The sequence below is a fragment of the Neobacillus sp. S1115 genome, assembly GCF_055385565.1.
This window is the reverse complement of sequence record NZ_AP038275.1, coordinates 5,773,031-5,888,373: the sequence shown is the minus strand read 5'-3', so window position 1 is coordinate 5,888,373 and position 115,343 is coordinate 5,773,031. Positions and strand designations below refer to the sequence as shown.

At 40.9% G+C, this 115,343-nt stretch carries 107 protein-coding genes and 1 pseudogene (2 of these 108 running past the window's edge); 81 read left to right on the top strand and 27 right to left on the bottom strand.

Going from position 1 to position 115,343, the window contains the following annotated elements; all coding sequences use genetic code 11:
- On the top strand, nucleotides 1-89 hold the final stretch of the coding sequence (locus tag ACZ5B7_RS28690; protein WP_464491965.1) for a quinone oxidoreductase family protein. The gene continues 892 nt to the left of window position 1, outside the view; only the last 89 of its 981 coding nucleotides appear in the window; its start codon lies beyond the left edge, outside the window; it ends in the stop codon at nucleotides 87-89.
- A 61-nt stretch (nucleotides 90-150) separates the two neighbouring features.
- Here the strand turns inward: ACZ5B7_RS28690 and ACZ5B7_RS28685 are convergent, their stop codons facing one another.
- Nucleotides 151-1,035, bottom strand: a complete 885-nt coding sequence (locus tag ACZ5B7_RS28685; protein ID WP_464491964.1) for a VanW family protein — start codon at nucleotides 1,033-1,035, stop codon at nucleotides 151-153.
- A 265-nt stretch (nucleotides 1,036-1,300) separates the two neighbouring features.
- Between ACZ5B7_RS28685 and ACZ5B7_RS28680 the strand changes: the two genes are divergently transcribed.
- From ACZ5B7_RS28680 to ACZ5B7_RS28650, 7 genes are all read left to right on the top strand, one after another.
- Nucleotides 1,301-2,596 carry a phytoene desaturase family protein gene (locus tag ACZ5B7_RS28680; protein ID WP_464491963.1) on the top strand — a complete coding sequence of 432 codons (1,296 nt, stop codon included), beginning with the start codon at nucleotides 1,301-1,303 and terminating at the stop codon, nucleotides 2,594-2,596.
- Nucleotides 2,587-3,453, top strand: a complete 867-nt coding sequence (locus ACZ5B7_RS28675) for an RNA polymerase sigma-70 factor (protein WP_464491962.1) — start codon at nucleotides 2,587-2,589, stop codon at nucleotides 3,451-3,453. Before ACZ5B7_RS28680 ends, ACZ5B7_RS28675 begins: the two co-directional genes overlap by 10 nt.
- A gap of 274 nt (nucleotides 3,454-3,727) precedes the next feature.
- A complete protein-coding gene (locus ACZ5B7_RS28670) occupies nucleotides 3,728-5,224 on the top strand; it encodes an RNA-guided endonuclease InsQ/TnpB family protein (protein WP_464491961.1) in 1,497 nt (498 codons plus the stop codon).
- Nucleotides 5,225-5,317: 93 nt separating this feature from the next.
- Nucleotides 5,318-5,557, top strand: coding sequence for a hypothetical protein (locus tag ACZ5B7_RS28665; RefSeq protein WP_464491960.1), 240 nt, complete (start codon nucleotides 5,318-5,320; stop codon nucleotides 5,555-5,557).
- 411 nt (nucleotides 5,558-5,968) lie between these two features.
- The gene (locus ACZ5B7_RS28660; RefSeq protein ID WP_213143759.1) at nucleotides 5,969-6,292 is read left to right on the top strand and encodes an ArsR/SmtB family transcription factor; all 324 of its coding nucleotides are present in this window, start codon (nucleotides 5,969-5,971) and stop codon (nucleotides 6,290-6,292) included.
- A gap of 53 nt (nucleotides 6,293-6,345) precedes the next feature.
- Nucleotides 6,346-6,861 (top strand): SRPBCC domain-containing protein, encoded by a 516-nt coding sequence (locus ACZ5B7_RS28655; protein ID WP_464491959.1) that lies wholly within the window; start codon nucleotides 6,346-6,348, stop codon nucleotides 6,859-6,861.
- 84 nt (nucleotides 6,862-6,945) lie between these two features.
- Nucleotides 6,946-7,326: a VOC family protein gene (locus ACZ5B7_RS28650; RefSeq protein WP_464491958.1), complete on the top strand. Its 381-nt coding sequence runs from the start codon at nucleotides 6,946-6,948 to the stop codon at nucleotides 7,324-7,326.
- 174 nt (nucleotides 7,327-7,500) lie between these two features.
- Here ACZ5B7_RS28650 and ACZ5B7_RS28645 read toward each other — a convergent pair whose 3' ends face one another.
- Entirely contained in the window at nucleotides 7,501-7,971 is a 471-nt protein-coding gene (locus ACZ5B7_RS28645; RefSeq protein WP_464491957.1) for a hypothetical protein, read from the bottom strand.
- Nucleotides 7,972-8,136: 165 nt separating this feature from the next.
- On the opposite strand from ACZ5B7_RS28645, the gene ACZ5B7_RS28640 reads away from it, so the two are divergent.
- Nucleotides 8,137-8,625: a DinB family protein gene (locus tag ACZ5B7_RS28640; protein WP_464491956.1), complete on the top strand. Its 489-nt coding sequence runs from the start codon at nucleotides 8,137-8,139 to the stop codon at nucleotides 8,623-8,625.
- 86 nt (nucleotides 8,626-8,711) lie between these two features.
- Here ACZ5B7_RS28640 and ACZ5B7_RS28635 read toward each other — a convergent pair whose 3' ends face one another.
- Entirely contained in the window at nucleotides 8,712-9,410 is a 699-nt protein-coding gene (locus ACZ5B7_RS28635) for a VIT1/CCC1 transporter family protein (RefSeq protein WP_464491955.1), read from the bottom strand.
- A 313-nt stretch (nucleotides 9,411-9,723) separates the two neighbouring features.
- Between ACZ5B7_RS28635 and ACZ5B7_RS28630 the strand changes: the two genes are divergently transcribed.
- From ACZ5B7_RS28630 to ACZ5B7_RS28605, 6 genes are all read left to right on the top strand, one after another.
- Nucleotides 9,724-10,272 carry a hypothetical protein gene (locus ACZ5B7_RS28630; RefSeq protein ID WP_464491954.1) on the top strand — a complete coding sequence of 183 codons (549 nt, stop codon included), beginning with the start codon at nucleotides 9,724-9,726 and terminating at the stop codon, nucleotides 10,270-10,272.
- Between the two features lie 202 nt (nucleotides 10,273-10,474).
- Nucleotides 10,475-10,861 (top strand): BlaI/MecI/CopY family transcriptional regulator, encoded by a 387-nt coding sequence (locus tag ACZ5B7_RS28625; protein WP_464491953.1) that lies wholly within the window; start codon nucleotides 10,475-10,477, stop codon nucleotides 10,859-10,861.
- A complete protein-coding gene (locus tag ACZ5B7_RS28620; RefSeq protein ID WP_464491952.1) occupies nucleotides 10,861-12,645 on the top strand; it encodes a BlaR1 family beta-lactam sensor/signal transducer in 1,785 nt (594 codons plus the stop codon). Before ACZ5B7_RS28625 ends, ACZ5B7_RS28620 begins: the two co-directional genes overlap by 1 nt.
- Nucleotides 12,646-12,747: 102 nt before the next feature.
- Complete coding sequence (locus ACZ5B7_RS28615; protein WP_464491951.1) at nucleotides 12,748-14,793, top strand: peptidoglycan D,D-transpeptidase FtsI family protein; 2,046 nt, start codon at nucleotides 12,748-12,750, stop codon at nucleotides 14,791-14,793.
- 512 nt (nucleotides 14,794-15,305) lie between these two features.
- Nucleotides 15,306-16,238, top strand: a complete 933-nt coding sequence (gene bla / locus ACZ5B7_RS28610; RefSeq protein WP_464491950.1) for a class A beta-lactamase — start codon at nucleotides 15,306-15,308, stop codon at nucleotides 16,236-16,238.
- A 74-nt stretch (nucleotides 16,239-16,312) separates the two neighbouring features.
- A complete protein-coding gene (locus ACZ5B7_RS28605) occupies nucleotides 16,313-16,453 on the top strand; it encodes a hypothetical protein (RefSeq protein WP_464491949.1) in 141 nt (46 codons plus the stop codon).
- A 149-nt stretch (nucleotides 16,454-16,602) separates the two neighbouring features.
- Here ACZ5B7_RS28605 and ACZ5B7_RS28600 read toward each other — a convergent pair whose 3' ends face one another.
- From ACZ5B7_RS28600 to ACZ5B7_RS28585, 4 genes are all read right to left on the bottom strand, one after another.
- Nucleotides 16,603-16,740, bottom strand: coding sequence for a YvrJ family protein (locus ACZ5B7_RS28600; protein WP_464491948.1), 138 nt, complete (start codon nucleotides 16,738-16,740; stop codon nucleotides 16,603-16,605).
- A gap of 104 nt (nucleotides 16,741-16,844) precedes the next feature.
- Nucleotides 16,845-17,063, bottom strand: coding sequence for a DUF2922 domain-containing protein (locus ACZ5B7_RS28595; protein WP_378585596.1), 219 nt, complete (start codon nucleotides 17,061-17,063; stop codon nucleotides 16,845-16,847).
- A gap of 132 nt (nucleotides 17,064-17,195) precedes the next feature.
- Nucleotides 17,196-17,414: a DUF1659 domain-containing protein gene (locus ACZ5B7_RS28590; protein ID WP_464491947.1), complete on the bottom strand. Its 219-nt coding sequence runs from the start codon at nucleotides 17,412-17,414 to the stop codon at nucleotides 17,196-17,198.
- A 728-nt stretch (nucleotides 17,415-18,142) separates the two neighbouring features.
- Complete coding sequence (locus ACZ5B7_RS28585) at nucleotides 18,143-18,583, bottom strand: LCP family glycopolymer transferase (protein WP_464491946.1); 441 nt, start codon at nucleotides 18,581-18,583, stop codon at nucleotides 18,143-18,145.
- Nucleotides 18,584-18,851: 268 nt separating this feature from the next.
- Here ACZ5B7_RS28585 and ACZ5B7_RS28580 point away from each other — a divergent pair, with 268 nt between their 5' ends.
- Complete coding sequence (locus ACZ5B7_RS28580; protein WP_464491945.1) at nucleotides 18,852-19,382, top strand: hypothetical protein; 531 nt, start codon at nucleotides 18,852-18,854, stop codon at nucleotides 19,380-19,382.
- A gap of 266 nt (nucleotides 19,383-19,648) precedes the next feature.
- Here ACZ5B7_RS28580 and ACZ5B7_RS28575 read toward each other — a convergent pair whose 3' ends face one another.
- Complete coding sequence (locus tag ACZ5B7_RS28575; protein ID WP_464491944.1) at nucleotides 19,649-20,215, bottom strand: HNH endonuclease; 567 nt, start codon at nucleotides 20,213-20,215, stop codon at nucleotides 19,649-19,651.
- A 975-nt stretch (nucleotides 20,216-21,190) separates the two neighbouring features.
- On the opposite strand from ACZ5B7_RS28575, the gene ACZ5B7_RS28570 reads away from it, so the two are divergent.
- From ACZ5B7_RS28570 to ACZ5B7_RS28545, 6 genes are all read left to right on the top strand, one after another.
- Nucleotides 21,191-22,948: a sigma 54-interacting transcriptional regulator gene (locus ACZ5B7_RS28570; protein WP_464491943.1), complete on the top strand. Its 1,758-nt coding sequence runs from the start codon at nucleotides 21,191-21,193 to the stop codon at nucleotides 22,946-22,948.
- 184 nt (nucleotides 22,949-23,132) lie between these two features.
- Entirely contained in the window at nucleotides 23,133-23,510 is a 378-nt protein-coding gene (locus ACZ5B7_RS28565) for a RidA family protein (protein WP_464494588.1), read from the top strand.
- Nucleotides 23,511-23,527: 17 nt separating this feature from the next.
- Nucleotides 23,528-24,754: a diaminopropionate ammonia-lyase gene (dpaL, locus tag ACZ5B7_RS28560; RefSeq protein ID WP_464491942.1), complete on the top strand. Its 1,227-nt coding sequence runs from the start codon at nucleotides 23,528-23,530 to the stop codon at nucleotides 24,752-24,754.
- 124 nt (nucleotides 24,755-24,878) lie between these two features.
- A complete protein-coding gene (locus ACZ5B7_RS28555; RefSeq protein WP_464491941.1) occupies nucleotides 24,879-26,096 on the top strand; it encodes a YgeY family selenium metabolism-linked hydrolase in 1,218 nt (405 codons plus the stop codon).
- Entirely contained in the window at nucleotides 26,089-27,723 is a 1,635-nt protein-coding gene (locus ACZ5B7_RS28550) for an N-acyl-D-amino-acid deacylase family protein (RefSeq protein ID WP_464491940.1), read from the top strand. The genes ACZ5B7_RS28555 and ACZ5B7_RS28550 overlap by 8 nt, the downstream gene beginning before the upstream one ends.
- Before the next feature lie 55 nt (nucleotides 27,724-27,778).
- Nucleotides 27,779-29,191, top strand: coding sequence for a sodium:solute symporter family transporter (locus tag ACZ5B7_RS28545; RefSeq protein ID WP_464491939.1), 1,413 nt, complete (start codon nucleotides 27,779-27,781; stop codon nucleotides 29,189-29,191).
- A 164-nt stretch (nucleotides 29,192-29,355) separates the two neighbouring features.
- Here ACZ5B7_RS28545 and tagU read toward each other — a convergent pair whose 3' ends face one another.
- Entirely contained in the window at nucleotides 29,356-30,285 is a 930-nt protein-coding gene (gene tagU / locus ACZ5B7_RS28540) for a polyisoprenyl-teichoic acid--peptidoglycan teichoic acid transferase TagU (protein ID WP_464491938.1), read from the bottom strand.
- Nucleotides 30,286-30,593: 308 nt separating this feature from the next.
- Between tagU and ACZ5B7_RS28535 the strand changes: the two genes are divergently transcribed.
- The 7 genes from ACZ5B7_RS28535 to ACZ5B7_RS28505 all read left to right on the top strand — a co-directional run bounded on the left by ACZ5B7_RS28535 (nucleotide 30,594) and on the right by ACZ5B7_RS28505 (nucleotide 36,354).
- Nucleotides 30,594-30,977 (top strand): VOC family protein, encoded by a 384-nt coding sequence (locus tag ACZ5B7_RS28535; RefSeq protein ID WP_464491937.1) that lies wholly within the window; start codon nucleotides 30,594-30,596, stop codon nucleotides 30,975-30,977.
- Nucleotides 30,970-31,245, top strand: a complete 276-nt coding sequence (locus ACZ5B7_RS28530; protein WP_464491936.1) for a DUF5946 family protein — start codon at nucleotides 30,970-30,972, stop codon at nucleotides 31,243-31,245. The genes ACZ5B7_RS28535 and ACZ5B7_RS28530 overlap by 8 nt, the downstream gene beginning before the upstream one ends.
- 441 nt (nucleotides 31,246-31,686) lie before the next feature.
- Complete coding sequence (locus ACZ5B7_RS28525; protein ID WP_464491935.1) at nucleotides 31,687-31,986, top strand: hypothetical protein; 300 nt, start codon at nucleotides 31,687-31,689, stop codon at nucleotides 31,984-31,986.
- Nucleotides 31,987-32,582: 596 nt separating this feature from the next.
- Nucleotides 32,583-34,151 carry a vanadium-dependent haloperoxidase gene (locus ACZ5B7_RS28520; protein ID WP_464491934.1) on the top strand — a complete coding sequence of 523 codons (1,569 nt, stop codon included), beginning with the start codon at nucleotides 32,583-32,585 and terminating at the stop codon, nucleotides 34,149-34,151.
- A gap of 200 nt (nucleotides 34,152-34,351) precedes the next feature.
- Nucleotides 34,352-35,422: a hypothetical protein gene (locus ACZ5B7_RS28515; RefSeq protein WP_464491933.1), complete on the top strand. Its 1,071-nt coding sequence runs from the start codon at nucleotides 34,352-34,354 to the stop codon at nucleotides 35,420-35,422.
- A gap of 23 nt (nucleotides 35,423-35,445) precedes the next feature.
- A complete protein-coding gene (locus tag ACZ5B7_RS28510; protein ID WP_464491932.1) occupies nucleotides 35,446-35,808 on the top strand; it encodes a hypothetical protein in 363 nt (120 codons plus the stop codon).
- Nucleotides 35,809-36,126: 318 nt separating this feature from the next.
- A complete protein-coding gene (locus tag ACZ5B7_RS28505; protein ID WP_464491931.1) occupies nucleotides 36,127-36,354 on the top strand; it encodes a hypothetical protein in 228 nt (75 codons plus the stop codon).
- A gap of 283 nt (nucleotides 36,355-36,637) precedes the next feature.
- Here ACZ5B7_RS28505 and ACZ5B7_RS28500 read toward each other — a convergent pair whose 3' ends face one another.
- The 4 genes from ACZ5B7_RS28500 to deoD form a co-directional block, all read right to left on the bottom strand.
- The gene (locus tag ACZ5B7_RS28500) at nucleotides 36,638-37,372 is read right to left on the bottom strand and encodes a GntR family transcriptional regulator (RefSeq protein WP_464491930.1); all 735 of its coding nucleotides are present in this window, start codon (nucleotides 37,370-37,372) and stop codon (nucleotides 36,638-36,640) included.
- Between the two features lie 13 nt (nucleotides 37,373-37,385).
- Nucleotides 37,386-38,564: a phosphopentomutase gene (gene deoB / locus ACZ5B7_RS28495; RefSeq protein ID WP_464491929.1), complete on the bottom strand. Its 1,179-nt coding sequence runs from the start codon at nucleotides 38,562-38,564 to the stop codon at nucleotides 37,386-37,388.
- Complete coding sequence (locus ACZ5B7_RS28490) at nucleotides 38,561-39,967, bottom strand: MFS transporter (protein WP_464491928.1); 1,407 nt, start codon at nucleotides 39,965-39,967, stop codon at nucleotides 38,561-38,563. The genes deoB and ACZ5B7_RS28490 overlap by 4 nt, the downstream gene beginning before the upstream one ends.
- A gap of 156 nt (nucleotides 39,968-40,123) precedes the next feature.
- Nucleotides 40,124-40,837 (bottom strand): purine-nucleoside phosphorylase, encoded by a 714-nt coding sequence (gene deoD / locus ACZ5B7_RS28485; protein ID WP_464491927.1) that lies wholly within the window; start codon nucleotides 40,835-40,837, stop codon nucleotides 40,124-40,126.
- A 784-nt stretch (nucleotides 40,838-41,621) separates the two neighbouring features.
- Between deoD and ACZ5B7_RS28480 the strand changes: the two genes are divergently transcribed.
- Complete coding sequence (locus ACZ5B7_RS28480; RefSeq protein WP_464491926.1) at nucleotides 41,622-42,302, top strand: serine/threonine protein kinase; 681 nt, start codon at nucleotides 41,622-41,624, stop codon at nucleotides 42,300-42,302.
- A 74-nt stretch (nucleotides 42,303-42,376) separates the two neighbouring features.
- On the opposite strand, the gene ACZ5B7_RS28475 is transcribed toward ACZ5B7_RS28480, so the two are convergent.
- From ACZ5B7_RS28475 to ACZ5B7_RS28465, 3 genes are all read right to left on the bottom strand, one after another.
- Nucleotides 42,377-43,195: a mechanosensitive ion channel family protein gene (locus ACZ5B7_RS28475; RefSeq protein ID WP_464491925.1), complete on the bottom strand. Its 819-nt coding sequence runs from the start codon at nucleotides 43,193-43,195 to the stop codon at nucleotides 42,377-42,379.
- Between the two features lie 259 nt (nucleotides 43,196-43,454).
- Nucleotides 43,455-45,296 (bottom strand): diguanylate cyclase, encoded by a 1,842-nt coding sequence (locus ACZ5B7_RS28470; RefSeq protein ID WP_464491924.1) that lies wholly within the window; start codon nucleotides 45,294-45,296, stop codon nucleotides 43,455-43,457.
- Between the two features lie 169 nt (nucleotides 45,297-45,465).
- The gene (locus tag ACZ5B7_RS28465) at nucleotides 45,466-46,059 is read right to left on the bottom strand and encodes a DUF5317 domain-containing protein (protein WP_464491923.1); all 594 of its coding nucleotides are present in this window, start codon (nucleotides 46,057-46,059) and stop codon (nucleotides 45,466-45,468) included.
- A gap of 433 nt (nucleotides 46,060-46,492) precedes the next feature.
- On the opposite strand from ACZ5B7_RS28465, the gene ACZ5B7_RS28460 reads away from it, so the two are divergent.
- Entirely contained in the window at nucleotides 46,493-47,002 is a 510-nt protein-coding gene (locus ACZ5B7_RS28460) for a hypothetical protein (protein WP_464491922.1), read from the top strand.
- Nucleotides 47,003-47,149: 147 nt separating this feature from the next.
- Here the strand turns inward: ACZ5B7_RS28460 and ACZ5B7_RS28455 are convergent, their stop codons facing one another.
- From ACZ5B7_RS28455 to ACZ5B7_RS28435, 5 genes are all read right to left on the bottom strand, one after another.
- On the bottom strand, nucleotides 47,150-47,614 hold the full coding sequence (locus tag ACZ5B7_RS28455; RefSeq protein WP_464491921.1) for a CD3072 family TudS-related putative desulfidase: 465 nt from the start codon (nucleotides 47,612-47,614) through the stop codon (nucleotides 47,150-47,152).
- Entirely contained in the window at nucleotides 47,604-48,179 is a 576-nt protein-coding gene (locus ACZ5B7_RS28450) for a CD3073 family putative ECF transporter S component (RefSeq protein WP_423799973.1), read from the bottom strand. Before ACZ5B7_RS28450 ends, ACZ5B7_RS28455 begins: the two co-directional genes overlap by 11 nt.
- Before the next feature lie 21 nt (nucleotides 48,180-48,200).
- Nucleotides 48,201-49,082 carry a selenium metabolism-associated LysR family transcriptional regulator gene (locus tag ACZ5B7_RS28445; RefSeq protein ID WP_464491920.1) on the bottom strand — a complete coding sequence of 294 codons (882 nt, stop codon included), beginning with the start codon at nucleotides 49,080-49,082 and terminating at the stop codon, nucleotides 48,201-48,203.
- Between the two features lie 756 nt (nucleotides 49,083-49,838).
- Nucleotides 49,839-50,558, bottom strand: coding sequence for a metallophosphoesterase family protein (locus ACZ5B7_RS28440; RefSeq protein WP_464491919.1), 720 nt, complete (start codon nucleotides 50,556-50,558; stop codon nucleotides 49,839-49,841).
- A gap of 1,000 nt (nucleotides 50,559-51,558) precedes the next feature.
- Nucleotides 51,559-52,932, bottom strand: coding sequence for a sigma-54 interaction domain-containing protein (locus tag ACZ5B7_RS28435; protein WP_464491918.1), 1,374 nt, complete (start codon nucleotides 52,930-52,932; stop codon nucleotides 51,559-51,561).
- A 194-nt stretch (nucleotides 52,933-53,126) separates the two neighbouring features.
- On the opposite strand from ACZ5B7_RS28435, the gene ACZ5B7_RS28430 reads away from it, so the two are divergent.
- From ACZ5B7_RS28430 to ACZ5B7_RS28385, 10 genes and pseudogenes are all read left to right on the top strand, one after another.
- A complete protein-coding gene (locus tag ACZ5B7_RS28430) occupies nucleotides 53,127-54,110 on the top strand; it encodes a proline racemase family protein (protein WP_464491917.1) in 984 nt (327 codons plus the stop codon).
- Nucleotides 54,110-54,262, top strand: a pseudogene (locus ACZ5B7_RS28425) (proline dehydrogenase family protein); the annotation flags it as partial. The gene ACZ5B7_RS28430 and the pseudogene ACZ5B7_RS28425, both read left to right, overlap by 1 nt.
- Before the next feature lie 130 nt (nucleotides 54,263-54,392).
- Nucleotides 54,393-55,742 (top strand): branched-chain amino acid transport system II carrier protein, encoded by a 1,350-nt coding sequence (gene brnQ / locus ACZ5B7_RS28420; protein WP_464491916.1) that lies wholly within the window; start codon nucleotides 54,393-54,395, stop codon nucleotides 55,740-55,742.
- Nucleotides 55,743-56,317: 575 nt separating this feature from the next.
- A complete protein-coding gene (locus ACZ5B7_RS28415; RefSeq protein ID WP_464491915.1) occupies nucleotides 56,318-57,325 on the top strand; it encodes an SIS domain-containing protein in 1,008 nt (335 codons plus the stop codon).
- 90 nt (nucleotides 57,326-57,415) lie between these two features.
- A complete protein-coding gene (locus tag ACZ5B7_RS28410; RefSeq protein ID WP_464491914.1) occupies nucleotides 57,416-58,714 on the top strand; it encodes an ABC transporter substrate-binding protein in 1,299 nt (432 codons plus the stop codon).
- A 67-nt stretch (nucleotides 58,715-58,781) separates the two neighbouring features.
- Nucleotides 58,782-59,660 (top strand): carbohydrate ABC transporter permease, encoded by an 879-nt coding sequence (locus tag ACZ5B7_RS28405; protein WP_464491913.1) that lies wholly within the window; start codon nucleotides 58,782-58,784, stop codon nucleotides 59,658-59,660.
- 1 nt (nucleotide 59,661) lies between these two features.
- On the top strand, nucleotides 59,662-60,546 hold the full coding sequence (locus tag ACZ5B7_RS28400; protein ID WP_464491912.1) for a carbohydrate ABC transporter permease: 885 nt from the start codon (nucleotides 59,662-59,664) through the stop codon (nucleotides 60,544-60,546).
- A gap of 12 nt (nucleotides 60,547-60,558) precedes the next feature.
- Complete coding sequence (locus ACZ5B7_RS28395) at nucleotides 60,559-61,398, top strand: PfkB family carbohydrate kinase (RefSeq protein WP_464491911.1); 840 nt, start codon at nucleotides 60,559-60,561, stop codon at nucleotides 61,396-61,398.
- Nucleotides 61,399-61,411: 13 nt separating this feature from the next.
- The gene (locus ACZ5B7_RS28390) at nucleotides 61,412-62,245 is read left to right on the top strand and encodes a TIM barrel protein (protein ID WP_464491910.1); all 834 of its coding nucleotides are present in this window, start codon (nucleotides 61,412-61,414) and stop codon (nucleotides 62,243-62,245) included.
- A 208-nt stretch (nucleotides 62,246-62,453) separates the two neighbouring features.
- The gene (locus ACZ5B7_RS28385) at nucleotides 62,454-63,170 is read left to right on the top strand and encodes a UTRA domain-containing protein (RefSeq protein ID WP_464491909.1); all 717 of its coding nucleotides are present in this window, start codon (nucleotides 62,454-62,456) and stop codon (nucleotides 63,168-63,170) included.
- A 99-nt stretch (nucleotides 63,171-63,269) separates the two neighbouring features.
- On the opposite strand, the gene ACZ5B7_RS28380 is transcribed toward ACZ5B7_RS28385, so the two are convergent.
- Nucleotides 63,270-64,835, bottom strand: a complete 1,566-nt coding sequence (locus ACZ5B7_RS28380; RefSeq protein WP_464491908.1) for a sigma-54 interaction domain-containing protein — start codon at nucleotides 64,833-64,835, stop codon at nucleotides 63,270-63,272.
- A gap of 226 nt (nucleotides 64,836-65,061) precedes the next feature.
- Between ACZ5B7_RS28380 and ACZ5B7_RS28375 the strand changes: the two genes are divergently transcribed.
- From ACZ5B7_RS28375 to ACZ5B7_RS28315, 13 genes are all read left to right on the top strand, one after another.
- Nucleotides 65,062-66,036, top strand: coding sequence for a proline dehydrogenase family protein (locus tag ACZ5B7_RS28375; protein ID WP_464491907.1), 975 nt, complete (start codon nucleotides 65,062-65,064; stop codon nucleotides 66,034-66,036).
- Nucleotides 66,037-66,105: 69 nt separating this feature from the next.
- Nucleotides 66,106-67,737, top strand: coding sequence for an L-glutamate gamma-semialdehyde dehydrogenase (pruA, locus tag ACZ5B7_RS28370; RefSeq protein ID WP_464491906.1), 1,632 nt, complete (start codon nucleotides 66,106-66,108; stop codon nucleotides 67,735-67,737).
- A gap of 414 nt (nucleotides 67,738-68,151) precedes the next feature.
- Entirely contained in the window at nucleotides 68,152-70,680 is a 2,529-nt protein-coding gene (locus ACZ5B7_RS28365; protein WP_464491905.1) for an EAL domain-containing protein, read from the top strand.
- Nucleotides 70,681-70,724: 44 nt separating this feature from the next.
- Nucleotides 70,725-73,958 carry a response regulator gene (locus ACZ5B7_RS28360; RefSeq protein ID WP_464491904.1) on the top strand — a complete coding sequence of 1,078 codons (3,234 nt, stop codon included), beginning with the start codon at nucleotides 70,725-70,727 and terminating at the stop codon, nucleotides 73,956-73,958.
- A gap of 38 nt (nucleotides 73,959-73,996) precedes the next feature.
- A complete protein-coding gene (locus ACZ5B7_RS28355) occupies nucleotides 73,997-74,839 on the top strand; it encodes a CheR family methyltransferase (protein WP_464491903.1) in 843 nt (280 codons plus the stop codon).
- Nucleotides 74,840-75,030: 191 nt separating this feature from the next.
- A complete protein-coding gene (locus ACZ5B7_RS28350) occupies nucleotides 75,031-75,285 on the top strand; it encodes an aspartyl-phosphate phosphatase Spo0E family protein (RefSeq protein ID WP_464491902.1) in 255 nt (84 codons plus the stop codon).
- Nucleotides 75,236-77,344, top strand: a complete 2,109-nt coding sequence (locus tag ACZ5B7_RS28345; protein ID WP_464491901.1) for a sensor domain-containing protein — start codon at nucleotides 75,236-75,238, stop codon at nucleotides 77,342-77,344. Before ACZ5B7_RS28350 ends, ACZ5B7_RS28345 begins: the two co-directional genes overlap by 50 nt.
- A 113-nt stretch (nucleotides 77,345-77,457) precedes the next feature.
- Nucleotides 77,458-78,201 (top strand): GGDEF domain-containing protein, encoded by a 744-nt coding sequence (locus tag ACZ5B7_RS28340; RefSeq protein WP_464491900.1) that lies wholly within the window; start codon nucleotides 77,458-77,460, stop codon nucleotides 78,199-78,201.
- Nucleotides 78,202-78,510: 309 nt separating this feature from the next.
- A complete protein-coding gene (locus ACZ5B7_RS28335) occupies nucleotides 78,511-79,725 on the top strand; it encodes a benzoate/H(+) symporter BenE family transporter (RefSeq protein WP_464491899.1) in 1,215 nt (404 codons plus the stop codon).
- 519 nt (nucleotides 79,726-80,244) lie between these two features.
- Entirely contained in the window at nucleotides 80,245-80,952 is a 708-nt protein-coding gene (locus tag ACZ5B7_RS28330) for a DNA alkylation repair protein (RefSeq protein WP_464491898.1), read from the top strand.
- A gap of 197 nt (nucleotides 80,953-81,149) precedes the next feature.
- Nucleotides 81,150-81,341, top strand: a complete 192-nt coding sequence (locus tag ACZ5B7_RS28325; RefSeq protein ID WP_464491897.1) for a hypothetical protein — start codon at nucleotides 81,150-81,152, stop codon at nucleotides 81,339-81,341.
- A 23-nt stretch (nucleotides 81,342-81,364) separates the two neighbouring features.
- Nucleotides 81,365-82,999, top strand: a complete 1,635-nt coding sequence (locus tag ACZ5B7_RS28320; protein ID WP_464491896.1) for an acetolactate synthase large subunit — start codon at nucleotides 81,365-81,367, stop codon at nucleotides 82,997-82,999.
- Between the two features lie 16 nt (nucleotides 83,000-83,015).
- Nucleotides 83,016-84,443, top strand: coding sequence for an aldehyde dehydrogenase family protein (locus ACZ5B7_RS28315; RefSeq protein ID WP_464491895.1), 1,428 nt, complete (start codon nucleotides 83,016-83,018; stop codon nucleotides 84,441-84,443).
- A gap of 129 nt (nucleotides 84,444-84,572) precedes the next feature.
- Here the strand turns inward: ACZ5B7_RS28315 and ACZ5B7_RS28310 are convergent, their stop codons facing one another.
- Nucleotides 84,573-84,908, bottom strand: coding sequence for a YciI family protein (locus ACZ5B7_RS28310; RefSeq protein WP_464491894.1), 336 nt, complete (start codon nucleotides 84,906-84,908; stop codon nucleotides 84,573-84,575).
- 795 nt (nucleotides 84,909-85,703) lie between these two features.
- On the opposite strand from ACZ5B7_RS28310, the gene ACZ5B7_RS28305 reads away from it, so the two are divergent.
- Nucleotides 85,704-86,144, top strand: coding sequence for a cell wall hydrolase (locus ACZ5B7_RS28305; RefSeq protein ID WP_464491893.1), 441 nt, complete (start codon nucleotides 85,704-85,706; stop codon nucleotides 86,142-86,144).
- A 284-nt stretch (nucleotides 86,145-86,428) separates the two neighbouring features.
- On the top strand, nucleotides 86,429-86,707 hold the full coding sequence (locus tag ACZ5B7_RS28300; RefSeq protein ID WP_464491892.1) for a hypothetical protein: 279 nt from the start codon (nucleotides 86,429-86,431) through the stop codon (nucleotides 86,705-86,707).
- 563 nt (nucleotides 86,708-87,270) lie between these two features.
- Here the strand turns inward: ACZ5B7_RS28300 and ACZ5B7_RS28295 are convergent.
- On the bottom strand, nucleotides 87,271-88,068 hold the full coding sequence (locus ACZ5B7_RS28295; RefSeq protein WP_464491891.1) for a prohibitin family protein: 798 nt from the start codon (nucleotides 88,066-88,068) through the stop codon (nucleotides 87,271-87,273).
- 126 nt (nucleotides 88,069-88,194) lie between these two features.
- Here ACZ5B7_RS28295 and ACZ5B7_RS28290 point away from each other — a divergent pair, with 126 nt between their 5' ends.
- From ACZ5B7_RS28290 to ACZ5B7_RS28250, 9 genes are all read left to right on the top strand, one after another.
- Entirely contained in the window at nucleotides 88,195-88,662 is a 468-nt protein-coding gene (locus ACZ5B7_RS28290) for a DUF3291 domain-containing protein (RefSeq protein ID WP_464491889.1), read from the top strand.
- Between the two features lie 465 nt (nucleotides 88,663-89,127).
- Complete coding sequence (locus tag ACZ5B7_RS28285; protein ID WP_464491888.1) at nucleotides 89,128-89,574, top strand: Lrp/AsnC family transcriptional regulator; 447 nt, start codon at nucleotides 89,128-89,130, stop codon at nucleotides 89,572-89,574.
- Nucleotides 89,575-89,712: 138 nt separating this feature from the next.
- Nucleotides 89,713-90,723 carry an ABC transporter ATP-binding protein gene (locus ACZ5B7_RS28280; RefSeq protein ID WP_464491887.1) on the top strand — a complete coding sequence of 337 codons (1,011 nt, stop codon included), beginning with the start codon at nucleotides 89,713-89,715 and terminating at the stop codon, nucleotides 90,721-90,723.
- Nucleotides 90,720-91,664, top strand: a complete 945-nt coding sequence (locus tag ACZ5B7_RS28275) for an ABC transporter ATP-binding protein (protein WP_464491886.1) — start codon at nucleotides 90,720-90,722, stop codon at nucleotides 91,662-91,664. Before ACZ5B7_RS28280 ends, ACZ5B7_RS28275 begins: the two co-directional genes overlap by 4 nt.
- A gap of 43 nt (nucleotides 91,665-91,707) precedes the next feature.
- Nucleotides 91,708-92,712 carry an ABC transporter permease gene (locus ACZ5B7_RS28270; RefSeq protein ID WP_464491885.1) on the top strand — a complete coding sequence of 335 codons (1,005 nt, stop codon included), beginning with the start codon at nucleotides 91,708-91,710 and terminating at the stop codon, nucleotides 92,710-92,712.
- A gap of 21 nt (nucleotides 92,713-92,733) precedes the next feature.
- The gene (locus ACZ5B7_RS28265; protein WP_464491884.1) at nucleotides 92,734-93,630 is read left to right on the top strand and encodes an ABC transporter permease; all 897 of its coding nucleotides are present in this window, start codon (nucleotides 92,734-92,736) and stop codon (nucleotides 93,628-93,630) included.
- A gap of 92 nt (nucleotides 93,631-93,722) precedes the next feature.
- On the top strand, nucleotides 93,723-95,354 hold the full coding sequence (locus tag ACZ5B7_RS28260) for an ABC transporter substrate-binding protein (RefSeq protein WP_464491883.1): 1,632 nt from the start codon (nucleotides 93,723-93,725) through the stop codon (nucleotides 95,352-95,354).
- An 85-nt stretch (nucleotides 95,355-95,439) separates the two neighbouring features.
- Complete coding sequence (locus ACZ5B7_RS28255) at nucleotides 95,440-96,507, top strand: M42 family metallopeptidase (protein WP_464491882.1); 1,068 nt, start codon at nucleotides 95,440-95,442, stop codon at nucleotides 96,505-96,507.
- 229 nt (nucleotides 96,508-96,736) lie between these two features.
- Nucleotides 96,737-98,722, top strand: a complete 1,986-nt coding sequence (locus ACZ5B7_RS28250; protein ID WP_464491881.1) for a S9 family peptidase — start codon at nucleotides 96,737-96,739, stop codon at nucleotides 98,720-98,722.
- 72 nt (nucleotides 98,723-98,794) lie between these two features.
- On the opposite strand, the gene ACZ5B7_RS28245 is transcribed toward ACZ5B7_RS28250, so the two are convergent.
- On the bottom strand, nucleotides 98,795-99,247 hold the full coding sequence (locus ACZ5B7_RS28245) for an N-acetyltransferase (protein WP_464491880.1): 453 nt from the start codon (nucleotides 99,245-99,247) through the stop codon (nucleotides 98,795-98,797).
- Nucleotides 99,248-99,478: 231 nt separating this feature from the next.
- The gene (locus ACZ5B7_RS28240; protein ID WP_464491879.1) at nucleotides 99,479-100,540 is read right to left on the bottom strand and encodes a YeiH family protein; all 1,062 of its coding nucleotides are present in this window, start codon (nucleotides 100,538-100,540) and stop codon (nucleotides 99,479-99,481) included.
- A gap of 135 nt (nucleotides 100,541-100,675) precedes the next feature.
- On the opposite strand from ACZ5B7_RS28240, the gene ACZ5B7_RS28235 reads away from it, so the two are divergent.
- From ACZ5B7_RS28235 to ACZ5B7_RS28180, 12 genes are all read left to right on the top strand, one after another.
- Complete coding sequence (locus tag ACZ5B7_RS28235; RefSeq protein WP_464491878.1) at nucleotides 100,676-101,578, top strand: LysR family transcriptional regulator; 903 nt, start codon at nucleotides 100,676-100,678, stop codon at nucleotides 101,576-101,578.
- A 130-nt stretch (nucleotides 101,579-101,708) separates the two neighbouring features.
- Nucleotides 101,709-101,942 (top strand): DUF3953 domain-containing protein, encoded by a 234-nt coding sequence (locus tag ACZ5B7_RS28230; RefSeq protein ID WP_464491877.1) that lies wholly within the window; start codon nucleotides 101,709-101,711, stop codon nucleotides 101,940-101,942.
- Between the two features lie 520 nt (nucleotides 101,943-102,462).
- On the top strand, nucleotides 102,463-103,995 hold the full coding sequence (locus ACZ5B7_RS28225; protein WP_464491876.1) for an NADH dehydrogenase subunit 5: 1,533 nt from the start codon (nucleotides 102,463-102,465) through the stop codon (nucleotides 103,993-103,995).
- Complete coding sequence (locus ACZ5B7_RS28220) at nucleotides 103,992-106,613, top strand: DUF2309 domain-containing protein (RefSeq protein WP_464491875.1); 2,622 nt, start codon at nucleotides 103,992-103,994, stop codon at nucleotides 106,611-106,613. The genes ACZ5B7_RS28225 and ACZ5B7_RS28220 overlap by 4 nt, the downstream gene beginning before the upstream one ends.
- An 85-nt stretch (nucleotides 106,614-106,698) precedes the next feature.
- The gene (locus tag ACZ5B7_RS28215) at nucleotides 106,699-107,064 is read left to right on the top strand and encodes a Na-translocating system protein MpsC family protein (protein ID WP_213143841.1); all 366 of its coding nucleotides are present in this window, start codon (nucleotides 106,699-106,701) and stop codon (nucleotides 107,062-107,064) included.
- Nucleotides 107,065-107,108: 44 nt separating this feature from the next.
- Nucleotides 107,109-107,603 (top strand): carbonic anhydrase, encoded by a 495-nt coding sequence (locus ACZ5B7_RS28210; protein ID WP_464491874.1) that lies wholly within the window; start codon nucleotides 107,109-107,111, stop codon nucleotides 107,601-107,603.
- Nucleotides 107,604-108,224: 621 nt separating this feature from the next.
- Nucleotides 108,225-108,374 (top strand): hypothetical protein, encoded by a 150-nt coding sequence (locus ACZ5B7_RS28205; protein WP_464491873.1) that lies wholly within the window; start codon nucleotides 108,225-108,227, stop codon nucleotides 108,372-108,374.
- Complete coding sequence (locus ACZ5B7_RS28200) at nucleotides 108,371-108,958, top strand: hypothetical protein (protein ID WP_464491872.1); 588 nt, start codon at nucleotides 108,371-108,373, stop codon at nucleotides 108,956-108,958. The genes ACZ5B7_RS28205 and ACZ5B7_RS28200 overlap by 4 nt, the downstream gene beginning before the upstream one ends.
- A 149-nt stretch (nucleotides 108,959-109,107) precedes the next feature.
- Nucleotides 109,108-109,551 carry a hypothetical protein gene (locus ACZ5B7_RS28195; protein WP_464491871.1) on the top strand — a complete coding sequence of 148 codons (444 nt, stop codon included), beginning with the start codon at nucleotides 109,108-109,110 and terminating at the stop codon, nucleotides 109,549-109,551.
- A gap of 29 nt (nucleotides 109,552-109,580) precedes the next feature.
- Entirely contained in the window at nucleotides 109,581-110,018 is a 438-nt protein-coding gene (locus tag ACZ5B7_RS28190) for a hypothetical protein (RefSeq protein WP_464491870.1), read from the top strand.
- Nucleotides 110,019-110,322: 304 nt separating this feature from the next.
- Nucleotides 110,323-110,484, top strand: a complete 162-nt coding sequence (locus ACZ5B7_RS28185; RefSeq protein ID WP_213143861.1) for a hypothetical protein — start codon at nucleotides 110,323-110,325, stop codon at nucleotides 110,482-110,484.
- 377 nt (nucleotides 110,485-110,861) lie between these two features.
- The gene (locus tag ACZ5B7_RS28180) at nucleotides 110,862-110,999 is read left to right on the top strand and encodes a hypothetical protein (RefSeq protein WP_464491869.1); all 138 of its coding nucleotides are present in this window, start codon (nucleotides 110,862-110,864) and stop codon (nucleotides 110,997-110,999) included.
- Between the two features lie 160 nt (nucleotides 111,000-111,159).
- On the opposite strand, the gene ACZ5B7_RS28175 is transcribed toward ACZ5B7_RS28180, so the two are convergent.
- Nucleotides 111,160-112,059, bottom strand: coding sequence for an EamA family transporter (locus ACZ5B7_RS28175; RefSeq protein WP_464491868.1), 900 nt, complete (start codon nucleotides 112,057-112,059; stop codon nucleotides 111,160-111,162).
- Nucleotides 112,060-112,429: 370 nt separating this feature from the next.
- On the opposite strand from ACZ5B7_RS28175, the gene ACZ5B7_RS28170 reads away from it, so the two are divergent.
- From ACZ5B7_RS28170 to ACZ5B7_RS28155, 4 genes are all read left to right on the top strand, one after another.
- A complete protein-coding gene (locus ACZ5B7_RS28170) occupies nucleotides 112,430-113,416 on the top strand; it encodes an HD-GYP domain-containing protein (RefSeq protein ID WP_464491867.1) in 987 nt (328 codons plus the stop codon).
- Between the two features lie 56 nt (nucleotides 113,417-113,472).
- Nucleotides 113,473-114,120, top strand: a complete 648-nt coding sequence (locus ACZ5B7_RS28165) for a GGDEF domain-containing protein (RefSeq protein ID WP_464491866.1) — start codon at nucleotides 113,473-113,475, stop codon at nucleotides 114,118-114,120.
- Between the two features lie 482 nt (nucleotides 114,121-114,602).
- Nucleotides 114,603-115,202: a hypothetical protein gene (locus ACZ5B7_RS28160; protein ID WP_464491865.1), complete on the top strand. Its 600-nt coding sequence runs from the start codon at nucleotides 114,603-114,605 to the stop codon at nucleotides 115,200-115,202.
- Between the two features lie 27 nt (nucleotides 115,203-115,229).
- Nucleotides 115,230-115,343, top strand: partial view of a sensor histidine kinase gene (locus ACZ5B7_RS28155; protein ID WP_464491864.1) — the start only. Its footprint extends 1,965 nt past the window's final position; the window shows 114 of its 2,079 coding nt (coding positions 1-114); it begins with the start codon at nucleotides 115,230-115,232; its stop codon lies beyond the right edge, outside the window.

The following is a 115,343-nucleotide window of genomic DNA, read 5'->3' as shown; positions in this document are numbered from 1 at the left end:
CAACAACTTTTGCGTTAAGAGATGGACAAGAAGCTCACCGATATCTAGAAAGCCGAAAAAGTACGGGTAAAATTTTATTACTGCCATGAAAACCCAATCCCTTTGATGAAAACGCAAATTCCCCAAAGTTTTTCTTTACTTTGGGGGATGCTACCGACCAGGAAGGTATGGAACCTCCTTAGGTGTATATGTGATGACATCAGAAGAATAGATATCAATTTGTAATTTGTGTTTTAACGCTTCTGCATGAATGAGTATAGGTTGGTTGTATTCATTTTTAAAGATGAAATCAGGCCCGTTCCAACTGACGGTGGCATCCCGCTCTGGTGGAACGTAGGTAACCTCTTTACTGTGTGAATAACGCTTAACGACTTTTAAACCTGCATTATCCACTGCATTAAAAAGGGTAGAGGATACTTGACAAATTCCACCGCCCAGGTCTTCTGTATATTCCCCTTTCACGATGACAGTGGCAGGAAGATATCCTTTTCCTGCGGACCTTTCACCAACCACTTTATTAAAGGAAAATGTTTCACCTGGAAAAAGTACATAATTATTAATGGCATTTGCAGCAAGATAAATGTTATTGTTTCTTTCTTTGTTATTGGAACTGAAGAATGTAACATATTCCCCAATTTTTTTTGCTCTTATATTTTCAAGTAATTCACTGTCGACCATTGGAAAAGTGGTTTGTAAAGGGACATCGAATTCAGATGAAGTATTGTTAAAATAATAAGAAAAAATTTTTTCTGTAAAAACTTCGCGGTTTAAATGGTAACCGACTTGTTCCGGAATAATATTCCCATTAATATCTATCATTGCGTTTTTAGGGTTTTTCGAAACCTGCCGATCGATTTCGTCCATGAATTTTTGAAATTTTTCTGAATCGATAATGGCTAAGAATGGCAAGTGTATCGCAAAATTAGTACCGTTAACAACTGAGATTGGATGACCGTTGTGAGTGATCACTAAATTTCCTGGCATCGTCACTTGTTGAGATAACATTATTAGCCCAAGCATCCAACTGAAATTCATATGTTTAAACCTCCCTACTATCATTATGAGTTGAAATCTCTAATTCATGTACTGGGAGCTCTACTTTCATTACCTTCCTTTCTGGAAAGGAATCCTTTTGCAGCCAAGATTGTTAGGAATTGTGTTAACTTTTGTAGTTCAAATACAAACGCGAATCAAGGTCAGAATAGGTATTGTAGTGACCTTCAAAAAGGTTTTGCTTGTTTTTGTCACAAAATCACTCGCTCACTCGTTATGTTTGTAAACATCGAAAAGGGTGATTACATTGACAAAATATGATGTTGCGATTGTAGGCGGTGGAATTGCGGGTTTAACTGCCGCGATTTATGCAGCAAAGGCAGGAAAGAAAACGATCGTTTTGGAACAAAGCAAACGGTTGGGAGGCAGGGCCATTACCAATAAAAAACAGGGTGTCTATTTTAATTTAGGCGGTCATGCCTTGTATAATGGGGAGGCATATAAGACATTTCGTCAACTCGGATTGCAATTGGAGGGGAGCTCACCTTCTGTTGATGCATATGGATTATGGAAAAATCAATTATTAACCATGCCAACGAATATTTCATCCCTCGTTCAAAGTCCGCTTCTAAGTTGGGGAGGAAAACTCGAATTTGCAAAATGGTTTATAAAATTTGGGAAAATGGATACGAGAATCTGGAATCAAATTAGCATCCGGGATTGGATTGAAACTGAAATACAGGACCCGATGCTGCGCAACCTGTTCTATTCACTGCTTCGAACAACGACTTATACTGCTGCACTTGATTTACATCCGGCCGGACCGGCTTTAAAGCATATGCAACATGCATTGCTTGGTGTATTCTATCTGGATAAAGGTTGGGGGTCTCTCGTAGATGAGCTTCATGAGCACGCTGTCCAGTTGGGAGTAAAAGTAGTAACCAATTGTAAAGTGGCTTTAATCGAACATCATGAGCAAAAAGTCCGCTCCATTTTATGTGCCGATGGCAGTAAAATAGAAGCAACCAATGTTATTTTGACTACACCCCCAGCTATTTCTTACAACCTGGTCCCTCATGCAGAACAAACGGCACTCGATACGTGGAAAAAGCAAGCAATCGCTGTTACCGGCGCCTGTCTAGATGTTGGCTTACGCCAGCTGCCCAATCCTAAACACCAATTTATCTATGGCGTAGATCAACCCATTTTATATTCCAATCATTCACGTGACGGAAAACCACGTCCAGCCATCCTAAGCGACGATGAAATACAAGTAGTTTCGCTTTTCAAATATCAGGGCCCGCAAACGGACCCGGAACAGGATGAAAGAGAGTTAGAGCAGGTGTTAGATCTTGCTCAGCCCGGTTGGCGAAATCACGTGGTTGCCCGGCAGTATCTGCCCAAAATGACGGTGGTTCATGATTTTCCTCATCTGAATCGAATCGAAAATCCAGGTCCCACAGTACCTGAAATTGAAGGGTTCTATGTCGCCGGTGATTGGGCATCGCATGGGGAGCTGCTCGTAGACGCATCTGTGGCCAGTGCGAAACGTGCTGTTTCACAGCTATTGGACGTCAGAAAGGATACCGAAATATGTGTGTAGAAAGCCTGTATCAAGCCTATCAACCTCTGCTTTTTTCTTTGGCCTATCGCATGTCGGGAAGCGTTATGGATTCGGAGGATATTGTGCAAGAAGCATTTATTGCCTTTAATCAGCTCCCTAACCGCGAAACGATTGAAAACAAAAAAGCCTATCTTTGCAAGATTGTCACCAATCGATGTCTTGATTTAATCCGGTCATCCGCAAAGACACGCGAGGTGTATGTCGGACCTTGGCTGCCGGAACCGTTGCTTGAAAAAGAGAACTCGGCAACCGACCCTTCACAAGCCTTTTTACAACAAGAGTCTATCTCCACAGCCTATTTGCTATTGCTGCAGCAGCTCAACGCCAACGAACGGGCCGTCTTTTTGCTTCGCGAGGCTTTTCATTACTCCTATGAGGAAATCGCAGAAATTCTCGATAAAAGCAGTGCGAACTGTCGGCAAATTTTCCACCGCGCCAAGAAAAGTATGAACTTTACCCCTGACCAACAGCCATCCGTTACGATTTTGGAATCAAAAATAAAAGAGTTTGTCCACAGCTTCATAAATGGAGACATTACGCAAATATTGGAGCTTGTCAGCGATGATATCGCGATGTACTCGGATGGAGGCGGAAAGGTACCAACAGCAAGGGTGCCTATTTTCGGCGCTGCAGGCGTCATCCGATTGCTACAAAACCTGTTGAAAATGTATGTAGGAAAGTTTGCCTTCTCCTTTGCCACCATTAATGGGATTCCGGGACTGATCCTAACAACAGATGATGACCTGAAGTATGTCTATTCCTTCGCCTTTAATGGTAATCGGATTCAGACCATTTATATAGTTGGCAATCCCGACAAACTGAGGCATTTGCAATAGAGGGGGAACATGCTTTAGCCGTAGGGGAAAGTTGGTTGCTTGTTAAGAACCGCATGTAAAAAAAAAGAATCCCTTTTAATCAAGATTGATTAAAAGGGATTCTTTTTTAACGATAAGCAGCGTAAAACCCCTAGCTTTAGATATGGGGATATAAGCTGCTTTTTTGTTTATTTTTTCAATGAAATCTAGTAATCTCACTATACTTTTTAGTATAATGTGATATAATTTAAATAAATACAGAACATTTGTTCCTGTTTAAAGGGAGGTGAATACGATGTATAGGTCCTATAAAATACAAATTCATCCTGAACATGAGTTGTTTGAATACTGTGATTCACTATGTTTTAAGGCGAAAAATTTGTACAACATTACCAATTATTATATTCGTCAGGTTTACACATCATTAAGAAAAGAAATTAGAAATGAAAATCAACTTCAAGTGTTACAAGATATTGAAACCTATTTACCTCAAATGAATGTAATTCGCCTGAAAAGCTATGAAAAAGCAAAAGCCAACCCTATGAAAGTAGACAAAAAAGGCAAAATAATAGAACCAAAGTTGAAACTTTTCGAAATGCCAACCCAAGAGAAAGCATTCATTGGATACGCCTTTTTAGAAGCGTTATTTAAGGTTATGAAACAGATTGATTACACCTCGATGCCCTCTCAGTCCAATCAACAAACGATGAAGAAAGTATATGATGATTGGAAAAGCTTTTTTGAAGCCTCTAAGAAATATAAACTCAATCCTGCCAGCTTTTCTGGAAAACCAAAAATTCCAAAATATAAACCGAAGAATGGCCGCACAACGTGTTATTTAACCAACCAAATTACGGAAATAAAAGATGGCAGTATTCTAAAATTACCAGTAACTCATCTTCCATTAAACTTGGGAAAGGTCGCTTATTCTGAAGGGAAATTTCAACAGGTTCGGATTGTACCGTCCTATGGCCGCTATGTAATAGAGATTGTTTTTAAAGGAGAACAAGAAAAGGAAATCAAGAGAACGGATAAACAAAAAAATGAATTTGTATTTCCGCCAAGACGGGTAATGGGTATTGATTTGGGCGTGGATAACCTGGCAACTATTATCGATAACACGGGGCTTAAACCTCTGCTTATCAAGGGTACATGGTTAAAATCGGTCAATCAATACTATAACAAATTAAGGGCAAATTATATGTGTATTATAAGAAATGGAAAAGGTCCAAAAGAAGGGATATTTACCACTAATCGCTTGATTTCATTGGATCGAAAAAGGAATAATCGGGTCATGGATTTTTTACACAAGGCCAGTGCAAAAGTAGTGGAGATTGCTTCAGAAAGAACGCTTGATACTATTATCATAGGAAGAAATGTTGGTTGGAAATCGGAGGTCGCATTGAAAAAGTCAAATAAGCAAACCTTCATCCAAATTCCGTATGCCACGTTCATTGAAATGATACGATACAAGGCTGAACGGAAAGGAATTCAAGTCATCGAACGAGAAGAAAGTTTTACCAGCAAGTCTAGCTTCTTGGACAATGATCCGATTCCAACCTTCGGAGATGATAACCATCCACTTTTTAGTGGGTATCGGTGTAGTAGGGCTTTCTACAAGATAAAAGGATCGAAAATTTCCATTCATGCCGATGTAAATGGCGCCTTTAATATTGTTCGCAAACATGTAAAGGATGCATTTGATGGACTTGAAAGAAAGCAGTTCCTTCAAGCCCCAAAGAAAATCATCATAATGAAGAATAAACATGCAAAGCTGAAGGCTTTGGCCTGATGTATTAGCGGGACTTGTGGTAGCCCACGAAAAGACAATGGGCTTTTAAAGCTTATTCTTTCGAAACCCCTATCTATAGTTATGGGGATACTCATGTGTGTAGAAACACTGTATCAAGCCTATCAACCTCTGCTTTTTTCTTTAGCCTATCGCATGTTGAAAATGTTTGCAGATAAGTTTACCTTCTCCTTTGCCACCATCAATGGGAGTCCAGGACTGATCCTAACAATGGATGATGACCTGAAGTATGTCTATTCCTTCGCTTTTAATGGTAATCGGATTCAGACCATCTATATAGTGGGCAATCCCGACAAACTGCGGCATTTGCAATAAAGGAGAACATGCTTTAGACGTGGGGGAAAGTTGGTTTGCTTGTTAAGATCCGCATGAAAAGAAAAAGAATCCATATTAATCAAGAGTGATTAATATGGATTCTTTTTTATTCCAAACGATTTGATGTCACAGTACATTTCTCCAGTAAGATAAATTGTCAACCTGATAGGCTATCCTTATAAAAAGGAAACAAAAGATTTAATTTTTTAAAAATAAAATCACAATATTCCTTTACAGGAATATTCTAATTGTGTTATATTCCATTTAAGGAATATTATTAGAACTTCATTTTTGGAGAATTGTGTACAGTTGGGTGGGGATATTGAGACAGAGTACTTTTTACAATTAAATTAAATAGGGTTAAATGAATATTAAATTTAGCTGTTTTATGGATAGGGGTGGGTTCTATAAATGGATACTACAACACTGAACGCTCTTTCCGAACCCAATCGTTTACAGATTGTAGAACTTTTGCGAGAAGGTCCCCTTACAGTGGGGGAAATTTCCGAACGCTTACAAATCCGTCAGCCACAAGTTTCTAAACACCTTCGTGTTCTTAGTGATGCCGGAATTGTTAAAGTACACGCTGATGCAAATCGGCGCATCTACCAATTACGACCTGAGCCATTTATCCAATTAAATGCGTGGCTTGAGTCTTATCGCCGAATTTGGGAAGAAAGATTTGATAGCTTGGACGATTATTTAAAGGTAATGCAAGAAAAAGAAGAAAAATAAAACTTAATATCAACTTTAAAAAATATAAAACATTTGAACAAGGAGGAAATACAATGGCAAACAACACAATGGTATCGAGAGTAGAGAATGATCGGGTATTGGTACTGGAGCGCGTTTTCGATGCGCCACGAGATCTCGTATTCAGGATGTTTAAAGAGCCGGAGCATCTGAAACGCTGGTGGGGGCCGAGGGGCTGGGAGATTCCTGTTTGCACCGTCGATTTCCGTCCGGGAGGCGTTTGGCATTACTGTATGAAGTGTGTCGATCAGAATCAGGGTCAATTTTTTGGTATGGAATCCTGGGGTAAAGGGGTTTATAAGGAGATTATCGAGCCGGAGAAGATCGTCTATACCGATTACTTTTCAGATGCCGAAGGCAATGTGAATGAATCCATGCCGTCGACCGAGATCACATTGGAATTCATCGATTTGGGTGGAAAGACAAAGCTGATAAACCGTGCTGAATATGTTTCCGAAGAGGCCCTCAAGACCGTCATGGACATGGGTATGATACAGGGCATCACCGAAACTTGGGACCGTTTGAACGAGCTGGTGGAGTCGCTGAAGTAGATTTATCGTCACGCTGTTTTCAGCGTTAGTAAGGTTTAGGAGCATTGAGACTAATAATTAATATATAAAGGAGTGTAAGAATCAATGATTAGTCAAGTTGGTCAAATCATGTTGTATGTAAATAACCAAGATGAAGCAAGGGAGTTTTGGACAGAAATAGTAGGGTTTAGGGTAATTTCAGAGGAAGATAACGGTCAAGGTATGAGATGGATCGAAATTGCTCCAACTAAAGAAGCTGAAACAAGCATTATTCTCCATAATAAGGATTTTGTTGCGAAAATGTCGCCTGGATTAAATCTTGGAACACCATCGTTAATGTTCTTCTCAACAAATTTCGATAATTTATATAGTGACTTATCAAACAAAAACGTTACAGTCGGAGAAATTGTAAATATGCCTTCAGGTAGAGTATTCAATTTTGCAGATAGTGAAAATAATTACTTTGCAGTAATGGAAAAAAAATAAATTCCATTCAATATACGAGTGCGATGCTTGAATCAAGGCATCGCCTTTTTACATGTTTGATTTACGAAACAGATTGTGAAACGAATGCATTACTTGAAAATCGGGTTGCAAATGGCAGCCTTTTTGGTTTATTTAATTAAGTGGCTGAATCATTCAAGAACGCATTTTCTTACTTTAATCAGGCTTTTTGTACTTTTCAAACAGGTATTGCAATCCATAAAACAGAAATACCTTAGAAAAGAAATAGATGAAGAATTGTAAATGATTAAGACGAACTAATGTGAAATACTTAATTTTCCTCGCGAATTTGGCGAATGGATATGCAAAAAGAGCATTACCGATTGCATTAAGTAAGGTAAACTTTAGGAATTTTCCATATGACCACTTCATAATCCAAAGTGAAGTTACCAAAAACATACCTATATTAAATGGAAATTCATTAAATAAGTATGAATTTGGTTTATTATAAAAGACCCACCATTTACGTTTTTTCCCAATGATTGCATTAATGACTTCTATACCACCGATAAGGATTGAAATCGGTAAAAATCGCTTTATATTTTTTAACCCCATAAAAGGTAATGTTGCCAATGCAATTAAGACCATAGCAATATTTAAAATCCTTTGAACCTTTACTGACATCATGATCATCCTTTTTCCGTATAGGCTAACTGCTCCTAGTTTGTTAGGATAACCAAAAATTGAACATGTATGTAGTTTTAGGAAATGCTGTTCGGGTGAAAGAATGGAAAGGGTTTTCTATACATATAAAGAATAAGTAGTATATATCTGTTAAAGGTGGGTGTTTGGATGCTTCAACAGGAATATGGATGGGTTCGGCAGACTAGAGGAACTCTGTTAGATTTTTGTGGGAAATTAGATCCTAATCATTTTACTCAAACGAATGATATCGGTTGGCAAAGTGTAAGAAACACATTAGTTCATATAGCAGATTGCTATGTTGCATGGCTTGGCTCATTTGTTTTATTGAAGACTAAAAAACCACTTACTCCAAGAGAAGAATTACATAATCTCCGTTTAGAGGAAATAAAAGCACGATTTGAACAAGTAGATTCAATCGTAAATGAATTATTAGAACTACATGGCCATGAATTAAACGTGTTAATTGAGAGAGAGATCCCTTGGAGAGAAACGCCTGAACTATTATCTATTACTCCTCGAAAATTGCTCATGCACACCATTACTCACGAGTTTCATCACAAGGGACAAATAGCAGCCATGCTCCGTCAGATGGGTTATGAGCCCCCCAATACAGATGTTTTAGGAACAGAAGATTAATTTTATCTAGAAGTATTTTTGGGTGATGTTTAATTGACATTGCCTTTTTTGTTGAGTAAGTTTGTGAGGTTTCTTACATTCTACCTTCAAGTGAGAATTCTCGCCAGACCAAACGCAACTGCTGCTGCAAGTCCTCCAATAATCATCGTTTGAACAGCGCTCTTGATAGGCGAAGTTCCCGTGAACCTTCCTTTTACGTATCCAAAAATCATCAAGGCGATAAGTGTGACAATTACAGAAACCATTAATGCTGTTGCAGGATGTTTTAGGATAAAATAAGGGAACAAAGGGATTAATCCTCCGACAATATAAGAAACTGCAATGGTAATCGCACTGTTCCTTGCTCTTGTAGGCTCTGGTTTCTCCAACCCTAATTCGAATCTCATCATAAAATCCACCCATTTTTCAGGGTTCTTTTTCATGGTTTCTGTAATAGATTTGATTTGTTCTTCTTCAAGTCCATATTCCCTAAAAATTTCGGATACTTCCTCTTCTTCGCGTTCTGGAAAATCTATTATTTCGCGCTGTTCACGAGCAAGTTCAGATTCGTAATGTTCCGCATCTGTTTTTCCTGCCAAGTATCCGCCGAGTCCCATTGCAATTGACCCCGCTGCAATTTCAGCACTTCCTGCCGTGAGAATCAATGTTGTTGTATCAACAGCCCCGGACAAACCAGCAGCTAATGCAAATGGTACGGTTAATCCGTCTGACATACCAATGACAACATCCCGAATGAAGTCAGACCCAGAAAAATGTTCTTCTACGTGATGCAGGTGTTGATCCATTTTTTCACCTCCAATTAACTAATCTAATACCAATTGTTTTCATAACTCCTCTTAAAAGGAAAAAGTTTTTATTAGTATCTACTGTCGCTTCTTATTTTTAACTTAATTTATAATTAAAAATTCATTAATTTGGAAAATGTATTCATTTATCGTGCTACATTGTATTTAAATAAAATTGAAGGTTATTTTAACTTTAGATGGTTTGTTTTCCGAGCAAATAGGATTCGGTGACAATGACCAGAATTAAGAATCTAAAAGTTGCCTTTGGATTTAAAAATGCAAACATTACTCTAATTAATAGGAGGACAAACCAATGAATACACGGGCAATCAAGGTTCAAAAACAAGGCTGGATTCCTAAAAAGGAACGCATATGGGTAATCGTGGCGATTGTTATCGCTGCTTCGATCATGCTTTGGGAACTTAAGGGACTATTACAGCTTCCATTAACCACTCTGCACAGTAGGCATTTCGAACATACATTTAAAGACTTTGGCTCCAATGCAAGAATTGCCTTATTTTTTGTACTTGCTTATTATGTGCTTCTTCGTGTTATTAAGCTTGATTTTTTAAAAGGTCAAGCCAATGTGAAAAAAAGGTTGTCCACTTTACTGCGCTTTGCCCGAAGATGGCATACTCCAGTAGCGATTCTCGCCATCGCTTTTATTATCTTGCATACGGTAGCTATCTTTATGCACGGCTTCAAATTTGATTTTAATAATATAAGTGGATTGCTTTCCTTGATCGTCCTGCTTCCCGTTCCTATATCAGGACTATTTCGATATCAAAGGATGGACCGGAAGTGGCATTTACGGTCTGGTGTTGCTTTTGCAATTCTATTCTTAATTCATTCTTTTTTATAAACAACATGTGCATAAGCCGTTTTAGCGTGACCTTGATTAAGGTCAATTATTAACGTCCAAATCATATAGTAAAAATGGGATCAGAATAAATCCTTAGCACACAGGGGGATTATTTACCATAGGTTAAAGTCCCCCAATACTTTATATACCTGGCCCTTCCTGCTATAATAAATACTACAGTTGTAAAAGTAGGAGAGGTATCATGAAGGAGATTCCACAAATATCAGAAGCAGAATATGAAGTGATGAAGGTTATATGGAGCTATGAGCCGATTTCGACTCCTGAGGTAGTGGAGAAATTATCGAATAGTGATTGGAAGCCCAATACCATTCACACGATGCTGGCACGCCTCGTGAAGAAAAAGGCTTTGCATGCAAGAAAAGATGGCCGAGTGTTCATATATACTTCATTGGTTGAAAAAGACCAATATGTTGAGCAAAAAAGTAAATCCTTTCTGCAACAGTTTTTCGGCGGTACGTTACATTCAATGGTCTTAAATTTTATTGAAAATGATCAGTTATCGAACGAAGAAATATCGGAACTAAAGAAAATATTGTCCATGAGGGAAAAGAAAGAAGGGGAGAAATAATGGATACACTGCTGCTGCGAATTTTCGTCAGTACCATCGTGGTATCCCTCCTTATTTTTATCATTCTGTTAGTCAAAAAGCTATTAAACCAGCATATGACAGTAAAAGCACATTACCATATTTGGTATTTTCTTTGCATTCCAATGCTTGCTGCCTTTTTACCTTGGCATTATTTTAGCCTTGGAGATTTTAAAAGCTTACTATTTTTCCATAGAGAAGCTCCAATGGACAATGAAAGGATCAATGGAGTGGCTGCCTCTCAGGCGTCAAACAGCGATTTATTACATGATTTCACGGTTTCGGTAAACAAATCAGCGCCAGATTTCGTCTATCATACATTTTTTACAGTTTGGGTCGTTGGAGTGGTTCTTTTTGTAGGGGCTGCTGTTTATTCAACTTATCAAATCTATCAAATCAAAAAGTCGGCTGCGGCTTTTGATGACCATAAGATAAACAAACTATTAGAAGTGTGCAAAGATATGGTTGGCGTGAAAAGAAACATAAGGCTGCTGGAGAGTTCTCTTATCTCCTCGCCGATTACGTTCGGGATTTTTCAACCCTATATCTTTTTACCAAGCAAAACGCGGGAAGAATTCTCGTTAAATGAATTAAAATACGTGCTATTGCACGAGCTGCACCACCATAAAAGCAAAGATCTGTTCGTGAATTACGGCCTGTGGCTGGTTCAGATTATGTATTGGTTTAACCCGGTCGTCTGGTATGCTTCAAAAAGGATTCGAATGGACCGAGAATTGGCCTGTGATGCATCCGTTTTAAATCTTTTGGATGAGAGCGGATATATCGAATATGGGTATACGATCATTCGTTTTGCCGATAAAAAGCAGGGTCGTTCCTTTGAACAGATTGCTCCAGGTATAGGCGGGACAAAAAAACAAATCAAACAAAGAATCCAGTGTATTGCAAGCTACTCTAGAGATTCTCTGTTATTGAAATGGAAAAGCAAGGTCATCTTTGCTGTTTTAGGAATTGTGGTGTTATTCCTTGCTCCATTCACCAACGTTATTGCCAGCCCAAATGATGTGTATCAGTTTAGCGGGAAGAATGCGGACTATGAAGATCTAAGCTCCTATTTTAAGGGCTACAAGGGAAGCTTTGTTTTATATGATCCCTCTAAAAACCAATATCAAATATATAATCGAGAGATGAGTGAACAGAGGGTTTCTCCTGATAGTACCTATAAAGTATATTCGGCCTTATTTGCATTGGAATCCAATGTGATTTCCCCGAATAACAATAACCAGGTTTGGGATGGGGAAATTTATCCCTTCCTGGAATGGAATCAAGATCAAAATTTAGCGACTGCCTTAAGCCGTTCCGTGAATTGGTATTTCCAGAATACCGATCGAGAGGTAGGCAGAAAGCCGCTGCAAGATTATTTTCATAAGATTAAATACGGAAATGAAGATCTTTCAGGGAATTTGGACAGTTACTGGATGGAATCTTCTCTAAAAATATCACCCATTGAACAAGTCCAATTATTATCTCAATTAGATGAAAATCAATGGGGCTTTAAAGCGGAAAATATCCAAGCGGTACAAAAGGCACTTTTTATAGATGAGCAAAGAAATGGGCGGTTATACGGTAAAACGGGAACCGGTATGGTTAATGGCAAGAATGTAAATGGTTGGTTTATCGGCTTTGTCGATAAAGGTGAGAATCGTTTTTATTTTGCCATTAATATTCAAGATAAGGATGGTCAAGCCCAGGGAAGCAAGGCGGCTAAGATTGCTAAGCAGATTCTGCATGATAAAAAGATCTATTAATAATGAACCCCAGAAAGGATTACTCTTCCTTTTTGGGACTTTCTTGGGTTAAATACTACAACTGTAGTATTTGGGATAGACATAGGAAAGGGCTGATAAGTTTTGAAGCAAAAAGAAAATATAGTGAAAAGCAAAACTCGATGGAGATTGGCTAGTCTCTTTTTCGTGGTCTTTGTACTTTTTTCCATCTTAATTCTCCGCTTGGGGTTTATTCAAATTTTAAAAGGAGAAGCCTTTGCGGCTCAAGTTGAGAAGACAGATGTGACGCCCGTCAGTTATTCTGTTCCGCGTGGAAAAATATATGATACGAATAATAGGTTAGTAGTTTACAATATTCCGGAAAAGGCGATTATCTTTACACCGCCGAAAAATCCGCAGCCAAGCGAACTGCTTGAACTGGCCATGAAGTTAAATACCTTCCTGGTCATGACTGATAAAGAGATTAATAAAGTGACCGATCGGGATTTGAAAGATATATGGCTGCTAGAACATAACAATGGAACGGATTTAATCACAAAGAAGGAGGAGAAATTATACAAACAGGAAAAGCTGAATGATAAGGATTTATATCATTTAAAATTGAACCGGATTACAGAAAGCGATCTCGATAAAATGGACAAAAACCTGGCGGCCATCTACCGGAAACTATCGTCCGCCACCGCGTTAACACCGACGATGGTCAAAAATGAGAATGTAACAGAGGAAGAATTTGCAAAGGTCAATGAAAATCTGAACAACCTGCCGGGTGTGGATGTCACGACCGATTGGAAGAGGGGCCGCACCTACGGGGAAACGTTTTGGAATATGCTAGGGGAAGTAACGAGTGCAGATGAAGGCCTTCCAGCAGAAAAGGTAGATTACTATACGGCTAAAGGGTACAAACTGAATGACCGCGTTGGAAAAAGCTATATTGAAGAGCTTTACGATAGTGTGCTGCAAGGCCAAAAGGAAATAGTAAAAACGGTGACCGATCAAAATGGAAATGTGGTAAGTACAGAGACTGTATCTGAAGGGAAGAGCGGCAAGGATCTTGTTCTGACCATAGATATGGAGTTCCAGGCCCAGGTGGAAAAAATCATGCAGGAAGAGTTGGTCAATGCCATCCAAAAGCCTCATACGGATACGCTTGACACTGCCTTTGTCGTGGCCATGGAACCGAAAACAGGCCGTATTGTTGCGATGTCAGGAAAAGTGTATGACAGGAAGTCCGGGGAGTTCACCGATTTTACACCGGGAACCTTCACTTATGCGTTTGAACAGGGGTCCGTTGTAAAAGGAGCGACCGTATTAACCGGATACCAAACGGGTGTCAGGGATTTCGGGGAAACGGAGCTGGATGAAGTCATGCGATTTAAGGGGTCGGGAACCTTCTCCTCTTACCAAGTCATGAACAGAATTAACGATTTAAAGGCATTAGAGCGTTCATCAAACGTGTATATGTGGAAAACTGCGATTGAAATGATGGGCGGCAAGTATGTCCCCAATGGCACATTAAATATCGATCCGAAAAAAATTGAAACGATCCGCTATTATTTTAATCAATTTGGTTTGGGCATCCCGACCGGCATTGGTTTTGATAATGAAACGGCGGGAATTAAAGGTACCAATCCAAGCACCTACTTTCAAATAGCCATCGGACAATTAGATACCTATACACCGCTGCAAATTGCCCAGTATATTACCACAATTGCCAATGGAGGATACCGGATGAAGCCCCAATTGGTAAAGGAGATTCGCGAACCCAATGTGGATGGCGATGAACCGGGCAGCTTGATTGATGAAATTAATCCAGTAGTGCTGAATCGGGTGGATATGAATGCGGAGATGCTTAAGCGGGTTCAACAGGGTTTTTGGCTGGTCACCCATGGTTCCCAAGGAACAGCGAGAGGATATTTTAAAGACGAACCGTACAATGCTGCGGGTAAAACCGGGACCTCGGAATCCTATAAAAATGGGGTGAAGACTTGGAATCTTTCTTTTGCTGGTTATGCCCCATTCGATGATCCTGAGATTGCCATTGCCGTTATTGTGCCAAATGCCTATCGCGATGGTTATGCTCAGCCTCATAGTGCAGCTAATATCATCAGCCAACGGGTTTTTCGGGCGTATTTTGCCCTTCATGAAAAAGGACAGCCAACTGCAAAATGATTGACATCTTTTTATTACAAACGTAGTATTTAGTGTGTAGTAAATACTACATATGTAGTATTATGTGTGTTGCCTACTATTATGCATGGAATCAAATTGTAGAAAGGAGGAAATTCTCCCCCAGCGTTTCGGGGCAATTTTTTAAGAGATAGGCTCTGTTATAGCATAATGTTGATTTCACTGTGTTTTAAAAATAAACGGAAAAATTCCGTTTAAATTGGGAAATACCTATATTTCCTTAAAAATAAGGGGAGTTTTTCCTCTTATATGATCGAAATCTTTGGATTTTGTCTTATTTAGAGCAGTTAATCGGAAATTCTCCGTCTATATCTGCTTCTTAATCTTCATCTATATACATTAGCCGGAAATTCTCCGCCTATGAATTCTCATACCTACAGGAAAATCAACAATGAATAATAACAGAGCCAAGAGATAAAAAAGTGAGATTGAATAGAATAAGCCGCTTATTCTAATTTCAGAACTTCTAATATTAATAGAAAGAGGTAAAGATTATGAGGAAAACAAATGATATTTTCAACATAAAAAGCTTTATAATTACCCTGCTTGTGCTAGTGGTTGCCATTGTTCCGCTAGCCGGCTGGTCGATGACTACCGATAACCCTTCTGACAAGACCGAAAAGGTAGTCAGGAAAACGCCAGCACCCCAGTTACACCGTGAGTTTGCAAAGCTTGAGGACAAATATGATGCCCGTCTTGGAGTCTACGCAATCGATACAGGTACAAATCGGAAGATCTCCTATCGGCCTCAAGAGCGGTTCGCTTTTGCATCTACTTACAAAGCTCTAGCCGCAGGTGCATTGCTACAGCAATACTCTATTGATCAGCTTGACGAGTTAGTTACATACAATAGCGAGGACATCGTTACGTATTCACCCGTCACAAGCCTTCACGTAGATACCGGGATGACTCTTCGTGAAGTTGCCGAGGCTGCTGTTCGCTATAGTGACAACACTGCAGGGAACCTTTTATTTAAGAAATTGGGAGGCCCTGAAGGGTTTGAAGCAGCATTGAGGCAGATTGGCGATCACGTAACCCAAGCTGATCGCTACGAGACGGATTTGAACTCAGCTGTTCCTGGAGACAGACGTGACACCAGCACGCCAAAAGCACTTGCTACCAGCCTCCGGGCTTTCGCAATCGGCGACGTGCTCCCCGCTGAAAAACGTACGCTCCTGACAGATTGGATGCGAGGAAATGCCACTGGAGATGCCTTGATCCGGGCTGGTGCACCAACCGGCTGGGAAGTCGCAGATAAGAGCGGGGCAGGAAGCTATGGAACGCGGAATGACATTGCGATTGTGTGGCCGCCGAATAGAGCTCCTATTGTGATCGCAGTTCTATCCAGCCGCGATACACAGAATGCCGCCTTTGACAATGCGCTGATCGCAGAAGCGGCAGAGGTTGCACTTAATGCCTTTAAGTGAGCTAATAAGTAAATTTACTCATCACAATTCTCAGGGTGCATCAGAGAAAGTTAAAATTATAAAGGATAACCCTATTGAGGGTATTACCAAGGGGAATTTGGACAATTTTAGCAGTCTATGATGACAGCCATCTCGAAGTAGAAATTTGTAATCGTGATGGAACAACGTTATTCTTAGGTGCATTATCGCGAGATTTTCTTGAAGTTGTTGTTTAATGGAATGCTTTAATAGAATAATAAAGGATAAGTTTAAAGAGCCGGGGATTTTCAAGTTTTTTGGAAATACTTCCGTATAAAAAGCCAACTGCCCAATAGAAAAGGTAGTTGGCTCTAGTCATTCTGGGATTACAGAGCGTTAAAGACTTTCACCCCTTCATTCGCTCAGGCAGGCTCTGAATCGACTGGACGACTAAATCAAGCTTTGATTCTATTCGATAGAGCAGATAGAGGGTCACAACGATAGGGAAGCCCACCTCTTTGATAAATGAGATGATTTGTTCCACAGCAAATTCTCTCCTTTCCGATTATATTTTAAAAGTGGCCGGTTTCGCTAAAGAATCCGGCCACTCCCTTAAACTTATTGATTTTGAATAGATTCCTCATACAATTAAACAATTTCATATTCCACTACATTACGGTCGATCACTCGTGCGCCTTTTGAGGCAACATATCTGCCGCTGGCCGATGTAAACACATCCGCAGCAATGATCTGTTCCATCGCTTGTTTGACAGCGGCCTCATCAACCGGCTCCTTCGGATTGTCCACCGCAATGCGGGCAGTCTTGCCAAACTCCGTACCAAACATTAACTCCAACGTCTTTGCCATTTATATTCACCTCCTTTCTTTGAGGCATGGGGACGGTTCTTTTGCTTCACTTTTTACTGATTACCTCCTTGTTAGATTTGCGCTTCTTTACCTAAGGTTTGAGGCACTAGAACCGTCCCTCTGCTTCATTCTTTACGCGGTCAGTTCAGTGCTGTCGCTGCGCTCGGTTTTGTTTAGCGGGTAGTTGCATAGTGCAGAAATGGCTTGTGCAACCTGGAATAACTGGTCAGCAGTTGATTCCTTTTTGATATTGCTAAACGTTTTGGTCTTTTCAATTGGGTTCCCTTGTTCGTCAAGATCTACCTGGAATGCCAAGCGAAGCTTTGAACCTTCTAACAATGCTTGTGCCATTGTCGTTCACCTCCTTTCACCCTTTATTTAGTGTTTTGGAGGCGAAAAGGACAGGGGAGGGAAAACTTTTTATAGAATATTGCCTTTCATGCCCCCTAAACAGCCAAAACCAGGCGGTAAGCCTGGTCTAGGTAACATTTTTATGAGCTTTTTTGGGGTGTGATTTCCAGTTATTTGGATATACTTTCCGGGTTTGTGTGGTTACTTTCCAATTTGATGCTTTTACTTTCACTTTTTGAGCAAATACTTTCGGCTATTTCAATTTTACTTTCCAAAATTCCACATTTACTTTCCAAACAGGAGCAGGGTGAAGCATGGGGAGGTTCTTGTGCCTCACTCACTCTTCGCTAATGCAAGAGAACCGTCCCCATGCATCCCCATGCATCATCATATTAACGACTAGGTGCGTTGACTAACTTTTGGTATTCCAACTTAATTTTTTAAAAAGGTGCCTGACCATTAGTGCATATTACCAATGTCATTACTTGAATTTTGTCGAAGATTGATAGAGTTTTATGTATGGAGAAATGACTTATGTGCATTTGAACTTCAACGTGCAGCTAGATTAAATAATTTTTGTGTTAATGATAGAGATTTCCTTGATTTTTTTGGAACATAAAGAGAGGCTAATACTCTGAAGGCAAAAAGAAAAACTCGCCAATCTGGCGAGTTTAACCTTTTGTAGAATGTTTTTGTAAAAGTTTTTAAACAAAGCAACAATAATATTTCTAGTTAGAATTGCTTAACACCAATTGTGATTTTAATTCGCTTTGTACCCTTTGTTTCTCTTCTGGGGCGACTATTCCGTAATAAATTTTGTTAATCTTTGTGCCTGTTTCCTTTATCTCCATTTGTTCAATACTGTTTCCGGCTGTTTTATCATTTTTTTGAATATCTACCATTTGGTCAAATGTTATGTTTGTTTTGACATTTTTACCAACGGTGGAAAAGATATCAGAGAAGTTTGTTAAGGTAGAAAGGCTGGCACCTTCTTTTATGACTGCTTGAATGATTTGACGCTGCTTCTCTTGTCGTCCAAAGTCCCCTCTAGGGTCCTCGTGCCTCATCCTCGAATAACTTAACGCTTCATCCCCAGTTAGAGTGATCTTTCCTTTTGCGAAATGGTATTGGCCGACAGTAAAGTCCAGGTCATTCTGAACCGTCCCCAACGACCTTTGTCACCTTGTCGTTCATCCACACCCAGCATTAAGACAGTAAATGGATCCTTCTTTACTTCAACTCGCTCTTGTCGTTTATCTGATTGTTTTCGTTCGATTGGCTGGTGCATGCGGGAAAATTACCAATCAACCATTCTTATTTCTATAATTTCACAGAATTTTGTCGAAAATAGTAGTAATATATTATTAAAAACTAGAAAAATTTGATTTAGGTTAATTCCGGGATAATAGGAAGAAATTCATATGGAGGATCATAACAATGCGGAATCTACTAAAAGGTAAAAAGGCTTTATTAAGTCTCGGTGGTTTAATTCTTGTTATTTTAATTGTTTTTTTAAGCATTGGAGGTAATGATACGCCTTCTGGTGCTGTTAGTGATTTTATTGATGCCTACAATGATAACCAAAATGGTGAAGAAGAATATTGGGTATCCGAAGGGAACAAAGATTTTAATGAGTTTAATACAAGATTAGGCCCTATATATGAACGGGCATCTAACTTTCCGCTAGATTTTCGGTACCTTAGTGATGCAAATTTGGAAGGATATGAAATAACTAAGGAGGAAAACTTTGACGATTTATTAGCTGATTTTTACGATGAAATTGATATGGGAGATTTAAGCGAAGAAGATTTAAAAAAAGCAGGTCTATTGGATAAAAAACTTAAAGAGAATGTTGCACGTGTCTCTGTTACCTTGGAATTGAAAGATGGTTCAAAACAAGATACTCATTTCTACACGATAAAGGAAGATAACGGGTGGAAGGTATTTGCATTTATGCAAACTAAATAGTTTTTTGTCTATGGGGTCTCTCCTAATTGGCTAAAGTATAAAGCTTAATAATTGTGTGTTATGCCACTCCGAAGCCACCCGAACTTTTTGTAGATGACCTGGCTTTAAAATAATTGAAAGAAGTAATAGAAAGAAGTGCTAGCAGCACTTCTTTTGTTTTTTCCAAGAAGATATCCCACCTAGGATATACTTTTTTGGGGACTTACCTAACTCCGCCGCCCCAAAGTTCCCTGCCGCCAGTATGGCCAGTGTTTTGATGGACGTCTTCATCGACGGAGTTGAAGGACGCCTGGTTCTTCATTGTGGTGCCAGGTGAACCCCTCAGGAGTGTTCCCTTGTCCTAGCTGTGCGATATCATGTTGGTCTAGTCCTATTTGTTGGGCTAGAGCTGAATCGGATTGGATTGCCTCATATAATTCATGATTCGCGAAGGAGAAATGGACATTGTCTGATTGAAGGTAAAGCTCTTCCGGCAACTGAACTTCAACGTCACTTTCAAATACAGGGAAGGTACCTGTCACGTATTCACCACTTGGTAATTCTACGGTTTTCTCGATAAAGGGTACTCCTGTTTCGGGATGAAGCTCTCCATTTAAATGGTCGTTTCTTGTATCGAGGTCTTCTGCATCAACAATATCGGCCCCATCAATAAGATCCATTAAACCTACCGCTAACATGGAAATAGCCGCTACTTTTCCGATGTTTTTAACACCCTGAAAGGCTTTTTCCTTATCGCCTTTTTTTAAGCCTTCAAACGTGGTGCCTGCGCTTTTTGTTGTGTAGGTGATGGTGCTGCCGATCCCTTTAAGCGTTCTGCCGCCAGAGTCTTTCAAATCGCTGAAGCCCTCTTTCTTTGCCTGGTCGTCTTTCTTGATGACTCCGTATGTGCCTTTTACGGCCCCATCGATGAACTGACCGGCATTATCTAAAGCAGTCGTTGATGCCAGCTTAATCCCATCTCCGACTTCCTCTACCTGTTGATATGGATTTTTCTCAAATGTTTAGCAAGATTCGACAGTTCTCTGCTGCAAAAATATATATAAATCCAGTTGTAGAAAAGGGGTAGGCCGATTCTAATCAATCGTTTGGTTAAATGACAAAATTTTTGGCGAAAAAGGGAGGAAAACTCGATTAAATCAATAGATTTTTAGTTTTCAACCAAACGTTTAATTGGAAAATCAATAGTAGATTTTGATGAAAATTTGCGGATTTCTGAATGTGTGTTAGACCTTCAAGAAATGGAGCATCATAATCTGGCAATATTCATCAAAATTTTTAGGAGAATAAGACTAGGAATGTTGATGTATCAACATTTAATCCCATTTACATAAACGTTTGACTGAACGACAACCATTTTCGTAATAGTGGAGGAAAAAGTCAGCCAGTGGCAAGGCTTTGAATCGGTTTACATAAACGTTTGTTTAGATTGCACTGGGACAACAATTTGTTGAAATACCACGAACAATTTGTGGTGCATGGGGACGGCTCGAGGCCACTGAAAAAGGTGGATTAAAGACATTTTCGTCCTAAATCGAGGTAGTTTTGTTTTTAATAAGCCGGATTAAAGACATTATCACCTTCAGTCGAGGCGGTTTTATCTTTAATAAGCCAATGTTTGGCGTGTTTTTTTAGTAATCTCGGACGGTTCTTATGCTTCATTTTTTTGTCTGTAATTCGGACGTGCATAGTTGTAAAACGGAAATTGTAGTAATTTTATATATATTATAAAAATTTAAATCATGTTAAAATTGCGAATATAAAATTAGTATCACATTGATACTATACTAGTTGACGGTAGGGGTGAAAGAATGGATTTAATGAATATTCAGCCTGTTGTCCAAAGTATTGCAGATGCGATAGCGGCTGTTTTAAAGATTGAGGTTGAAATTGCCAATCATCATTTTATTAGAGTTGCAGGTACAGGGGAGCAAAGGGTAAGTGTCCTTCACAAAATGGAAGGAGATCTTGTCTATAAATCTGCCATTCGTACCGGGCAGCCAGTCATTATCACAAATCCTGGGTATGCAGAGGTTTGTCAGAGATGCCAATTTTTCCAAAATTGCTCAGAGACCGGGGAGATTTGCACGCCAATTACATATGATAACCGGGCGATCGGTGTGATTGGGCTATTGGCATTTAACGAAGAGCAGCGCCAGCGCTTGTTTGAGAACACGGATGGCATATTGACCTTTTTAAGGAAAATGGCAGACCTTTTATCAAGTAAATTGCATTTATACCATCTGAATCAACAGCTTACAAGCAACTCAGAAAAAATGGAAAAATTGATGGATCTTGTCCATGTAGGAATGATTCTGATTGACGAAAAAGGAAAGCTGAATGAAATGAACCTAAAAGCTGAAATGCTATTGGGAGCAGAAAACAAGGCCGTTCCTCTCCATGTACAAAACTTAATTCGTGATTTTGCTTGGGAGTCAGGGGTGTTGAGTCGAACCGTTACGCTTGTAACCAGCAGGGGAGAGAAATCTTTGCTTTTGACCAAACAAAAACTATCTTCGCCAGCATCGTATCAGACGGAGTATTTGATTAGTATTCAGGATGTCAAAGAGATACGAAATCTTGCAGAAATGGCAGCGGAGGACCAAAAGAAACCGTTTGACCAAATTATTGGTGTCAGCACACAAATCGCAGAGGTAAAAAAATACGCCTTTAAGGTATCCCAATCTGACTCCACCGTCTTAATTCAAGGGGAAAGCGGTACGGGGAAGGAGGAATTCGCCAGAGCCATTCACCATGCGAGTATGAGAAAGGAGAATGCCTTTATTACTGTCAATTGTGGTGCTATTCCCGAGCACTTATTAGAGAGTGAGTTGTTTGGCTATGATCGAGGAGCGTTTACTGGTGCCAATCAAAAAGGGAAGCCGGGTAAATTTGAATTAGCCCATCAAGGGACGATTTTTTTAGATGAAATAGGGGAGATGCCTCCGCTGTTACAAGTGAAGCTGTTGCGTGTTCTCCAGCAGAAGGAAATAGAACGTCTTGGCAGTACCCATACTATCTCAGTTGATGTACGGGTGATCGCGGCAACGAACAAAGACTTGCAGGAAATGGTGAACAATGGGCTGTTTAGGGAGGATTTGTATTTCCGGCTTAATGTCATTCCTATCGTGATTCCGCCGCTTAGAAGCAGGAAGGAGGACATCATTGCTCTGAGTGACCACTTTATTACCTTGTTCAATGAACAATTTCATGCGAATGTATTAGGGTTTGGAAAGAACGTCATAAGTGCCATGTTAAATTATCCATGGAAGGGTAATGTTCGAGAACTGAAAAATTTTATTGAATACCTATTTAATTTTATTTCCAATGGGTGGATTACCATGGAGGCGGCAGGTGAATTAATTCAACGAAAGCTTGAAATGGAAAAACAGAAGATTCCGCTTACCTCTACATCTTTCTCCTTAGTTGAAATGGAAAAGGATTTGATTAAAAAAGCCCTTCAATACGTTCACAATCATCAGCTTAACGTAGAGGATGCAAGCCAATTATTAGGAATTGGACGAGCTACGCTGTTTCGAAAAATAAAAAAGTATCAAATTGATATTTGATATCAAAATGAGACTTTTTTGTTTTACTAGGAAGTTTGGTCTGAATTTTTTACTTCGAGTATCATTATGGTACTTTTTTTAGATTTTCATTTTTATTAAAGCGCTTACTTAAGGGGTTTTCATTTTGGCACGCGACTTGCAATGTATAAGGATAGAAAAACTCTAAAGGAGGAGCAAATATATGCTGCAACAAGTTCAAACAAATAAAGCACCAGCAGCGGTAGGCCCCTATTCTCAAGCAATCATTGCCAATGGTTTTGTTTTTCTATCAGGCATGCTGCCGCTAGATTGTGAAACTGGGAATATAGTAGGGGATTCCACAGCTGAACAGACAGAGCAAATCTTGAAAAATATTTCAGGATTGCTGTCAGAGTTAAATCTGGGTTTAGAGGATATTGTGAAAGCGACGATCTTCCTTGATTCTATTGATTCATTTCAAAGTGTAAATGAAGTGTATGGATCATATTTTTCAGAACATAAGCCTGCAAGAAGCTGTTTCGAGGTTTCTGCCATCCCTAAAGGAGCAAAGGTGGAAATCGAAGTCATTGCAGTAACAAAATAGAAAAGGAGGGGTTGTTCGTGCAGAGTACCATGAGAAAGGATATAAAATGGGTTTCCAATGCATTTTATGATCCTGTCTATAACGACGATGAATTATCATTTTTTCAAGATAAAGAGGTTGAAAAGATTCACCAGTTTCAAAAATCCCATGAATCCTATACAGAAACACCCTTGCATTCATTAAAAAATTTAGCAGGCTACCTAAATATTTCCGAAATCCTAGTGAAGGATGAATCGTACCGTTTTGGCCTTAATGCCTTTAAGGTAATGGGCGGTATTTATGCGGTGGCAAAGTACTTGGCCAATCAACTTGGCGAAAACATTGAGAACCTTTCATTTAAAGAACTGCAGTCCCCTCGGGTAAAAGAAAAGCTTGGGGAAGTCACCTTTATTTCTGCGACGGACGGGAACCATGGCCGCGGGGTTGCCTGGGCGGCAAGAGAGCTGGGGCATAAATCGATCATTTATATGCCAAAGGGTTCTTCCTTGATTCGTCTGAATGCGATTCGGAACGAAGGAGCAGAGGCGGATATTACAGAGTTAAATTATGACGATGCTGTTCGAATGTGTGCTAACCTTGCAAATAAAAATGGCTGGGTGATGGTTCAAGATACCGCTTGGGAAGGTTATGATGAAATTCCGCTTTGGATCATGCAGGGATATGCATCGATGGCTAAAGAAGTGGTTGATCAAATGGGCAGCGCCGGAGGAGAACCACCTACACATATTTTCTTGCAGGCCGGAGTTGGATCTTTTGCCGCTGGAATCGCTGCTTATATGGTTCAGCATTATCGAGATAATCCGCCGGTGATTATCGTAGTGGAACCGGAAAAAGCTGATTGTTACTACAGGTCCTTTGCGAATAAAGAAGGGAAGCGCGAGGTTGTCGGCGGGGATATGGACACCATCATGGCCGGCCTAGCTTGCGGGGAACCGAATACAAGGGCGTTTCGGATATTGGGTCAATACGCCAAGGCTGCCTTCTCGTGTAACGATAATATTTCCGCGTTGGGGATGCGGCTTTACGGGAATCCGCTGAAGGATGACCCTCGGGTTATTTCTGGTGAATCAGGCGCGGTGACTCTCGGGCTTGTCTACTATTTACGGAAACTGGAAGCAGACCAATCTGTAAATGATGAGATATTACTAGACTCAAATTCAAGAATCTTGCTGATTAGCACAGAAGGGGATACTGACCCGGACCATTATAAAAAGGTTGTTTGGGAAGGACGCTGTCCGATTTAAAATGGGACTCGGGCTAAGGTTTTTAGAGCGGATATCTTCAATGTTTTTGGATGACGCGGTGAAGTGCCTAGCCTAAGAGTCGATCTGGAAAAGGAAGACATTTTTTCTATAGGGGGAGTACAAGGTGTTATCAGAAAATCGGAAAGAAAGCGTCATTAAGCTTTGTCAATCATTAGTGAGATTAAAAAGTTATTCCGGCCAAGAGGATTTGGTGGCAAAAGAGATTAAGGCATATGCTGAACAGCATGGCTTTGATGAATGCATTGTGGATGAGTACGGGAATGTCATGCTCGTTATGAACGGGAACATGGAGGGACCTACCGTCCTTTTAGATGGCCATATTGATACGGTGCCTGTAAATACTGAGCAGTGGACCGTCGACCCTTTTTCAGGCGAAATAAGAGATGGAAAAATTTACGGCAGAGGAACCTCCGATATGAAGGGGGCTGTCAGTGCCATGATTGCTGCTGCAATCAATTTTGCTGAAGATACAAAGAAAGCTTTTCCTGGTAAGGTCGTTGTTTCATGCAGCGTCCATGAGGAGTGCTTTGAGGGAGTAGCAACAAGACGGGTTAGTGAAATTGTAAACCCAGATTATGTAGTTATTGGAGAGGCTACGAATTTAAAACTAAATCGGGGACAAAGGGGCCGTGCGGAAATCGTCGTCGAAACCGTTGGAAAGCCTGCCCATTCCTCTAATCCGGAAAAAGGAATTAATGCGGTCTATCATATGATGAAGCTCCTTACTGAGATTCGGAACCTGCCAGTGAATGAACATGAGGTATTAGGAAAGGGAATACTTGAATTAACGGATATCAAATCCTCTCCTTATCCTGGGGCATCTGTTGTTCCATCCTTATGTACAGTGACATTTGACCGCCGGTTGCTAGTGGGGGAAACAAAGGAATCTGTTTTGGCGCCAATCCAGGACCTCATTGATAAACTTCAGTTGGTGGATCCGAAGTTTAAAGCAAGCGTAAGGTACGCTTTCGGCGAGGAACGCTGTTATACAGGGGCTTTAATTAGTGATGAGCGATTTTTCCCGGGATGGTTATATGATGATGTCGAAGAGTTTGTCCAGCTTCCATTAAAAGAATTAGAAGCGATTGGACTCACACCTGAGCTGTCTCATTATTCCTTCTGTACAAATGGAAGTCACTTTGCAGGTGAAGCAAATATTCCAACAATCGGCTTTGGTCCGTCTTTAGAATCTCAGGCCCACGTTGATGATGAATATATCGAGATTGAGCAATTGGTAAAAGCTACAGCAGGCTACTCGGCTATTATGAGAGCGTTAACAGTCATTCATACCAAGGAAAAGGAGACTGCAAAACATGTATGATTTAATCATCCGCAATGGGAAAATTATTGATGGAACAGGTTCGCCATGGTACTACGGGGACTTGGCGATTGAGAACGGAAAAATCGCCAAGATTGGAAAATTGACCAATTGCCAGGCTAAGGAAGAAATTGATGCGAAAAATCAAGTTGTAAGTCCTGGATTTATTGATATGCATACCCATTCCGATCTTGTTATTCTTGATGAGCCTTTGATTGAGGCAAAGGTTCGCCAGGGAATTACAACCGACTTGCTGGGGCAGGACGGAATTGCCGCAGCCCCGCTGCCGAAGGAATATGTTTCGCCATGGAGAAAAAATTTGGCTGGATTAGATGGCAACCCGCCAATTGAATGGGACTGGACAACAGTTTCTGAATATTTAGATAAGATTGAGAAGAACAATCCAAGCTACAATTTGGCGGTGCTTGCCCCGCACGGGAATATCCGGATGGAGGTTATGGGACTGGACAACCGTCCAGCTACAGATGACGAGATTAAACAAATGCAAGATGTTCTCCGCCGTTCATTAGATGAAGGAGCAGTTGGCTTATCGACCGGATTAATTTATCCGCCATGCTGTTTTGCTGAAATGAAAGAATTAGAGGCATTATGCCAAGTAATTGCGGAGTACGGGGTGCCGCTTGTCATCCATCAGAGAAGTGAAGGGGACGAAATTCTAGAATCCATGCAGGAATTGATTGACATGATGAAGCGGTGCGGAGCTCACCTTCATTTTTCACACTTAAAGAATTGCGGCAAGGATAACTGGCATAAGACACCGGATGTATTAAAAAGGATTGACCAAGCTCGGGATGAAGGGTTAGAAGTAACCTTTGACCAATACCCGTACACTGCTGGAAGTACGATGCTGAGTGCCATTCTGCCGCCTTGGGTCCATGCTGGCGGCACTGATCAACTGCTCGAACGCCTTGCTGATGAAGGGCTTCGTAAGAAAATGATCCAGGAGATGGCAACAGGCTTTAAGGGCTGGGATAGCATGTCGAAGTGGGCCGGTTGGGATGGAATTATTGTTACATCCGTAGAATCTGCTGAGAAACAGTATTGTGTAGGTAAGACGATTGAACAAATTGCTGAATTAGATGGACGGGAAAATTGTGCCGAAGTAGCTCTGGATTTGATTCTCCATGAGAAAAATGGCGTTGGAATGATCGATTTTGTCATGAATGAGGAATCCGTTAAGGCGATCCTTGCACACCCGGCTGGGACGATTGGAAGTGACGGCTTATTAGGCGGTGAACCACATCCTCGTGCCTACGGCTCGTTTCCTAGGATTCTTGGAAAATATGTAAGGGAAGAAAAGGTTCTCCCGTTAGAAGATATGATTCGCCGTATGACATCTCAGCCTGCGAGAATCATAGGTTTGCAGGACCGCGGGATCTTACGGGAGGGATTGGCCGCTGATATTGTCATCTTTAACCCAGACGAAATTATCGACCAAGCCACATTTGAAAAACCGCGCCAGTTCAATCTTGGAATTGATACAGTCATCGTCAACGGTGAGGTTGTCATTCAAGGTGAGCAGGCTTATCGGAAACCTGTGGGAAAGGTGATTCGCCGTCATTATCCAGGGGTTCAAGGAGTTAATGAAAAAGAGTTATTGTCCCGTTAAGAACAGAGCTGAAATGTAGATTATCATGCAAGCTATTTCTAAGGAGGATTGATTTATGGGAATTATTTGGACAATTGTTATCGTTTATATGGCAGCCATGATTGGAATTGGGTTATATGCAAAAACAAAGGTCAAGGATAGTAACGATTATCACCTTGCTGGCCGTCGATTAGGTCCAATTATGCTTGCAGGAACATTGGCCGCAACTGAGATCGGCGGAGGAAGTTCTGTTGGTGTCGCCTCTAAAGCTTATGGTGATTGGGGGCTGTCTGCTGGCTGGTATGTGGTATCGGCCGGGATTGGTATATTACTAGTATCTTTTGTGGCCCCTTATATGCGGAAGGCAATGGCGACAACTGTTCCGGAAATTATTGGCCGGAGATATGGTAAAAGCAGTTATGCTATTTCTAGTTTCTTGTCTTTTGTTGCTTCAACTGCCTTGGCTGCAGTTCAAATTACAGCAACGGCATCAATTGTCCATATATTAACAGGTTTTAGTGTAACATGGGCGATTCTGATTGCAGGAATAGGGGTTGTGTTCTACACCTATCTAGGTGGAATGTGGAGTGTTACGCTTACAGATTTTGTGCAATTTTTCCTTATTGTTTTTGGGTTTGCGATTGCTGTCCCCTTTGCCTTTCACAGTGCGGGGGGCGTGGACGCGGTCATGTCCAATCTGCCGAAAGAACAGCTAGGCTTTACCAAGATTGGATGGGGAACCATCATCGGATTAACCATTATGTACTTTATGACTTTTTCGACTGGACAGGAAGCGGTACAGCGCTATTACTCCGCAAAAAATCAAAAAGTAGCCGTAACAGGTTCACTATTATGCGGCATCTTAATGACATTATATGCCTTCATTCCGGCTGTTCTTGGTTTAATTGCGTTAGCTGTGTTTCCAACGATTAATGCCAATGATGCATTGGCCACCGTTTCTGTTGAATTATTGCCGCCGCTTATTTCAGGGCTTCTCCTGTCAGGTGTCATTTCAGCAACTTTGTCTAGTGCCTCTGGAAATTTACTTGCTGTAGCAAGTGTATTCGTAAAAGATATTTATCCTATTGTTACGAAGAAAGCCGTGGAACCTCATAAAGAGCTTAAATTAAGTAAAATGCTTGTGGTAATCTCAGGTTTTGTGGCGGTCGGCATTTCTTTATTCAGCCAACAAATCATTCCGTTGCTTGTTTTTGCCTTTACCCTTCGTTCAACCGGCCCATTTGCAGCATATCTACTAGGATTGGTATGGGATAAAGTTACACCAAAAGCCGGTTTGTACTCTATTATTGCAGGAACCGTTATCGGGCTCGGATGGCAGCTGGCAAAAGAACCATTCGGTATCATGGCTGTCATTGCCGGAAGCGTAGCCAGCCTATTAACCTTCTTGATTGTAAATAAAATCGAACTTAATAGAGGAGTCCCGGCAGCACCTTCGGCGTATAATCAGGAGGGTCAGTTTACGACATAGAGTAATATTGCAACTTGCTAACCATAAAAAGGCAACTTTTCTTTTAGTAGAAAGTGGTATATTGATTCGAAACAGCCAACAACCTTTCAAGGTTGTTGGCTGTTATTGTTAGGTGTGGGCTGGATTGGGAGAATCACCTTAATTCGAGCATTAATTACATTGGTTTAGTTAGAATTGCTTATCTCCAATTGTGATTTTAATTCGCTTTGTACCCTTTGTTTCTCTTCTGGAGCGACTATTCCATAATAAATTTTGTTAATCTTTGTGCCTGTTTCTTTTATTTCGATTTGTTCAATGCTGTTTCCGGCCGTTTTATCATTTTTTTGAATGGCTGCCATTTGGTCGAAGGTTAAGTTTGTTTTGACATTTTTACCAAGTGCGGAGAAGATATCAGAGAAATTTGTTAAGGTAGAAAGGCTGGCACCTTCTTTAATAACTGCTTGAATGATTTGACGCTGCCTTTCTTGTCGGCCAAAATCCCCTCTAGGGTCCTCGTGTCTCATCCTCGAATAACTTAACGCTTCATCGCCATTTAGGTTGATATTCCCTTTTGCGAAATGGTATTGGCCGACAGTAAAGTCCAGGTCATTCTGAACTCTCACCCCGCCAACCGCATCAACAATGTCTTTAAAGCCTTCCATATTAATCTGGATATAATAATCGATCGGGATATCGAGAAAGTTTTCAACGGTATCCATTGCCATCGGTACTCCGCCGAAGGCATAAGCATGATTGATCTTGTCCTCTTTTCCCTTGCCGACTATTTGAGTGCGTGTGTCACGCGGTATGCTTAACATTTTTACCGACTGTTTTTGTGGGTTTACAGCCAATACGATCATGGAGTCAGAACGACCTTTGTCACCTTGCCGTTCATCAACCCCCAGCATTAAGACAGTAAATGGATCCTTCTTTACTTCAACTGGCTCTTGTCGTTTATCTGACTGTTTTCGCTCGATTGGCTGGTGCATGGTATCAACTGCGCTTTTAAAAGATTTATAAACTGTATAACTATAAATTCCAAACGATAGGAACAACACAAGAAGAGTGATGAGCGTAATTTTGACCCACTTTTTCTTCCTTTTTTGAGTTTTCATTTATGAAAACCTCCTTTTTGTGAAATAACCTCAGTTTTCCATTCTCTCACACAATAAGTCTATTGTAACTATTAACTTCTTTCCAAGAGACACATAGAGGTGGTTCTTGTGCCTCATCAAACTGCGATTTACCTTGAAGAAGTTAATGGGGCAGACGATAGAGGATGTAAATTTACAAAAAATCGGTAGGTGAGTTCATTTAACGATGGAGCCCGCTACTATGCATTCATAAACTTTAAATTTTAAGAGGTTATTGTTTACTTTTTGTTGAATTACTAATATACAAAAAGTAAAAAGGTGGAAAGTATATGAACTCAACGGTTTCTCCGATTGCCTGTAAGGTAAATAATGTATTTATTCATGTTAGTGATTTAAAAAAATCTGCAGAATGGTACAGTGATTTACTTGGGTTACCATTTAATAAGGAAGAAGTTCATTCTCCTGTTTACAATGTCCCTGTAACATCAGAAACCGGGCTTACTTTAGATGATCACACATTTGACCCAGGCTTTAAATTGAAGCCCTCAGACCACGTTTTATTTAATTTCTTCGTCAAAGATATTGATGAAGCATACCAGTTTATTAAAAATAAAGGAATAATAGTTGTTAAAGAAATAGAGCGCATAGGTGATTTTGCTTATTTTAATTTCAAGGATTTAGATGGTAATATTTTAATGATCTGTAATGGTTAATGTTCTGAGCAAGGGTAAAGTTTTTTTACCTTTGCTTTTTTATTTGGCTCACTATTGGGAACCTGACCAAGAAAGGGGAGTCAAGGTATCAGACAAACACCGGTTCAGGGGTAATCCAAGGTTCCTTTTTCAAAAGAAATTGCAGGCACCAGATCAATCCGTTTATTCATTGACTGTTCTTGATGTTTTGAACCAACAACCAGGGGAAAGTCGTGACAAATTGATTCGAAAATGGATGTTAATTGTGTGGGAATGTTGGGGACATTAACATAATGGGGTGAAAGAAATTTGTTTCTCTCTTTTAAAGTGATTTATTTTTGTAAATGTATGCATTTTGCACCAAATATCGCATTCCATTTCATCGAAGTTGTGTTTTCGTACCTGATTTAGCACTAAAATCGTAACAAAACAATGAAAATTGCGGTCTTACGAAGAGGGATATGATTTACTGTGTGAATGATCAGTGAAAATAAGAGAAAACATAATGATCTATTTGGAGTGTTTTCCATTTATTTGGATATACTTTCCGGTTTGGTGTGGTTACTTTCCGCTTTGATGATTTTACTTTCACTTTTTGGCAAATACTTTCTGATTTTCTACTTTTACTTTCCAAAATTAGCGATTTACTTTCCAAACCCTTTTTAACAGAATAAAATAATGGGTCTGTGGGAGACTATGGTGGTTAACTAATTCAAAGGAGGAGTTATTTTTGAGTCACTTCACAGACCATCATCATACAGGAGAAACAGTAATGGAATCTGGGCAATATATAGATGCAGATGGAGAGAGGAAAGAACTTCGTCAAGGCGAAACATTTCCTGAATGCCCATCAACAGGGAAATCTACAACCTGGACGCACGAAAGCCACACTCATAGAACTGGTGAAACAGTAATGGAATCAGGGCATTATGTAGATGCAGATGGCGAACATGTAGTACTTAACCAAGGAGAAAAATTCCCAAGCTGCCCATCCACAGGAGAAGCAGTCTCTTGGACTCATGAACAGTAAAAATGAAGTACAATCATGAAGCAGCCTTTTAAAGGGCTGTTTTTAATTTTTTGCATTCCATCACAGGTATCGGTTTTAGCTAAATATCTATTGCAGATATATTAATGTACTTATAGAAGAGGTGGACAGATGATTTATAACGAGGAAGGAATAAAACAACATATAGCAGAGATTCTTACCGTTTTAAATCTTTTTAAAAATTGTATTCAGTCAACAGTTTGGTTTTTAATATTTATTAAGATCGAATTGCACCAATTCTGATTTGGCACGAAAAACCTACTCAAAATCCGTTTATTTTGCTTAGAAAATCTAAAATTGAAGCCGATTTTAAGAAATTCGATCAAATAGAGATTTGTTTGCCAAATTTGTTATTCATTTTTGGAAGTAAGAGCAGGATAGTTAAGTGGAAGTTTACTCCTTATATACGCGTATTAAATCAAGCGGGTACTCCAAATTGGAGGAGGGCGCCGGGGAAACAATAAGAAAAAAGAGTGATAGAAAACTAGTAAAAGAATCTAAGCCATGGAAATATATTTGAATACCTTATATTGAGTCTATATAAGAATAGATGACGATAAGAAAAAAGGTGTGATTAAATGGCAAAAAAAGAAGATTCAAAGAGGGATATAAAGCAGCAAAACTCTTGTGTAATTGGACCTAACGATGCAAAAGAGCGTCGGAAGGAGGCATATCATGTTCGTGGAGAAATTGCAGAATTCCAAAAAAAGGCCCCCCTCCCGGAACATTACTGTAATAACGATGAACACTTGTTTTTTAATAAAATTGCAAACTATTCCAAAGGGCTTCCTCACAATTCACTCGGAGAGGTCGAACTTAAGGCTTATAAATCCTACATTCATTCATTAAGGACAGGCAGTCCATGTGATTTTGAATCCATTCCAATAGGCGGAGTTGTCAAACTTTCCAACCCTCAAGCCTCTTATGCATTTGAACTAGTTGGACCTGATAGTCACCATTTAAGTGTAAAGGCTCCTCCGTCATTCAGCAGTGCATGTGAGGCAAGTGAGATTGCAGAAGTTTACTGGCAGGCGCTTACACGCGATGTCCCTTTTGAGGAATATAATACCAATCATCTGACCTTATTGGCAGCCGCGGACCTATCCAAATTTTCGGATTTCCGGGGACCAAAGGTTAATAGATTGGTTTCTACCGATACATTATTCCGGGGTGTAACGCCGGGAGACCTAATCGGACCATATATCTCCCAGTTTTTGTTGAATGACATTCCCTATGGGGCCACAACTATTATCCAGAGATACAGAACCACACTAGCAGGGGACGATCACATGACCTCCTATCAAGAATGGTTAAATATTCAGGACGGATTATCCCCAACAACGAAAAATACTATCGATCCCACTCCTCGCTATATCCGTAATGGCCGTGACTTAGCCGCATTTGTTCACAAGGATTTTAACTACCAATCTATACTTGGTGCTTGTTTAATTTTATCCAGCTTAGGAAATGCTGCACTTGACCCAGCTAACCCTTATCTAGATTCCAAAACACAGGTTGGTTTCATCACTTTTGGAATACCACATATTCTGGATTGGGTGGCTAAGGCTGCGAGGTCAGCATTAGAGGCTGGTTGGTTCCAGAAGTTTTTGGTCCACCGGCGGCTGAGGCCAGAAGAGTTTGGTGGGCGCCTCCACAATCACTTGACCGGAGCTGCCTGTTATCCTATTCACACAGAACTTCTTAATTCCCAAGTAGTTCCCCAGGTTCATAGCAAGTTTGGAACCTATCTTTTGCCCCAGGCTTATTCCGAAGGTTGCCCCACTCATCCATCCTATCCAGCTGGACATGCATGTATGGTCGGGGCTGGAGTAACAATGCTAAAGGCATTTTTTAATGAAGGGTTTGTTCTCCCTAATCCCGTTGCGGCTTCTTCTGATGGTCTGTCATTGATTCCTTTCCAAGGACCTTCTTTGACAATAGGAGGAGAATTAAACAAACTTGCATCTAACATCGCCATTGGGCGGGATGCTGCCGGCGTCCATTGGCGTTCTGATGGCATTGAAGGGCTAAAATTGGGTGAAGCAGTTGCTATCGGTATCATACAGGATTACAAAAAGACTTATAATGAGAATTTTAACGGATTCACTCTAACTAAATTTGACGGAACTACAATAAAAATTGGATAATACGTTTTATTTGGCTGAACTTTAATTGAATAAATGAACCAACTAGTAAAAAGAATGCCCTCAAGACTGTTCAAAAAACAATTCTTGGGGGCATCCAGTTTCCAACTACATAGTAGGTAGTCAAAAAGTATTATGTTTTTTCTTTTTCTGGAAGCAATCTGCTATTATAGTAATATATAAACTTCTTAGGGGTGAACTTAATGTTTCTACTTATCCTTTTAGTCATTATCCTTTTTGTATTATTTGCTATGAGATCGAGCTCTAATAACAATTCATACCAGGGCGGAAGGAACCAAATTGACAAATGGGATACGGAAAATGAAAAAGATTTAGAGGTGGCCAAGCGAAAAGCAGCAGAAGAAGCGAAGGCAAAAGCTGCAACTGTAGCAAAAACGAAGCGAGAAGGCGAATTGGTAAATGAGGAGCAAAAAAGGGAAGCAAATACCCTACCTCCAACCAATTCCAGCAACTCCGACTCTATCGAAATGGCCAAACGAAAAGCAGCAGCGGAAGCGATAGCAAAAGCGGCAGTTGTAGCAAAGACAAAGCGAGAAGGCGTATCGAAGGATAAGGTGCAAATAAAGGAAGAAAATACTGTTCCGTCAACCACTTCTAATCAAATAGAAACGGAAGAAGAGGCCAGAGCCCGCTTAAAAGCGGAAGCCAAAACGATTTTCGAGCAAGCCGGCAATAAAAGGATCGATATATTTCCACCATCCACTACTTCTAATTTTGAGGACAGCAGACCCAAGTATCTAAGTTTTTTTAAAGATCATACGGGTTTAATAGAAATAGACCAATTTAAAATGCTATATCAAGCCTTAAAAAAGGAAGTTCAATCATATAATCCAGATACCCAATATTTGGAGGTAAGGAAATACTGGTTCTTTCTTGAAGAGGAATTGATACCAGTCATGATAGACTATGTGACAAAACAACGAGCCGCTATTTTACAAGATGAAAACTATGCGATAGAGTTCACAAAAACCTTAAGCCTCCTTTTAATGGTGAAATTAGACTGTGCTGTTCGTTATGGAAGAGTGCAGCGTGGACAGCTTCCGTTTATGGGATTCTTGTTTGCCCAAACATTCTCAGGCTTGTCTGAGGACGTGACTAAATATATAAAAGAAATTTGCCGACTACATAATATGGATGAAAATAGGGCGCTGAAAGAAGTAAAAGAAGGGATTAACGAAGGTTGGGGGAAAAAGTTAATCAACTCTCCTTCAGAACGGCTGGAGTTTTTTGTGAAGGGCGGATTTAAAGGCTAACTAACAAAAGGGGGGATATCAGCTTGGATCAATTATTTGTATATGATGGCGATATTGATGGAATGGATACAGCAGCGTTTTCTTCCTTTCTAAATTATGCCACTAAAGTGGTGCTGCAAGAGCTATCCGATATTACTTTAGAAGGATTTGACTTGTGCTTATCAACCATGGACTTTTTTGAAGGAAGAGAAAGTCTGGAAATTTTCTTAGACAACCATATCGAAAAACTCAAACAATATGTGGTAAGAAGTAAACAAGCAGACTCCAAAATTATCATTAACTATAGCTCCGATGGCTTAAACATCGAGCATCTATATGGCAATCAAACCATCTTTGAAAAACTAAAAAACTTCGAAAGATCCTGGGGGGTCTTCAAAGTCGAGTGATGCATGGGGAAGGTTCTAGCGTTTCAACAAATGATGCGCAAGAACCGTCCCCATGTTTTGTTTACTCATGAATAGGTCTATAAATTTCGTGTCTACTTTATTGTCTTTAAATCATAAATTACTTAATAAATTGCTTTTTAATCTTTAATCTGCATGAATGTATCCGGTTTTATCTAAAACATAACAAAAGTGAAGAAAAAACGCATGAAATCCAAGAAGGGCAAGAATTATGGGCAGGTTATAAATAAGAAAAATTGATCCCGGTATAGGAAGGTATATGGTATCGGGCAGTTAAGGTAAATAAAGGCGGTGGACTAGATGGATGGATACGCTTTAAGTAAAACGGGCAAGAGGGGTACTGTAACCGTGAAACAACAATCTGATGCAGATTATTCTTATAACAAATCAGCATTGTTTTTAATCGGTGCAATTCTATTTTTTATTGGGAGTTCCATATACGTGTATATTGGAATTATGGATGTTATAAGAACAAAACAAGATGTTGAAAATCCAAAGAAGGAAGGTGGAGAATTCTTCAGTTTCTAGTCGGGGATAAGCCCCCACTTAGAAAGAGCACAATCCTTGCTGCAGAATTGTGCTCGATGATGGAATATTTAAAAGCAAAAGAGCAATCCCATTCAATTTGCCAAAGCCCCCGTTACTCAAAGAGGTGGCTTTTTATTTTACAAGTGTTGTGACGCTTCGGTTTGAAACAATTGTACGGGTTTTAAGTTCATTTATCCAATTCTTTTTGCAATAATGATTTTTACCGAATTCATCTTTAGTGTTTTCAATAATGATATCGGCTAATTGTGTGTTTTTCTATTACCTATTTATAAACATTTAATTTTATATTCGAAAACTGCTGTGGTATATAAAATTTATTATAAATCAATGGATGATCTCCATTGCCGTATAGACTTTCTAATAGTAGAAAACACTCATTATGGCCAATTAATTTTTCTTTCCGATCGGCTAAATTAACGGTATGTGTATATCTTATTTCGATTTCTCCATGATTCGCATCCACATACACCTGGTTCTCTAGAAAGTCCAGGAGTTGTTCTTTATCATCTAAGTCCAAAGAGAAACTTTCTACTGTTTCCATGGACATAAACGTAAAAGCATAGCCTACTAAATCGTTCCCTGTTCGATATAAACGTTCGACAGCGGCTACTCTGGAGGAATTTATTTTTAACACCTGTTTCGTATATTCTGTTTCCGCTTCTAGACGATAATGTGTATCGATTCGGTCAAATGGACCTATATGGCACTTATGCATAGGGTTACTTAGTTTTTCTAATTGAACACGATCAGGTTGTTTGTAAAAGGAATCAATGACAAAGTTTCCCTTGCCTGGCATGTTTCTCACTACTCCATCATCCTGCAAAAGGGCCAGCGCTTGTCTTAATGTTGCCCGGCTCACCCCTAGTTTCTTTGCTAAATCTGGTTCTGAAGGAAGCCTTGAGCCTACAGGAAATTCACCTTTCGTAATTTGAAGAAGAAGCTCGTCATATACATATATATATAGTGGTCTTTTCAATTTGTCCGGTACCGTATCCATTCATTCAGATCCTTTATTTTAAAAATGGTAAGAAAGATTGACCGTGATTAGGCATTTCTACATCGAAATTGTCTGCTATCGTCGCACCAATATCCGCAAACGTATCGTTTTCAGGAAGTTTGCCAGAGCCCTTTAATTGCTTCGAATAAGCCAACACGGGGATATATTCACGTGTATGGTCGGTACCTGGAAATGTTGGATCATTGCCATGGTCAGCCGTAATGATTAACAGATCATCTTCCCGGATTGATTCTAATACTTCATCTAAACGTTTGTCAAACGCTTCTAACGCTTTCCCATAGCCTTCCGGGTCACGGCGGTGGCCATATAAGGCATCAAAGTCGACTAAATTCAAGAAGCTCATACCTGAAAAATCCTTCTCGATGACCTCAAGCAATTTGTCCATTCCATCCATATTGTCCTTCGTACGAATAGCTTCAGTAACGCCTTCACCATCAAAAATATCATTAATTTTTCCAATGGCAATGACATCATAGCCCTCGTCCTGCAGGCTGTTCATGACGGTTTTGCTGAATGGCTTTAACGCATAGTCATGACGGTTGGATGTTCTGGTAAAGTTTCCAGGTTTGCCTACATAGGGTCTCGCTATAATTCGGCCGATCAAATAGGCAGGGTCTTTGGTGATTTCGCGAACCTTATCACAAATATCATATAATTCTTCTAGAGGGATGATGTCTTCATGAGCTGCAATTTGCAGGACCGGGTCGGCTGATGTATAGACAATCAAATCGCCCGTCTTCATTTGATGCTCCCCATATTCATCAATGATTGCTGTACCGCTTGCAGGTTTATTCGCTACTATTTTACGGCCTGTTATTTCTTCGATTTGTTTGATTAATTTGTCAGGGAAACCATTAGGATACACATTAAATGGTTGATCAATATTTAAGCCCATGATTTCCCAATGACCTGTCATCGTATCTTTCCCAACGGATTTTTCTTGTAATTTCGTATAATAGGCAAGAGGTTTGTCCGTTTTTGTTACACCTGGGATTTCTTCAATATTAGAAAGACCTAATTTGGCCAGGTTAGGTACATTCAGTCCATTCATATACTCGGCAATGTGCAACAGCGTATGAGAACCGACATCATTAAATTGAGCTGCATCTTTTCCTTCACCGATGCCTACTGAATCCATAACGATCAAGTGTATTCGTTTAAATTTCTTCATGCTGCATTCTTCCTATGAATCGTATTCTTTTCTACTCTCCGATCAACTAAAAGCCAAAATAAAATGATAGAAAATAAGGCAATGGCTGCAATAATGAGGATGATTGAGCCATAATTCACTGCTACTGCATTATCTGACGTAAATTTTAAAAATCCAAATTGTAAATTTTTCTTATCAATTAAAAAGGCTGAATAGGTGAAACCCGCTGACATCGCGATATTGATGCATAAATTATAGAATCCTAATGCAGTCCCTGACTTTTCAACCGGTACATTTTTAAGGCTTGTATCGATTAACGGCGCATACAACAAGGCAAAGCTGCAAGAAAATAGAATAAGAGAAATGACAAATATGGCAATAGATGTATCTACAAAGATGGTGCCCATTAAGATACTGATCGTAATTAAACTCATGGCAAAATAAACACATTGCTTACTGCTTAAATATTTCCCTATTTTCCCGGATAACGCCCCTACGAGTGCTGCTAACAAACATGCCGGTATGAACATCAAGGAAACAGTATCCAATTTGATATCATAAACAGTTGTTAACAGGAACGAGAGTGTATTTAGCGCATAAGCAGCATAGGTAGAATAAATGATAAAGGCTACGATTAATACAAATAAAAATTGTTTGTTTTTAAAGAATTCAATAGTTATAAAAGCATTTTTCTTTTTACTAATATAGATTAAGAAAGCAACGACAGCTGCGATGAAGAGAATAAAAATACTCCAGTTAAAATAGGACATATACAACATGATGGAGGTAGCAACTGCTGCAATTAAAATAAGACCGATAAAGTCTACATTGTTTTTCTTTCGTTCTTCTTTTGGTAGATACTTAAGAATGAATGGCAATAATAATAAGCTTAGTAAAGGAATTAAAAACAGGTTTTGCCATTGCAGATAAGTAGAAACAAATCCGCCTGTTACGATCCCAATAACGGTGGCAAGCTGGAAGCTGCTCGTACTATATCCCATATATTTTTTTTGTTCTTCTAGACTTGCGTATTTAGCGACAAAAATTAGGTAAAGTGTTTCAGTCGCCCCTAAACCAGCAGCTTGGATGATTCTCGAAACCACGATTAACCAGTAATTCGTGTGTACAATATAACCAAGTAAGGAACCTGCACAAATTAATAGAATACCTGCTGCTAATAGATTTCGAACACTAATTGAGTCAGATAGGGAAGAATAAACTACGGCGCCGATCCCGATGACTAATCCCGCAAGCGTTACTTGCCAGCTAACCGTACTTGCTGATACCCCAAAATACTTGACTAAATCTGGGGAAATAATTTTAAAAGAGTTATCGATCACGAGTGAAAAGATCATTAACGTTAAGATAACCGGAACTATTTTGCTTACGTTTACAATTGGTTTTTGATCAATTGAGCTATTCATTATGAATATACCTCCGACGTAAATTATGTTTGTTTGGGGCTGGGATAACGCTTTCTAATTGTTTTAAAAAAATTAGTATTTTACTGTTTGCTTGTCGGTTATTCCAAGCACCCATCATATTTGGTGAGGTGAAGGGTGCTTGGCTGCTTTTGATTGTTATGCTAATTCCAAGGCGATTTCCATCATTTTCGTAAATGCCGTTTGACGTTCTTCAGGGGTAGTCTGTTCACCCGTAATTAAATGATCACTTACTGTTAAAATACATAATGCATTTACACGTGCTTGGATGGCATTCCAATATAGTGCTACAGACTCCATTTCAACACTTAAAATGCCCATATCCTGCCATTTTTTGATAGCTGTTGGATCAGCACTATAAAATACATCGCTTGATAAAATGTTTCCAATGTGAACTTTCTGGCCTTTTTCGTCAGCTACTTTTTTTGCTTTTTCCAAAAGTTCGAAAGAAGCCGTTAATGGAAATTGTCCAGGTAAATTAAATTGCTGTCCAAAATTTGAATCCGTTGCGGTTCCCATCCCAAAAATAACGTCATATAAATCAATGTTTTCTTGCATGGCACCACAAGTACCAATTCGAATTAAATTTTTAACGCCAAAGACATTGATTAATTCCCAAGAATAGATCCCCATGCTTGGTGCACCCATCCCAGTGCCCATAACAGAAATTTTCTTCCCTTTGTATGTGCCTGTATACCCTAACATTCCTCTGACTTCGTTAAAGCACTGGGCATTTTCTAAAAAGGTTTCCGCAATAAATTTCGCTCTTAACGGATCCCCAGGTAACAGAACCGTTTCCGCTATTTCCACTCCGTTTGGTTTAATATGAGGTGTTTCTTTAGTCGTAACCATCGTTTGTTTGCTCCTTGGTTTAGTTGTATTTTTTTTAGACATGTCTATTTTTTAAACAAGTCAAAAATATCATAGTTTACTATTTTGTGCAAGCACTTTCATTGGATTGTCACAAAGATGCATGGGGACGGTTCTCGTGCATCATTTTATCTATTGGGCTGAGAAAGTGGTACTTTACGAGGGGGTGAAAAGTGGGGATTAACCTTTTATTTAGTGTTTTAAAGGCTAAAAGGAGGGGAGGGGGAATTTTTTTTACTGAATATTTCCCTTCGTGCTTCTAAACAGCAAAAAAACCAGGCGGCAATCTGGTCTGGGTAATTTTTTATGACCTTTTTGAGAGAGTTTTCCAGTAATTTGGATATACTTTCCGAATTGGTGTAGATACTTTCCAATTCGATGATTTTACTTTCACTTTTCGAGCATATACTTACTGATTTTCTACTTTTACTTCCCAAAATTCCACTTTTACTTTCCAACTGGGGAATAGGTCGGTTATTGTGCCTCACTCACACTTCGCTGATGCATGAGAACCGTCCCCGTGCATCATCCCTTAGTACCAGAAAATAGGGGTCAGACCCCCGCCTATGGCTTTTTCCTTCTATCTTCGGTGTTTGGAATAATTCTGAAACTTCCCTTTTCAATAATCGTATAACTTTATGTGAGGGCTAAATGCTCAATCTTCCACGGGTTGTTTGAACCTAGAAAAACTCAACAAATATAAATGCTTGAAATTGGGAAGGGGAATTGTTGTCAAAGTAAAAAGCGAAACAAGAAGGAGGTTTTCATGATTCCAGATTGGAAACTGGCGGATGAAGCGCTCAGGAACATTGAAGTGCAAGGTAATGAAAATAATCAACCTGTTACCATTATTGGGTGTGCTGAAGGGCTGAAATGTATCGGAATCGGAACGGATGCTGCCGTTTTTCATTATCATCTGACACCGAACTGTGTATTTAAAGTATATTCCCATCAAGCATTAAACAAAAAAGAAGTGGAGAAATATGTCTACGAACATTTAAAGGGGTCTCGTCATTTCCCACAATTTTATGGGAGCGGAATCAACTACATCGTTTTAAGTTTCGAAGAGGGAATAACTTTTTATGATTGTCTATTGCAAGGCATTCCAATCACTGAGCAAGCGATTCAGGACGTAGAGGAAGCTCGGGAGTATGTCCGTAGTCAAGGATTGAATCCGAGAGATATTCACCTAAAAAACATCCTTTTGCAAAATGGAAGAGGAAAAGTTTTAGACGTTTCGGAATATGTTAAAGAGGGAAACGACCGCCGCTGGGAACATCTTGTATGGACATATAAAAACTTTTATTCCTTCATTTCTGGCATCCAAGTGCCTTTATGGGTTCTGAAAACAATAAAACATTGGTATCTCCGGATTAACTTAGCAAGTTTTGTGTTGGAAAAATTTACCCATCGAGTAAGCCAGCTTTTATGCAAACAGCGTAAGTAACCCGTGATTGGTTCTATCACAGGCTTTTCACGGTTGCTATAAAAAAACAGAATAAAAGCTAGAGATTATGATTTTTAATGGCTAGTGTTAGGGCTCTCTGCCATCATCAAGTCATTCTTGTATGCCGCCATCGCCAGTTCATACCTTACCTTTTTGCCCGCTTCCACGTAATCCGCTTCCTTCACAAGACCTGATAATGAATACCGGTGTCCACTGAACTCCACGTTCAGCTCAGTGATTTGGTTGAATTGGAACCTCTCCACAGGAACGCCGCTCTCATCCTTCAAAAGGTATTCACCGTACTTCTCGTTGCATGTTTGTGCCACTTCCTCCATCACCGTAAAGGCATCGTCCGGATTTTGCTTATAATCGAGGACAAGACTTTCGTTCACCCGGCGCCTTCCCCGGCTCCCGTTCTGAAGTTCCGTGATGTTGCTATAGGAGACTGTATAGAGGTAACCGTCATACTGGCGGATATTCAAGTGGCGCATGCTGATTCCCTCGATTTCCCCCTGATGGTTTCCGTTGATGATGACATAATCCCCGAGCTGGATTTGGCGCTCAAACAAATAAGTCAGCCCCATAATGTAATCGCGGATGATATGCTGAAAGATCAATGCCAAGGCACCTGCCACCACGACCGAACCAGTGACAAGCTTTTCCAGTTTAAAGAAATGGCTAAGGACATAAATAAAGAAAAACACCAGTCCCAATACCTTTGTCACCTGGTTGGCGAAATGCATCAATGTTTCTTCCCGCTTTTCATCCAACAAGCTCGTTTTGTCAAAGAAAAGTCTGATGGATTTGCGGATCAAATAGACCGTAAATATAATAAGCAGTGCCACCGTTAAAATTTTTATGGGCAACTGCTGGAATAGTCCCAAGAAAGACATCCTATCAACCCCTGCTTTTTTTACACTATACCATAGGAATGCGGTTAAAGAGAAAAAATTCGGGTGCCACTGTTTCCGCCCGAATTTTGTCTAAGATTGATAGAAATTTTTATGTCAGCATTCCCATATTTGAGGCAAAAGAACCGTCCCCGTGCATCATCTTTGATGCAAAAGAACGGTCCCCGTGCTTCACCCGAGCATCATCTAACAATATTTGATGCATGAGAACCGTCCCCATGCATCATTCCCATGCATCATTTTAGGAATTCACCGCCACTTTTTCAGCTGCATTGGCTTCTTCCACGAGTTCGAGCTGTTCGATTATTTCAATGAATGGTTCGACGAATTGGGGGTCGAATTGCTTTCCGGAGCAGGCTCTTAGTTCCACGATGCCTTCTTTAAATGTTTTTGTTTTTTGGTATGGCCGTTCGGTTGTCATGGCGTCGAAGGAGTCAATGATGCATAAAATCCGTGCTAGTTTAGGGATCGATACTCCTTTTAGGCCATAAGGATAGCCGTTCCCGTCATACCGTTCGTGATGGAGTTCGACTAACGGAATTAAATCTTCCAGTTTCTTATTGGTCGAGATAATTTCCTTGCCCCAGGTCACATGCTTTTTCATCATTTCCCATTCATGGGGCTCAAGTTTTCCTTTTTTATTTAAAATATCCCGTGGAATTTCGAGCTTGCCAATATCATGAATGAGAGCGCCAAGGATCAGATTCTTACGCTCACTATCCGATAAGTTTAACTTGCGGGAAAAATCAACCGCATACTGGTACACCCGTTTGCTGTGACGATAGGTGTAAACATCTTTCGAAAGGAAGATTTTGAGCTGTTGCTCCGCTTCTTCGAGCTCCTTGTCCATCGAAAGGGAGTGCTGCACCGTATATTCGGAATGCTCATTAAAGAGCTGGACGAGATTTTTCCCTTGGTCCTTCGCGGAATACATGGCCTGGTCTGCGTGATTTAACAGCTCAGAAATGCTATATGTTTCCTTCGAACAGGCAGCAATTCCAGCTGAGAAGGATAAGCAGCCATAGGCCAATTTTTCAACCCCTTTAAAGTGGGTATCATTAGTTTTCTTTCTAAGTTCATTGATAAAAGAATGGGCCTGACGAAGGCTAGTCTTCGGCATAAGAAGGGAGAATTCTTCTCCACCATAGCGGGCAACCGTATAGCTGTTCAACTTTGCTTCTTTTTCTAAAAGAGCACCGAACTCCTTTAGCAGCTGGTCTCCTTGGATATGCCCGTGAATATCGTTATATTTTTTAAAATCATCAAGGTCAAGCAGCGCCACACTTAAAGGCTGCTCCGAGTCCTTGGCAATCTTGACTTCTTTTTCCAGTAGTTCTTTGAAATATCCGTGATTATTTAGACCGGTTAAGTAATCTCTGTTCGCTTTTTCAGAGATCTTTTTAAATAATTCAAAATGCTGTTGGAATGCCAACGATAGTAAAAAGGAAATACAAGTAAAAAGGAAAAGACCAAAAATGGTGTGAGAATTCATTAAGATAGCTAACACGATTGAAAACATCAACGTACTAAAATAGGGGGCAATTGCCTCTTTGATCATTTCTGTTAACACATTACTTAAACTTTCAGTTGCACCCAATATAAAGTAAATGCCAAGTAAAACGACATTTACTGCAAAATAGACACCTAAAGATGCAATATAAGGAGTTAAATTATTTGTTTGAATCGTACCAATTGTTCCACCCAGAAAAATAAATACATAATAAGCTGCTGTAATCATTAAGGTGTAAATAGAAAAATTATAGGCATGCTTCCACCAAATCATTTTTCGGTGGGAGAATGTAAAAATAATTGAATAGATCATTAAAACAGTTAGTGTTAAATTTAGCCCAAAGAGAAAAAGGGATGCTAAAAAAATGGAAGAATCCATTGAAAGGGCATTGCCCTTTGGCGGAAGGAGAATACTATAATGATTAAGCAACAGAATGGAACCAATCAATGCATAAATGGTCGTCCATTCCTTACTACTGTAGTGTCCATAGTTACCAATTGAGAAAAATACGATAATACCTACTAGTGAAATAAAGAAAAGATATTTATTAGCTGGAATTTTAAAGAATTGCATATTTTTCACTTCTCATATATAAATTTTTAAAGAGAAGTTATAAAAATAACTTCTCCTTATAACTCTAATTATTCCCCTAATTTGAATCCTGAAGTTAAAGCAATAATAGCAGAAGCAATAATGATTGCATTATAAAGTAAACCAGTGATCTTAAGGCCTTGAGCTTTCTTCATCGTGTTTCACCCCCTTTCAATGAAAGGGAGATATCTTCATTATTTTTTTTATTTGGCTGGAGCATTAAATATTGGATAAACAGAAATGCACCAATATTCATCACCACATCGCCGATGCTAATGACTTGTGTCCGGGGATAAGGGGGAGCTAATGGGATGATATCGCCTAAAAACCCAAATATCGTAGAGTCGGTTAATAGAACATGTTTACCGTATAACCCATCCTTAAGGGCCTGGATATACATGGGATCCAGCACAGTTGCTGCTTCTTCCGATACCGGCATTCTTCCCCCGTTTACCACCATCACCAAAAAGTTTAAAAACACACCGATAAAAATAATCATAAACCCTTTGTGGTTTCGGTTTAAGTATAAAAATAGCAAACCAATGATATATACTACCATATAAATAGATTCACTGGCTTTTCCGAGCATCTTGATATCATTCTGATAGACAAAGGTGAAAATTTGAACAATCAACAATAAAGGAAAAACCCAGCCCCACTTCAGCTTTAATTGGGCCAGCCCCCTCAGATTCCCTTTCCGGATAAACCCAACAACCAAAGCCAACAAAATCCCATCATACACCATCTCTACTTGCCCACCTATATTCAATTTTTTATATCAATTAATTACGCAATCAATGAAATTGAGGTAATATTTTCAATTATTATAGTAAAATATTCACCCGGCAAATTACAACAATTTTTTATAAATTTCAACAATAAATGTGACAAGTGATGCATGGGGACGGTTCTCGTGCATCATGTTTACTTGGAATTTTTGTATTTTCTAAAGTTTTACAACTGTTGGCAAAGTGAAATCTTTTATAACTTATGTACCATCATGTAAAGTGTTTAAATTTTACAATACTCTAAAAAATACCTAATACGCTATTACTTTAAAAGACCTATAATGGTATTAAATAGATGTTTTAATAGATTTATCAGGTCTTTATTCCTAGAAGTTAGTTTTTTATCAAATTGCCAAAAGTATGCGGCAAATAAAATGAAGGAGAATGGTTATGGGTTTTTTTGATGGTTTAAAGAGGAACGTTAAGATTTCTGCGCAAATGAGAGACGAAGAAAGAAGAATGTCTAATTTAGACTGGGATGGGTTAAAGAAACATTTAGTTGAAGTGAATCAATTTCATTTAGAAAGAGAGATTTATGCGTTGATTACTTTGGTTCAAATGAAAGATACGGCACAACTAAATAAATTGAGAGGAACCTTCTCAGATAACAATTTTGGATTGGCTCTTGAGAATGTGTTTTATAAAATGTTCTGGCTTGGGTTTACTGTAGGTAGTGGTATTACCGATGAACAATTTCCAAATGAATATCAAGAACTTATTGATGGAAAAAATGAATCTAGACAAGAAAATGAAAGGTTATTGAGAACAAAAGGTTTGGATAATGAATTTATGAAACAGTGTTTTTCAGCTGTAAGGGAAAGAATGTTTGAACATGGAAAGGAACATGGAAGAAGGCCTGAATTTATAGATTTTAGACCAAGAAGGTCGTATAGTTTATAACCTAAGAAAAAAAAAGGAACAAAATCTTCAAATAGGGAGAGCTAGACATTCTTCCTTCACTATAAAAATACCATTTTGTCGATGGAATTGCTTGTGAGTGAATCCATGAAAAAAGTAATTTTGAGGCATGAGAACCGTCCCCATGCCTCACTTTACAAAATGTTTATCGCTGTCAAAAACCGGTTCGCTGGTATTGGGCAAATACCAAAGGGTCTTTAGTTTAATGGCCTTTTCCGCAAACATGGCGGTCAATTCTTCCATAAAAATGCCGCGTGTGGGGTCGCAGGAGGGGCTGCTTTGGATGCCAAGAATTCCTGCAATCTCATAGCCGTTTTTTAAGTAATCCTCGGCTTGAAACAAAACAGGCTTCAAAATTTCACGGCAGTGTTTTCGGTATTCCGGCGTATTATATTGCTCGTACGTCATTGGCGGCCGGTCCAGTCCTAGAAAAGTAAATTCCGGACAGGGAAGCTGCAGCAATCCATAGCCTTGTTTCATTGCCCATTCTACAGCTGAAAAAATTGCTCCCGCTGCTCTGGCCTCATCCGGAATGACGGTATTTTGGTTTAAAATACAATGGGAAACAATGAGGATCTGTTTGCTACGCTGCATTTCGGTTCTCCTTCTTTACCATTTTTGCAAAATACGGCAGCCTGGTGATCATGAACATTACGAGCAGGCAGGTAATAATTTTATCGACAAAGTTCCCGGTAATTCTGGAAATAAACGTGGAAGCAAACACACTATCACCGGCAGCCCGGAGCCAGAGCACCACAACATCCATTCCGCTGCCATTCAAACCGCCGAAAACGGCAACGGCAATGGGCGTGCCGATTAATGGGGCCACAACTGATAAAATCAGTCCTGTTATCAGTGCAACATACCATTTGGTAAAATCAAACTTTTTCGCGATATAACCAACCACTAAGGCAATCGCTACGTTCACAAGCCCAAAGAAAATGGCGGAACCTCCGGTAGTCACGCCGAGCACCACATTTGTTAAGGCGCCCGCCAACGCTCCCCACCATGGCCCGAATAAAACAGCAATTAACACGGTGCCAATCGTATCTAAGAACAAAAGTGGAATTTTTAAAGATGAAACGACGGTACCTAAAATCACATTTAAGGCAATCCCCATTGCCGAATAGGTTAAAATCATCGTTTTGCTGGTTTTCATGGTTTCCACTCCCTCTAAAAACTATTTAAATAATAAATTGGCAAACTCTTTGATTAACGGCCGACTATCAGCTTCTTTGAGGGTGGTAAAATAAAAGCTGCGCTGAATTGGATCGATATTTTCCACCATTTGGACACGGCCAGCCTTTACGGCAGGAAGTGCAGCCAGTTTTGAAATAAAGCTGATGCCAAGCCCGGCTTCGACAGCGGCAATCACCCCCTCAGTGCTTCCAATCGATAAGCCAATTTTTAAATCAGATAACTCCAAACCATGTCCTGCGAGAAATTCTTCCATTCTCTTTCTGGTGCCCGAACCGCTTTCTCTGACGACAAATTCATAGTGGGGCAGCTGGCTGAAATCCGCCTCCGCCCTATGGACGAGCGGGTGATCGTTCGGCGTGATTAACACGAGCGAATCATTTGTAAGCTGGCGGGAGTTTAGTTTGGGAGAAGCAGGCTTCATCCCTACAATCGCGATATCCACTTGCTGGTCGAGTAGCTTTTTAAGGGAGTCCTCAGAATCATTGATATCGATTGATACCTCGACGTTTGAAAAATGATCACGAAAAGCTTTTACTAAACCGGGAACTAGGTATGTACCGGGAATCGTGATGGCGCTGATGGTCAGGTTTCCGGTTAGGTTGTCTTGAAGTCCATGCAGATCATCCTCAAGTTTCTGCCATCTTCGTCGTAATTCTTTCGCTGCCTGGTAAACCAGCGTGCCTGCAGTCGTTGGCTGAATCCCCGCTATCCCCCTGTCAAGCAGGGGGAGTCCGAGTTCCTCTTCCAAACTTTTAATCTTAAGGCTGATGGCGGGCTGTGAACTATTAAGAGCCGCTGCCGCCTCGGAAAAGCTCCCTTTCTCTACAACCAAAACAAAAGCATCAAGTTTATTTAAATTCATATGCTCTCTCCATCCGTATTAGCATTTTTTATATTTGTTATTTAAATATTTTATAGGGTGATGCATGGGGACGGTTCTCGTGCATCATTTATTGGAATGCTGGGATTGAATACAATCTTGCGATTTGGGGGGGGATTTGATTTTGCCTACGAGGGGAAGGCTGTTAAATTACCCTTAATTGACAGTGTGCAAGGCTTTTATTCTGCCTTCATATTCACTAACATAATGAATGGTTGCTGTGGTCACGACTAGAATTTTGTCGAAGATTGATAGAGTTTTTTATGTTTAGAAAATGCTAGAATAGAGTTGCAACTGAATATTGTGAGGGTGGCCAGGTTGTTGATCTTCCTTTTCCTCTATTATGGAAAGGAGGTGATGTCCCTGGAAACTTTTCTTGAAATTCTACGAGAAGTTTTGAAAGGAATTTTGCGTGAAACCAGCGCTTATTTTTTTCGAAAAAACGTCCTAGAAGACGAGAAAACCACCCCGCGCCGTAGCAAGCATAAGGGTGGTTCGCGAAAATAAATCCACATTAACAACCACCACCCTGACGGTAGCAGTTGCAAAGAGAAGTGTTCCAGCACTTCTCTTTTTTTATTATATTTCCATTATATACAGAATTATTCCAAATTAAAAGGGAGTGATGCATGGGGACGGTTCTCGTGCATCATAACCTAAGGCAAAGTGGGGCATACCAATGCAATTTCACCACCAATTGAAGCATAAGAACCGTCCCCGTGTCACATCCAACCTGAATTATTTGATTCTTTCTTTGATATCAAGCGCTTGGATGGATAACTGAAGAACTCTAGTAGAATGAGTATCGTTACAATAGTAGATTTGATTGGTAAGGTCGACCAAAGATAGTTTTCCGTCTGGCAAAATAGAAGCTCCGGTATCGCAGGAGATGAAGTTGCCTGCACGGTATACCGAAGAGTACGGTGTATGCCCGTGGACGATGGTTCGATTTCCCAATGTTTTCTTTACATCATCTGGATCGATAGAATACAATTCATTCAGTGACATAAAGGTACAATCTTCATCCTGTTTATTCATATCACGAGACAGATCAATCCCAGCATGAACATACAGATACTCCTCATCTAGATGGGTAAGAGGGAGGTTCGCCAGCCAAACGAGGTGATCATTTCGTTCCGTTATTCCTTCGAAACAGGTCTTCATTTCTTCAATCACTTTCTGCCCCCCATATTGCAGCCACAGATGACTTGTTCCGCCGAATACATACTGCCGCATCATGATTTCGTGGTTTCCGAATATCACAAAAATATTCTTGGGATTTTGCTCTTGCAAGTTCTTCACAAACTTTAACACATCCACTGAGTCAGGACCGCGGTCAATTAAATCACCCACGAAAACTAATTGGTCGATAGAAGGATTGAAGTCTGCTGCTTTAAGCAGAGCAATCAGTGAATCAAGCTGACCATGTATGTCGCTTATTGCGAATTTCCTTGGCATACTCATAACCTCGTTTATTTTTATCTATTAAACTGACGTCTTAGTTTAATTGTATCAGCTAAACAAGGCGTAAACCACGGGGAGATGGGGCATGGGGACGGTTCTTTTGCCTCACTCACTCCTCGCTGATGATACATGAGAACCGTTTCCTTGTTTTACTAGCGGGTTTACTTTTAAGGTGAAAAAAGGGAAAAAACATGTCAATTTACTGGCTCATTTGCAAGGTTTTTCACTACTAAATTCTCAAGACAAATTACATATGGTTTGACGACTGGAATGTGTTTAATAGAGCAATTTGGGTAGCCAATCGAGAGTGTAGGTGACCGAAATCGAGGAACAGGAGTATTTTGGGTAGTCAATCGAGGCTCTTGGTGACCGAAATCGAGGAACAGGAGTATTTTGGGTAGCCAATCGAGGCTCTTGGCGACTGAATTCGAGGAACAGGAGTATTTTGGGTAGCCAATCGAGGGTATTGGTGACCGAAATCGAGGAACAGGAATATTTTGGGTAGCCAATGGAGGCCCTTGGTGACCGAAATCAGGGAACAAGAGCAATTTGGGTAGCCAATGGAGGCTCTTGGCGACCGAAATCGGGGAACAAGAGCAATCTGGGTAACCAATCGAGGCTCTTGGTGACCGAAATCGAGGAACAGGAGCAATTTGGGTAGCCAATGATTAATATTGGCTACTCTAATATGAATAAAAACATTTAAAAAAGTACCACAATACAATGCTCCTCTTAATTGATTGTTTGCACCTCTAAAGTGAACCTGTTTGTGTTTTCTCCGTGGTTTAAAAATATGAGTCCGAGGATGAAGTTTATTATGAATTGTAGTGGATGGAAGAGACCGATTTCGCAATGAACTCGGCTTTTCTCTCCGTATTCCAACTACATTCCGGTCAATGACTCCTGCCTCTTGTGTAAGTACAGATCTTCCGCAGGCCACATATAACTTTGTCCGCCGAATACATACCGCCACATCATGGTTTCGTGGCAAGTTTTAAGTTTCAATCTTGTACTGTTTGATTTTACTATATAGGCTTACCCTCGAAATCCCCAATATTTTGGCCGTTGCACTTTTGTTGCCATAGGTTTCTTTCAGCACTTCCTCAATCCGTTCCTTCTCTAACAGTGCCTTTTCCTTTGCCAATCCTTCCTTGCCTTCATTTTTATTTACTGAGGCAGGGAAGATCGGGATGATATCTTCTGCATATATAGTCGTCTTATCTGTAAAAATGACGATTCGTTCGACAACGTTTCTCAGTTCTCTTACATTTCCGGGCCACGGGTGGTTCATAAACATTTCCATCGCACTTTCAGCAAGAGCAGGCATTTCCTTTTGGTATTTTGTCGCATATTCTTGAACAAAGTTTTTCACTAATAGTGGGAGATCGTCTTTTCTTTCTCGGAGCGGAGGAATGGTTAGGGTAACGACATTTAAACGATAGTAAAGGTCCTCGCGGAAGGTACCTTGTTTCACCATGTCCTCTAGATCGCTATTTGTGGCGGCGACAATGCGGATATTCACTTTGATAGGCTTATTTCCGCCGATGCGATAAACTTCCCTTTCTTGAAGAACTCTTAATAATTTTACCTGCATATCGAGCGGCAGCATGCCAATTTCATCAAGGAATAAAGTACCACCATGGGCCATTTCCACTTTACCGGGCCGACCGTCCCTGTGTGCACCTGTGAAAGCTCCTTTTTCGTAGCCAAAAAACTCGCTTTCGAAAAGGGCTTCGGGAATGGCCCCGCAATTAATGGGAATAAACGGCTGTTTATTTCTTAAGCTTGCTTCATGAATCCCTTGGGCAAACAGTTCCTTGCCTACTCCGCTTTCTCCATGAACGAGAACGGTTGCATCCGTCTTTGCTACTTTCAGCGCCAATCCTTTTGCCTGTTGGATGGCCTCACTATGCCCTTTGATTTCAGATAGAGGGCCAATTTGTTCCTGTAATTTATATTGCTGCTTTATTTTTTGTAATTCTGTCGTCTGTAAAGTGAGCTTCTCATTTAACTTTACAATGTTTGTAATATCTTGGTCGATGGAGATGGCTCCGATTAGCTCTCCTTTTTCATCAAAGATAGGAGCAGCACTGATTAATACGTGCTTATCAGGCCTTGGCTGGTGATAGACGTTATAAACCGGTTCCTTGGTTTCGAGGATCTCTAGCAATTTCAAATCCTTTTTTTTAAAAAACTTACTAATCTTCTTCTGTTTAATTTCATAAAGCGGGATTCCGTATATCTCTTCAGCCTGCGGATTCCAATGTTCCACTTCCTCAACTGAATTGATGATCACAATGGCATCGGAACTAGTTTCTATTAAAGTTCTTAAATAGTAAAGGGAGTGTTCAAAGGAACGATTGTTCATAGCTATCAACCTCGGAGTTAAGTGTAAAGTGTAATTATAATATTTACAATATTGTAAAGTTATTGAACATTACCATTTTACTGTATTGTAAAAATAACAGCAATAGATTAGGGATAATCCTCTTATTCAAGTTGGCACGATAGTTGCATATAAAGGTATATACTTGCAAATTTGTACAATGGGGGTTATCGATAATGGTCGAATTGGAAAGTTATATTGAAACGATTGATGCCCATGCCATGGGAGAGGCAGCTAGAATAGTAGTAGGCGGGATACCGGAGATCCATGGACAGTCCATGATGGATAAAAAGAACTATATGATATCGAATATGGATCCTATACGTAAGCTGCTAATGCATGAACCAAGGGGACACCTAAATATGTTTGGCGCCATCCTAACCAAGCCATGCAACTCACTGTGCGACCTAGGTGTCTTATTTATGGACAGCGGCGGCTATTTAAACATGTGCGGTCATGGAACGATTGCCTCTGTTACAGTGGCTGTAAATAATGGCCTGATTGAAAAAAAAGATAGGGTACTGCTGGATACACCATCTGGAATCGTCGAATGCCATGTCCGATACGAGGATAATCGGGTGACAGAAGTATCGTTTATCAATGTTCCGGCCTTTTTATTTAAAAAGGATGTAAGCGTTCTTGTGGAAAATGCCGGCTATGTAAAAATGGATATAGCCTTTGGCGGCAGCTTTTTTGCGATCGTGGATGCTGAGCCATTTGGTCTCGAGCTTACGATTGAAGAGCAGGACAAAATCACCGAGCTTGGTATGGCCATCAGAAAGGCAGCAAACGAACAATTAACTGTCTTCCATCCAAGAATACCTGAAATCAACACCATCGACCTCGTCGAGTTTAGTTTAAAGTTAGGCGAGAATTATTACCGGAATACAGTTGTTTTTGGAGGCGGACAAATCGATCGATCACCTTGCGGAACTGGCACCTGTGCAAAGCTTTCGACGCTGGACCTTACGCCTGGCGAGCACATCATTCAGGAAAGTATTATCGGATCCCAATTTAAAGGGGCGGTGGTGGATCACACCGAAGTGGAAGACTTCCGTGCGATTATTCCGAAAATCACCGGCTCTGCCTGGGTAACCGGCATTCATAAATTTTCACTGGATGCAACGGATCCATATAAGGAAGGCTTTTTGTTGAAATAGCGAAGGATTGGTACGGTTATTTCATGCGCTGTCTGGCTGATTGTCCACAGAATTTAAATCTGGTGTTTAAACAAGTGTTTAATAAGAAAACCAACACCCTATTGGGAATTGGAGCAGGTGCGTTTATAGCAGGAAGAGCCAGAAAAAAATAAGTATTTGCTTTTGGAATATTAATATACTTGTATAATTATTTATTTCAGATAAAAATAGAATAAAGCTTTAAAACTAGAAAGGGGAAGCTCTCGTTACATTCCCCTTTTCAACAAAAAAGGAGGAACCTTAATGGATAAAAAACTGCCTTTTTCACAAGTGTTCGCAATCGGTTTGATGCTATTTTCGATGTTTTTAGGTGCAGGTAACGTGATATTCGCCCCAATGGTAGGCCAGCAGGCAGGAACAAATGTCTGGTTAGCGATGGGGGGATTTTTGGTAACGGGTGTTGGATTAGTTTTATTAGCCATTGTTGCATTGACACGCGGAGGGGGTACAGTAGAAAAGCTTGCGGGAAGAGTAAGTCCGCTTTTTGCCACCATTTTTTCTGTTTTGCTTTTTCTATCCCTTGGTCCCATTTACGTGATCCCGCGGACAACCTCAGTCGTATATGAAATTGCTGTCAATCCATTAGTTCAAAATAAAGAAAATACTGGTGTTTATTTATTTGTTTTCTCTTTCTTATTTATTGCCTTAACGATTTTTCTATCATGGAATACCACTAAGTTTGTTGATCGGCTGGGGAAGTTAATCACTCCAATTTTTTCAATATTATTAATAGTATTAATTGCAAAGTCAATTATTACCCCGTTGGGAAGTATTGGTGAGCCTCAAAAGGATTATCTGAGCGGGGTATTTATAAAAGGATTCACTCAGGGGTATTACACAATGGATGTTCTTGCCGCGTTTGTTTTCGGGGGGATATTTATTAAATCAATCAGCTCTTTAGGGATTAAATCGGAAAAAGAAGTGTCCAAGCTATTTATTAAGGCAGGGGCGATTACAATTATTGGATTAATTGCCTTGCAAATTTCGATGGCATGGATAGGGGCTTCCAGTGTAGAGGCCATTGGTTTTAAAGAGAACGGGGGAGAAGTAATAGCGCTAAGCGCAATGGCCTTGTTTGGGCAGGCGGGAATTTATATTATTGGAACCGTTATCTTCTTAACAGGAATTACCACAAATGTGGCATGTTTAGCAGCCGTTTCTGAGTATTTTGAAAGGATTGTTCCTTCCATTTCTTATAAGAAGTGGTTGATCCTGTTTTCTGTTTTGAGTTTAATCATTACCAACTTCGGTTTAACTACGATTTTAACCTTAGCATCACCTATTCTGCTGCTGCTCTATCCTTTAGCTATTGCCTTGATCGCCTTAGTATTTGCAAATAGTTTGTTCAATGGTCATAGAGCGGTTTATGTCTCCACCATTATCGGGGTAGGAGTTGTTGCAATCCTTGATGCCCTAAAGGAAGCCAACATTACACCGGAAGCGATTAATCAAATCTTTGGTTTTATTCCGTTGTTTACAAACGGAGCAGGGTGGATTGTCACAGGCTTGATTGGGTTCTTGATCGGCATCGTTGTAGCAAAGGTTAGGAAAGAACCTGCGGTATTAGTGAATATTGCAAGTCAGAAGGATTAAAAAAGAAGTAGACTGTCATGATTTGTTGAAGGAAGTTTCATTTCTATATTGAAGCTGACAGTATTTTTAAAAGGAAGAAACGTAAAAGATGCCTTGGTTTTACGAGCCACAGCTGCTTATGAACAAGCCAATCCATGGAGAAACAGTTGGCCTGAAATAGTTAAAAATCTCTAGGAACGGTGCCTAGTGACCACCCGGAAAAATCTTGTTTTATAGAATGTTTTATGATTATTGTGAATGAAGAGAGTTGATCATTTAAGGAATGGTTGGCTCTTTTTATTTTTAGAACAGGTGCCAAGGTCAACACCCGAATGCAGCCATTTGGATTTAAAGTTCGTTTATAAGATTCGACATTCCTCTGTTGCAATCGAAAAACTATTTTAGAATAACGATACAAACCCTTCTTGCTTTAATTTTCAGAAAAGTATTGACACTTGCCTAGAGAAGCTTTAATCTAAAATCAAATATGACGTCATATGACAACTTAATAACTTTTAGGTGATTTAAAATGTGAATACGTTGCAACGGAACACCCCTCCCAAAAAGTTGAATACTAAAAAAGGTGGTTGATCGGATTGGTTAATGTGGAAACGACTTTAAGCAGAGATGTTCAGGAATTTTTGAAAGCAGTTTCAAATCGGACGGTAGAGCATGTATTTTATGTTGCTTGTGGCGGGTCACTGGCCATTATGTACCCAGTAAAGTATTACCTGGATCAAAATTCTAAGACACTAAGATCAGATGTGTATAATGCAGACGAATTTATTCTCCGCAATCCTCTTACTCTATCTGAAAAATCACTTGTTGTCCTTTGCTCCCAGACAGGGACAACGAAGGAAACAGTAAGGGCAGCTGAATTTGCGAAAAGCAAGGGAGCATTAACCGTTGGATTAACGGCTGACAGAAATTCGCCATTGGCAAAAGCGGCAGACTTTATTGTACAGTATGAATCCTCGTATACTACCGGAATTCCTATCAATGCTGTCAACAGCAATTATTCCGTGTTATATCAATTAAACGCAGGCCTTGTAAATATCTTTGACGGGATTGATAAAAGCTATAACTTGTCAAGGAGCTTATCCAATTTGCAGCAAGTAATCGACAAGACTCTCATTCAATATAACGACATGAGCACAGAATTTGCTCAAAAGTATCAAAAGGAAGATGTTATTTATACATTATCGAGCGGCGCCAACTATGGAGCAGCCTACTCTTTCACTATTTGCGTGTTGATGGAAATGCAATGGATTAACTCACAGGCCATTCATGCAGGGGAATTCTTCCATGGTCCTTTTGAGGTGCTGGATCAAGACATGCCGTTCGTTTTGTTAAAGGGAATAGATGAAACGCGTTCGATGGATGAAAGAGCAGAAGCCTTTTTGAAGAGATTCGGCGATGAACAAAAAATCATGATATTGGATGCGAAAGACATCGACTTTACGGGTGTAGAACAGGAATTCCAAGCCTACCTCACACCGCTTGTCTTTTTCGAAGTACTGTGGAAATTTGCTTATAAACTAGCGGATTTAAGGCAGCATCCGATGCTGACGGCCAGAAGGTACATGAAAAAGGTAGATTATTAATCTTTAATAGAATTGGAAAATAATTCTGAGCTGTTCCCAAAATTCATTCCGGATTGTATTTTTACTATATGATAGGGGGTTTTTTTAAAAATGAAAAAGATTATTGGTTTGGTCATGATCTTGTCCATGGTTCTCGGTCTTATTTCAGGATGTAGTTCTAGTAATTCTGCTAATTCAGGAGGAAACGGTGGGAACGGCAAGGATGCTGTCACGATTACCCTTCTGCATCGCTGGCCGAATGAACCATTTAAAGGGTACTTTGATGAGGCGATTAAAGAATTCCAGAAAGAGCATCCAAATGTTAAATTTAATGTTATTTCTGTAATTAACGAAGATTATAAGCAAAAGATCAATGTTCAGTTGGCTGGAAACAATCCACCAGATATCTTCTTTACATGGGTCGGTGAATATGGCGATAAGTTTGTGCGTGAAGGCAAAGCACTGGATATTACGAAATACCTTGAAGAGGACAAAGCGTGGTCTGATCAGATTATTCCTTCCACATTAAAGCCGTTTACTGTCGATAATAAAGTGTATGGCGTACCGGTTTTAATGGACGTACGGATGATGGCGTACAACAAGGAGATTTTTAAGAAATTGGGCCTTGAAGTGCCAAATACATGGGATGAATTTATCACGGTTCTGAAAGAAATCAAGAAAAGCGGAGTGACTCCTCTTGGACTCGGCAATAAAGAGCCTTGGAATGGCGGATTGTATATTACGACATTGAACCAACGAATTGTTGACCCTGCTGTGTTGACAAAAGATAACAACCGTGCCACAGGTGAATTTACCGATCCTGGGTATGTCGAGGCCTTGAATAAGTTAAAACAGTTGACCCCTTATATGAACGAACATCCCAATGCCCTTAGCCGTGAAGAAGAAAGAAACATGTTCGTTAATGGGCAAATTGCGATTATGCCTTTACATACGATCGAGTTCCCGTATGTGAAAGATGCGAAATTTGACTGGGGTACCTTTAACTTCCCAGAAATTGACGGTGGAAAGGGTGACCCATCTGTTATAACTGGTGCGCCGGAGGGCTTTATGGTTTCTAAACAATCCAAGCATCCTGAAGAGGCGGTTGAATTCCTTAAATTCATTACTTCCAAGGAAATGGCCGCCAAATGGGTAGAAAAAACTAGCGTTATCAGTACGACAAAGGGCGCTGTCAATGCGGATAATTCCACTCCGTTAATGAATGAAGTCATCAAGCAAGTGGAAGGTGCTAATGACATGGCCATCTGGATTGATACAGCTCTTGACGGAAAAATCTTTAATCCTTACCTGTCAGGGATTCAGGAAATCCTAAATGATAAGAAAACCCCTGAGGAACTGATGAAGGAAATTCAAAAAGCAGCTAAAGAAACAAGAGAATCAGCGAAATAATTTCTCAATGGGAACAGGGTCGTCCATGATCACTGTTCCCAATCTTTACTTGAAAGGGTGTGATCCTATGGCATACAAGAAAATAACTCCTTTTCTTTTCATTGCGCCAAGCCTGCTTATCATTTTGATCTTTATCTACTATCCAGTCATCGAAAATCTATATTCCAGCCTTTATAGCTGGACCCCTTTTTCAGACACTAAGGATTTTGTGCAGCTATCTAATTACACTCGTCTGTTTGAAGATTCCATTTTTCTGACGGCGTTAAAAAATAATCTTACCCATGCCGTTATTTCCCTCATCATTCAGGTGTTTGGCGCGCTGGTTCTCGCGGCCATTTTGGAGGATAAAGTATTACGGAAGATTTCTCCATTGCTAAGAACGGTCTATTTTCTTCCGGTCTTAATCCCAATTACGGTTACCGGGCTGTTGTTTAGCTTTATTTATAACCCTCAAATCGGTCTGTTGAATAAGGCGCTCGAGGTCATTGGATTAGGACAACTGGCCACTGGCTGGCTGGGGGAAAGTGAAACAGCTTTTTATGCCGTCATTGCCATGGGACAGTGGATTGGACTCGGATATACAACGATGCTGTTTATCGTGGCGATTCAAAAAATTCCCGATGAATTATATGAGGCTGCGAAAATCGACGGCTGCAGCAAGATCCAGAGTTTTTTCCATATTACCGTGCCGCAAGTAAAGGAAATGACCTTTGTCGCTGTTATTTTCACCTTAAGCCAGTCGATGTTAGTTTTTGCCGATGTATATGTACTGACAAAAGGCGGCCCGGGTAATTCCACCCAAGTGCTGAGCACGTATCTCTATGAGAAAGCATTCGTCGATAATGAAATGGGATATGCCTCGGCGATCGCCAATGTGATCTTTATTATTTCTGTTGTATTCTATCTCGTTCAATCCAAATTGTTTAAGACAGGGGAGGGAGTATAAGGTGAATATCGAATACAGTATCGACAAAACCAAATCCAAATCGGCGGTTCGCAAGAAGCCATCGCTTTTTTCTAAGGTTGGCCTAACGGTAACTGCTATCATTCTTGTACTCCTTTTTGCAGCGGTTATTTATCCATTATTTTGGATTGTCATCAATTCATTTAAAAATACGAATGAAGTCTTTGCGAATAGCTGGTCTTTGCCGGATAAATGGATGTTCGGGAACTATGCGCAGGCATGGACGATGGGTGTGTCCAAGTATTTTATCAACAGTGCGGTTGTTACCATCTTAACGGTCTTTTTCACCGTGCTGTTCAGTGCCTTTTGTGCATTCGGGCTGACCCGGTTTGAGTTTAAAGGGAAGGGTTTTCTACTAGGGCTGATCTCGGTCGGCTTAATGTTTCCGCCGCAGGTGAGTTTAATCCCTTTATATAAGCTGATTCAAAACCTAGGTATTTACAATACTTATTGGGCATTAGTCATCCCTTATGTCGCTTTTCGGATTTCATTGATCATGATGCTGATTCGTTCCTTCTTTCTTACGATTCCAAAGGAGCTGGAGGAGTCCGCTTATCTAGACGGCTGCAGCAGCTTAGGCATCTTTTTTAAAATTTTCCTGCCATTGAGCAAACCGATTATCGTAACGGCGATGCTGCTAACGGCTTACTGGGCTTGGAATGAATTTTTATTTGCGAATATTTTTATTGATGACGACTCCGTTAAAACGATTACGTCAGGATTGCTGACTTTCCGGGATGCACTTTATACAAACTGGGCTGTTTTAATGGCTGGTCTGGTTATTTCCGCCCTGCCGCTGATTGTCCTGTTTATTTTCCTGCAAAAGCATTTTGTCCGCGGGCTTGCAGATGGCGGAGTGAAAGGATAGAAGGAGGAAAACATGGTTATGAAAATCATCGGAATTGGTGACAGTGTGGTTGATTTTTACAAAGATCAAAATAAGATTTACCCAGGCGGCAATGTGGTGAACGCAGCCGTTTTTGCAAAAAGGAATGGGGCGGAGCAGGCTTCTTATCTTGGCATTGTTGGGACCGATCCTGCGGGAGATCATTTGCTTCAGAGCCTTCGCGATGAAGGAGTTGATATCAACCGGGTCCGGAGAGTGCAGGGGCCGACCGGAGAGGCCGTTGTGACATTAAATGAGGAGGGTGATCGGATCTTTGTCGGGACGAATAAGGATATCCGGGTATCATCACTTGTATCTCTCACCCTTAATCAAGAGGACTTGGAATACATCTACCGGCACGAGCTAATCCATGCGGCCATCAGTATTAATACTGGGATTGATAGGGAGCTGCCAAAACTGGCGGATATGCCAATTGCCTTTGACTTTTCTTCCAACGAGTATTGGACGAAAGAGTATGTTGAACAGGTATCCCCTTACTTAACCTATGCCTTTTTTTCAGGCAGTAATCTATCAGATTTGGAAGTGACTGATTTAATTGAATTTGTCTCTAAAAAAGGTGTAGGTGTCGTCGGGGTGACCCGCGGTGAACGGCCTGCCGTTATTTTTCATAAGGGCAAGAGATATGAGCAGAAGCCGGTGTCCAGCCAGATTGTCGATACAATGGGTGCAGGGGATTCGTTTATTGCCTCGTTCTTAGCTCATTATCACGTAACTCGCGATATGGAAGATTCTCTTCAAAAAGCCGCTGAGTTTGCTTCTAAAGTATGCGGTTATTATGGCGCATTTGGATACGGTCTCGAAGTACAGTGGTAAAGGAGCGCTGCTGATGCATAATCTGGCTAATATGAATTTGATTTATCAGCGCTATCCGCTTGACTATTTTTTGGATTCTACAGACCGGGTGGGATTGGATGCGATTGAGCTCTGGGCCGGTGAACCGCATTTATATGTCGAGGAAGCCAGTGTTCATTCGGTAAGTTCTATTTTTAAAAAAATAAAGGAAAGAAATTTGAAGCTGGTGTGTTTCACACCTGAACAATGTGCCTATCCAATTAATCTGGCTGCAGGCGATACTACCTTTCGAAAAAGAAGCGTGGAATATTTTAAGAAAAGCATTGCGATTGCTAATTCGCTTGAGTGCCGAATGGTTTTGGTGAGCGGCGGTTACGGGTTATTTACGGAGGAGAAGGAAGAAGTGTGGAAAAGGGCAAAGGAGTCCCTTCTTGAGCTTTCCTCGACGGCCGAAAAAGAAGGGATTGTTTTGACACTGGAGCCTTTCTTTTACCCATATACCAATGTAATCGTCAATCTTGAAGAAACGAAGCGAATGATTTTGGAGATCAACTCTCCCGCTCTTAAAGCGATGGTAGATACTCCATGCATGGTCCTCTCAGGAGACTCGCTGGAGGATTATGCGACACAGTTTGGGAACGATTTGGTGCATATCCATTTAGTGGACGGCGACGGTCAGTCTTCTTCTCATCTTTCGTGGGGGGAAGGGAATTTTCCGCTTTTTTCTTATCTTCAAACCTTGGAAAAGATGGAGTATAACGGGTATTTGACGCTTGAGTTAATCGGGAATAGCTATCTTGCTGATCCTGAATCAAAGGTAAGAGAAAGCTTAGAGTTCTTTAAAAATAACTCTGCTAGCGGTGTCTGAGATAGGGAAAATGCCAAGAATAGCTTATCTGTGATATAGTGTAATTATATGGTAAAATTCATCATGAGTTTTACGCGTTGGTTGCTTTAAATGATTATGAAGGCGCTTTAAGCGTTAATGTTTAGCGACAATAACCGAGAGAATGAATTTTCTATTTTAATAATAAAAAAGACAATAAGTTGATATTTTTGAATAGAGGAATTAAGAAATGAAGAATCCAAAGCCTTTGTATGTGCAATTGAAAGAAACAATTAAAAAGGATATTAGTACGGGTAAATATGCGAAGGATACTCAGCTGCCGACAGAAATGGAAATGTGCGAAATGTACAATGTCAGCCGGATTACGATTAGAAGGACCATCAGCGAGCTCGAGAAGGAAGGGATCGTACAAAAGCAGCATGGAATTGGGACGTTTGTGACGAACACGAAAAAGATTAAACGGGACCTTGTTTCCGTTAACGGATTTTCCGAGTTCCTCGTCCAGACCGGAAAACAGCCCAAAACAAGGGTACTATCCACGCAGGTCCTGAAGGCATCCACATGGTTGTCGGGGATCCTGGATGTCCAAGAAAATGAGCCTGTATTAGAAATCCGGCGCATCCACTTAGTCAATGACGATCCGATTCATCTGGAAACAAGCTATTATTCCTTAACCAAGTTTCCTTATTTGGATCAGTATATAAAAGAAGCCAGCTCCATTTATAGCATCATAAAAGACAGGTATTCGACCAAAGCTGTTAAAAACCATAAAACATTGAATGTCGTCTACCCGACAGTAGAGCAGGCCAAACTGCTTCAACTGACTCAGGACAATATTTTATATGAAATCGAGAAGCTGGCATACGACGAGAAGGGTGAAGTCATTCACTTTGCCAAATCGTATTTGCCAACGGATAAGGTCTCGTTTACCATTACTACTGAATAAGTTGATACAGGATTGTCGCCAGTTCCCTGGGGTGCAATCCTTATTTATTGAATGCTAACAGTGACAAAGGCCGGGTTTTTCTTAAGCCCGGCCTTTGTTTTATTTGTATGATTCTTGTAGACCATATTTTTTCAGTTTGTTATAAAGTGTCACGCGGGAAATTCCCAGCAATTTGGCGGCGGCCATTTTGTTCCCGTAGGTTTTTTTCAGCGCGTGGATTAACTTTGATCGTTCATCTGCGTGAACATTGTCCCTTTCTTGGAGTGGCGTTTGATAATCCCGCCTGACCAGGTCATTTGGCAGCTGGGCTGTTGTGATGCGATTATCGTCTGCCAGGATTAACAGCCTTTCAATCGTATTTTTCAGCTGGCGGATATTGCCGCTCCAGGACGAATGCATGAACGTGACCATGACCTCTGGGTCGATATCAGGGATAGGCTTTTTATATTTAAAGGCGGACTCCTGTAAAAATAATTGAACGAGTTCAGGCAGATCTTCAATTCGCTCGCGGAGGGGCGGAATCGGAATCGACACGACATTGAGGCGATAATATAAATCCTCACGAAACTGGCCGTCCTTGATCAGCTTTTCCAAATCCCGGTTGGTGGCAGAAACGATCCGCACGTCAACCGGAATCGGCTGGGTGCCGCCAACGCGGTAATATTGCTTTTCTTGGAGAACACGCAGCAGTTTTACTTGAAGCTCGAGCGGCAGTTCCCCGATTTCGTCCAGAAACAAAGTGCCATTTTTGGCCGCATCGATTTTTCCACGTTTCCCTTCCTTGACGGCACCCGTAAATGCCCCCTTTTCATAGCCGAATAATTCACTTTCAAACAGTGCAGCTGGGATGGCCCCGCAGTTAATCGCCACAAACGGCCCTTCGGAACGGGTACTCGCTTTATGAATCGCCTGGGCAAACAGTTCTTTTCCGACCCCGCTTTCCCCTGTAATCATTACAGTCGCATCGGTCTGGGCTACTTTTCTGGCGAGTGTAATGGCATCCTTGATGGCACGGCTTCTTCCTTTAATTTTATAAAAGGTATCCTCGATTTCAATTTGATTCTCCAAGTCCTGAATATAGGCAGTCGTCGTGATCAATTCATCGTTAAGCCTGACGATTTCGGTAATATTCCGCTCCACAGATATCCCGCCGATCACTTTGTCCCCGTCCATGATCGGCATAGTGTTGATCAACACGTGCACGCCTTCCTTCGGCTGGTTGTATTGTTGGAAGACTCCTTTGCCTTCATTTAACGTAGACATTAATACCACTGATTCCTTTTTAAAAAATTCGGTGATTTGGGCGCCAATGATTTTTTCAGCAGAGGTTTCATACAATTCTTCAGCCTTAGGATTCCAGGCAATGACATTTCCGGCGGCATCTACGACGGTAATAGCGTCATCAACGGTACGGAGGAAGGTTTGATATACCTTCGTGAGATTCTTCCATTCTTGAAAAATTGTTCTTATTAAAATGGCAAAAGGTATTATACCACCTGGATTCCCAGCCTCATCGATTAACACAATATCCTGGTGGAGCGGGAGAGAGCTAAGATCAAGTTCGGAAAGTAAAGTATGGGCAGGAATTCTTTTTGCTTTATCACTGACTTTATCCTGCTCGAACGGAATGGAGAGAGAGTTTAGTGAGACTTTTTCTTTTAACATACCATCACCTTACACATTATTTAATAGTTTACAAAAGTGTTTACCTCTTTACACTTAGTTTACACTTTTGTACAAGATAATTGTACATAACTTTTAGAAGATACAGTTTTTATGAGGGGATTCTGCATTGGCATGATACTTGCATTATAAATAGGTACAAACAAAAACGGACTTTTTGTTGAAATAGCATGTTTGATGACAATCGGAAAATTGGAGGAATCACACAATGGGACTAACTAGAGATTTTTTTATCTACCTCTCGCAAAATAAAGCTTTAAACAGTGGAGCTAAACGCTGGGGCTTGAAAATGGGGGCACAGTCGGTTGTTGCCGGTACAAACATTAAAGAAATGGTTGAAAGTGTAAAGGCTTTGAATGCTCATGGGATTTCCGCAACCATTGACAATTTGGGTGAATTTGTTTTTCAGAAAGAAGAGGCACTAGAGGCAAAGGAACAAATCCTAGCGGTTATAGAGGCTATTCATGACAATAACTTAGATGCCCATATTTCCCTAAAGCCTACTCAGCTTGGGTTAGATATTGAATACACGTTTTGCTTGGATAATCTAAGGGAGATTGTAGCGCTAGCCCATGAGTATAACATCTTTATCAACTTTGATATGGAAGATTACGGCCACCTTAAACCATCCTTTGACATTATTGATGAACTATCCGTGGACTATGATAATATTGGGACGGTCATTCAGGCTTACTTCTATGAATCTGAGGAAAATATCAAAAGATACAAGGACTACCGGTTACGAATTGTAAAAGGGGCCTATAAAGAACCTGAAAACTTAGCGTATCAGGATAAAAGGGAAATTGACCAGAACTATATCCGGCTCATCGAATACCACTTGCTGAACGGAAAGTTTACGTCCATCGCCACACATGATCATCGGATTATTGATCATGTAAAAGCATTTGCAAAGAAACATCAAATTCCAAAGGATAAATATGAATTTCAAATGCTCTATGGATTCAGGAAAGATTTACAGTTGGAGCTTGCGAAAGAAGGATTCAACTTCTGTACCTATGTGCCATTCGGAAAGGATTGGTACGGCTATTTCATGCGCCGTCTGGCTGAGCGTCCACAGAATTTAAATCTTGTGTTTAAACAAGTGTTTAATAAGAGAACCAACACCCTATTGGGAATTGGTGCAGGTGCGTTTATAGCTGGAAGAGTCAGCAAAAAAAATTAACCAAGTCATTCGTTCTATTAATATACTTGTATAATTTTTTATTTCATTAAAAGGAAGGAATGTTAGAGAATGAGTAACGGAATTTTTAAAATCCCAACACCTGCAAATGAGCCGGGCAATACATATGCTCCAGGCACAAAAGAGCGGGAAACATTAAAAGCAGAATTACAACGTCAATCTGAAATTGTAGTCGATATTCCTGTGATTATTAATGGCGAAAATATTAAGACAGATACGGTGAAGCAAGTGGTTATGCCACATGACCATCAACATATTTTAGCAAACTATTCACAAGCCGGAGAAAAAGAGCTGCGTGATGCTGTAGAAGCGGCGATGGCTGCCAAAGAAGCATGGGCAAATATGGCCTGGGAACATCGCGCCGCTATTTTCTTAAAAGCTGCTGATTTAATCTCTGGTCCATACCGTGATGTCATGAATGCTGCGACCATGTTAGGACAATCCAAAACAGCTATTCAAGCTGAAATTGATGCTGCCCAAGAATTAGCAGATTTCTTACGTTTTGGCGTTGATTATGCGAATCAAATTTATCAAATTCAACCGGAAAGTATGAAGAATGTATGGAATCGTTTAGATTACCGTCCATTAGACGGTTTTGTATTGGCGATCTCTCCATTTAACTTCACAGCTATTGGCGGAAACTTGCCAGCAGCTCCTGCAATGATGGGGAACGTTGTCGTCTGGAAGCCAGCAACAACTTCTATACTTGCAAACTATTACTTTATGCGCATTTTAGAAGAAGCCGGATTACCAAAAGGCGTCATCAATTTCGTGCCTTCTCGTGGTTCACAAGTATCTGAAGTGGTATTAACAGACCCTCGGATGTCTGGATTCCATTTTACTGGATCAACAAGTACGTTCCAGACTATTTGGAAGACAGTGGGGGGAAATATTGCAAACTATAAATCATATCCTCGTTTAATTGGGGAAACAGGCGGTAAAGACTTTGTATTTGCTCACGAAACGGCACAAGCAGACAAAGTAGTAGTGAACTTAGTTCGTGGTGCTTTTGAATACCAAGGTCAAAAATGTTCAGCAGCCTCTCGTGCTTATATTCCAACTAGCATGTGGGAAGAAGTAAAGGCTGGTTTAGTGGAAGAAACAGCAAAGCTTAAAGTTGGAGATGTCCGCGACTTTAGAAACTTCATGGGTGCAGTTATTGATAAACCTGCTTTTGATTCAATTACAAGCTATATCGATTATGCTGCAGCTTCTGAAGAAGCAGAGATTATTGCTGGCGGAACTTATGATGATTCTGTTGGTTATTTCGTTCAACCGACGATCATTGTGACAACCAATCCAAACTTTAAGACAATGGTAGAAGAAATTTTTGGACCAGTCTTAACCATCTATGTTTATGAAAATGATCAATTAGAAGAAACATTGCATGCAGTAGATACAGCTTCTATGTATGCCTTAACAGGTTCGATCTTTGCCCAAGATCGCGGGGCCATTCTTCATTTAGAAAATCGCTTATCCGGCGCAGCTGGAAACTTCTATATCAATGATAAACCAACTGGTGCGATGATTAACCAGCAGCCATTTGGCGGTTCTCGTGGTTCTGGCACAAACGATAAAGCAGGTTCTGTCTTTAACATGATCCGCTGGACAAGCCCTCGCGTGATCAAAGAAAACTTTGCACCAACTGTAGATATTGCTTATCCATTTATGGATGCGGAATAATTTATATGTAAAAAAGAGGTTGAACTGATTTGGTTTCAACCTCTTTTTTATTTTACTAGATTTGTGGAGCTGGGGACGGTTCTTCTGCCTCACAATGAGGCAAGAGAACCGTCCCTATGCATCACTACTAGGAGTATATTCCCTTTTTTTCGGGAATGAAAAAGATAGGAATAACAGGTGATATTTATTTTTTGTCCGATTTATCATAATTTAATCAGGCTCTTAGTCTGCTAAAAAGGGAAATCGGCTACAATTGTCGTTGTCTAAATTTGTCGAAACTATGTTAATATGATCCGAATTTTGTAATAATAAGTAAAATGATAGTTAACACTACCTACATAGTGTTAACCGGAATAATACTAATTTATTACTTATAAAGAATACCTTTTGGTCCTGTTACAAGAGGGGAGGATTATGATGAGCATTGATAGTAAAATAAATATCCTATTAGTCGATGATAGACCCGAGAATTTATTAGCTTTGGAAGCGATTATTGAGCATGAAGATTACAATTTGATAAAAGCATCTTCGGGTGAGGAGGCACTAAAATGCCTGCTAAGGCATGATTTTGCGGCAATCTTGCTAGATGTACAAATGCCCGGTATAGACGGTTTCGGGACAGCCAAGATTATTAAAGCACGCGAAAAGACGAAAAACATTCCCATTCTTTTTATTACCGCCAACAATATGGATTCTGAACATATTTTTACCGGATATTCCCTCGGTGCTATTGATTATATTCTGAAACCTCTCGAACCTACTATTTTAAAAGCAAAAGTCGAACGTTTTATTGAGATTTATAAATTAAATCAGCAGCTGAGACAGCAAGCGGCTATTCTTACGGAGAAAACAAAGGAATTAGAAAAGGCTAATGAGGAGCTGTCGAATTTGACTTCTCAATTGCGCATTTCCGAAGCATTAGCAAATGTGATCAGTGAAACCTCCATTGATACCATGCTTGTCATTGATGAAAGTGGGAGGATCTTAAAAGTCAACCCGGCCATTAAAGGAATGTTTCAATATCATGAGCATGAAATAATCGGAAAAAGTGTATTGGAGCTATTTTTAGCTGAGGAATCCACTAAGTATATTAATAGTTTATTAAATACGATAAAGAATGTAAGTTATCTATCAGGTCATGACAATCTGGAAGAGATTAAGGCTACTAGAAAAGATGGAACAGTCTTTCCTGCCGAAATACAAATTGGTAAAAGATATGTACAGAATCGCTGTCTTATTGCTGTTACGATTCGGGATATTTCCAAGAAGAAGCATGATCAGGAAAAGATTACCCATATGGCCTATTACGACAGTTTGACAGAGCTGCCAAATAGAAGATTATTCAACGAACAATTAACGTTCATGCTAAATAAAGGCAGGCAGTCTAATCAACCTTTAGCGATGATGTATTTGGACATGGACCGATTTAAATATATTAATGATTCACTCGGGCATATTGTAGGGGATAAATTGCTGCTGGAAATCGCCAAAAGACTTTCGGCCACTGTAAGAGCCCAGGACTTAGTGGCAAGGTTAGGCGGAGACGAATTCACGATTCTCTTACCGGATACGGACCGAGAAAGCGCTCTTGAACTAGCAGAGACTATTTTAGAGGTTTATAAAGAGCCATTCTTTATTGATAACTATGAATTATACATGACCACGTCTATAGGAATTAGTGTCTTTCCCTACGACGGAGAGGATGCTCAAGTATTAATGAGGAACGCAGATGCAGCCCTTTATCGTGCAAAAGAACAAGGGAAAAATAGATATAAGGTATTCCATTCCGGGATGAATATCCAATCATATAAGAACTTTATTTTAAGGAACGACTTGCGAAAAGCAATCGAACGTGAGGAGTTATCCATTGTTTATCAACCTCGAGTAGATATTGAAACGGGTAAAGTTAGAAATGCCGAAGCCTTATTAAGATGGAATCATCCGAATTGGGGCCCTGTCTCTCCTGCAGAATTTATCCCGCTGGCAGAAGAGTCGGGGGACATAATGGCATTTGGCGACTGGGTACTTAAGTCTGTTTGTCTGCAAAATAAAGCTTGGCAGCAAGCAGGATATGCCCCCATTCAAATATCAGTGAATTTCTCAGCCCAACAATTTTTACAAAAAGACTTGGTTGGCAACATTCAGCAAATTTTAAAGGAAACGGAACTAGGCCCAGAATGGTTAGAAATTGAAATTACCGAATCAACCATATTGGGAAATGAAGAGATTATCACAAGAACATTAAACCAACTTAGAAAATGGGGAATTCGGATCAGTATCGATGACTTTGGAACAGGTTATTCCTCATTAAGCTATCTCATGCGTTTCCCTGTCCATACCATAAAAATTGATCGATCCTTTATAAGCGATATTTCCAAAGATGCTTCTCATAGCCAAACGCTCATTTCTTCAATTATTTCGTTAGCTCACGGACTTCATATGTCGGTGGTTGCTGAGGGTGTTGAGACAGAGGAACAGTTAGATTTTCTGAAAAAATACCAATGTGACGAAGCCCAGGGTTACCTTTATTCTCCTCCTGTACCTGCTGCCGAATTCGAAGCGTTTCTTGTTCCGGCTCTCTCTAAAGCAACGAACCGCAAGGGAATTATCCGTTTTGAAAAGAAGGAAAAGAATAATAAAGGGGAATTAACGAGTGGACATGTGGAAGCTTCCGGTGGGTTTTCAAGTGCATCGCTTCTCGATGCAGCACTGCTTCGTACTGAACAACTATACGCTATTTCATCAAGAGAAATGGATGTATTTAAGCTTTTAGTAAATGGGTTAAGCAATAAAGAAATTTCAGATGCGTTATTTATTAGTGAACATACAGTAAAAAATCATATTACACGGATTTTTCAAAAACTAGCCGTCAATGACCGCCTGCAGGCTATGGCAAAGGTATACCAAACATGTATTGAAGAGGGTGAGAATCTTAAAGCATAAGATAAGGACATTCAGCATGTAAAATTTAGTGCGAGGAGCTCTTTATGAAATTCAAAACGAAGCTAATTCTGGGAATTAGCAGTAAACCAATCATTGTTCTTCTCATCATCGTTTTTGGGTTATTACAGATTCAAAATCTGACGAAATTGACGGAGCTTACTCAACTCAATTATGAGAAGGCATTGTTAGCAACAAAAATCCAAAAGGAAATAAAAGATGAGGCCATTGGTTTAAGAAATGTGGTCCTTTTCACTAACAAAGCTTCGATTCAAAAGGAATTGGATCATGTTGAAATGTTAAGTGAAAGAGTGAGTCAGGATCTTACCTTGTTGGAATCCAAAGTCAATACCAGCGAGCAAATAGATATGGTCCATAATCTAAAGGAAATTATTATTGAATTTAATGTTTATAAAGATAAAGTAATCGAACTTAATGCTAAAGGTGATAAGGCTGCAGCGATTCAGATAATCGATAACAACGGGCGTTCCATTCATGACAAGCTTTTTCAGGAAATTTCAGTCTTTACCAAGCATTTTGAAACCAACATGAGCGTATCTTTTGTTGATTCAACCAAAAGCTTCAAGTGGCAAATAGCGATCACCAGTCTTATTAGCTTGATCGCCATTGTTCTTTCATCCAGTTATATCGTCCGTATCGTGTGGGAATTTGCGAATCGGTTAAGTAAAGTTTCGAATGTCATGGAAAATGTCGCAACTGGAAAGGTTGATCTTCGCACAAAGGTTGAAGTAACATCCAATGATGAGGTTGGTGAAGTCGCTCGTTCTTTTAATACGATGGTGCAGTCGTTGGCGGAACAAAGAATGCGTGAACAAAGTTTGCTCTGGGTAAAGTCAAATATTGCGGACATTACCACTAGTTTAAGTGGTATACAAAATCTAGAAACACTGTCTCAAACGTTTCTTTCAAAGGCTGTACCTTTACTTGACTCCTGTCATGCGGTCCTGTACGGCAAGGAAGATACGTCCCTTACCTTGCTTGCATCCTATGGAAAAATGAACGATAAACAGCATCCCATTACATTTAAACTTGGGGAGGGACTCATCGGACAGGCTGCCATTGAGAAAGCTCCCATTATTCTTACAGATGTCCCATCAGACTATATACAAATAAAAACTGGTGTGGGGGAAAGAGCACCTTTATATCTTTCTATTTTCCCGATTCTGTTTGAAGGCGAAGTAAAAGCGGTATTAGAACTTGCATCCTTTAAAGCTTTAACGGAGGAACAGAATGGATTATTGGACGAAATCGCGAAGAGTTTAGGGATTATTCTTGAGAGTGTGTATGGAAGAATTCGACTTGCTCAATTACTGCAAGAATCCCAAATGTTAACGGAAGAGGTTCAGGCACAATCTGAGGAGTTACAGGCACAGCAGGAGGAACTCAGAGCTACAAATGAAGAGTTAGAGGAACAAACACAAGCACTAAGACAATCAGAGCTAACACTGCAGTATCAGCAGGAAGAATTGGAACAAACCAATAAGGAATTGATCGAAAAGGCAGCCATATTAGAAGAGAAGAATCAAATGTTTGAATGGACGAACAGGGAAGTAGAACGTGCCCGTGCTGAGCTGGAAGAACAGGCAAGGCAGCTCGCGTTAAGCTCCAAATATAAATCCGAATTTCTGGCCAATATGTCCCACGAGCTTCGAACGCCATTAAATAGTTTGTTGATTCTTTCTAAATTGCTTGCGGAAAATTCGGGGGGGAACCTTACCGAAAAACAGGTAAATTTTTCAAAGACGATTCATTCTTCTGGCCGTGATTTATTGGTACTTATAAATGATATTTTAGATTTGGCAAAAATTGAATCAGGAAAAATGAGGGTGAATCCAGGTAAAGTACTGATTAGTGATCTAGTAGAGTTTGTGGAAAATAGTTTTAGGCCCATCGCAGATGAAAAGAACGTAAACTTCCACATTTCTTTACAGGATGATCTGCCGCTATCACTAATTAGTGACGAACAAAGGTTACAGCAGGTTCTAAAAAATCTCTTGTCCAATGCCTTTAAGTTCACGAATCAAGGTGAGGTAAGGCTTGAGATTGGATTGTCCCCTAACATCGTCCAGCAGCCGACGTATGTTTTTTCTGTCGTTGATACCGGGATTGGGATTCCAGATGATAAGCAGGAGCTTATTTTTGAAGCCTTCCAGCAAGCTGACGGTACGACGAGTCGGAGGTTTGGCGGAACCGGATTAGGTTTGTCCATTTGTCGAGAAATCGCCAATCTTTTAAACGGCGAAATTGTGGTTGAAAGTGAACAGGGGAAGGGAAGCAGATTTTCTTTTTATGTAGCGGATTTTCAAGAGGAGGCCAAGGAACAAAAACAGGTTAAGCCCTTGAAAGAGGTGGCCGTAACGATTGAATCTACAAATGTAAAGCGAGAGGAAATAAGTGAACCCACCAGTGTACCTGAAAAAGACCTTACGTTAGATGTCAATCAACCGATAAAAAGGCTTTTGATAGTCGATGATGATGTGAGACAACGCAATAGTTTAATGGAATTGGTCGGTGCAAAAAATGTCGTCATCAAAGCTGTCTCAACGGGTTTGGAGGCAATGGAAGAGTTAAAGGTAAACAAGTTTGATTTTATGATCCTTGATTTAGGATTAACAGATACAAATGGAATGGATTTATTAGCAAAAATTAAGACCAGCCCTGACAACGAACAGTTACACGTATTTATTTACACGGGCCGTGACTTAACTGCGAAAGAAGAGATCCATTTATTAAAATACACGAATACCATCATTATCAAAGATCAACATTCACCGCAAAGGTTAATGGATGAATTAGAATTATATTTGCATTCCGAAAGCGAAAAGGAGGAAGAAAATGGGAACGCGGACACTGCCGATCAAGTTACGGTTCAGAAGGAGCTTGAGGGAAAGAGGATTCTTCTCGTGGATGATGACGTCCGAAACGTCTACGCGTTAATGAGTTTACTCGAAACTTATCATATGGATATTACATTTGCCGAGAATGGCAAGGAAGGTATTGAAATTTTAGAAAAAGGTCCTGGTTTTGATTTGGTATTGATGGATATCATGATGCCTGAAATGGATGGATATGAAGCCATTCAAAGAATAAGAGAAAAGCCGCAATACTCTTCTTTACCTATCATTGCCCTAACGGCAAAGGCGATGAAGGAAGATCGAGAAAAATGTATAAAGGCAGGAGCGTCTGATTATATTGTGAAGCCTTTTGACCCGGATCAACTGATTTCTCTGATAAGGGTATGGCTATACAATAAAAAATAATATTCTTGGTGAAGCTAGAATAATGATTGAGAGGGCTTATGAGTAATCATTCGACAGAATCCCAACAGGATTTAGAAAAACTTGAAATCGATTTGTTATTACAAGGTTTATACACATGGTGCGGCTATGACTTTCGAAACTATGCTTATAAATCGATCCGAAGGAGAATCTGGCATAGGGTCCATGCCGAAAAACTTTCAAGTATTACTGGGTTGTTAGAAAAGATTTTACATGACCCTGCTTGTTTAAAAAGGCTCATTTCGGACTTCTCGATTCATGTGACAGAAATGTTTCGCGACCCCATGTTTTTTCTTGACTTCAGAGAAAAGGTTGTTCCCCAATTGCGGACATACCCTTCGATTCGGATCTGGCATGCAGGTTGCTCGACTGGTGAAGAAGTGTATTCCATGGCAATGCTGCTCCATGAAGAGGGCATCTATGAAAAGACCAAGATTTACGCCACCGACATCAATGCGGAAGTATTAAAAATTGCCAAATCAGGGGTATTTCCGTTAGAACAGATGAGGAAATATACGAATAATTATATTTTAGCGGGTGGAAAAAAAGCTTTTTCTGACTATTATCAGGTCATCAATAACGGTGTGAAATTCCATCCGTTTCTTTCCAAGAATATCGTCTTTGCCCAGCATAATTTAGTGACAGATCATTCATTTAATGAATTTCATGTCATTCTCTGCAGAAATGTGTTAATTTATTTTAATAAAAACCTGCAAGATAAAGTCCATTCCCTCTTTTATGAAAGTTTGGGAATGTTGGGGATTCTTGGCCTCGGTGATAAAGAGACAATTAACCACACAATGAAAGCCGACTGCTATGAAAACATTAGCAGCAGTCAGAAATTATATAAAAAGATAAACTGAAATAAGGGCCAGAATTGGCCTTTTTTTTTTTGAAGGAAAATACGGGTAGTTAGGACTGTTTGTATATAGGAAGACCTTCCTTATTTTTATGATTGTTCATATTGGGAAGGTTTGGTGATATTTTATTTTTTCCTGTTATTTCATAATGAAACTATAAAAATAAAGCAGTTATAGTAAAAGTGGAGGAAAAAATGGATAATGCCTCATTGATCTTAGAACAGATTACAGAACTGAAAAACAAGTTAGAAAGTCTTGTTTATTTATATGGCTTTTCCAGTCCGACAGTGTTGAAATGCAGTAGAGAACTAGATGAATTAATTTTTCAAATTCAATTATTAAATCATTTACCTCTAAATAGAAATGACCACAAAAATCTTGATATGAGGAGAACTGTTAGTGAGCTTACTTCAAATTACAAAGACCACACACCAATCGATATCCTCTGATGATTTTTATAAACAAAATATTTATCAATCATTATTCCGTCATTATCCTGATACCATTTACACAATGGATATAATGGGAAATTTATTAAGCTGCAATGATAATATAGAAGGCTTTCTAGGGTACTCCTCACATGAGATGCATGGGCCATACCATGCATTTGTTAAAAAAGAAGATCTGGAACGGGTATCGCGTCATTTTCAACTTGCTGTAGATGGACACGTACAACAATATAATTGCAGCTGTATTCATAAAGACGGATATCATGTCGATGTTACCATTACCAATATTCCTATGTTTACCAATGGTAGAGTAGTAGGTATTTATGGAATTGCAAAAGATATTTCAAGACTTATTCAGACTGAGACACGGTTAAAGGAAACGGAATCACAATTTCAACAAATTTATGAAAGCCTACATTTAGGTGTTTGGTCTTGGGATATCCGTGCTCGTAAAGTTGTTTATGTTTCTTCAGGCATTGAAACTTTATCAGGAATCAAAAAAGAAGATTTTATGAATGGTTCCCGCAATTGGAAAGAACTGATTTATCCTGAAGATTTACAGACTTTTGAACAAAACCAGAAGGAACTCCAAAAGGGAAAAAACTGTATATATCAGTACCGTATTGTGGATTCGTCGGGAAAGATAAAATGGGTCGAGGCCCGGACATTTCCCATTTTAGACTCCGATGGAGCCTTAGTACGTCTAGATGGTCTAGTTACTGATATTCATAACAAGAAATTAGAATATGATCAGATTAATTTTTATGCCTATCACGATTATTTAACCGATTTGCCAAATAGAAGGCTATTTGAGGAGAAATTAGGGCATTTGGTAAGAAAACATAAGGAAGAGTTTGTATTGTTTTATTTGGATTTGGACCGCTTCAAGTTTGTGAATGATACATTAGGACATTCTGGAGGAGATCAACTTCTAAAAGAAGCAGCAAAAAGATTGGGTCGCCATCTTACTGAAAATGATCTGTTAGTAAGACTCGGCGGCGATGAATTTGCCATTATTCTAACGAATTGTCATCCGGAAGCCTCAAATGAAGTGGCATTAAAAATACAAAGGGAATTTGAGTCCCCATTTATCATTCAAGATTATCACTTACACATTACGACCAGTATTGGAATCGGCATTTTTCCACGTGATGGCAGGTCCATGGATGATTTATGCGCCAATACAGATATTGCTTTATCTCGCGCAAAAGGACTAGGAAAAAACAATATTCAGTTTTACACTCCTTCGATGACAACTGAATTTCATCAGCAATTTCTGATGGTCAACGATTTAATAAAAGCTATTCAAGAAGAACAATTCGTCCTCTATTATCAGCCGAAAGTGGACCCAAAGTCCAGGAAAATTAAGGGAGCCGAGGCTTTGATTCGCTGGAACCATCCTGAAAGGGGAATTCTTCCTCCTGATCATTTTATTCCATTAGCAGAAGAAACGAATTTAATTATTGATTTAGGGGATTGGGTGATGCTTGAGGTTTGTAAGCAAATTAAACAATGGTTGGAGGATGGAAATACAATCGTTCCCATATCGATCAATATTAGTGCGAAACGTTTTTTAAAAGACGATCTCGTTAGCAAATTGCAAATGATACTAGCTGAAACCAACATCGATCCGAAATGGTTGGAGTTTGAAATTACCGAGACATCCCTTATTCAAAATGAAATAAAAGTTTTAGCGACCATCAATGCTTTAAAAGAGAGTGGTATTGCGATCTCCTTAGATGATTTCGGGACAGGGTACTCCTCGATTAATTATTTGAAAAAATTTAAAGTGGATTTTTTAAAAATTGATCGTTCTTTTATTAATGCTATTCATTCTAGTTTTGATGATGAAGCGATCATCAAATCAATCCTTTATTTGGCACAAGAACTAAAAATAAAGGTGGTAGCTGAAGGGGTTGAAACAGAAGAACAACTTACTTTTTTATTAAAGCACAAATGTAGTCTGATTCAAGGATATCTGTTTAGTAAGCCTGTGGATGTAGCTGCGTTTTCCCAACTTCTATCTAAGAGCAATGATTGGCGGAGGATTAACACTTGAAAAGTTTGTCGATAAATACTCGGAAAATTCCGTTACCCCTTCTTTTGTTATGTGTGTTTATTATACTCATACCCGATTCTTTAGATGATTATGAAAGGTTTTATATTGATGATATGTCTTGGTTTGCATTGCTTATCCCGTGCTTCATCTTTTCCTATTATTTAGGGTTGTATGGCGGTGTTTTTGCTGGAATCATCGTCAATGCCTATCATCTAATCTGGTTCTTTTATGAGAAAAAATTCCACAGTGAAGATGTGATTGATGAGACCGCCGCATTGCATATTGGGATTTCGTTGATTACCCTTTCTTGCTCGATTGGGGTTGGGGCATTAGCGGAGAAACTCATAAATAGGCAGCTAAAAATACAGGAGTTAAATGAAAAACTAACCAAAATGGCTTTATACGATTCTTTAACAGGACTTCCCAATAGACATTACTTTATAAGGGAGTTAGAAAATGCCTTAAAGAAAAAGGACCAATCCTATTTAATGTTTATTGATTTGGACGGCTTTAAAAGGGTGAACGACCGATATGGCCACGAGGTTGGGGATCAACTTTTAATAGAGGTTTCCCGAAAACTACTAGAAATAGAAAATGAGGGTACTTTTGTAGGCCGTCTTGGAGGTGATGAGTTCACAGTATTGCTTAGAGGTGTTAGCTTACACCAAGCAGAAGCTGAAGCAAATCGGATCTTAAACCTCCTGCAGATAAGCGTACACGATTGTAAAATCTCCGCAAGCATCGGCATTGCTATGTGCCAACCAGAAGACACTCCCGCTTCAATACTTAAACTTGCAGATTCAGCCATGTATAAATCAAAATCGGCTGGAAAGAATACAGTAAATCTTGTCTCTTAAATGGACTAAATAATGATAAATCTTGGCGGACAGTTAAAACACTGTTCGCCTTTATTTGAGTGGGTGATGCATGGGGACGGTTCTTGTGCCTCACTCACTCCGCGATGATGCATGGGGACGGTTCTTGTGCCTCACTCACTCCGCTGATGCATGGGGACGGTTCTTGTGCCTCACTCACTCCACGATGATGCATGAGAACCGTCCCCGTGCCTCAAAAACTGATGAACTATTCCAAAAAGTTTGACAATCGAAATATATTAGCCTACCTTTTTAATAATAGTATAAAAAGAGAGGACATGTGGAAGGCAGATGGGATTACCAGGAAAATTAGATGAAAGTGTTCGTTTACAGTCCAATAGAAAAAGAAAATCTTTTCTTCACGATATTAATAGTCAAAATCTATCATCAGGTCTTATTTCCAGCACATTGCTTATGACAGGACCGGCGTTAATTATTTTGCAGGCTGCAGCCGCCGGGGGTTTTACCAATGAGCAAACAATTACCTGGATGTTTGCCGCTAATTTTTTTCCCGGTGTAGTTGGCGTTTTGATGGCTCTTCTTTTTCGAAAGCCGATCACCGGCGGCCATTCCATCACGGGTGTAGCTTTCCTAGCAACGGTTACGGCCCATTTTACCTTTCCGGAACTCATCGGCGGATATGTGCTGTCGGGGCTTACGATCCTAATCGTTGGCATGTCGGGTCTTTTTACAAAAATCATCAAATGGGTGCCGAAGGAAGTGATATCGGCGATGCTGGCAGGATTGGTCACTGGATATGTGGTGAAACTGATCCCAGCTATTCAAGAAATGCCGGTGGTCGGGTTGGCTGCCTTGGTCAGCTTTTTTGTATGCACCAAATACAGCAAGCGGATTCCTGCCGTCATGGCAGCGGTAGCTGCGGCGTTTGTTGCCCTTTTTTTCACACAGGATCTCGACTTGAGTTCACAGGGAATTCCTTTTTCCTTGCCGTCACTGCATGCTCCGGAATTCTCATGGATGGGGGTATTGACCTTGGCCCTCCCGCTGGCGATGTTAGTCCTCAGCAATGATGCGGCACCGGGAATAGGCGCCTTGGAAAGCGAGGATTTTGACCCACCCATCCGTAAAATTGTCACCATTAGCGGAGTGTTTTCAAGCATCACGGGGTTTTTCGGCGGCCATTGTGCGAACATTGCCGGCATGATGACGGCCATATGCGCTGGCCCTGATTCAGGCGAAAAATCAAAACGATATGCTGGATCTGTTTTGTCAGGGATTTTCGTGATGTTATTTGGTATTTTTGCTTGGAAAATCGTGCCCTTTATCCAATCCTTGCCTCAGGCATTTGTGTCGCTGCTGGCCGGCTTTGCCTTAATCGGGGTGCTGCATTCCAGTTTGCAGCAAGGGTTTTCCGGAAACCGCTACCGCCTAAGTGCATTAGCTGCATTTCTAATAGCTCTGTCGCAGGTTTCCTTTCTCCACATCAGCGCGCCTGTTTGGGCACTTATTTTTGGGGCTGTGATTGCGAAGACTGTTGAGAAATAATGAAGCATGGGGACGGTTCTCGTGCTTCAAAATTTAGGGTGAGGCAGAGGATGGTTCTCATGCCTCATTTCTATTTGAATTCCAAAAAATGATGCATTAGAACCGTCCCCATGCCTCGTTCCCATGCCCCGTTCCATGCTTAGAACCGTCCCCATGCCTCCAAAAATCCAGGCGGAGAGCCAGCCTAGGTAATTTTTTAATGACCTTTCCGAATTAATTACCATTTATTTGGATATACTTTCCGGATTGGTCTGGTTACTTTCCATTTTGTTGATTTTACTTTCACTTTTTGGCTAAATACTTTCCGATTTTCCACTTTTACTTTCCAATACCTCCAATATACTTTCCACCCTCTTTTTACCGCCCTCTAGAAGTACCCTATAATTGACTTTTTATATGAACTTCCCCCCTTTTTTCAAGATTCGTGGAATGTTTTCAGGTCATATGATTATTAAGAATAGAAGCTATATGGTTACAATTAAGTGGGTATGATGATACGGGGAAGGAAGTGCAAAAACGATGGATTTCGAAACAGTTATGCAGGAACTGGAAGCACTCGGCAAGGAGCGATTGAAAAAGATGTACATAAGCAATGGTGCACACGAGCCAGTTTTTGGCGTGGCGACTGGCGCCATGAAGCCGCTCTCGAAGCTAATCAAGAAGAATCAGCCTTTGGCCGAGCAGCTTTACGCTACCGGAAACTACGATGCCATGTATTTTGCCGGCATCATTGCGGACCCAAAGTCCATGACGGAGGAGGATTTTGACCGTTGGATGGAGGGGGCATATTTTTATATGCTGTCCGATTATGTAGTGGCGGTCACTTTGGCAGAAGCCGATATTGCGCAGGTTGTTGCTGATAAATGGATTGCCAGCGGGGAAGAACTGAGAATGTCGGCAGGGTGGAGCTGTTACTGCTGGCTATTGGGGAATCGAAAGGACAATGAATTTGATGCAAGTAAGCTTGCCGATATGCTGGATCAGGTGGAAAAGACGATTCACGATGCTCCCGATCGAGCAAAATCTGCTATGAATAATTTTATCTACACCGTTGCGATTTCCTATGTGCAGCTCCACGATAAGGCGGTTGAAACCGCAAAGGCTGTTGGCCCAGTCGAAATCAAGCGGGATAAGAAAAAGAGCAGTATCCTGAATGCCTCCGAAAATATTCAAAAGGAGATTGATAGAGGGAGGCTTGGGTTTAAACGTAAATATGTTAGGTGCTAGGACTACACGGGAACGAAGCTAAATACAACATTGGAAGGTCGCTAACATACTAGGATAAGTGGCTATTTCGCGATCAGGCGCAATTCTGCAGAAAAGAATTGTGCTTTTTTTCATGTTAACGGCCAGATAATTGCATAACACCTTTTTAAAAAAACGTATCAGCAAGGCGGAAGGCAGTTTATAAAGGAGGCCTTTTTATGGCAGAACAAGGCAAAAGGACAGGATACCATAAATCATTAAGGATAAATTTCCCCATAAAGAGAATCTTAACTATATATATTCCATTTTTATGTCTGGATATTAAGTGTTTATTTATGAAGGAAATGATCATGAGTATTGCCGACGTTATGATTCGTACGAACGGAGAAGCAGCATCCAATTCTCCGTAATCCATTGTAAAGGGTGTTTAATAGTGAAGGCAGCTGAATTATTAGTTAAGTGTTTAGAGGAAGAGGGCGTAAAATATATCTTTGGGATTCCAGGTGAGGAAAATATCGATCTGATGGATGCTCTTCTGGATTCAACGATTACCTTTATCGTAACCCGACATGAAACGAGTGCTGCTTTTATGGCAGGGACCTACGGAAGGTTAACGGGAAAACCGGGTGTATGCTTAGCCACCTTAGGGCCAGGCGCTACAAATCTTTTAACAGGTGTGGCAAATGCCAACATGGATTTGAATCCAATTGTAGCAATTACAGGCCAGGCTAGTTTGGACCGGCAGCATAAAATTAGTCATCAGTATTATGATTTAATTCATATCTATGAACCTGTAACAAAATGGAATGCACAAATAAAAAAGGGTGAAATCATACCTGAGGCAGTTCGTAAAGCATTTCAAGTATCGACACAGGAAAAACCAGGTGCTGCCCACATTGATCTCCCAAATGATGTTGCTGGAATGGAGGTTCAGGGAACTCCTTTAAAGGGAACTGTCCATACTTTAACAGAAGCAGGGGATCAGGTCATTAAAGAGGCAGCTCAACTAATTGAACAAGCTGAACACCCAATCATTTTAGCTGGTAACGGAATAACGAGAGGAAATGCTGCTGAACAATTAAGGGCTCTAGTGGAAAAGTCCAATATCCCTGTCGTCCATACTTTCATGGGAAAAGGAGCTCTTCCCTGGACCCATGACTTAAGTTTATTTACAGCAGGCATTGGCGGGAATGATTACATTACTTGTGGATTTAATCACTCCGATTTAATTATCGCGATTGGTTTTGATATTTCAGAATATGCTCCATCAAAATGGAATCCTAATGGTACCACCTCCATTTTAAACATTGATACAGAAGAAGCAGAGACCGATCAAAATTATCCTGTAAAACTAAATGTAGTAGGAGATATCAAACGGAATTTAGATAAGATTCATAAGGTTCTTCTTTCCCCAAGAGAAAGGAATAATTCATGGGTATTGAACGTTAGGAATAAGGCACTAGCTGAGCTGCAGCAATTTAGTGACGATACCAGCTTCCCGCTCAAACCTCAGAAAATTATTTCCGATTTAAGAGCTGTTTTAAAAGAAGAGGATATTGTGATTTCAGATGTGGGGGCACATAAAGTATGGATGGGGAGAATGTTCCATACCTATCAACCGAATACCTGTCTAATTTCAAACGGCTTGGCATCAATGGGGATTGCTGTCCCTGGAGCGATAGGGGCGAAACTTGCCCAGCCGAATCGTACAGTTGTAGCAGTATGCGGGGATGGATCTTTTCAAATGACCGGCGCAGAGTTAGAAACAGCCAAACGACTGAATCTCCCTATTATTGTTTTATTATGGAGAGATGAAGGATATGGCTTAATCGAATGGCATCAATTGAAAAAGTTTAACCGTCCTTCCCATATTAAATTTGGAAATCCTGACTTTGTTCAGCTTGCATCATCTTACGGATTTGAAGCTTTGCAAATTAACAGGGCAGAGGAACTTAAACCAGCATTAGAGAAGGCCATTGCCATGAACAAGCCTGTCTTTATTGATTGCCCAGTTGATTATAGTGAAAACATGAAATTAACCGAGAAATTAAGTCATCTTCAATGCTAAGAAAGGGAGGGTCAACATGCGGCTCGGTTCGATTATCAATGGTCAAGAGCGAAATGAACATAATCGAGAAACACTTGAGGTAAAAAATCCATATAATCAAGAAATTGTAGCTGAATTAGCTTTAGCGACAGAAGCTGATCTGAATGAGGCAGTAGAAAATGCCTTTGAAACTTTTCATTCCACAATGAAGATGATGCCTGCTCATCAACGGAGTGATATTTTGCGAAAAGCTGCTGACCTTTTAGAGGAAAAGCCTGAGGATTTTATAGACACGATTGTCCGAGAGGCTGGTAAGCCAATCAAATATAGCAGGGATGAAATCAATCGTTCCGTTCAAGTTCTAAGGTTTGCTTCTGAACTTGCCAAAAATATTACCGGAGAAGTCTTGCCAATGGATGCAGCCATTGGAGGGGAAAATCGATTGGGGTTAGTGAAACGAATCCCATTAGGTGTGGTAGGAGCCATCACTCCCTTTAACTTTCCGCTAAATTTGTCATTGCATAAAATTGCACCAGCGATCGCTGCGGGTAATACAATTGTTTTCAAACCTGCCGAGAAAACACCGGTGTCAGGTTATAAATTAGTCAAGTTATTCCAGGAAGCAGGCCTTCCAGATGGGGCTTTAAATTTGTTAATGGGAACGGGAGAAGTAGGTGCATCTCTTGTCACGCATGAAAAAGTCCATAAAATATCCTTTACAGGAAGCTTAGCCGTTGGAAAGAAAATTCGTGAAACCGCCGGCTTTAAAAAAGTTACCCTTGAATTAGGCTCCAATTCCCCTAATATCATTTTCGAAGATGGAGACATAGAAACGGCTGTAAAAAGATTAGTGGTTGGAGCATTTTCTTTTTCAGGACAAGTTTGTATCCATGCTCAACGAATCTTTGTACAAAAAAATGTTTATCAGGCATTTTTGGAACAGTTTATTAAAGAAACTAGGGCTTTGAAAATTGGAGATCCAATGGAGGAAGCCACAGACATCGGACCTATGATTACCGAGAAAGAAGCCGAGCGGGCAAAGCTTTGGATTGATGATGCCGTCAAAAATGGCGCGAAAATAGAAGTTGGCGGCGATCGAAAGGGGAACGTTCTTTCCCCGACCATCATGACTGATGTCGATCGTAATATGAAAATCATCGCAGAAGAGGTTTTTGCACCGATTGTATCAGTTATTCCGTTTGATACGGAAGAGGAAGTCATCGGATATGCCAATGACTCCATTTACGGTTTGCAAGCTGGTGTCTTCACCCAGGATATTGACCGAGCAATCAGGGTAGCCGACCAATTAGAAATAGGCGGTGTTTGGATTAACGATATCTCTACCTACCGGCAGGATAATCTGCCTTACGGCGGTGTAAAACAAAGCGGTGTAGGCAGAGAAGGAATTAAATATGCCATAGAAGAAATGACAGAACTGAAATTTATTGGCATTAAATTAAAGTAGGGACGTGGGGACGGTTCTCATGCATCAAAGAATTTGTATGTGTTGTGGATCAATATTGGTAATGAAAAAGCAAACGGCTCACAAAACTGAGCCGTTTATTTTTGTCTATTCAAGTTTCTTTTCAACTAATTAAGCATGTTGATTCGGCAGCGTTGCCATCATCGGATAAAATTCAGTTGTCATTATACCAGCCATTACGGCTGGGTCTTCTTCTATAAGTTTTGGGACTTGTGCTTCATTTTCAACTTCAATGATGGCAAGTCCGTGCGGGGCTGAAGGATTTAAAACAGGGCCGAAGACCAGGGCGATTCCCTGGTTTTGCTTGTCCGTCCAATAGGCAATATGTTTTAACATAATGTTCCGTTCTTCTACTGTCATATCCTGATGAAAAGTTGTTCTAGGCGGAGTAGCATGTATCATAAAGTGCATTTTACCTGTAGCTTTATTTGCAGTGTTGTCCGACATTCGAGGTTACCTCCATCATTTAAATTTCTTTTTATTAGTTACGACACTCAACGCTAATTTTTCCATAAATCCCTTTCAAATACAATGAACCACCTTTTGTTTCACTAAACTGCCCGGCCTTTCCGGGGGGGGAGAAAAAAATAAAGACCATTAGAACCATCTTTGTAGAATCCTATTAAAGATTTCGACATTCTTCTGCTGCCATTTCTAATATAAATTCAGTTGCGGCAAAGGCTCAAGTTGATACTACTCAATCGTTTGATTAAATGACAAAATTTTTGGAGGAATAGGCGTGAAAAGTCTATTAAATCAATAGTTTCTTAGCTTTTATCCAAACGTTTAAATAGGGAAAGCGGTAGTAGAATTCGGTGGAAATTGGCGGATTTCCAAGTTTGTGTAGCACCTGCAAGAAATGATTCGCCTTAATCCGGCAGCGTTCATCAAAATTTCCACGGAAATAGGGAGCAGAACGTTAATTTATCAACGTTTTGGGGGAATTTACTCAAACGTTTGTCTGACCGACAAGCAATTTCGTAATCGGGGAGTGGAAAATCCGCCAGTAGCATGGGATTGAATCGATTTACTTAAACGTTTGATTAGGTTGCACATGGGCAACAAATTGCTGAAATACATCGGACAATGTGAAGCATGGGGACGGTTCTTCTGCCTCATTCTTATTTAATTAGGTGGAAATAATGATGCATGAGAACCGTCCCCATGCATCATTCTTTCTTATTAGATACACAATGACAACAATGTAGGCTATTTTTCATACTATATTTTGGGGGTGGAAAAATGCCAAGAGCAAATTACCGAAGTTCAGACGTTAGTTTAATGGCAAGGATGATGAGAGCAGAAGCTGAAGGTGAAGGAAAATTAGGAATGTTATATGTTGGAAATGTAATTGTGAATCGTCTTGTGGCAAATTGCTTAGACTTTAAAGGGTTAAGATCAATTAACTCAGTTATTTTTCAAGTACAAGGAGGGAATTTTTCCTTTGAGGCTGTTCAAAAAGGGAACGTATTTTATCAAAGGGCAAGAACTTCTGAAAGAAGATTAGCCAAACAAAATTTGGATTATTGGAGGCAACACCCTGGAAAATACGCCCTTTGGTACTTTAATCCACATGCCCCATGCCCTCCTACATGGTATGATCAACCTCAATCTGGTCAATTTAAAAATCATTGTTATTACGAACCAAAAGCTGGAACATGTGACAGTGTATATCGCGGTTAGGCTTACTCTTTGAGTAAGTCTTTTACATATTTGGAATAGTTATATAAAGCTTTTAGCTTAAGCAAACAGGGAGATTGTTTAATAAGACCAGTCGCTTTTCTTGTTTCTCAAACGGGTCAGTTCATCAATGAATTTAAGTAAAAGACTCATCAAGCCGTTGGTGTAAAAGATACGACAATAGCGTCAGTCGCTTTTTTAAAAAAGAATCTATGGGTATTCGCCGTTTCATACTGAAAATGCCTACATAATTTATAGTGAATTTAACCCAAAGGAGAGGTGCCCAAATGTATCCCTATGGAAATTATCAAATTCCACAAACTCAGTTGGAGTATTATCCATATGTACAGCAAAATCAATATGGACCTGACAGGCAACTATCGCAACTGCCACAACTATCGCAACTGTTTCAACAGCCACAATGGCAGCGGCTTGAACGGAGAGTTAATCTGCTAGAAAGTGAATTTGACCAACTTTACCGCCGTTTACTACGAGTAAATCGGAGGCTTCGTGCAGTGGAAAACAGATTAAACATTCCATTTACCCCGTTTGAAGGGGAGTTCTAACACTTGCCTCTGAATTGAAAGGACTGTTGATTCATGCTGTGGCAGATTTTTTTGTTTCACGAAGGGGCAGGTTAGTGGAAGAACTTTAGAAATAACAAAAAGAGTTGCTTTCAATAGCAACTCTATTAAGTCAACCGTTGGACTATGTTGGATTTCTTATAATTAAAGATATTGCCTGTTGAGTTGACCATATAGCACTACTGAATGCCTGATAATTTGTAATAGCTGCTTGAAAGTCCTTCTCACTTATGGTGGCGGTCGCAGTGACAGTTTGGTTAGATAAAATGTATGGCTTAAGTGAAGGAACCCAGTCGGCTCCTGCAGAAGTGTATAGGGATAGAAACATTTATATACAAGCGTTTTAAGCGAATTTACATAAACGTTTGTCTGACCGACAGTCATCTTCGTCATTGTAAAGAAAAAATCCACCAGTGGAAGTGATATTATACGGTTTAATTAAACGTTTGATTGGGTTGCACATGGGCAACAAATTGCTGAAATTCTGGAGCATGGGGACGGTTCTATTGCCTCACAAAGTGAGGCAGAAGAACCGTCCCCATGCATCATTTTACCCCGCTTAAATCAATGAATGGGGTTGCCCCTCCGGTTACGCTTGGGAGGCGTCCGTCCCATTTTTCTAAGGCTTTTTCTTGGACTTCGATTTGTTTTAGTTGGATCAGTTCGGGTGTGACTTCTTCTTTTTTCAATTTTAATGACTCTGCTTCGGCTTGCGCTTGTGTGACTTGCTGTTCGGCTTCAATTTTGATTCGATCTAAATCCCTTTGGGCCTTTAAAGCATTTTGTTCGGCTGTTTGCTTCAATTCAATCGCTTTGTTGAATTCCTCACTAAAAGCAAATTCTTTAATGTTGATATCTTCCAGGAGCATATAATACTTGGTTAATTTCTTGTCCAGCATTTCCTTCACTTTAGCCGATACTTCCGGGCGTTTTGAAATCAGCTCTTCTGCTGTATATTGAGCGGTAATTGCCTTTAAGGATTCGGCGATGGCAGGTTCCACGATGCGGGCACGATAATCAAGACCGATTTCTTGAAATAGCTTATTGACCGCTCCTGGATCGACTGAGTAGTTGACGGCCACCTTGGTTGTGACCATTTGTAAATCCTTTGAAGCAGCACTTTGCGAGCTTTCTTCTTTTTGGACCCGGACCTCTATCTGTTCCACATTTTGAATGAATGGAATTTTAAAATGAAAGCCCTCCGTCAAGATTGTTGGCTTCACTGCCCCTAATTGCAACAGAACTCCTCGATGACCGGACTCTACCTTCGTGCTAGAAAAAATAAACAGCACGATAACCAAGACTAAAATCACGCCACTGACGATATATTTCCCGTAATGCAAGGCGCTCCTCCTCTCCTTCTCATTAAAATATATGAATGAGAGGGTTGGTTTCATGCGGAAGCATGGGTATAAGTTCCCGTCTTACTTGAATATAAATAGGTGAAAACTATAGATGGAGGACTGTGTATGGCTTTCGTTGCAATCTATACGGTTGGCAGGCTCAATCACCCGTACAACCACCCGGCATCAAGTGAATTTTTCGAAGTGGGTAATGAAATCATTCATCAGGCAGCTAAAACTGGACAACTTATAGAGGTGTTTTCACCTGAAGGAGTCCCTATACCTGAAGAAGCTAAAAAGGGGAGTGGATTCCCTGTTCTTACTTTAACAACATGGAAAAACCTCGAAGGCTTATATAGTTTTACCTATTCAGGTCTGCATAAGCAAGCGTTGCGAGATCGAAGCAAATGGGTGGAGCCTTACCAAGAAAGGCACCTTTCGTATGTAGTGTGGTGGGCAGAGAAGCAATGGGATGTGTCATGGAAGGAGGCTTTCAAGCGATACAGCCATTATATTCAGAATGGACCCACTCCTTATGCATTTGATTTTGGACAGGCATTTGATGACAAAGGGGAGGCGTGCTTGGTTAAGTAGCGGTGAAAGGGGCTAATAATCTAAAACAGGAGAGTTGGTTATTTTCATGGGTTTCGCATAAAAAGGCACAGCTAGCGTAAATTCACTAGCTGTGCCTTTTTACGAGCAAAGCTTTCGAGTGACCCCTATGAACATCCCCATATCAAACCTAAATTAGAATCGACGTAACAAATAGATAAATGACGTACGCAATCAACCGTGGGTTCCCACTTCCTTCTACATCAATTACTTCACTTTAGTCAGGATTCGACAACTTTCTGGCTATTTCCTTGAATTTACCATATCAAATTTGTGAAAAAATTGTAGAAATTTATTGCATTCTGAATATTGAATAACTATAATATTCTTAAATTCCTAATTCAGATAATAAAATCAACTTTGAATAATGTAAATAGGCGTTGAATTCATATTAATTACTTATTTAGGGAATATTACAAAGAAATACGACCGAAAAGAGGAAATGTTTTGAGATACGAAATAGATGATCTGGATATAGCGATATTAAAGTATCTTTCGAAAGATGGAAGAACGTCCTTTACGGATATTGCGGCAGGCGTAAATGTATCGGAAAAAACGGTTCGACTGCGCTATAAGAACCTTTTAGACAATGGAGTTATGGAAGTTGTCAGCGTCGTTAACCCGAGGGCGCTGGGAATAAAATCCGGGGCCCTTATTCAATTAAAGGTCACTCCTCAATCCCTTGATAAAGCGATTGAAGCATTAAAGGAATTTCGGGAAGTTCGGTATATAACAATGACATCAGGACCGTATTCTTTGCTGCTCCAAATCGCGGTTGCTGGTCAGGACGATATTATAGAGGTGGTTCGGCGAATTAATGAATTACCTTATATAACAGAGATGAACACCATTGTTCAGCTGGATGTATATAAAAATACCTACGATTACTTTTAGAGTCCATGGGTACGGTTCTTCTGGGTTTGTTGAAACAACATGAATAATACAAACCATGAAAACCACTCCAATGTAGCTTTGATGCATTAATAGTTCCTTATAAAAAAATTCTAATAGGCAATGGAAAGGAGAGTCATAATGAGCAATCGGCCTGTTTTAGAAGTCAAAAATCTGCGTACTTCCTTTTTTACTGATAACGGAGAAGTGGCTGCAGTGGATGATATAGATTTTCATATTAACGAGGGAGAAATCCTCGGGATTGTTGGTGAATCCGGATGTGGGAAATCCGTTACATCCCTATCCGTTATGGGATTGGTGCCGGAACCGCCAGGAAAAATTGTTGGAGGGCAAATCCTTTATAAAGGGGAAGATTTGACCAAGGCATCGGAAAAGAGAATGCGCGAGATTCGCGGCAATGACATTACCATGATCTTTCAGGAACCGATGACGTCTTTAAACCCGCTATTTACAATTGGCGATCAAATCATGGAAGCCATTCGTTTACATAACAAATGGAGCAAGCAGCAAGTAAAGGAACGGGCAATTGAAATTTTACAGCTTGTGGGATTGCCCCGAGCTGAAAATCTATTAAAAGAGTATCCCCATCAACTCTCTGGAGGCATGCGGCAAAGGGTGATGATCGCCATGGCGATGGTTTGCAACCCGCAAGTATTGATTGCCGATGAGCCGACGACAGCACTTGACGTTACCATTCAATCACAAATTTTAAAACTGATGAAACAGTTAAACAAAGAATATAACACGGCAATCATGATGATTACCCATGACCTCGGTGTTGTAGCGGAAGTTTGCCAGCGTGTGATTGTCATGTATGCAGGAAAAGTGGTCGAAGAAGGCGATATTGAGACCATTTTTAAAAATCCAAAGCATCCGTACACGATCGGACTGATTAAATCCGTACCGGATGTTAGGGAAAAGGTAGAGAAGCTCTATTCCATACCAGGAAACGTTCCAAAGCCGGGCAGCATCAAAGAAGGATGCCGCTTTGCAGCACGCTGTGAACATGCATTTGAACGATGTTTCGGTGAAACGCCTGATCTATATGTAACAGGAGAAGGGCAAAGGGCAAGGTGTTTCCTTCATGAACCTCAAGCGAACTCAGTAAAACAAGAGGAGGTGACGGTATGACAACATCGATCTTGCGCGTGGAAAATTTAAAAAAGCATTTTCCGATTACAGGCGGGTTATTTGGCAGGCAAATCGGTGAAATGAAGGCCGTGGACGGAGTTTCTTTTTCCGTAAAGGAGGGGGAGACCCTAGGAATTGTTGGCGAAAGTGGCTGCGGAAAGTCCACTACAGGAAGAATGCTGCTTCGTCTCTTGGAACCCACAGATGGAAAAATTATTTTTGATCATCAGGACCTGCGTACCCTATCCAAAAATGATATGCGAAAAGTAAGACGGAATATTCAAATGGTGTTTCAGGACCCATATGCTTCGCTTAATCCAAGGCATACGGTGGAGAAAATTTTGGAGGAGCCATTAATTGTCCATGGAATCGGCACGCCAAAGGAACGGAAACAAAAAGTGCGGGAGATGCTAGAAGTCGTGGGATTGTCCGGTTACCATGCCAAACGGTACCCGCATCAGTTTAGCGGCGGGCAGCGGCAAAGAATTGGCATTGCCCGGGCCCTCATGACCAATCCGAAACTGATTATCGCAGACGAGCCGGTGTCAGCCCTGGATGTTTCGATTCAAGCTCAGGTTCTCAATCTATTAAAAGAATTACAAAAGGAATTTCAGCTAACCTATATCTTCATTGCACACGACCTTGGAGTTGTCCGTCACATTAGCGACCGTGTCGGCGTGATGTATAAAGGCCAAATGGTGGAACTGGCGGACAGTGAGAAAATCTATCAAAACCCGCTCCATCCTTATACGCAGCAATTGCTATCTGCCGTTCCTATTCCTGACCCAGCCTATTATAAGTCTGGTCAAACTAGTGCCATCCAATTCGGAACATTGCCGGAACAGTACACCATTGATGATTCATGGATGGATACCGGAAAAGAAAGGCCGGGATTAATCCAGGTTGAGCCTGGCCATTTCGTAGCTTGCCAGAAAAAATAAATGCTAGATTACTAGATAATATAAAAAGAAAGAGGGGGGTTTTATGGTTACCTATACGATTCGGCGTATCTTTATGCTTATTCCGGTTCTTTTCGGTATGGCCCTAATCGTATTTGGGATTATCAGGGCGATTCCAGGAGATCCAGCACAAGTCATCTTGGGGCAGCAGGCAACCAAGGAAGCGGTGGCTTCGTTAACCGAGAAGCTTGGTCTTAATGACCCTTGGTATATCCAATTTTTCGAGTATTTAAAAGGTCTATTGACGGGGGATTTGGGCAATTCATTAAGAAGCTCCGCACCGATTAATGATGAAATTTGGACATACCTTTTCGCTACGTTGGAACTGTCCATTGTGGCGATGTTCATTGCGATTTTCATTGGTGTCAATGCCGGAATTATCAGTGCCTGGTTTCAGAATTCATGGTTTGATTATGCTGCCATGCTACTTGCGCTGATTGGCATTTCCATCCCGGTTTTTTGGCTAGGATTAATGGAGCAATGGACGTTTTCACTTCAATTGCACTGGCTTCCTTCAACAGGAAGGGAAAATGTTCGAGATCCCGTCCATGCCATCACCCACCTGTACTTGATTGACACTATTTTAACTGGACGGTGGGATCAATTCGTTGAGGTTATCCGCCACTTGATTTTACCAGGTATCACCTTGGCAACGATACCGATGGCGATCATTGCCAGAATTACACGTTCGAGCATGCTCGAAGTGATGCGCGCGGATTATATCCGTACTGCCCGTGCAAAAGGGCTTAGAATGTTCTGGGTTGTGTACAAGCATTCCTTGAAAAATGCCGTTATTCCTGTCTTGACTGTAATCGGTTTGCAGATGGGATTACTTTTGGGCGGCGCCATTTTAACAGAAACAATTTTCGGCTGGCCGGGGATTGGACGCTATATTTATGATGCGATTGCAGCCCGTGATTACCCGGTCATTCAATCAGGGATTTTAGTGATTGCCACCATCTTTATTCTTATTAACCTGATCGTGGATCTTCTGTATGTAGCGATTGATCCGCGTATTAAATATAAATAGCCGGCAGAGGGGGGACTATATGTGGCTGTATTGGCAAAAGGTGATAGTAATATTGTCATAAAAGAACACGAAGAGGTTGTTTCCCCGTGGAAGGAAGCGTGGAAGACCTTTAAAAAAAATAAAGGTGCTCTCGTGGGTACTGGTATCGTCTTGTTTTTTATCGTGATTGCGATTTTAGCGCCGCTGCTTGCTCCGTATGGAATCAGTGAACAGCAGCTATCCAACAGGAATGCGGCACCTTCATCTGCTCACTGGTTTGGAACAGATGATTTTGGCCGGGACATTTTTTCCCGAGTTTTGTATGGTGCGCGAATTTCTTTGTGGGTCGGCTTTGTTTCCGTTTTGGGTTCCATTGTTGCCGGTTGTTTTCTAGGAATTATTGCTGGCTATTACGGACGCTGGGTTGATACCATCATTTCTCGAATTTTTGATATCATGCTGGCCTTTCCTAGCATTTTGCTGGCAATCGCCGTTGTGGCAGTCTTGGGGCCTTCCTTGCAGAATGCTCTAATCGCGATTGCCTTAATTAACATTCCTAACTTTGGAAGGCTGATCAGGTCCAGGGTCCTCAGTGTAAAGGAAGAGGAGTATATCATGGCAGCTAAAGCGATTGGCATGAAGGACAGCCGTATTCTGTTACACCATGTGCTGCCTAACAGTCTTGCTCCTGTTATTGTCCAGGGGACTTTGGCGATTGCAACAGCAATTATCGAAGCTGCTGCACTGGGTTTCCTTGGAATGGGTGCACAGCCGCCGCAGCCGGAATGGGGGAAAATGCTCGCAGACTCTAGACAGTATATTATTCAAGCCCCGTGGACAGTCATTTTTCCTGGTGTTGCGATTATGCTCACTGTTCTTGGCTTTAACCTTATGGGGGATGGCTTACGCGATGCTCTCGATCCGAAAAGCAAGAGCTAGACTTTAGAATCTTGGTAATCTGCAGGCTTTTTCTAGGATACTTTTAGCCGGATCTGGCCTGCTTTTATAAAAAAATTACAGGGGGAACACCTATGAAAGGCAAATTTTCAATCATTGCCAGCATTTTGCTGGTGCTTTCCATGCTGCTGTCTGCTTGCGGCGGCGGGGGAAGTAAAGAATCTTCAGGTGAAAAAAGTAGCAATAGCGGTCCTAAAAAAGGAGGCAGCCTCGTTTATGCACGGGGAGCCGACTCCATTTCGCTGGATCCAATCAGTATAACAGATGGGGAATCCATCCGGGTTACCCACAATATTTTTGAAACACTATTTGAATATGATAATGATTTAAAATTACAGCCAAAATTAGCAGATTCCTATAAAGTATCTGATGATGGCTTAACCTGGACAATTACACTTAAAAAAGGCATCAAGTTCCAGGATGGCACCGATTTTAATGCGGAGGCAGTTGTGTTCAACTTTGATCGCTGGATGGATCCAGCAAATCCTTACCATAAAGGAGAATTCCCTTATTATCCATTCCTTTATGGCGGATTTAAAGGAGACCCAAAACACAAAATTGAATATGTCAAAGCAGTTGACGATTCGACAGTGGAATTTAAGCTAGTAGAGAAAACAGCTCCATTTATCAGCTACTTGGCCATTCCGATGTTTGGTATAGCCAGTCCGGATGCCATTAAGAAATACGGGGACAAATTCTATGAACATCCAGTTGGTACAGGTCCATTCGTATTTGATAGCTGGACACGCAATGACAAAATCGTGTTAAAGGCAAATAAAGACTATTATGTAAAAGGCCAGCCATATCTTGATGAATTAATTTTCCGTGTGATTCCTGATAACTCTTCCCGCCTGACAGCACTTCAAAGCGGCGAAGTGGATATGATTGACGGACTCAATCCAGATGATGCTGACACAATCAAAGGAAATTCTGCGTTAAAGATCGTCAAGCGTCCAAGCTTTAATATCGGTTCCTTGGTTCTAAATACGCAAATGGCTCCATTTGATAATGTGAAAGTTCGTCAGGCTGTTAGTATGGCAATCGATAAAAAATCAATTGTAGATGCGTTTTATAATGGCTATGCTGAAGTAGCGAAAAACCCAATTCCGCCAGCACTTTGGGGCTATAACAATGACGTGAAGGACTATGAATATAATGTAAAAGAAGCCAAGAAACTTTTGGCAGAAGCAGGATATCCTGATGGATTTAAGACGGAAATATGGACCATGAATAATCCAAGACCATATATGCCGCAGCCTTTAAAAGTGGCTGAAGCCATTCAAGAGAACTTAAAAGCGATTGGTATTAACGCAGAAATTAAGACATATGAGTGGGCAACTTATCTGCAGAAAACAGGTAACGGAGAACATCCAATGGGACTATACGGATGGACAGGGGTTATGGCCGATCCGGACAACTTCCTATTCCCTAACCTGAGCGCGACCAATACCAAAAAACCTGCAAGTAACCGTGCGTTCTATGTGAATGACGAGTTTACTAGTTTGCTGCAGCAAGCCCGTGTAACATTTGATCAGAAAGAACGCGAGAAGCTGTACAAAAAAGCACAGGAAATTTTCCACCAAGATGCGCCGTGGGTAACGATCGCCCATACAACACCGCCGATTGCACTATCAAGCGTTGTTGAAGGTTATGAGGCACATCCAATGGAAAATGATACATTTGCAAAAGTATACCTAAACAAATAACACCGTTTATGTTGGGTCGGTTTTTGCAAATGGGTCCCCCTTTAAAGGGGGACTTTTTTACAACTTTTACATAGGAGGGATTACGATGTTTGAGTTATTAAAGGGGTTATCCGATATTGTCGGTCCCAGCGGATTTGAACAGGATGTCCAGCGGTTTATTTTAAATGAAGTAAAAGATTATGTCGATGAGTACTTTGTTGACCCAGTCGGGAATTTAATCGTTAAAAAGAATGGAAACGATTCAAGTTACCCTTCTCTCGCGATTGCAGCCCACACAGATGAGGTCGGTTTTATTGTTAAAAAAATTGAGCCAAACGGACTGATCCGTTTTGAAAAATTGGGCGGCCTCGATGACCGGGTTTTGCATTGCTTGCCAGTGTTTATACGTTCTGATAAGGGAAGAGTAGATGGTGTCATCGGAACCCTAGCCATGCACTACGTGAAATGGGACGATCCAAATCGGATTACCAATCATCGGGATATGTATATTGATGTCGGCGCCCGTTCAGCTGAAGATGCATTGGAGATGGGCATTCGGGTAGGCCAGCCTGGTTCCTATGGTGTAGAGCTTAAAAAAATTGGCAGCAACCGCGTAGTCGGCAAGGCCTTGGATGACCGTGCAGGCTGTGCACTGCTCATCCGTCTGCTTCAAAACTTAAATGAGACAGGCGCTAAACATGGCGATATTTACGGTGCCTTCACTGTTCAGGAGGAAGTAGGTTTAAGGGGAGCTTCTGTTGTTTCCGCAGCTGTACAGCCCGATTTTGCGTTGGCCCTTGATACCACTCCAACTAGTGATACTTATGATGTCATCATGACAGGAACAAGAGCGCTGGGTGATGGCCCGTGCATCAAAATCGTTGATAAATCATTGATTGCTCATCCACTCGTCACAAAGCATTTGGAGAAGATGGCAATTGAAGGGAATATTCCATATCAACTGGAAGTATATATGGGCATCGGGACGGATGCCGGCGCGATCCACATGACTGACAAGGGCGTCACAACCGGGGTTATTTCCATCCCTTCCCGTTACACCCATTCACCAATCGAAGTGGTAGACCTGGAGGATATGGAAAACTCCTACAAACTGCTTTATGACTTTGTCGTAACCCTAAATCAATTAAAAGGAAAGACGTTCTTGGACACATAGGACTGTCTGCCATTTAGGGCTGCTCGTAAACGTACAACTCTCCTCTTTAATAGGGTGATTTTGGTTCCTTGGGGAAGGTTCTCATAGAAGGATAATCAGGAGTATTGCACAAAAAGGCACAACTGGCGGTTTCAACTAGTTGTGCTTTTCATTTTTGGGGCCTAGGCCCCATATATTAAAGCGTTAAAGCAAGGGTCAGACCAAAATAAAGCTAAAGGAGGCAATCGTAGTGGCAGTTAAAAGAGGTGTAGTTGCAGAAGATTTGTATCGATTAAAGTCAGTTGTGAATCCGCAGTTTTCCCCTGATGGGCAATCGTTTGTGTATGTACAAACTACCATTGACCAAGAGGCGGAAGAGTATCAATCTCAATTGTTTTTTCAAACAGTAGAACGTAATGAAGGGCCTTGCCAATGGACGTATGGAAAGGGGAAAAATCATACACCAAGATGGTCACCAGATGGAACAGAGGTCGCGTTTGTTTCCAATCGGAGCGGTAAAAACCAGCTTTATGTGTTAAGCGTGAAGGGCGGGGAAGCGAGACAGGTAACGGATGTACCTAATGGAGCCAGCTGTCCAGTATGGTCCCCGGATGGAACAAAATTGGCTTTCACGACAGCTTTATCTCCTAATCAATCGATTTTTGAAAAGGTAGAAGAGAAGAAACAAGAAAAGCTTAGACCGCTTGAAGTAGCGAAAATGAAATACAAATCCGATGCGGAAGGTTTTTGGAAAGGACAGTATAAACAAACTGCTGTCGTTGATGTAAAAACGGGAGAATTGACTCAACTCACTACCGGTCAATATGATGTGACCCTTTATGGCTGGTCCCCGGATGGGAATCATCTTGCCGTAGGTGCTAATGCAACGGAACAGGACGATTTGGCGTTCAACCAGGATGTTTATCTGTTGGATATTGAAAGCAAAGCATTCACTCTTATAACGGATGGAAAGGGAGAATTCGGCAGTGCATGCTGGTCTCCTGACGGCCGGTATCTGGCGATGTTTGGCCATAACCGTGAGTTCGAAGATGCGACCTATTCAAAGATTTGGCTATATGAAACGGCAGGAAAGACGCTCTCATGCTTATCACCAGAGTGGGCTGGGCTTCCAGGGGATTATATGGTCGGCGATTTCCATCAAGGAGCGGTGTCTCCTGGCATTTTATGGACCAGTGATAGCAAAGGCTTTTATTTTGTTGGAACAGACCATGGCAGTGTCAATATTTATTTTGGGAATCTTAGCGGGGAGATTCGTCCTGTGTATGTGGGAGAGCAGCATGTTTACGGACTTTCCATCCATTCCGATTCACAAAAAGCCCTGGCCGCCATCAGTAAGCCTGATCAGATTGGTGACATTTACTTGTTATCATTGAACGGTGACGAGACGCTTGAAAAATTGACCAATGTCAATGGGCCGGCTTTAAATAAGTTACTTCTATCTAAACCGGAAGTCATTGAATATAAGGGAGCCAAAGGCTGGGATGTTCAGGGATGGCTGATAAAACCGGTTGGCTTTGAGGAGGGGAAAAAGTACCCGTTAATCCTTGAAATTCACGGCGGTCCTCATGTGATGTACGGAAATACGTATATGAATGAGTTTCAAATTTTAGCTGGAAAAGGCTATGCGGTCTTGTACGTGAATCCACGGGGCAGCCATGGATATAGCCAGGAATTCGTCAATGCAGTCCGCGGCGGTTACGGCGGCGGGGACTATCAAGATCTCATGCTGGCGGTAGATTATGTTTTAAATCAGTATGATTTCATAGATGAAACCCGTCTTGGAGTAACAGGCGGAAGCTATGGCGGCTTTATGACGAACTGGATTGTGAGCCATTCCAATCGGTTTAAAGCGGCGGTCACGCAGCGTTCGATTTCCAACTGGATTAGTATGTATGGTGTCAGCGATATCGGCTATTATTTTTTGGAGTGGGAAATTGGAGCCGATTTGAATGATTTCGAGACTCTATGGAAGCATTCGCCGCTTGCCTATATTAAAAATATCGAAACGCCATTGTTAATTCTTCATAGTGAAAGGGATTACCGGTGTCCAATCGAGCAGGCAGAGCAATTATTCATAGGCTTGAAGAGACTCGGCAGGGAAACCAAATTTGTCCGTTTCCCGGAAGCGAATCATGAACTATCTAGAAGCGGTAAACCAAACCTTCGCAGAGATCGACTGAACTATATTGTGGAATGGTTTGAAGAACATATCTAGTCTGCCATATGAGGCATGGGGACGGTTCTCTTGCCTCACTTTGTGAGGCAGAAGAACCGTCCCTATGCATCATCAAACGTTCAATAACATCGCTGTTTCATCACAAGAATGCAGTTTTGGGCAGTTTATGCAATCTTTCCACATCTTTTGAGGTAATTCATTTTTATCTACCACATTAAAACCTAACTTTGAAAAAAATTCAATTTGATAGGTTAATGATATTAGTTTAGTAATTTCCAAGTTTGCTGTTTCTTTCATAATTTGTTTTACCAGTGCTTTTCCTATTCCTTTTCCAACATGAGCAGGGCTAACGGCTAATGACCTTACCTCAGCTAAATTCCGGTCAAGAATAGTCAAGCTGCAAATCCCCACCACTTCGTTATTTAAAACGGCAACAACGAAACTTTGCAGATTTTCATAGATAGAAGGATAAGTTCTCGCCAACAGCTTACCCTCTTTGGCATACTCTGATATTAATTTATAGATACTTTCTGTATCGCTCATTATCGCTTTTCGAATGATCATAGAAAATCCCCCAGGAGAATATATCAAATTAAAAATATCTAACTTTAGTTAGATATTAATAAATATACAACATTGGGTATTTTTATACAACAATATATTCCGTTGATTTTCCCCATTTTAGATAATTTTTTTCTTCGGGACTTTTAATGATGCAAAGGGACGGTTCTTGTGCCTCAGTCTTATTTGATTGTTGGAAAAATGAGGCAAAAGAACCGTCCCCATGCCTCACTTTCACGCAATAAAATACGAAACTACGGAAAGTAGAATGGATGTAATCAGCATGGCGATCAGCGGCCGAGCTGCTTTGGTCCGGAGGTCACGGAGGCTGACATTTAAACCGAGACCAACCATAGCGGATGTCAAAATAAAGGTGGTTGCTGTTGAAACCCCATCCATAGCTGCCTTTGAAACAGGGATGGATTTGCCAAGGATATAGCTTCCGAACAAACTCATCAAGATAAAGCCGATGAGAAACCATGGGAACTCAATTTTGGTATCTCCTGCATTTCCGGAACTGCGTCGTTTCATCCAATACATAAGAATAAAGCACAATGGAACGAGCAGAAGTACCCGGCCTAGTTTGGCGAGCAGGGCAATGGCCAGGCCATCTGGACCTGCAGGTGCCCCGGCTAAGGCAACATGGGCAATTTCGTGAAGGCTGATGCCGCTCCAGATGCCATAATCAATGACTGATAACGGGAGAATTGGTCTTAAGATCGTATAGGTTATTGAAAAAATCGTCCCCACCAAGGCAATAATTCCTACCCCGATGGCTGTATCTTCGTCCTTTGCCTTGAGAATGGGCGAAACCGCGGCAATCGCGGCAGCCCCGCATACACCGGTACCCACACCAAGCAGAAGCACGAGGGAGGACTCTGCTTTCAGCAATTTTCCGAGCCATACGGTTAACAATATCGCAAAAGCAATGACACCGATATCACGGGCAATCAGCCCCAGCCCTTGATGAATCACCACATCTATGTTTAACTTGAGCCCGTATAAAATAATCGCAAAACGTAAAAAGCGTTTGGCAGAAAATTGAATCCCCGCGCGTAACACTTCCGGATAACCGAAAAATTGCCGGTAGATTACCGCAATCACGATCGCACAAGCAAGCGGTCCGACACGATCAAACCCGGGCACTTTCGCTAACGCAAACCCCAACGCTGCAATGACAATGGTAAAAGCAATTCCCCCCAGCCATAAATAAGCAGAAGTTTTTGTTTCCGGCTTTTTAAGAGGTTGTTCGTTCTGTTCGTCATGAGGTAAAATTCTTGCACTTTGACTTCCCATTCCAATCACCTCAAATTAATTTGATTTTGTAACTTAAGCATACTCGCGATTGGTGTATAAGAAAAATAATGATATATAATAGGGATGATAAGTAAATTTATATACATGGGTTATTTTTGAAAAAGGGGGCAGAGGATGGATCAGCATTTAGAAGTGTTTATTAAAGTGGTGGAGAAGGAGAATTTTTCAAAAGCAGCGGAGGAGCTGCATATGACCCAGCCGGCGGTGAGCCAGTATATTAGAACGTTAGAACAATCGATTGGCACAAGGCTCTTGGAAAGAAGTAATAAGTTTGTCCGCCTCAATCAGGCGGGTGAGATCGTTTATCACCATGCGAAAGAAATCATCGCCCTTTATACTAAAATGCAGTCCTTAGTCGATGACCTAACCAATAAGGCGAGCGGCCCGATTGCGATTGGGGCGAGTTATACGTTTGGCGAGTATATCCTGCCGCATATTATTGCTAAAATGAAGGAGCGATACCCTGATATTCACCCGTCGATTCGGATTCAAAATACAAAGGAAATCATTGAGCTGGTAAAAAAACATCAATTGGACATTGGCATCATTGAAGGGTTTTATGAGGAAAATGTTCTTAATTCGAAAGTGGTTTCTAAAGACCGAATGGTCATTGTTGCTTCACCTCGTCATCCTCTTTTAGGCGAAAAGGGGGAGTTAAGTCTGGCTGACTTGGAGGAAGAAACGTGGATTCTCAGGGAAGAGGGCTCTGGGACAAGAGAGGCTGCAGAAAATCTATTTCGAAGGTACAAGTTCACCCCGAAAAAAGTCATGGAATTTGGCAGCACCCAACTCATCAAGGAATCGGTTGAAGCAGGACTTGGCATCAGTTTGTTATCAAGCTGGGCGATTAAGAAGGAACTCACAAACGGCTACATCGGCACCCTTCGAGTAAAGGGACTCCCGTTTAAACGCAACTTCTCCATCCTAACGCACGCCACCTACCAAACAAAAGCCCTGCAAACATTCATCGAAACACTAAAAACATACCTCGGTGACCCGAAAAAGAGCAGATTTTAGTGAAGCATGGGGACGGTTCTTCTGCCTCATTTTCGACTTTTTACGATATTATACAAATGTAAAGCATCTTATATATTTCAACTGTCTATGGAATGGGTTTGTTCTAAAGGAAGAAAGGGGGAGTGGTTTTTTGTTGAAAATTCTACGTTATGTTTTATCTGGTGTAACTTTGTTTTTTGCTGTTTATGGACTAATCACAAATAATTTTGAGTTAAGTCATATAATGATGTTACTCTTAGGTCTAACCATGTTAGTGATGGGGTTGGAAGAATTTCAGAAAGAGCAAAAAGCAAAAGGTTGGTTATTTATTGTTGTTTTTTTATTTTCATTATATGTATCCATTCAAGGGTTTTTATTAAGCTAAAAGGGGATTGTCTCCAATAATCGAAATTTGGTTTTGCTAATCTTTTTTCAGAAAGTCTTGCTTTTGATAAAATACATTCCCTTTTTGAACAGTTTTAAAATACGACTGGAAAAGTATTCGGTCTCCTACAGCGGAGATCAGTCCCTGTGCCTCCCCCGCAAAGTGAGGCAAGAGAACCGTCCCCATGCTTCACTTGACAGAATCTTTAACAAATAGTAATATTTAGTACGTGATTATAGTGTTTAGGTGATTTCTTTCAATATAGAACTTTAGCATATGGTTAATAATGATCTATTGGCTTTTATGAAAAAGGAATCGTATTGAAAAGGAATTCAAGCTTTTAATGAATTACATATGATTAAGGTAGACTATTTAAAAGCCCGATTGGGAAGTTAAAGGTAAACCGGCAATCTTCAAAGTTTAATGGTTGGAGTATGACCATTAAGCTTAGAGTTTGCCGGTTTTTTTGTTTTAAAAAAAGAGATTCATATTATCAAAATCTAAGAGGGAGAGAGCGAGGATGTCCAATTATCTGGAGCTAATTTCATTACCAACTGCATTTTTTATCATTCTAGCAGTTTCCTTGGTAAGCGCCATTTTCCTGCTATGGGAAAAGGTCCCTGTACATTTTGTTCGATATCATATAGGCATCATTTCGTTGCCGCCAATCGTCGCCATGTGGGGGCTGTTTTCTAGCAAACACGATGGAAATGTGCTGTATGGGCCTTGGCGGTTCGATTCGCTCTCCTTGCTCCTTGCCCTTTTTGTCCTGACCATTGGTGTCATTGTGCAGCGCTACTCACTTCGGTACTTATTCGGTGATCGTGCTTACCGAAAATATTTTACGCTGCTGACACTCACGACATTTGCTGATACCCTTGTCTGGCTCAGCAATGATCTTCGTATTCTGTTGGTCTGCTGGGGATTGACCCTTTTGGGCTTGACCCTGCTGATCAGATTAAATAAGGAGTGGCAGGTGGCCAGAAAAGCAGCTGCCTCCTCCGGCCGGATATTTTTACTTAGCTGGTTGATTCTGCTCGTGGCTGTTATCTGGATTACACAAACGACAGGACAATGGCAATTATCGGCTATTCTTGAAAAAAATAATCTTGCTCAACTTGCATCGTGGGAGAGGACCTGCATCAGCCTCCTATTGATTGTAGCGATGATCATTCCATCAGCGCAGTTTCCTTTCCAGCGCTGGCTGCTGGACTCAGTCGTGGCGCCGACGCCGGTTTCGGCTGTCATGCATGCCGGCATCGTCAATGCCGGCGGTCTGATGTTTACCCGTTTTGCACCGCTCTTTAACGGCGGTGATACAGCCCAGATAGTTCTGCTTGTTCTGTCCGGCATTTCCGTCCTGCTTGGGACCGGAATCATGCTAGTCCATGTAGACTATAAACGGCAGTTGGTCGGCTCGACCATAGCCCAAATGGGATTCATGCTTGTTCAGTGTGCATTAGGCGCCTATTTGGCAGCGATTATTCATGCTGTATTACATGGATTATTCAAAGCGAGCCTTTTTCTACAGGCAGGTTCCGCCATCCAGCACCGGGAAACTCATTCCTTCAAAGGCCGTCCGTTTCCCGTTTTGTGGACGATCACCGGAGTAGTTTTAGGTCTTATTTTTTCGATTGGCTATTGGCTGAATTCCGGTGGAGAGGGTTATCACATCATCAGCACCCTCATCTTAGGCTGGTCCGTGATGTTTGCTTGGACCGGACTCGTTGCCTTTGGGTCAGGCCGGATTGGCCGAGTTGCAGGGCTTGCGTTCCTTGCCGGAGCGGTCATCATGTTCAAATTCATCCATACGCTCTTGGACAGTCTGTTACATGAAACGGTTCTGTCTGGTATGCACCCACCCACACCAACGGTCATCTTGGCCCTGATTATCTTGCTGGGCGGCAGTGCTTTTGGATTATGGCTCGCGCGCCATCGTTCCTCAACGGCATTTACGGTTATTTATCTGTGGCTTGTCCATTTGGGTGAGCCTCACAAAGATTTAGTAGAAAGTCATCCAAAATACTTGTCTTATAGGAGGTCATTCAGATGACACCGACATTAGCCAGAACATTAAGTTGGGAAAAGGAACAAGAAAATCTCAGTCTTGATATTCATGATTTAGTAAAATCAGCTAGCGAAGTCATCGCACCGCTCGGCCCGATCAGCAAGTTTGCGGCACGCAGCCCCTGGGCCGGATTGGAACAGCTATCCTTTGAACAGACAGCACGCCGGTTTAAAGATGTTTCTGATATCGAGCTATTTCCCCATGATTCTGTATTAAAATCAGCACGGGACCAAGGCGAAATTGATATGAATTTTTTAGAAAAAGGGCTGCAGCAATGGCTTAAGCAGCACTCTTTTGGACTCCCGCTTACAGCAGCAGAGGAGTTTTGCCAGTCGGCACTAACAAAGGATCTGCCGTCTTCCGATTTAACGGTCCAACCAGAAGTAAAACGATTGGCAAAGAAACTTAGTGGCTTTAAGTATCAACTAAAGACAAGACAATCGGTAAAAACTCTTAATCAGCGTTTTGAACAGATTGGCGGCGATTCGGTGTTAATGGATCTCAACCGCCATTTGATTAAGTGGTGTAAATTATTTTTGGATGAGTCCCAGGCTGTCTGGTCAATGCCCAATCGCGAGGAAGGCTTCTACCAGGCATGGCTGAGAATGGCTGCCTTAGACCCGGCCTTATCGCTAGAGGAACGCAGACAGATCAAAAATTTGCCGAAAGAAGCGGGCAATGCTCTAAATGAGGCCTTGTCCCAATTAGGAATCCACCCTTCAGAGTCGCAAGAATACTTGGAAGCTCATTTGCTGGCCCTGCCAGGCTGGGCGGGAATGATGCTTTGGCGCTCGCAGCAACGTAGTAACGAAAGCTCCTTGCTTGCTGACTATTTGGCAGTAAGAATTTCAATGGAGCTAATCTTGATAAAGCCATATCTTCCTTTGCCCACCCAAGGAACGGAAGCGGACGTGCTCCTGGAATCTCTAATTGCTGCATGGCTTCATTGGGGGAACTTCCCGATCAAAGCATGGTCGCAACTGTCTGCCGCGGAGCAAAAAGCCCGTTTGAACCTTGCTTGGCAATTTGATCACATTGTCCGCAGCAGACTTTGGATGGAAGCTTGGGAACAAACATATGAACAGCAATTGAAGGAAAAAATCATCGCGAAACAGCAGGCGGCGGCTGAGCCTAAATCGCCTTCATTGGCGCAATTTGTTTTTTGCATCGATGTAAGGTCAGAGCCTTTCCGCCGCCAACTCGAACGGACAGAAGGCTTTGAAACCTTTGGGGCAGCTGGATTTTTCGGCTTGCCGATTGAAACCTGCAAACTGGATAGCCATCATAGCCATCCATCCTTGCCGGTATTGAATAGACCGCAATTTAAGGTAAAAGAATACTTGCCTGAATCGCAATACCAACCGTTTCACGAGCGGCTGCAGGCAGTTAATTCACTGCAAGGTACCTTTAAAACCATGAAGCACAACATGCTTGCAAGCATGTTACTGCCGGAGGTAAGCGGACCGTGGCTTAGTATGCAGACGCTGACCCGGACTTTTTTACCAAGAAGGGCTGGACGCACGTTCAAGAAACTGCTTGACACCTGGTTCAGAAAACCGGATGTGAAGCTGACGCTTGACCGTATGGAGGACCCTGCTGAATCGGAGATTCCGGTTGGTTTTTCAGAAGAAGAGAAAGTACAATATGTGGAGCAAGCCTTAAAAACAATCGGGCTTACTGATCATTTCGCACCATTTGTGGTGATTTGCGGACACGGAAGCCACAGCACCAATAATCCTTATGCTGCTTCGCTCGATTGCGGGGCATGCGGTGGAACATCAAGCGCCTTTAATGCGCGGGTGCTGGCAGCGTTGTGCAACCTTCCGAATGTACGGCAGGCCCTCAAAGCAAGGGGGATTTTGATTCCGGAAGACACCGTTTTTGCAGCAGCCGAGCATATTACCACACTTGACGAGTTGCAGTGGGTTTATCTTCCTCACCTTTCGGGCAAGGCTGAAGATGCATATACCCGCATCGAAGCGGTCCTGCCAAAGGTGAGTGAGGAGGCTAACGCCGAGCGAATCCGAGAATTGCCAGGTCTCAAAGACCACTTGAAAAATCCGAAAGCGGAAGCGGAGCGGTTGGCGGAGGACTGGAGTGAAATCCGTCCGGAATGGGGGCTGGCCGGTAATGCTGCGTTTGTGATTGGAGAACGAAGCCTGACCGAGGCGTGCAATCTCGAGGGAAGAGTGTTTCTTCATAATTATAACTGGAAAAAGGATAAAAATGGTTCGCTGCTGAGCGGTATCATTGCTGGACCGGGAACGGTTTGTCAAATGATTAACCTGCAATATTACGCATCGGCCGTTGCGCCTCATTATTATGGAAGTGGAAATAAAGCGACCCAGACCGTGACGTCCGGAATCGGCGTGATGCAGGGGAATGCCAGCGATTTATTATCCGGACTCCCATGGCAGTCCGTGATGCAATCGGACGACACAGTCTATCATGCGCCGTTAAGGCTGCTGGTGGTAATCCAGGCACCAAAGGAATATGTGGAACGATTGTTGAATCAAGACCGGGTATTTTTTCAAAAAGTCCAAAACGGCTGGCTGCGGCTTGCGTCGATTGATCCGGAAGGGAACTGGAAAAGCTGGTCTTAACGCTGCTTCGGTGTAAAATATTTTTAGACAGCTTTGGTTATAAAGTAATATAGCCATTTATGGTAGAGAAGGGATAAAAGTCGATATGGAGAAATCAAAAGGCGCTATTGAAGCTGAAATTAGTAAAGCATTAACGCAATGGGAGAAAAGCTATCTTGGACGGGGTTCCCTTTCTGTTAAGACTGACATTTTACGGGATATGGTGATTGTTGTATTGAATGGCATCCTAACCCCTGCTGAATATGCCTTATGCAGAGATAAAGAGGGATTGTTATCTATAAAGACGACCCGAAATGGCTTGGTGGAATCAGGTCAAGAGGAGCTAAAGCAAATTATTTTCTCGATAACAGGTCAGGAACTCATCAGTTTCCATACCGACATCAGCACCCAAACCGGCGAACGGGTCATGGTTTTTAAACTATCAGGGAATTTGGAGAAAGAACCATCGTAACAAAGGATTTTGGCTGAATTCAATTCAAAAACGGGGTGAACGTAATGAATATGAACGAAAAGAAGAAAGTGCTGTTTGTGATGGGAATGGAGCAAAGTCCGGAAAGTATCATAGAAAAGATGAGCAGTCTTGAGCCGAATAATATCTTAGTCTTGCAATCTTATGGACCATCCATTGCACCCTTCAGTGATCTCATGCGGGACATCATCCTTGCTGTCTATCGGGAAAATGTTGAAGAAATCTTCGTTAGCGTTCCAACAGCTAATCGGAAGAATGCTAGAGAAACACTTAAGAAAATATATAACAATAAAGAATTACAAGACAAAATACAAACACTGGATTACCTGTTTAAAAACTCCATGCCAGAACACCCAAAAGGCAGCATCAGAGAATGGCTCGAGGGGGGGAACGGAGCCCCATCCAACAGTATTCAAAATAATGCCGATGTCATTCGAAACCATCCATTAATGCCTGCAAACGTAAAAGTAACAGAATTATTGATTGAAAGTGAAAATCTATCAAAAGTGGCTGCTCGGTGATGCATGGGGACGGTTCTCGTGCATCATTTGGAGACTCTATTGATGCATGGGGACGGTTCTCATGCATCATTTTGGGTGTGATGCATGGGGACGGTTCGAGATTACTGAGAAACTCTCTACGGTGGCTACTTACCTGTGGGACCTTCGGACAAAATTGCTTGAAAAAGGGTTAGAAACGTCCGAACCTGCGCAACCTTCGGACAAAACCGCTTGAAAAGGTTAGAAATGTCCGAACCAGTGCAGCCTTCGGTCAAAACCGGAGACAAAACCATGCGGTCAAGGGTAAACTTTTAAAAGTACTTCCATTTATTTGGATATACTTTCCGAAATGGTCAGTTTACTTTCCAATTTGATGATTTTACTTTCACTTTTTAATCAAATACTCACCTATTATCCCTTTTTACTTTCTGAATTCCCCAGTTTACTTTCCAAACTGCTATTTTTCCCTATTAAAGTGGCTGGGGGATAACGGTTGGTGTTTTACTCCATTCGCACCCCCAAATTTGGTTGAAAAATTTTATTCTAGTATAATTGTATTTATGGATTCTTCTAACATCAACACTATCCCTTTTCCCAGCTAAAACAACAGGAACAATACATCAATGGAGGAATTCAACATGGATGACGAATGGTACGATGGATATGACGGCGGCGTATATACCGGCAGCGGTACTAAGGGGTTCAAGAGGAAAACTAGGACTAGGATCCCCCGCCTTAAAAGTTTTATCCCTAAAGGATATCGCAGAAAGCGGTCCCGAAGAGGCAAGGTGAGCGACCCCGAAACCACAATCGCAATATGGGTAGTTATGACAGCATTGGGGGCCGCACTATTTCATGCAGAATGGATATTCGGCTTACTATATACACTGTTTGTTATATACACGCTCCTCTCTAAGGACCTCTGGCCGATCAAATATGTGTCAGTGATTCTTACAGGAATGGGCATTCTGTTCTTTGTGGCGCTCGGTCTAGCTGTATTATTAAATTTGGCACTTGGCAGCAATATATTAACCGACCCAGCTACACAGGTGGCGTACGGATACATCATTAAAGGACCGTTATTAAGTTGGTCGATTGTATGGGTCATAGAGAATGGGATGGATTGGATTAAGGAAAGAAAATCCACAAAAGGAAGATTTGTAGAAAAGCAGAAACTCCTTCTGCACAGATTACCAAAACTGTGCCTAGCGGCTTCAACAGTATTGCTAGCATGGTATGTCGTTCATTCACTTTACACGCTATACCAATGGGGAATCTGGGGCTTAAACCTAGTTAGCATCATTCATTCTTGGACAGCCCCATACATCATTGGAATCACCATACTAGGAAGACTTTCACAGCGTATGGCAAAGTGAGGCATGGGGACGGTTCTCATGCCTCACTTTTATTTGACTACAGAAAGATGATGCACAAGAACCGTCCCCATGCATCAAGTCATATTCCCGCCATTTCCTTCATACATATATAAGTGGTACAAAAATCCGTATAGAAGGGATTTGTCCATTTGGAACGGAAAATGAATATATGGGTCCACTATAAGAAGTCAACGTATAAAATTAATCTGCGGGATGGCCTTTATATTTGGGGGAAATTATTTTGGCTGTTGAGCAGGCGAATTTTGTGGGGCTTAAAAAGGGTGCTGCTGAGGTCAAGGAACCTGATTATTGTCTTCGCATGTGCCGTGGTCTTTAGTCTTGTCATCATCCCAATTGGTCTTATGATGGAAAAATATCAAACCTGGTACGATGCGATATGGGATTTGCGGACGTTTTTCTTTACCTCGATATTTATCGTCTTCGTGACGACGAATGTGAATGAGGAAAAAAGACGGAGAGAAGGGCTGCGGAAGCAATTTGAGATTTATAGTGGTTATAGTTTTTATGCGGAATGGTATCTCAACCGTCTTGTTCATCTTGTGGGGATTCCTATTTCTGAAAAATTTTTTTAACTGACCAAGACTTCGAGAATTTTGAAAAAATGGTAATGGAAAGCCACCAAACGGCCGGGTTTACTTTTTCGAGTTTAAATAATAGAAGATATAAGAATCTCTATGTGTATTTGATTACCATCCATAAAAAACAACTTTCTCACTTGAGAGATGTTTTATATTTTATCAATTCGGCCGATTCGGATTCGCTTGAAATGCATAAAGACAAAGCGCGACAATGGCTTTTAAGCGGCATCGATATGATTGAAGAGGAAATTCTACTAATCGAAAATCTCCATGACAACTACACCCCCCAGGACCTCATCCACTTTGTCCAAAACTCACTAACTTACAATCTCTATATCATCGCCGAACTAAGAAGACCCTGGCGGTGGGACCACCAACGAAACATGGAAATCCGAAAAAAACTTACCACAAACGGCCAACATATAAAAGGAACGTTCGACTCGAATCAATATTGGATATGAGGCATGGGGACGGTTCTTTTGCCTCATTTTAGGGGGCTGTTAGAGTTAATTGGTGCTAATTTTTAGGAAGAAAAGCCAGCTATCCCAAAAAGGTAGTTGGCATTATTCTTGATGGGGCTCTCAGACGATTCTGGATTGATTGGTCCACTAATCCAGTTTTAATAGAAGGGGAAAATTTTTAAATAAAAAACGACAAGTTTGTATAATCTATGAAAAAAATGTCCATCCTTGAAATATAGTATCTTGGGGAAGTTTATGAGATTGGCAGAAATAGAGATATTTTAAAAGGTAGGGGTGGCTATTAATGACAGTAGAAGAATTAAACAAGATTATCGAAGTAAAAAAGATGGATTTAGAAGAATGTGAACAAGAACTTTATAACCGTTACTATCCTTCCATAGTCAGAGTCGCAATGATGAACTACATATTGGCCTTGAAAGAGCAAATAAAAGAATATGAAGCGTAGGGACGGTTCTCATGCATCATTTTCACTCGATTATGGAGGGGGAATGATGCAGAAGAACCGTCCCCATGCATCACTAATTATTATACGGGCCGATTTATAAAAAACCGCCCATTTCCAGTTAGTTGGTGGTTTCCACTTCGTTTGGTGTACTTTGTCAAAACTTGTAATATAATAATCTTTGAATATGAAACCGTTTTCAATTATAATAAGAACAGGTGGATGGCGCGTGTGGCCATCATGGTATTGTGCGTAGGGCGGGGCCGATACTGTTAGGCTAGGCATTTAACCGAGGATTAAAATCTTAAGGTAAAATTATTTTTATTTAGATATGGTGTATGTCTAGATTTCCAAATCACGACGAAGAAAGGGGAAGAGACGTGGAAAAGAATAAAACCTCGTTTGACGACTTTTTAAAAGAAGACCGATTTGAACTTCAATCTTATCTCACTTACCTGTTTACCCGTATTTCCGACTATTTTCCGGAACAAACAGAAGAAAACATGATCAATCAATAAAAACATGGAGACAAATACATGAGCAAAAATAAATAAAGCGGCCAATTTCATTTAAAATGAAATTGGCCGCTTTTTTGATGTATGTTGACGGTTCTTGTGCACCAAACGTGCCCCTGTGCATCAACAAAATGAGGCATGAGAACCGTCCCCATGCATCATCCTACGAGGAAACCCTTAGTATCAGGATGCCGATAAAGGCCAGGATGAGGCCGGTGACTTCGCGTCTATTCCAGGCTTCTTTGAGGTAGAAGCGGGCGTAAAGAATGACAAAGGCCACGTTCATGGCGACGATGGCGGAGACAATTCCGGTAATCCCATCACGGAAGGCAGGGAAGATTAAAATCATTCCCAACGCATTGGTGATCCCCACTCCCATTCCAATACCGAGTGTTTTTTTCACGGTCCAGCTGCTGGCACGACCCATATCTTCCGACTCAACAGCCGCCGCCGCTTCATGTCGGGCCTTGTTTGCTTTGGCATTGCCGAGTGCCCATGATAGTCCGAACAAGACAGCCCCAGTTGCAAACATGACCGTTAAAGCAGGAAACGTTGACGCTCCAGACAAGGTAGCTAGTTTTACGGTCGTATCGGTAAACCCGAAAAACAGCATCGTCAAGATTCCCCATTGAATCCCTTTTAATTGATTGAGCTTGAGATCCTGTGAATATTTGATTAAAAGCAAACCTGCCAACACGATGAAGAATGCAATGAACTGCCACGTTGAAAGTGCCTCGCGCCAAAGGATGTAGGCAAGAATCACGACTACGAGCGGCGGCAATCCTGTAAATAATGCGATAATCGAGGCCTTGCCGACAGCATAACCCTTATACATCGAGGCATTTGCGATAAACGAAAATAACCCCAAAAAGAAACCTAACAATGCTTCGATAGTCCACGGCTGCTGGAACAATACATTGCTGGCTAGTGTGATAACGGTTCCAGAAATATAAACGCCTAACAGCATCAGATTACGATCAATCGGCCGCTGCGAGGTCCAATGATAAAGAATCCCCCGGAGCCCAAAACAAGCAGCTGCCAAAACAGCAAAAACAAACCACATAGCAAACTCTCCTAAACTTTAAAAATACACTCCTTCTAGTATACATCAAACGCTTACATGGTGGAGTTTAGTTTTTTTGTCATTTTATGGGGGTTAATTTTAGGTTTGAGGCATGGGGACGGTTCTCATGCATCATTCTTAGACGGTTTTGGATTGAATGAGGCAGAAGAACCGTCCCCATGCATCTTTTCATCCATGGATGATTTTGGCTAAAGTGAGGCAAGAGAACCGTCCCCATGCATCATCCCCATGCATCATCTTTTTGTCGAAATTTTGAATTATGGCTGGGAAAAATTATTTTTTATGATAGATATAGTAAAATTGTCAGTAGATAAATATACCCATTGATTTGTGTTTGGGGGAGAATTATTTGAAGATTAGAATGGATGCCCTGTTAAATAAGCCTGTTATTTTTCGTTATGGATTTATGATTGTTATGGCGATTAATATCTTTTTTCAATTACTTAAATTTAGGGAACAAAATTTATATATTGGTTTTATCCTCGCTGTTGTTTTTTTAGGAATAGGCTATTATCGGCGGTCCACTTTATTCTTGGTTACCTTAACCACGTTGGTGGTTTATTGCAGGTTCCAGCTTGACCTGCAATCTAACACGTTACTAAGATTCATGATCCTAGAAGTTACTTATCTTATCATTCTGTATATTTCGGTTGGATTTATGAAAAAAAGTCAGAAGATAAAAGACGATCATTTAGAATTAATCTCTGCTTTATCAAATGCTTTAGATTCAAGAGATACCTATACATCGGGACATTCCCACAATGTTTCCGACTATGCCGCAAAAATTGCTAAGCAATTGAGATTGCCAAGTGAGATGATTGAGGCCGTCAGAATAGGAGGATTGCTTCACGATATTGGTAAAATCGGGGTCCCTGAATCCATCCTGCTAAAGCCAGGAAAATTAACGGAGAAGGAATTTTCTTTTATAAAAAAACACCCCATAATTGGCTGCGAAATGATTAAACACGTGAAAGAGTTTCAAGAAAAGGGGATTTTAGACATCGTTTTATACCATCATGAAAGATTCGATGGAAAGGGCTATCCAAGCGGACTAAAAGGGGAAGAGATCCCATTAGCCGCTCGAATCGTCGCGGTTGCGGACAGCTTTGATGCCATCATCTCAAAACGTGCCTACAGTCCAGAGGTGCCGGTGGAAATGGCGCTGCTGGAGATTGAAAAAAATAAAGGGAAGCAATTTGACCCTGATATTGCGGATGCTTTTTTAAGCCTCTTCGAATGGAAAAAAGAAGACATCAGGATGAAGAGAAACGACCATTTTCCTGTCGGTAGCCTATTGGCCAAAAAACAAAGGGACCGTTTCACCAGTACACTTTAAAGAACGTGAGAATAGTCGATATGAAACTTTCAGTAGAAATGGAAGGCATTTTTTAAATGATTAAGAAGGATGTTGGTCTTATGGGGATTAAAGGCAGGGTTGTAACGTTCTTGATGGTTTTAATCATTAATTCTTTGTATATGAGCTTTTATTTTTATAGGGATGGATATGTAAGCTGGTTTGAAATAATCGGATTGCCAATCATGCTTGCGTTTGCTTGGTGGTTCGGGAAACAATATGATATTGCCATCTATTATTCAGAAAAGGATATCTTGACGACACTTTATAATAGAAGATTTGTTGAGAAATATATTTTTAGCCAAAAGGACCAAAACTTTGCTCTTTTGCTGCTGGATGTGAATGATTTTAAGGTGATCAATGACGTTTATGGCCATAAAGCTGGAGATCAATATTTAATGACGATCGCTGCTCAATTAAAGAAAAGTGTAAAGGAAAAGGATATCCTCGCGCGGTGGGGTGGAGATGAATTTTTAATCATTACCCCTGGAACCAAGAAAAAGGAAAACTTGGCTGAAATGATCGACAAAATCCATCAAAATTTAAAGGATGTATCACCAGTTGAGCTTGAAATTAGCGTATCCATCGGGGCAGCCCTATATCCCAGCGAAGGAAAAACATTTGACGACCTACTGAAATTAGCTGATAAGAACATGTACAGCATGAAGGCGCTTAAGCATGGGTGAGGCATGGGGACGGTTCTCGTGCCTCGCTTCAGGGTGGATGTTGGTTTGGGTGTTGGTTGGAGGAAACAACTTGACGGTTCTTTTGTATTAATTTTTGGTGCACGAGAACCGTCCCTTTGCATCGCTCTTCGCTGGCAGGAAGTCAATCCTATAGATAAAAATTGCAAGATGAAAATAAAAACAACTTTTGCTCTAAAAAGGAATCCTTCGGGGTTCATTTTTTTTGGAAAACTCACAATTAGGAGTGTTTTTCCTATTCTGTAAACCCCAAATATCAATCTCCAATGAAACCCATCATTTCTATTCTTTCATTAATCATGTTCCACCACAAAAATGATGCATGAGAACCGTCCCTATGCATCACCTATGCACCAAAAATGTCCCATTCAAAATGGGACTTTTTTAGGTCCTTGTGTAACTGTGTGAACGGGACTTTTTCCTTTTATAGTTAAGGTGTTGAAAATAAAAGGAGGAATGGAAAAATGAATAAGTTGGTTAAGTCGGCGAGTAATATGTTTTTTGCGGCGGGGGTGCTTTGGGTGCTGGAGGCTGTTGGTGAGATTTTTGGAGGGTATGTTGAGGATTTTAACAGTATTTTTGATTACCTGTCAGAAGCAACCTTCGGGTTATATTTTGCGGTCATTTTTATGGGGGCCCATTATTTAACGAAAACTCACACTGTCATCAGCGGCCGCAAGCATGGCTGGGTGGGGAAAATCGGTCTTGCCCTGTTAGGCCTCAGTGCTGTTTTAATGAGTTCAAAGGCGATGATCAATGTGGTATATCATGGATTCGTCGGAGAGCAGTTTTTATTCGCCGAAGGCGGTCCGTTGAGTCCCATCTTCTTAATCGGAATCCTTTTAGCCGTGCTGGGAACCATTATTTATGGAATTGGCTGCATGACGGGCAGGGTTCTTCCATGGTGGGTTGCCCTAATGCTTGTCGTATCGTTCTTCTGCTTGTTTGTTCCGGTTGCCGGAAAGTTTGTCGCAGCGGCGCTATATGCATTAATCGGAGCACAGGTCTTGAAAAAGCAGGAAAAGAATGGGGATATTTCGAATAACATTGTTGTAAACAAGTAGTTTTAAAAGAAGAGGGGGCAGTATCAAATGAGGGGGAAATTTATTCCATTTTTACAGCTTACCGTAGTCATCTTGGCCGGTGCTGCCCTTATTCTTTCCTTTAACAGTTTTTTATCAAGACCTTCCTTATTAATGGAGATT

Coding starts and splice junctions, on each gene's coding strand:
- ACZ5B7_RS28685 (WP_464491964.1), bottom strand. CDS start 1,035: ATGAATTTCAGTTGGATGCTTGGGCTAATAATGTTATCTCAACAAGTG.
- ACZ5B7_RS28675 (WP_464491962.1), top strand. CDS start 2,587: ATGTGTGTAGAAAGCCTGTATCAAGCCTATCAACCTCTGCTTTTTTCT.
- ACZ5B7_RS28670 (WP_464491961.1), top strand. CDS start 3,728: ATGTATAGGTCCTATAAAATACAAATTCATCCTGAACATGAGTTGTTT.
- ACZ5B7_RS28665 (WP_464491960.1), top strand. CDS start 5,318: ATGTGTGTAGAAACACTGTATCAAGCCTATCAACCTCTGCTTTTTTCT.
- ACZ5B7_RS28660 (WP_213143759.1), top strand. CDS start 5,969: ATGGATACTACAACACTGAACGCTCTTTCCGAACCCAATCGTTTACAG.
- ACZ5B7_RS28655 (WP_464491959.1), top strand. CDS start 6,346: ATGGCAAACAACACAATGGTATCGAGAGTAGAGAATGATCGGGTATTG.
- ACZ5B7_RS28650 (WP_464491958.1), top strand. CDS start 6,946: ATGATTAGTCAAGTTGGTCAAATCATGTTGTATGTAAATAACCAAGAT.
- ACZ5B7_RS28645 (WP_464491957.1), bottom strand. CDS start 7,971: ATGATGTCAGTAAAGGTTCAAAGGATTTTAAATATTGCTATGGTCTTA.
- ACZ5B7_RS28640 (WP_464491956.1), top strand. CDS start 8,137: ATGCTTCAACAGGAATATGGATGGGTTCGGCAGACTAGAGGAACTCTG.
- ACZ5B7_RS28635 (WP_464491955.1), bottom strand. CDS start 9,410: ATGGATCAACACCTGCATCACGTAGAAGAACATTTTTCTGGGTCTGAC.
- ACZ5B7_RS28630 (WP_464491954.1), top strand. CDS start 9,724: ATGAATACACGGGCAATCAAGGTTCAAAAACAAGGCTGGATTCCTAAA.
- ACZ5B7_RS28625 (WP_464491953.1), top strand. CDS start 10,475: ATGAAGGAGATTCCACAAATATCAGAAGCAGAATATGAAGTGATGAAG.
- ACZ5B7_RS28620 (WP_464491952.1), top strand. CDS start 10,861: ATGGATACACTGCTGCTGCGAATTTTCGTCAGTACCATCGTGGTATCC.
- bla (WP_464491950.1), top strand. CDS start 15,306: ATGAGGAAAACAAATGATATTTTCAACATAAAAAGCTTTATAATTACC.
- ACZ5B7_RS28595 (WP_378585596.1), bottom strand. CDS start 17,063: ATGGCAAAGACGTTGGAGTTAATGTTTGGTACGGAGTTTGGCAAGACT.
- ACZ5B7_RS28590 (WP_464491947.1), bottom strand. CDS start 17,414: ATGGCACAAGCATTGTTAGAAGGTTCAAAGCTTCGCTTGGCATTCCAG.
- ACZ5B7_RS28580 (WP_464491945.1), top strand. CDS start 18,852: ATGCGGAATCTACTAAAAGGTAAAAAGGCTTTATTAAGTCTCGGTGGT.
- ACZ5B7_RS28570 (WP_464491943.1), top strand. CDS start 21,191: ATGGATTTAATGAATATTCAGCCTGTTGTCCAAAGTATTGCAGATGCG.
- ACZ5B7_RS28550 (WP_464491940.1), top strand. CDS start 26,089: ATGTATGATTTAATCATCCGCAATGGGAAAATTATTGATGGAACAGGT.
- ACZ5B7_RS28545 (WP_464491939.1), top strand. CDS start 27,779: ATGGGAATTATTTGGACAATTGTTATCGTTTATATGGCAGCCATGATT.
- tagU (WP_464491938.1), bottom strand. CDS start 30,285: ATGAAAACTCAAAAAAGGAAGAAAAAGTGGGTCAAAATTACGCTCATC.
- ACZ5B7_RS28535 (WP_464491937.1), top strand. CDS start 30,594: ATGAACTCAACGGTTTCTCCGATTGCCTGTAAGGTAAATAATGTATTT.
- ACZ5B7_RS28530 (WP_464491936.1), top strand. CDS start 30,970: ATGGTTAATGTTCTGAGCAAGGGTAAAGTTTTTTTACCTTTGCTTTTT.
- ACZ5B7_RS28520 (WP_464491934.1), top strand. CDS start 32,583: ATGGCAAAAAAAGAAGATTCAAAGAGGGATATAAAGCAGCAAAACTCT.
- ACZ5B7_RS28515 (WP_464491933.1), top strand. CDS start 34,352: ATGTTTCTACTTATCCTTTTAGTCATTATCCTTTTTGTATTATTTGCT.
- ACZ5B7_RS28505 (WP_464491931.1), top strand. CDS start 36,127: ATGGATGGATACGCTTTAAGTAAAACGGGCAAGAGGGGTACTGTAACC.
- ACZ5B7_RS28500 (WP_464491930.1), bottom strand. CDS start 37,372: ATGGATACGGTACCGGACAAATTGAAAAGACCACTATATATATATGTA.
- deoB (WP_464491929.1), bottom strand. CDS start 38,564: ATGAAGAAATTTAAACGAATACACTTGATCGTTATGGATTCAGTAGGC.
- ACZ5B7_RS28490 (WP_464491928.1), bottom strand. CDS start 39,967: ATGAATAGCTCAATTGATCAAAAACCAATTGTAAACGTAAGCAAAATA.
- deoD (WP_464491927.1), bottom strand. CDS start 40,837: ATGGTTACGACTAAAGAAACACCTCATATTAAACCAAACGGAGTGGAA.
- ACZ5B7_RS28480 (WP_464491926.1), top strand. CDS start 41,622: ATGATTCCAGATTGGAAACTGGCGGATGAAGCGCTCAGGAACATTGAA.
- ACZ5B7_RS28475 (WP_464491925.1), bottom strand. CDS start 43,195: ATGTCTTTCTTGGGACTATTCCAGCAGTTGCCCATAAAAATTTTAACG.
- ACZ5B7_RS28470 (WP_464491924.1), bottom strand. CDS start 45,296: ATGCAATTCTTTAAAATTCCAGCTAATAAATATCTTTTCTTTATTTCA.
- ACZ5B7_RS28465 (WP_464491923.1), bottom strand. CDS start 46,059: ATGGTGTATGATGGGATTTTGTTGGCTTTGGTTGTTGGGTTTATCCGG.
- ACZ5B7_RS28460 (WP_464491922.1), top strand. CDS start 46,493: ATGGGTTTTTTTGATGGTTTAAAGAGGAACGTTAAGATTTCTGCGCAA.
- ACZ5B7_RS28455 (WP_464491921.1), bottom strand. CDS start 47,614: ATGCAGCGTAGCAAACAGATCCTCATTGTTTCCCATTGTATTTTAAAC.
- ACZ5B7_RS28450 (WP_423799973.1), bottom strand. CDS start 48,179: ATGAAAACCAGCAAAACGATGATTTTAACCTATTCGGCAATGGGGATT.
- ACZ5B7_RS28445 (WP_464491920.1), bottom strand. CDS start 49,082: ATGAATTTAAATAAACTTGATGCTTTTGTTTTGGTTGTAGAGAAAGGG.
- ACZ5B7_RS28440 (WP_464491919.1), bottom strand. CDS start 50,558: ATGCCAAGGAAATTCGCAATAAGCGACATACATGGTCAGCTTGATTCA.
- ACZ5B7_RS28435 (WP_464491918.1), bottom strand. CDS start 52,932: ATGAACAATCGTTCCTTTGAACACTCCCTTTACTATTTAAGAACTTTA.
- ACZ5B7_RS28430 (WP_464491917.1), top strand. CDS start 53,127: ATGGTCGAATTGGAAAGTTATATTGAAACGATTGATGCCCATGCCATG.
- brnQ (WP_464491916.1), top strand. CDS start 54,393: ATGGATAAAAAACTGCCTTTTTCACAAGTGTTCGCAATCGGTTTGATG.
- ACZ5B7_RS28410 (WP_464491914.1), top strand. CDS start 57,416: ATGAAAAAGATTATTGGTTTGGTCATGATCTTGTCCATGGTTCTCGGT.
- ACZ5B7_RS28405 (WP_464491913.1), top strand. CDS start 58,782: ATGGCATACAAGAAAATAACTCCTTTTCTTTTCATTGCGCCAAGCCTG.
- ACZ5B7_RS28395 (WP_464491911.1), top strand. CDS start 60,559: ATGGTTATGAAAATCATCGGAATTGGTGACAGTGTGGTTGATTTTTAC.
- ACZ5B7_RS28390 (WP_464491910.1), top strand. CDS start 61,412: ATGCATAATCTGGCTAATATGAATTTGATTTATCAGCGCTATCCGCTT.
- ACZ5B7_RS28385 (WP_464491909.1), top strand. CDS start 62,454: ATGAAGAATCCAAAGCCTTTGTATGTGCAATTGAAAGAAACAATTAAA.
- ACZ5B7_RS28380 (WP_464491908.1), bottom strand. CDS start 64,835: ATGTTAAAAGAAAAAGTCTCACTAAACTCTCTCTCCATTCCGTTCGAG.
- ACZ5B7_RS28375 (WP_464491907.1), top strand. CDS start 65,062: ATGGGACTAACTAGAGATTTTTTTATCTACCTCTCGCAAAATAAAGCT.
- pruA (WP_464491906.1), top strand. CDS start 66,106: ATGAGTAACGGAATTTTTAAAATCCCAACACCTGCAAATGAGCCGGGC.
- ACZ5B7_RS28365 (WP_464491905.1), top strand. CDS start 68,152: ATGATGAGCATTGATAGTAAAATAAATATCCTATTAGTCGATGATAGA.
- ACZ5B7_RS28360 (WP_464491904.1), top strand. CDS start 70,725: ATGAAATTCAAAACGAAGCTAATTCTGGGAATTAGCAGTAAACCAATC.
- ACZ5B7_RS28355 (WP_464491903.1), top strand. CDS start 73,997: ATGAGTAATCATTCGACAGAATCCCAACAGGATTTAGAAAAACTTGAA.
- ACZ5B7_RS28350 (WP_464491902.1), top strand. CDS start 75,031: ATGGATAATGCCTCATTGATCTTAGAACAGATTACAGAACTGAAAAAC.
- ACZ5B7_RS28340 (WP_464491900.1), top strand. CDS start 77,458: ATGTCTTGGTTTGCATTGCTTATCCCGTGCTTCATCTTTTCCTATTAT.
- ACZ5B7_RS28335 (WP_464491899.1), top strand. CDS start 78,511: ATGGGATTACCAGGAAAATTAGATGAAAGTGTTCGTTTACAGTCCAAT.
- ACZ5B7_RS28330 (WP_464491898.1), top strand. CDS start 80,245: ATGGATTTCGAAACAGTTATGCAGGAACTGGAAGCACTCGGCAAGGAG.
- ACZ5B7_RS28325 (WP_464491897.1), top strand. CDS start 81,150: ATGGCAGAACAAGGCAAAAGGACAGGATACCATAAATCATTAAGGATA.
- ACZ5B7_RS28315 (WP_464491895.1), top strand. CDS start 83,016: ATGCGGCTCGGTTCGATTATCAATGGTCAAGAGCGAAATGAACATAAT.
- ACZ5B7_RS28310 (WP_464491894.1), bottom strand. CDS start 84,908: ATGTCGGACAACACTGCAAATAAAGCTACAGGTAAAATGCACTTTATG.
- ACZ5B7_RS28305 (WP_464491893.1), top strand. CDS start 85,704: ATGCCAAGAGCAAATTACCGAAGTTCAGACGTTAGTTTAATGGCAAGG.
- ACZ5B7_RS28300 (WP_464491892.1), top strand. CDS start 86,429: ATGTATCCCTATGGAAATTATCAAATTCCACAAACTCAGTTGGAGTAT.
- ACZ5B7_RS28290 (WP_464491889.1), top strand. CDS start 88,195: ATGGCTTTCGTTGCAATCTATACGGTTGGCAGGCTCAATCACCCGTAC.
- ACZ5B7_RS28280 (WP_464491887.1), top strand. CDS start 89,713: ATGAGCAATCGGCCTGTTTTAGAAGTCAAAAATCTGCGTACTTCCTTT.
- ACZ5B7_RS28275 (WP_464491886.1), top strand. CDS start 90,720: ATGACAACATCGATCTTGCGCGTGGAAAATTTAAAAAAGCATTTTCCG.
- ACZ5B7_RS28270 (WP_464491885.1), top strand. CDS start 91,708: ATGGTTACCTATACGATTCGGCGTATCTTTATGCTTATTCCGGTTCTT.
- ACZ5B7_RS28260 (WP_464491883.1), top strand. CDS start 93,723: ATGAAAGGCAAATTTTCAATCATTGCCAGCATTTTGCTGGTGCTTTCC.
- ACZ5B7_RS28255 (WP_464491882.1), top strand. CDS start 95,440: ATGTTTGAGTTATTAAAGGGGTTATCCGATATTGTCGGTCCCAGCGGA.
- ACZ5B7_RS28245 (WP_464491880.1), bottom strand. CDS start 99,247: ATGATCATTCGAAAAGCGATAATGAGCGATACAGAAAGTATCTATAAA.
- ACZ5B7_RS28240 (WP_464491879.1), bottom strand. CDS start 100,540: ATGGGAAGTCAAAGTGCAAGAATTTTACCTCATGACGAACAGAACGAA.
- ACZ5B7_RS28235 (WP_464491878.1), top strand. CDS start 100,676: ATGGATCAGCATTTAGAAGTGTTTATTAAAGTGGTGGAGAAGGAGAAT.
- ACZ5B7_RS28225 (WP_464491876.1), top strand. CDS start 102,463: ATGTCCAATTATCTGGAGCTAATTTCATTACCAACTGCATTTTTTATC.
- ACZ5B7_RS28220 (WP_464491875.1), top strand. CDS start 103,992: ATGACACCGACATTAGCCAGAACATTAAGTTGGGAAAAGGAACAAGAA.
- ACZ5B7_RS28215 (WP_213143841.1), top strand. CDS start 106,699: ATGGAGAAATCAAAAGGCGCTATTGAAGCTGAAATTAGTAAAGCATTA.
- ACZ5B7_RS28210 (WP_464491874.1), top strand. CDS start 107,109: ATGAATATGAACGAAAAGAAGAAAGTGCTGTTTGTGATGGGAATGGAG.
- ACZ5B7_RS28205 (WP_464491873.1), top strand. CDS start 108,225: ATGACGAATGGTACGATGGATATGACGGCGGCGTATATACCGGCAGCG.
- ACZ5B7_RS28190 (WP_464491870.1), top strand. CDS start 109,581: ATGGTAATGGAAAGCCACCAAACGGCCGGGTTTACTTTTTCGAGTTTA.
- ACZ5B7_RS28185 (WP_213143861.1), top strand. CDS start 110,323: ATGACAGTAGAAGAATTAAACAAGATTATCGAAGTAAAAAAGATGGAT.
- ACZ5B7_RS28175 (WP_464491868.1), bottom strand. CDS start 112,059: ATGTGGTTTGTTTTTGCTGTTTTGGCAGCTGCTTGTTTTGGGCTCCGG.
- ACZ5B7_RS28165 (WP_464491866.1), top strand. CDS start 113,473: ATGATTAAGAAGGATGTTGGTCTTATGGGGATTAAAGGCAGGGTTGTA.
- ACZ5B7_RS28160 (WP_464491865.1), top strand. CDS start 114,603: ATGAATAAGTTGGTTAAGTCGGCGAGTAATATGTTTTTTGCGGCGGGG.